Genomic DNA, 113,230 nt, shown 5'->3' on the forward strand with positions numbered 1-113,230 from the left:
CGCCACAAGAAAACCTATACCCCATTTCATCCATATTAGATTTCACTCAATCATTACAGGCTCTCTCTATGAAGCCATCTGCATAGGCCGAGATATTCTCGGTTTTATGGGGTTCTTCCCCGAATTGAATAAAGGAGGCTTTCACCATGATCCAACTTTCCGAACATGTTGAAAAACAACTGCAAGAAATTCTTGAAGATCAACAGGAAAAACCAAAGAGTACCGTTAGAAATCGAGGGTACTACCGGAAACAAGCCTTCCGCTTGAAACAAAAACGAACAAAAGAGGTCAAACAGATTTTAGGAAAACAGGAGTTTTTCCGACTAGTTGAAAACAATGCGTTAACTGGGATTGAAAATAGACATGTTCTTGGTTGTTCTTGTGATATGTGCAAGTTTGAAAAACACTATTCCATTGAAAGTGCAAAATACAAAAGAAAACGTCTTCGTTTGGAACAATCACTTCATGAATATGATTTGGATTCGGAAGAGGAGTAAGACTTCTCTTCTCATTATGGAGAAATTCTCTAAAAGAAAGGAGTTCATATAAGTGGAATTACACAAAGTAGAACGTCCCCTTTGGTCAGAAAAAATGTTAAGTCCTGTTTTAGAGACAACGTCTGTTTTGGAGGAAGCCGGCCAACGAAATTCTTCCCCTATCAAGGAGGGAAGAGATAAACCAGAAGAAACCCTCCCCTGCAATCGGGTACCAATATCTTCAAGCAAAAAAAACCGGCCGCCGCTTCCCCTTCATTCTACTATTCACCGCTTGGAAAGTGTTGTTGTCTACTTAAATCAGGCGGTCGAGCTTCTAAAAATTGGAGACTTTCCATCCCTGTTAACCTATTTTGACAAAAGCAACGGAACATTCGGAGACTTGATCTCTTATCTGTTAAACGGAGACCATTCAGCAGAAAAATTACTCATTCAGTACTTTAATGCATTTTTCAAAGAAACAGACTTCTTCGTGGAAAGAACGCCATCCCCCAATAAAGAATTTTCGCTTCTTTTTCAAGACCAGCCAATTGGCCTCATCCATATTGCCTCCAGAAACGTATACATCCATGTGGATATAAAAGACCGACTCAAAAGGCGCGATGACATCCTTCATGAAATAGAAGAAAGTGAAAAGGCGATGGATGAAAAAGAAAAAGAGCTGAAAGAACGCCTAGCCGAATATCAGGGGATGTCCCTGCAATTCCGCCATAAACAAATGATGAAACGAATCAAAGTGGAACTTAAGGATTTGCCGGCTCAACGTGAACTCCTTAAGAAAAAACAAGAGGAAATCATAAGAGGCTGTCTCCTCTATAAGGCGATGAGCGAACAACTAGGTAAATTCGCAAATTCCGTTTTCTCTTGTGGTTTTCAGCTTCAATGTTTTGTGGAAGGACAGGGGTTTGTTTGCTACCAAGTTCTCTAACTCTTTTCAAGAAAAAGTTTACAATTTGTTTGCAACTTTCTTTTTTCTCTCTCCATCTTCTTCTCTTTTCTTTTTTTGTCTCCTTTTTACATCATGATTAAAAAATAAGTCAGGGACTCTGACCCAGGGTCCCTGACCTATGGAAGCAGGTGAGAGGAGGACGTTTGCAAACAAAATGCAGACAAATAATCTACTCTGAAATGATGGATTCGAATGTCGTAATATTAGTATAATATAGTTATAAGATATATTTAAAAAAAATCTGTCTCTAAATTAAATAAACGGGATCAAAAGGAGGAATTTTAGTTGAAATACCAAGAAATAGAACGGGATTTGTTTACAGTTCCTAATTACTATGCTCTTGCTCACTGTATTTCAGCTGATTGCAAGCTAGGAGCGGGGATTGCCCTCCAATTCAACAAAAAATTCCCCGTCATGAAACAAGATTTGCTGTCAAGAAACCCTAAAGTGGGGGAAGCACAAGCCTTTCATGGACCATTTTTGATTTTCAACCTCATTACGAAAGAAAAATATTGGCAAAAACCTACTTACAAAAGTCTCACGCAGTCACTCTATTCAATGAAACATCAACTTACACAGCTTGGTTTCCATCACCTTGCCATGCCACGAATTGGATGCGGGCTGGACAAATTGGATTGGCCGATTGTTCGGTCCATTATTAAAGAAGTATTCCAGGATACATCAATCGAGATTCTAATTTGTGTCAAATAACCTCTGCTTATGCAGAGGTTTCCGTATTCATAGACAGAATAACGTAATAACGGTATAATGACGTTATAAAATAATCATTTTATTAAAAAGAGGTAAACGGACTGGATCTTACCGTTGTTTCAGGAAGAGGTCTTCCCCCAAATAGGTTAGTTAAAGAGATCAAGACCTATATCGAGACTCATTTCACGAGAAAGCCGGTTGAGGCAGCGCACAATGTCGCCAACCAGATATCCCGTTTCTCCGCGTAATGTTCCGCTCGGTTGGGGAGGATTTTGATTCTTTGGTTCAGCACCGCTACCTGGACACAATGAGTATCCTCTAGGGACTCTATGCAGCAAGAAAAGTGCCGAAAGAAGCCTGTTTCTCCCAAGGGGTGTTTGATTACTTTAGAATTGATGTGAAGGGAAGGCACACGGCATTAGCCGATGCTCTTGCTACCTTTCAACTACTTCACCATACTTCAAACAAACGGCTACAAAGGACCGATCTATCACTTTGATAAAGGAGGATTCTATGCATTCTTTTCATCTTCAAAACAGCCAGGGCCAAACCCTTCAACTGGAGGTTGACTTTTGTTCTCTCATGGAACAAATTCTTTCAACCTTTCTTAAGAATTTAGGCGAAGACCAGCTCATCCATATCAATAAGGACTATCAAAAAATGTTTCGAATCTTAAATGAGGAAGAAGCCTTTTGGGTTCAGTACATAAACGAATTTCCAAAAAAGAAAAACGGAACCTTCCGCCGAAATCGTAAAAAGACCATTTACCGCTGCCGAACCCTTGAATATGAGGATGAGGAATCTTACGGTTCCGTCGCTCCTGAACTTCGAATGGAAATCACAAATGACTTGTTAGCAAAAGTTACCTGGAAAGAACGGGTTATTGAAAGAATGTAAGAAAGGGGGGATTCATTGACCATTACAATTCGAGAAAAATTTCTGATTGAGAAGGCCATCGAAAGAATTGCTTTAACAGATCTATCCTATTTTACCGTAGACATCATTCAGCGCCAAGTAGAGATGCCAATGTATGTCATTTTTGGCGTTTTAACCGAGTTTGTGAAGGATGAACGGCTTTTTCTTCATGCCTATCTTATTTGTTGGCATTCTAATTTACAGTATTTAGAGATTTTAAAAACATTTGATTTTACTTGGAAGAATGAGATGCTCTTTTTAGATTTGGGGAATGAATGGGGAAAAGAATATAAGTGTTCAGTCTGCCACAAACAAAAGGCAGTCGATCCCCACCATTTGATTCCTGTGTTTACATTTGCTGAAGAATTGATTTCACAAAAAAAGATTCCTATTTTCCTAGAATCGAATAAATGAATTATGGTAGAATATAGTTATAAAATGCAAGGAGCGAATCGATGATTAAGGTGCAAATCAAAACAGACGAAGGAATTGAAAAATTAAAGGGACAGCTTGCTATTGCGGCCGTGTTTTCGGAAGATAAGGAAAACATCAATATTAAATACTCCTTAAAGGGGAATGTGGGTGTCGAAGACTGCATTCGTCTTGGCGCATACGTTTTCAACGCTATCATGGACTATTGCATGAATCAAATGAGACAAGCAACCTCTGACCAATCCGAAGAAATTATCCGCGACAAGGTACTTCTTCAAGCCAATTCTTTTCTGGATGAACTTCGAACACCTGAAGTTTCCATCAAACACAATACTCAAAAAACCCAAACAGGTTCCCGTGTTTTCCATCCAAGTAAAAAAAACAACATCTTGGTCTTGAATTAATTTTGTAACTATTTTACGATATCGGAATAATGATAGAATAAGAGAATAATAATACTTATTCTATCTTTATGCGAGATTTTTTCTCGTTCATCCTAAAAGAAAAAGGAGCGTTTTCATGTTAAAAGTAACAGTTGAAGAAGATAGCGAAAAAGTAGGGGAATTCGAAGGAGAGTTCATTTTGTTTGCCGGTGAAAATGGGAATCTAGGAATCTGTCATATTTCCGGTGCTGTCAGTATGGAGAGACTGGTCCGTGTGTCAACGAGCATCTTAAACGGAGCTGTTCATTCCTTAAAACAAAAAATCGTCCCTCACATTGCAAAAGAGCAGGGTGTGACAGATGCAGAAGGAATAAAGAAATTGGAAGAAAAAATTAAGGAGTATTTTTTTCAGCTAATTACGGAAGAAATCAAGAACTAATTTGAAGCTGTTTCTAAATCATAACCGCTGCTAGTTTTTAGCGGTTTTATGGGAAATTTCCCTTTATCAAAAATGAGGAGGATCCTTTCGTGTATACCATAACCATTGAAGAAAACGGAAGAACAGTTGAAAAGGTGGAGTGCAGCTCTTTACTTCTTGCTACCAATCAACAGCTTAAAGAAGATGTAAAAGCAGGCGGGGTATCGGTCCTTGGCGTAAAACAGTTAAAAGAACTTGCAGTTCTGTCGCTTCTTTGCCAAATGTCTGCTGACAATATCATGCAAAAGGAAATTCTAAAAGACTTTCGTGAGGACTCGAAAGGGTTTTCTCCAGAAGAAGTGAAACAACTACTTCCACTCATCATGCAATCCCTCTATAAGGATGCCTTTCAAAGTATTCAAGGATTGGTTGACCTGTCCAATCTAAACAAAAATCTTCTGACTTAATTCCATAAAAAGGGGCATGTCCCCGTTATCCAGACGGTACGGGAGAACGTCTTAAAAAACCGCCCCGCTTATAACGGGTGAAACTGGCCGTTAGAGGGTGGCGTTTTCTTCCCAGAGGGAGAGAGTTTCTCTCCCAATCCCGTCCGTGTGACTTCAAAAGTCAGGCAGACTACATCTCGGTATCTACCGGCTGGTAAAGCACGACCTGGGCAGTTTTGTGGAAAGCAAAGGATGTAGCTACAACCGAGCGACCGACCGACAGCGAGGAAAGGGGAAACCTTTTCTTGTTTTTTTGCTTGTTTTCTGTCTCATTTTACAGGGGTAGAACTGCCCTTCACTCCCTTCCTCTGCTCGGAAAGGGAGGTAAACAAAACCAAACAAAAAAGAGGGGGAAATCTTCGTCTTATGTCTGTCGCATTGGCTGATAGACGATATGTTTAACGAATTTAATGATGATGGAGGAGATTAATCATGAAAACGTTAGGTAGATTATTCAGACGACTTGGGTTGATTCTTGTTCTATTGGGAGCAGGAGGCAGTTGGATGGCACAACAAATGGATATGCAAAACATGCAAGACTTCATGGATCAAATGAACCAAAATCAAGAGTCACTTCTCAACCACGGGGCTGACGCTGATTCACAAGATGCGCTAAAAGAGGTGATGAACCAATCATCAATGGATTTCGCCAACACCCCATCGACCGAAACTCCACTTTTAGATGCTCTTGATTCCATGATGAATGAAACTAGCCCTGACTCCATGTTCCAAAATACCAGCTTTGACATGTCATCTTTTGGACAATAGGGGTTATTCTCGATGTTTGGTCGGAAGGATTTTTCCTTCCCCCTTATGAGACACTCCTTTTTTTAGGGATTGTTTCTTATTCCCTTTTATGAATAACGTTAAAATGGTATAATATAGTTATAATTTTAAAATATAAACGGAAAAGGAAGGTGCTTAAACATGGAGTTTACATTTCAACGAATCAATGAAGAAGAATTGCTAGTCACATTTGACAATGGTGAAGAGCAAGTCATGACCAATGACGAATTAACAGCTTTTCTGGAGGATGAGAAAGTTACTCTGCAAGGGATAAACTTTGATCATTCCAGAGGGTTTACCATCAGTCAAATGATGGACTTTCTTCTGAAAGGATTTTTAAACAGCATGGAGGAAAAGTCCTCTTTTGCTGGGGACCGTGTGCAGGTTCAAGTTGTAAAAGAAGAGATCACAGACGATGAAGAGGGGCGTAATATTGATGCGGTATATAAAATCGTAAAAGAGACAACCGGTGAATTCGTGGTGGATGTCGATTTCCATATTGAAGGCATTACAGGGGAAAAGGCAGCGGCATTTCCAGAAGCCTGCCGCTTGTTCCTGCAACTCTACTATTCCGGCATTCACGCTACCAACGAAGACAAAGTAAAAGCCTTTGAAGTATTTGGACTAAAAGCACCTGATGAATTTTTACAGTAAAAGAGGGGGTGTTTCCATGAATTTCATACAAATCGTGGATGGGATGGAAGTGTATGTCAAAAAAGAAGGCGATCTGGTTCAGTGCCGGCCCATATTTTTGATGAACTGGCTATCCTTTGAACTTCGGGCTTTCACTCAAAAAGAGGTAGAGCCTCATGTGGCTCGTTTGGTTCAAGGAAAATTTTCAAACAAATCAGCTTAAAGAAGGGGGCATTTCCGTGTATAAGTGGGAATGAATGAAAAAGATTTCGTATCATGAGGCACTTTAGTGCTTCCGTCAAGGAGAAGAAGTATTCGTTTTGTATGAGGACGACACAGAGGGTCTTGTCGAAGAAGAATTCCGCCTTCATGAACATGATAAAGCCGGCGGCAAATTCGGCATTCATAAAAAGGGGGAGTTTTAAGATGAACGAAATCGATCTATTTGATTTTCAGTTTCTTTTGTATTTGATTGTGACGATTGTCTGGATTTTAATGGAGGATTAAAGTATTCAGATGAATGTCTGAACACTCGTGAAATGCAAAATATTCGTCGGTTTGTTAAGCGTAAGCGATTAGCCAAGGACTATAAAGAATAACTGAAAAATGAAAAGTGATAATAGATAAATAACAAAAAATTTTAGCAAACGACCTTTTTTGAAGGAGTTTGCTTTATGGGCAACCGCCTTTTTCATTTTAATAAGGAGGATACGCTATGCCATTAGTGGAAGACATTTACTACCAACTCTCTCAAATCAGTGAAAATGCCGATGATTGGTGGCAGCAAAAACCCATCGAGTTTTCCGCCTTAAGCAATCTCTTGCAGGAAGGGGAGGCATTGTTTCAATGTATCCTGGCAAGTAATCCATCCACCCATCAAACCGGCATTTTAGTCGCCACCCCGTATCGTCTGTTGTTTGTCACTTCCTACATGGGCCAAAGTTACCATCAAGAATTTCCCTATCAATTTCTTCAGGATATAGAAAGAAAGCCGTACAGTGAAACGGTTCTCCTCTACACCCAACAAGGCATCTTCTCTTTTGCAACCTCACCATCTGAAAATTTTGTGCAGCTTGTTCGTTCCCTTCTGCACGGAACGACATTTTCGAACGCAAAACTAACGGCTGTTCCCGGTCTCACCTTCCGTCCTTTTGAAAAGACCCAGCATGCTTTCTATGAGGAAGATTCTTACGTCAATTCTGCTTTCCATGATTTTGATGTGATCAATCGAACCTTCCTTGAGAGAATCAAGGATTTTTTCTCCAAGGCATCCGACCTGACGATCAAAATAGGGATCACTTCGGTGATTCTTCTCGGGATTGGAGTCGCTCTTCTTTCGATGGAATGGAAAGACGAACCGGCAGAAATCACTTCTGAACCCCGAAATACCCCCATTGAAAAAGAAGCGTTCCAAGCCTATGTTTCCGATATGACCGGTCACTCCTATATCCAAAGCGCCAATTTAAAAAACGGAGTTGCTCATATCCAATATTACAAGGATTTTAACACCCTGCAAAAAGAGAGAAAAATCCAGCCCTCTTTCTACGACAATGCCGATTTGTTCCAGGATTACTTTTCAAATGATGTGAATGTGTACAAAATCTTGTCGCATGAACCTGTAACGCTTCTCACTCAAGTGAAAGGGGTAAAAGAGGTTAATCTCTTGCTTCCATACAAAGGAAAACAAGTTTCCCTTCATATGACAAAACAAAACCTTGACGACAAGTTTTCATTAAACGTGGATAAAATCCGCACAAAAGAAGCCTTTGAAACCCGATTTGAGAGGGTGTACCTCCCGATGAAAAAGCAAAAAGAACTGGCTCATGCCTTCTCAAATCTATAAGAAAAAATCAAAAAAGGAGTGAAGTACTTGAAACGATTCATTTCAGCTTGGTTGTTGCTGACCCTTTTAGTTGCATTGTTCCCGTTTCATCAAACTCAAAAAGCAGAGGCCAAGACCCTCCATGCAGGTCAAATAAAAGTAAAGCTCTTAAAGGTCATTGACGGGGATACGATTTCTGTTCTATATAAAGGAAAAAAAGAAACAGTACGACTTCTTTTGGTGGACACTCCTGAAACTCACCATCCCAAACTAGGAGAGCAACCATACGGAAAAAAAGCCTACGCCTACACCAAAAAACTTTTGAATAGCAAGTATGTATACCTGGAAAAGGATTATTCCAATCGGGATAAATACGGAAGACTTCTCATGTATGTTTACACAGAAAAAGGAGAAAGCGTTCAAGAGAAACTCGTAAAAAATGGGCTTGCTCGCGTTGCCTATGTCTATCCGCCCGACATAAAATATGCCGATTCCTACTATAAAGCACAAAGCATTGCCATTAAGAAACATTTGAATATTTGGAAAGTCCCCAATTACGTCCAAAAAGACGGGTTTCACCCAGAAGTACTAAAGGGAAAAGGACTTTTTTCATCCACAAATCCTGCCAAGATGACTCTTTACAAAAGCGAAAATCTCCCTCTCTCCATAAAACTCCTACAAAACTATAAAGCATTCTCTGGGGAACCTCATCAAGATATTGTGAAGTCCAAAACAGATTCAAAAAGGTGGATGAGATTGGAAATGTTCCCAAGTGATGATTCTTTTGCTGACATTGACACCGAAACCAAGAACACCCTCCAGAAGAAATATCGACTGTTTAAGCATGACACTATTACTAACAAGAAAAGAACATTCTTCCGAAACGCCCATATTTACCACGCAAATACGCAAGGTAATGGGGTAACAGCCATTGTGACTAAAATTCAGGGTAAACTGTTCCGGTTTGAAATTTTTTACCCGGCAGACAAACAAAAAGAAACCTTAAACGATTTCTACAAAATGATTGAAACTGTCCATACAATAGAACTCTTTGTGGAATGAAGAAGGTTTGTTCTTGATTCTTTTCCAGCCTTTTGTGGTTTAATGAAGTTAAAAGGAAACATTTTGTCAGGATAGTCCACCCCGGTTAGCTAAAACTCAAGGGTGGATTATTTTTTTGGTTAAATGATAGAATGGCTACAATCAACTTTCCAAATGTTAGATACTGTCATATCAAGTTTCTTTAGTCTTCCCTGTTCTGTATTCCCCTATCTTCGAATGGATAAAATACATAAAAATCTTCAATTTTCCACTTCGTTCCTCTTGATTGAATAACGGAATATTGTTATAATATAGGTACAATTATTAAACAATGTAATAATTAGTTACTAAAACAGCGAATAAAAAGGGAGCGATGTAAAATGGCAAATCAAACTCAAATCCAGAGAGAACAAATCTTTGTAGTGAAGACGAACAAGAACGTCTTTGAGGCATTGGATGCGTTAAATGCCGAAAATGAAAAATTCAACAAAATCCAACTTAATCTTGTTGATTACGCTAAAACGCCAAGCGTATTTGTCTCTCACTCGATTAACCCTGACGTGCTGAAGGTCTTGGCAACAGACATCCTGCAAGGAACATTCACCGACTATGCTGAATACAAGGGTTCTGCCCAATCGAAACGCCCAGACGGAAAACCGGAAGCCCGCGTGTTAAAAATTATGAAACGATCTGGCAAGCCGGGTGAAAAAATTAACTACCCGTTTGCGATTACGATTTCGGTCGGAGAAGGGCAAGTGATTAGACAAGGGGCAGTCAAAATGGTGAAACAAGAACAATCCGTCAACATGCTTTTATCTGAAATGGACATGAAACGATTTGCCATTACCGCATTGGATTACATTCGCAACTTTGAAGCCTATCACCAGTTCCAGAAAATCCGTGAAAAGGGCGCGAAAGCTGGACAAAAGGGTGCATAAGCCACTAACCCCCAAAGAAATTCTTTAGGGGGTATCCGATCAGAACAAGAAGTTTGGTTCAAATGATTAAAATTTTACGTAAATATAAAGAAAAAAATTGGCGGAGCAAGCGTAAGTAAATATCACTATGAAGTGAACTTCTTACCTAAAGCGATTGTACCTATCACATTTACAAACAAAGATTAATAAATAATCTAAACGATTAGCTAATAAGGAAAGGAGAAGAACAGTGAGAAAATGTGTTTTTCGAAAAGCTCCAAAAAATCAACACGTAAGACAAGCCCTAATGGAAAGTCGAATTTTCTCCTTTCCATCCTTACAAATGAAGTGCTTGAACAACTAAAGGGAGATTTTTTGTGTCTATCGTGATGAAACCCATAAAAGAAGAAGAATCAAACCCTTCTATCTTTGAATGCTTGAGCAAACGGAACTGAAAATCAAAACGATTCGAGGAAAATCAACCTTGACGGTTCGCTATAAAAGGGAGGAATAACAACATGTTCCCAAAAAACAAGTCTCGTAAGTGACACTTCTTTTCAAGGATCGCAAGAGGGGATGAGTTCTACGAATGTTGCAGCGCTAAAAAGTCCTCAAGCGTTGAGATCCTCAATCATATCCAATATCTTTTTGATCGTGATGGAAAGTAGTGATTGACTTCATGGACGATGAAGAAGTACACATAACCACCTTGCATACCCTCAAAGATGACATCCTAGAAGTAAATTGAATGAAGGCAAACAGTGCAATCGTCACTATCTCACATCTCCAACCACAAAAAAAGATGGGAATTGGAAATATAAGGTAAAAAGACTCAAGGTATGCCCGCCACGGCAAGATGATGTCTACAACCAATTGAGAGACTTGCTTGAAGTAGCGAAAATATTAGGCTTTTATGATGTCGCGGATATGGGGCGCATTTTTTCCTGAACAAATATGATGAAAAAAGGGGTTGAGACGATATGAAGTTCCTCCTGTTAGGTTATTTGCTGGATAGGAATGGTCAATACCTTAAGGAGGCGGAGCTGGGGGAGTATGCCACACAACAAGCAGCGAAAGACGCAATCCCCCATTTTCAGAAGGAATTTACTTACTTCCGGATTGTGTAAACCAGAAAATATCGAAACCATGCAAACAGCTGGACAAGGGAGAGTGTCGGATTGAACAGGAATGAATGAAAGTGACCTAGTGATTATGGGGAGTAAAAGGAATTGCCACCCAAAAAAAGGAGAGAGTGAATTGACACAAGTACAAGAAAAATATAGAACTCCTTTTGATTACATGGCCACCTTAAGCGGGAAGAACATTTATCCACTTAACCCAAGATCAGAAGAAGTGGATGTGCAGGATATGATTCACGCCTTAAGCCAGTTGTGCCGATACGGTGGACATGCTGCGTTCTTCTATTCTGTTCTGCACCATTCCCTTCTTGTGGAAAGATACTTAAAAGATAAGGGAGCAAGTCCTTTGGTTCGGTTTTACGGACTTTGGCATGATGGTACCGAAGCCTATCTGGTAGATCTGCCAAGACCGGTCAAACGAAACCTATCTGAATATGTGGCGATTGAAGACCGACTTCATCAAGTCATCTGGGAAGCACTTGGCGTAAGACCACCAACAGAAGAAGAATGGGAGCTGGTAAAAGAGGCCGATAACGCTATTTTGTACTATGAGGCTAAATTTGTGCAGCCAACAGGGGTTTGGTGGAGGGAACTTCATCAAGACTTGGGATATGAAATCAAGGAGGAATTGCCGAGTCTCCTTCGCAAAAAATTCCTGACGATGCACCTCCACTTGAAAAACCGAATGGGAAGACACTAGTTTTCTAGCGTTTTTTTGTTGTTTTTCCCTCTTTGTTTTCCAAGACTTTAGATGTGAATAATGTTATAATAATTATATATCGTAATAAAAATTGAAAGAGAGTGGGAAAGGGATGGCAGTACCCAAGGTGGTCCACTGTAAAGTCGAGCCGTTTGATGTGTACATTGGCAGAGGGAGAGGCTCCAAGTGGGGGAACCCGTTCTCCCATAAAGAAGGAACAACCGCAAAATACAAAACCAACACAAGAGAAGAAGCCGTCGAGAAATTCCGAGAATGGTTTTTAACGCAGCCGGATCTTGTTAAAGCCTTGCCAGAATTAAAAGGGAAAGTTCTTGCTTGCTGGTGCAAACCAAAAGCCTGCCACGGGGATGTCCTGTTGGATCTCGCCAATAACTATACCGTGGATGAATTACTAAAAATGGGAAAGAGGGAAGGGGTAAAAGACATGAATATAGACAAAAACAAAGCATGCGCATTTACAGGGCATAGACCAAAGGATTTAGTGGAAAACATCCAAAACCCATATGACGAAACAAATCCTGTCATCTTATATGTCAAAAAACAATTGCGGTTTGCGATAGAACATCTCATCAAGGAAAAGGGTGTGACCACCTTCATTTCAGGGATGGCGCTAGGAGTCGATACATGGGCAGCAGAAGCGGTGCTGGATGTAAAGAAACGCTATCCTCACATTCAACTGGTTGCTGCGATTCCCTTTGCAGGGCAGGATCGGAAATGGCCGGAATCTTCCCAATTTCGCTATCGGGACATCTTACGACAGGCAGACCATATTGAAATTGTATGTGACGGGGGCTACGAGCCGAAGAAGATGCAAATCCGAAATGAATGGATGGTAGACCATGCCGCTTTTTTAATAGCCTGCTGGAGAGGGAAATCAACCGGTGGAACAGCGAATTGTGTGAGGTATGCCAAAAAAGCAGACCACAAGCCTCATATCATTCATATCAACCCAACGCTCTTTCGAGTAGCCTAAATGGTCACATGAGAAAATTTATCGTTAAGAAATCCTTAACGAAATAAAAAAAGGAGAGTTGCTTTTGAATCAGAAAAATCCTGGACTTGCTGTTGTTTTGTCTTTTTTCTTTGTTGGTCTTGGGCAGATCTATAATGGGCAGATTGGAAAAGGAATTGGTTTCATCATTGCATACACCGTTTCCCTTTTGCTTTGCTTTGTCCTTGTAGGGTTCATTACCAGCCCGATTCTTTGGATTTGGGGAATGATTGATGCCTATAAGGTCGCTCAAAAAACACATGGAATGTAACCCTAAAGAATGATGCCTTCTCTATAGAAGAAGACGTTCGCTTTTGAGGTGCAAAAAGAAAAAAAACATCATAAATAACACATGAAAAGGTAGGGATATTCGCTTGGGAATTTGCCCTACTTTTTAGTATACTTTTTTAAAATTGTTCCGCTATATTTTTCAACTTTCATATTCATATGCCCTGTATCTCTTTTTCGAATGGCATAATAGGGTTCCCACATTTCACCAAATTCATTTTCTACATCTTCTGATGACCGATGATAGGTAACCCCTTCTATTTCAAAATGTTCACATTTATCAGCTTCATATTCAATGCAATGCGAATCGGGTTTGACTTTTGTTAAAGCATAGAATCCGACCATCCGACTTCTTCTTCCCGCATCTCCTTCCAATATAAATAGGTCTTTTTTCTTGCGGAAAATCTCACCTTGATTCAAGTCTTTAAACCGAACGTTTTCCCATGTCATATATATATAGCTCCTTTTTTGCTTTATCGTTACCAATGACCGTATTCATTCTAATCATTTCTATGTTTGCCCCAAATAGTAAACCCTAAACGTTCATACGATGATATTAAAGGTGTCTTTTTTTAAACGTAAAGAATCAAAAATAAATAATAAATTCTATAAGAGATCACAAAAAAATAAAACATCAAAAAAGATTAAGCCCATGCTGAAAAAAGCCTGTTCACGCATACAGCCCCAAGGGATAAAGGATACTTCTTAAGAATGGATTCATTCGAGAATTCACAATTCACAACACGTTATTTTCATTATTCACAATCCACAAGTTCATATTTCTAATCCACAAGCGGATATTTCAAGATTCACTTATTCACAAGAGGTCATTTGAAGGTAAAATTGGGTAAAAAAGAGGAATCTTCGTTCAAGCATTTCCTTTATATAACAAGTTTTCAACAAGAATGGAAATAAAAAAAGACAATGATCAGAAGAAAAACACAAAGAAAAAAGAGGGGAGAAAAAAGAAAACGACGAACAGCCCTGCTTTTTTCCAATTTTTGAAAAAGCAAGGCTTACAAGACCTATACGATAGAATAGAGTTCAGTGATTTTTGCGGGACGGCCTGTCTCCTTTTCTTCCAGCCAATACCCGTTAATCAAAAGGTCAGGGAACTTCTTGCGAATCCCTGGAAATAACCGGAAGAACTGCGTTCGGAAGGCGATGCGGAAATAGCCGCCGATACTTTTATGAAATGAAAACTTGCCAGTCGCTTTTTGAACCTTCTGGATTTGTTCGCTTACCTGATCAAGAGTGGTGAGGAAGAAATTCTTAAGCCACTGATCCCGCTGGTTATAGGTAGCCGACTCCAAATCCTGTATGTATTTTAAACGTTCCACAATTTCTTGCTGAAAAGAGAACATGGTTTGAGAAGCATCAACGGGACGGTATTTGATTCCCATTCCGTCCAGCACATAAGTAAGTTCTTGATTCAGTTTTTGCATAATCGGAGACAACTGAAAGGTGTCCGAGTTTTCTTTCACGCAGATCGGTTTTAGATAAAAGATAACTTTTTTCACCCATAATTGTTTCCCGCGCATAGAGACACCGTGGTATTTAACGTCAAAGAGAGATTCAAAGAGTGTGAGAGTTTCCCGAACCCCTTTGGCGTTTTTCCCCAGTTTGGTTTTTAAGGTTTTCATGTTAAATTCCAAGTGAAGTTTATTCAGGTCCAGATTCCCGCCTTTTTGAATGACATCCGCTATTTTCACACGGAATTGGTCAAACAATTGCAGCAACAACTCAATGCCTTCTGAATTGGAGGTGCGTACACATGACGCTAAAAAGTCCGTTTCAAACAAGGCAAACGGCACACGGAAATAGTTTAAGTCTTCTCCTGTTTTTTCTGGATTAGAAAACTGTTCCCAATCCGTAATAACTCTTGCAGGGGAGCCGTCTTTTAATATAATTTCTTTCAGAAAGTTCCGATCTTCCAGCCATTTGTATCCATGATAAAAGGAAGAATAGAGGACATTTGTGGTTTTTGCCCATTCAGGAAGATGGAAGTTTTTCAGTATGCCTCTTGGATTGTTGTCTTTATGCCGCTGGTATAGAGACGAGAGAAAAACGGCATAGGCGGAAGAAGGAATCCGTTTCCCTGATTCTTTTTTATACCACTTTAGGGCGTCGATCACTCCCTTATGGACAATAAAGCCGTTGATCTGCATTTCTTGTGTCATGTTTTGCACCTCCTTCCACCGTTTTAAAAAAGATTATAAGTATCGCTAATTTTTCCAAGATTTTTCCGTTGCGAATTGTGCGATTTTTGTTATAATGAGACTATATGACCAGAAAAATGGGTTGGTTAGATCCTCCCAAGACTCCTCATTTTTAAAAAATGGGTCGAGTCGGGCTTTTTATTAAGGAATATGAAGTTGTCGGATCAGAGTTGACCAAGATTCCTTTCTTTTCTGGTTTGCCAAGTCAATTGAGCGTCGCCAAACGCTCATACGCCAATTCTTCCGCTGCCAACGGAAGTTTTTCTTTTTTTCTGGACTTGTTATTTTATGTTTTAAAGCCATTCTCTCCTGTAAAAGAAAGAACGGTCTTTATAAAACAAAAAACACAGCCTTGTTGCATGATGCGAAAACATTCGCTAGAGTGTAACAACCCCACCTTTTTCTGATTTGAGTACGACAAAGAAGCGTCGAACAAGTAAAAAGGCAATAAGGGTACGTTAAATACACTCTTGGATCATCCAAGAAGGTTGTGTTCGATTTGAAACTATCAATTTGCATAAAAATCAACAAGAGAATAGTCAAACATGAACTTCGAGCTGATAACTCTATTACTTCTGGTGATCGCTGCATTTATAAGGACATAACAATTTCTAACAAATAAGGGCAACTTCATTGTAGAATAATTTTCGTATCATTTCAACATCTTTTTTTTAAGTTTAAGAGATAGAAAGAGGAGAGTCTAGGTGTATCTATTGAAATGAAAGACTTTTCACCGCTAAAACCATCTATCGAAAAATCGACAATCATCCGGTCGATAGTGATGAAAGAGGGGGATTGTACGCTTAAAAATGAAAGAAAGTGTCAAACTCCCGATTTCCGTCGTATGATGTCAAACAAAAAAGAGAAATTGGCCCTTGCTTTTTTTCTTTTTTTCTATTAAAATAAAATCAGAAAAACAATAGTAAGTAATAACTGAACTACACTTAAAGTGATCCTTCATTTTAGTGGGGCAACGTTATTTAACAAAAAAGGCGCAGAAAAGCCGCTTATCCGACGGGATAGGCGGTTTTTCATTTTCTTTCTTTTGTTTCTTGACTGAATAAATGAATATTGATAGAATAACGTTATAAAAATGTATCGGCGATAAAATAAAAGGAGGAAAATTCATGTTTGAGGCATTACCGTTTGAGATTGGAGGTTTTTCGAGAGCAGACTATAACACTGAAGTAAATTACGAGGATCCTGAAGTGCTTTTGGAATTCATCGAATATTCGGTTGTGCTGCCGGTCGTCGGATATCGCAAGGGAACTGTGGTGTTTGCGGTTGAATTCAACCAAACTCAATTTGTGCTAAAGAAGATTGAGAACAAGATAGAGGGTCTTGAAGAAATCATTTTAGCTACCTTTCCGGCAGCCAAGTTGAAGGACGCCCTTCATCACCTGGTTCATGTTGTAACAGATACAGAAATTTGTGCATAAAGCCCGATATTAAGCACTTTCGGAGAGTTTTCTCTCTGAAGGCGCTTTTTTTATGGAATTGGGCGGTGTGAAAGATTCTGATTATTTTTATATAATGGAATTATTAAGGAATAAAGGAATGAAATGGAGGAACACCCTATGAAAAACAAAGACCCATTAACCTTTCAGAAAGGGGAAATTCTCGTTCCAAACATATTGGTAAGGTCGAGTACAGATCTTGCCGCCATCCCAATTTTACGAGTTGAACGGGTAAAAGCCCGCACCTATGAACTGGTTTCTGCCCGAAAAGAGAACTTTGAATTAAAGAAAGCCTGCGCACACCGTATGTATATGCCCATAGATTTTCTTGTGGGACAATTGCTGGTGGAACTCCTGAAGGCAAAAGAGTCCGGTGACAGCACAAACGAAATCCTGTTTGAAACAGCGCTGAAAAAAATTGAGGTTGAAAAACAGCTTTGAACCTATAAAGAAATGGAGGTAGACCTATGACAAAAGAGGCAAAAACATGGCTTACATCCATGAGGGCGTTTCCTCTTTACCAGTTCTTTTTAGAAGGAATCGAAGCCCATTGGGAATATAAGAGGCCACTCACAATGGATGAGCTTCAATTAAGAAATAGCCGCCTGTACTATATTGTGAAAGAGTCCTGTTCCATTCTCTCTTTGTCTATCAACGAAAAAAAGAGAGCGGAAAACTATCAATCTCCCCCAAAAGAAATCAATACTTTACTGGAAGATCTTTTGGTTCTCCCTGATACCCTTGATTTTTCTCTTCCCCATCTTCCTTTTGAGAAAATCCAACAGTCTGAAACCTTTTTAGATACGCTTCATGCGATGGATTTGGATCTTTTTTGTCTCTTACGGGAGGTTCCGTTGGATTTGGCAGACCAATTAAATGCGAGAATGCAAAGGCGTCGTGCCTTTTTGCTGAACTATGAGGTACCTTCCGAATAGTAAGAAGTTCTCTTTTGAATCACAAAATGTTAAAAAGCATAGCAAATAACACAAGAAAAAGCATGATCATTCACCTATATTGAATAGTTCATGCTTTTTTCTTTTATATGAGACGTAATTCTATCCTTAACCAATTTTTCCGTTAATTCATCTTGATATGAAAAATAGACAATCCCAAGTTTATAGTAGTTACATAATTCCACTTTCTCCTGATCTTTTGTCTGCGTTTTTCGGAGACCTTCTTCTCCTCCCATATAAGCAAAGGGCTTAAAATGTTGTTCGCCTTGATACTCGATAACTAATTGTAATTCTTCAATATAAATATCAGCTCTCAAATGGTCAATTTCATATTGATGAATGACTGTATAGTTCGGGTAGACTCTTCTGACCAATTCAAGCAACCTGATTTCCGATGTCCACCTCTTACCAATAGGAAAATATCCCATTCGACTACGAATCACATTCTCACAATAACGTATAAAATCCTTCGTGGATTGTTCATCCAACCGTTTGTCATCATTTTCAGATGTAATCAACATAGGAACAATATCAGATGGAATTAGTTCAGGATTTAAGAGATGTCCAGTATAATCAATTCCATATTCATAAGCTAGTCCATTTATGTAATGCCCATAAATCGAATAGAATTTGGTTCCTCCGAAGGTTTTTCCATATCCATATTTGGGAGCCACCTTATTACAAATATGACAGAGTTTATCTTTAACGGGGAGAAACTCCAAAAATCGTTGAATCATCAAATCGTTGGATGCAACTGGAATACCAGATAACCCTCGCATCCCTAAAAGATAAACTTCTATACCTTTCTTTTGACAGGAGCAATGAAATAGTGGACTGTCTTCTGTTTGTTGAAAGGCGAAAAAAGCACCGCGTCCCCCATAATTAGATGGGTAATGTACATAAGGAAATGGTAATTCTTCTTCATATACGATGGTTTTCCCATTTTCTAAACTTGGAACTTCCTTTTCAGGAATAATGTTAGAACCCATGACTTCACCTCTCCCTTCTAAAAATTATTTGTTTTTATATTGAACATATTATCCTCTTATTAGTATAGTCTATTTAACGGTTGCAATCCTGTACCCTATTTATGTTGCTAATTAAATTTTTGTAATTCAAAAGAGAATGTCTTATCCGAATAGGAGGGCATTTTTCTTTTGTCTTTTCCTAGATTTATTAAGAATAATGATATAATATAAGTATAAAGGAATAAAGTAGAAAAGGAGGTATTTGTATGGGAGGAAAACCGATGAATCCGGATCGATGGAAAACGGAAAAATTTGACCCGATCGCAGGAGACTATGAACTTGTAACTCCTTACGTCAAATCCACATTTCCGATAGAAATACGTCATAAGCCATGCGGAACCATCTACCCGACACTTCCAAAGAACTTTTTGAAAGGCGCAGGAAGGTGTCCGGTTTGCTGTCTATGGGAAAAATATGATCTTCCAATTCCCGTTTTTCATCCATTATCCCTTCAAGCAGACAAGCCAACTCTTTCGCCACTAACCCCACCCGATAACCCCTACAAGCGCATGAGCATTCTCACAAAAACCAATGATCCGAATGATTCGAGAAGATTGCAAGATATTCATATTGAAAAAGAAATTCAAGATCTTCATTTGTTTGAGGGGGCTAAAAAAGAGTCAGTCTTCCGAAATGTTTTTTCACGACTAAAAGAAGCCGTGCGGAAGACATTCACGAAACACAACAAGGAGTGACCAGGACGCAAAGACCGATAAAAACAACCGAAACCTACCTAATTTCCTTCGAGGATCTCGCTGTCCTCGCTGTCGTGAATCTAAAGGCGAAAAAGCCATTGTCTCCTTGCTTCTTCACTCGGAGTAAATTTTTCTGTCCAAAGAACATTTGATGATCTTATAGACAAAGGAAAGCTCAAATTTCCGCTCTCTATGATTTTGATATTCCTCATTTTGCCCCCAATGATGTCGAACATCTAACACCAATTGCCCTCTTTGAATATGACGGGGAGTAGCACAGAATCCCGACAAGGTACACCAAAACTCAAGACCCACATAAAAACCTTGAAAACAACCAGCGAAGAGATAGGTTGAAGGATAAATATGTCATCCAAAACAACATCCCTCTCATTTGGATCTCCGATTTTGTGGAGCCGGAACAAGTACCCGAACGCCTCAAGCCTTACATCCTTCAGATTTTTGATCCTCACCAAGAAAACCCCCCACTCGTTACTCTGATTTAGACTATCCCCACAAACCCAGCACATCATCAACCACATTAACACTTTTTCCTAAAACGAAAAAACTATTTTGCTTCCTGACATATCCCGTGTAAGCGCTGCATATACTAGATTTTGCGGCAACAACCAGAGGGAACAACATGATTTTGGCATAGGCAGGGGAGAAATCCTCTGCTTTTTATTTTTTTGTAAATTTTTCTTTCAAAAACTAGATTCCTTTATTCTTAATATGTTACAATATTTATATAAGATAACATAGTTCTTCTGAATACCCGTCAGTCTTGGCATAACTGGCGGGGCTTATGCGAAGGAGAGAAAAGTTTTTAAACAGTTTTCTTTCCTTCGAAAAACTCTTTTCATTTTCACACATTGCTGTACACCCTAGAGATGTTCAACTATGGTTGCAATCGAACATCTCTTGAAATGCTTGTCATTTCATGTGCAACCAGCCTTGGTTCTTTTAAAGAACTCCGTTAAGACGGCTATCACACCCTCGGATGCTTCTCCAGTCCGTTGCTCTGTGGCGGGAACTAAACAGGTCGAAAGGGATAGACCAGTGAACTCGCATGACAAGCCGTTTTAACATTGGCGAAGAGAGACTGCCATTTGGCAGCGTTACGAGCCCCTAACGGGGAAACACCCCTATCTTTCGGATAGGGGATTATCATTTAAAAGAAGGTGATCTTTATTGGTATTTGTATTGGATAAACACAAAAAGCCACTCATGCCGTGTTCGGAAAAACGAGCACGGAAACTTCTTAAGCAAAGAAAAGCCGTCATATATCAACTTTTCCCGTTTACCATTCGTCTAAAAAACAACCCAACAGAGAAAACACCTTTACCAACATTACGACTAAAAATAGATCCTGGTGCAAAAATCACGGGACTTGCTGTTTTAGTTGAAGAAAGCAATATAGCCAGAGTCATTTGGCTAGGGGAATTAGTTCATAAAATAGGAATAACAGAAAAGTTAGAAGATAGAAGGAATAGACGGAGAAACAGGCGTAATCGTAAAACCCGTTACCGCGAAAAGCGATTTAACAACCGCAAACGAGAGAAAGGATGGCTTCCTCCTTCACTGGTTGCCCGCGTCAATCAAACAATAAATACCATTGAAAAACTATGCAATCTCTTGCCTATTTCATCCATTAGCGTTGAGCATGTAAAATTCGATACACAATTGATGGAAAACCCTTATATTAAAGGAATTGAATATCAGCAAGGTACTCTTTTCGGATATGAGATCAAAGAATACTTGCTTGAAGTTTGGAACAGAACATGCGCCTATTGCGAAGGCAAATCCAAAGATCCGATTTTAAATGTGGAACACGTTATCCCTAAAAATCCAAAACAGGGCCCCTGTGGCACAAACCGCCTTCAAAATTTGGTTCTTTCTTGCCGAACCTGTAATGAATTGAAATCCAATAAACACCCTGAAGACTGGCTTGAGGAATTAAAAAAATCCAAAAAAGAAATTGATCAAACAAGAGCTAAAAACTTGGCCGAAATCACAAAAAGAAACAACAAATCTCTTAAAGAAGCCACCTTCATGAATGCAACTCGCTGGCATCTTCTTGAAAAATTGAAACAAACCGAACTCCCAGTGGAATGTGGAACCGGCGCTAGAACGAAAATGCAACGGATTCAACACCATCTCCCAAAAACCCACTACTATGATGCTTCGTGTGTAGGCGCAAGTACCCCACAATCCCTCATTTTTAATACCGATTACGTAGAACAATGGATAGCCATTGGAAGAGGGAGCCGTCAAATCATGCAGCCGGACGCATATGGTTTCCCAAGACAATACCGCAGCAGAAACAAACAGCACTTTGGCTTTCAAACAGGTGACATTGTGGAAGTGATCCTTCCAGAGAAAAGCAAAAATGCCGGTCGCTATGTTGGTCGTGTAACCACCAGAAAAAATGGTAAATTCTATATCAATAAAGAAGACGGGAAACGATTGGATTTTTCGTACAAATATGCAAGAGTCCTTCAACGGGGTAATGGTTGGAACTATGATAAGAAAAAGCGTGAATCCATACATGCGTGAGCAGGGGAGATTTCCTCTGCTTATTATTTGTTGTTGAGTTTGTTGAGCTTTTTGATTTTTGGTGATACTATTAAGGAAAAGGAGGGATAAACAATGGTACGCTTGGCAGATCAAGAGCAAGAACAACTTTGGGAAAGTGTAGAAATCCTTACAAAGATTGATAAAGAAAAAGCGAAAACCGTCTTTAAGGCAGCCGTTGAAAAAACGTTTTGGCAATTACAGTTTGCCCCAACCTTCCTGTCTTCTATTCGTTTCACTGCTCCCACAACCGATCAGCTCGTCAAACTTCGGGAAACAGAAAAACGAGTGAGAGAAGCATACAATCATGAACAGAAGATAGAAGCCTATGAGTATTTACTGGAATACATCGAGCAATTCAGCGAACTTTCAGAAGAAAATACCGCCCTTACCAGAAGAAAATTGTTAGCCTCTCTGCTTGCCCAACAAAACAGAAGCAGAAAACCGGCTCGCATTAAACGTCCAGTCTATAAGGGTAAGATCGTTACCAGTGAGGAAGGGAAATCCTTTTATACAACCAGTGAGGCGGCTGAAAAATTAGGCTTAAGTGATCAGACAATTCGAAGAATGTGCGAGAGAGGGAGTATCCCCAAAGCCTACAAAACAGACGGGGGGCATTGGAGAATTCCGCAAGAGGCATTTATCACCACTCCAAAACATGATAAAAAGGCGCAAGAATTCTTAAGACGAATGGACATGAAAAATAAGGAAGCGGGGGACGTAGATGAATTTGATCTATGATGCTCCGCGTCCTCCTAAAGTTTTGATTGATACCACGGTCTTGTGCGGAGCCATCCGAATGAGCGGGGTAAATCGAACCATTTTGCAATCCGCCCAATTAAAGGGGTTATTTCAACCCGTCTTTTCCAAAGTAGGGCTATTTGAGTTTCTTTATAAAACTACCGTCGATGGGCTTGGAAGAGGAAATAAGAAAGTGATTTATGAATGGGGGGAAGCGGAGGAGTTCCTGGACTTATTCGTGTACCCCCTTTTAAAACAATATTCCACTATTCCTGTTAACAGTATAGTTGGAAGATATACCGTCGAAGCATATATCAAAGGACACCGGCCGATTGGAGAGGTTTTGGTGGAGTTAAGCGGCTGCGACGAAGAAACAGCCAGAAAAATCGTTGCAAACCAAGAAATGAAAGAACCTCTCCAACACTTTGACCCCAAAGATTTTTACGTGTGGGTGACAGCTATTCAAGAAGAATGTGATTACATACTTACGAGCAACCATCGTCGTTTTCCATCTGAAATTGGCCCGATTAAGCGGATTCATCCAAGCGATTTCTATGAGCATTTATCCAATCCGTTCATGTCTTGACCCTTATCTCTCGATAGGGGTTTTTGTATTTTCCTAGATTTTCTTCTGTTTTTTATGATACACTGTTCATATATTATTCATGTATTCCAAAAAGGAAGTGTTTTTGTGAACGCACTCTCTTTAGAAAGCTCCGTTTGTCTTTCTCCTGAAACCAAAATCCAGATTGACCGCGCTTTATCCCATCTCGTATTCCATCATCCTGAATCCCAATATATCTGCCTGTTTAAAAAACATCCCGGCGAATACGAAATCGACCGGTTTGGTCGTAAAAAGCAAAAAGTCACCCAAACCCACTTCCTACTGCAAGATCTGCTTCATCAACCTTCCCTTTTAGCCCCGTTTGTCGGGGAAGACGCCTACTTTTCGATGAACGATTATTTTAAAATTCGGTACAAAAATGGAATAGAGAGGATTGACCGAACCCAGAACCATATTCACCGTGCAAGGGCTCTCTATGTCGATATTGATTTTCATTCCCTTACGCAATACCATCTTGCACCGGAACTGTTCCTTGAGTATCTGAAAGAAGAAATTGAGCGCCTGACAGATGGAGATGTACTTCCAGAACCAAACTATATGATTTGGTCAGGGAGAGGGGTGAATCTTGTTTGGCTCCTCCAGCCCGTATCAGAGTCGGGATTTCCCTATTGGAGAGCATTGGAAGAATACTTCATTACTCAATTTGACTATTTGGGAGCAGATGCCAAAGTCAAGGATTTACCCAGAGTGATGCGACTTGACGGGGGGATCAATTCCAAAAACGGAGTCGAAGTCCGCACCGATTATCGCCATGAAAAACGGTATGACATGGATAACCTCTTGAAAAAATGTTTGCCTGATCTGTATGAAAAGCGGCAGCATTTGCGGGAAGTGGCTCACATCATAGTTGGCCGAGCTGAAAAAAAGAAAAAGAGAAAGCCGAAGAAACGGAAACCGGAACCTTTAAGACATGGCAAAAAGGGGACGGTTACCCGCTTCCGCGGCAGCACGAACCAACTGAACCTCTTCCGTGCAAAAGATTTGGAAAAACTGTCCGAAATGAGGAAGGGAAAGGTGACAGGAAACAGGGATTTGATTTTGTTTTTGTATTGCCTGCATTTGACCCGCTACTATACAGGACGAATGAAAGCAGAGAAGAAAATCCTCAATCCAGAAGACAAAGAAACGGCTTTTCAAAGAGCCTTTCAAAAGACCCTTTTACTTAATCAAACCTTCACTTTTCCCATGTCCGAAAAAGAAATTACCACCAACATGCAATCGGTTCTCACCACATCTCTAAACGAAGATTCCCCGCTCTACCAAAAACAGGCAAAAGAAAAAGGATACCGACTTGCTGGCTACTACTATTCAAACGAACGGATCATCAAAGAACTGAACATTACCCCAGAAGAACAACAGACCCTTTACACCATCATTTCCAAAAGCGAAAAAGAAAGACGCAACCCACCAGAAGTCATTCGAAAAAAAGACAAAGACCGAAAGAAAACAGCCCGTCAGAAGGCAAAAATCGTCTCTAGAGAAGAGAAAAGGCAAAGGGATATAGAACTGCTTCGGGAGACGCTGAAGGCTTATCCTGGAGCCTCACAGAGAGCCCTGCAAAAGCTGACCCATCTTTCTGCAAGCAGAGTCAATTCTCTTTTAAAAGAATTGAAAACTGGAAAATATTAGTGTTCTAGTTTTGTCCGTCTTAAATAGAAGGGGGTAGGACAAAGTTTTTTCTCCCCACTCCTTTATCCAGCTGCGCCGCCTAAAAAAACATACCGTAAAACATAGAAAGAGATAACCTAATATGTTAAGATATAATTGAATTATTCAGTTATTCAAAGAAAGGAAGAATCAAATATGAAAGCGGAAGAAATCCATATTGCTGTCAGTCCAATGACCAATACTATCTATGCAGGAAAAGTTACCCGTAACCGAGTGGAGTGGATAGATAAAAAGGAAGTCACGGAACAAGCCCTTGCTACTGTGGCAGAGTACATGGACGGTGTTTACAAGGAAATTGAATTCCCTTCTGGAACACTGTTTTGGCACCCGAAGCCCCATCAATAACGACACACTTCTCTTCTCACTTCGCCTTCCCTGTACGATTTCGATGTAGTGGGATACAATGTTGACTTGACCGAGGAGGAAGGGCAGTTGGTCATGAAAGCCTTCAGGAAAGAAGAAGTCAACACAGAAGAGTTGCAGGAGTATCTATACGAGAAAATGGATGCTCCTTTGTTTTAGTTAAACCAGAAATTATTTAAGAATTTCATCCTCCTTTTACCTCCTTTGTCAATTCAATCTAAATTACCTCATAACAGAGTAGGGCGAAAATCTACTCTGATTCCTGCACTTTAAGATTTTCTCTTAATGATACCGACTCCATAGGGGCTGTATCCGCCATCCAAGTAAGTGCTAGTCATCGGAGAACGAGTACATCGTGACACGCTTTGAACGTACTTCGGTTGCTTGTACGAACGAACGACCGTGTACTCTTTTTGAAGTCCTGTAAAGTCTGCTAGAAGAGACAATGCTTCTCCTCTTCTGATCGTTGGCCGGGGATTTTTAAAGTCTTGGTCACGGCTTCCCAGATGCGGCAGGGTTTTGTAATCTTCTGGTTTTGCAGGAATATGAAAAAAATAGTCCCCAATTTGAACGAGGACATCGGAGCGGCTGACACTCCTCCCAGGATTAGGGGAATAGTGCAGACCGATTTTTTGAGCCAGTCCTTTCTCCAACAATTTCTCAATCGCTTTTTGTTTTAATTGATACAGATAGCGGTTATCGGTAGCAGTTTTTGCATGGCGATTCGCGATGAAAATGGCTTCCGATAGATTGCGTAAAGTTGGCTCGATTGTGACGGTCATAGAGATCAACTCCTTTTCTCCTACATTGTCGTGTTTCAGAATGAACGAATACCTAATTATAGTATAGCGTAAAATCACTAAAAATTAAATGAATAACTTCATAAAGATAATACTATATGATTAATAAAAGAATATAGGAATAATTTAACCTAAATGTAGTTTAAAACTATCATTCAAAAAAAGGAGTGTTTGTATGGGACAATTACTCATTTTGTGTGGTCCATCTACAAGCGGAAAAACCACGATTTCAAATCTTTTCCCCTTAAAGCCGTTGGTCAGCATAACAACAAGACCGAAAAGGGAGGGGGAGATTGACGGGGTCCACTACCATTTTCTCTCCCCAGAAGAATTTGACCGCTTGGATAAGGCGGGTGAAATCCCAGAAAAAACTGTCTATGCCGGAGTGAAGTACGGTATCTTTAAAAGGGATATTGAAGAAATTCTTACAGGTGTAAGTAGGATCGCTGTGCTAGATGCAGTTGGTATTCGCTTCATGCAGGACTATATAGGGCGAGAAAATGTAAAAGCGGTCTATATCGGTGTGACGCTGGAAACCATGAAAAAACGCCTCCTAGAGCGTGGCTCAAAGGAAGAAGAAATCAATAGGAGAATCTCTCAAGCGTTGGAGAAAGAATTGACACCAGAATACCGGGCGGTTTGTGATGCGGAGATCTGGAATGAAGGTTCGATTGATGAATCGATCACGCAACTGACAGCTTTGTTGAATGAATGGAATCTTTTCTAAATCAATCTGCAATAAGAATGAGGACACCCTCATTTCTTTATAGGAGTTCTTTTCTTTATTTTAACATAGGAGTGAAAAGAATGAGTACTTTTCGCATGATCAAACGAAGTGTTCGAAAGAAAATAGAGAAAGACCACAAACATACGCCGCAAGTCATCCTCGTTGTTTACTACGCTAAACCCTGCCACCCGACATCCACCAAGCGATGACCGATAAAAATCAGGATACCACCCCTAATAGTGTTTTAGTCGTTCCAAGAGAAATAAAAGAAGAACTGGAAGGATTTGTGGCTGTCTTAAAAAGCCTTCACATGAAGTTTGATGTATTCTGTCATGGTAAGTGGAAGAACTAAAAAAGATAGAGGATTCTGATAATATGGTTTACTGCTACGGAAATTTCTTCTTCGTATGATAGGAAGCCGACAGAGAAATTGCTTGGGAAGGGTTAGGTTATGGGGTTAATCCCTATTTCAAACTAGAAAACAAGAAAGGAAGCAATTTACATGTACTTAACCAAAGAAGAACTCAAGCAAGAACTATTAAAAAGAGAGGTAATACAGGAATTTGCTTTACGGGAATCAACGCTCTGGCCTATTGTGGTTTGCTATGAACCCGAGCATCTCCCCACATCCATTCTATTTAGCGACTACAATACAAGTGTGATCATGGGAGAAGATGGACTTGTTGTCGCCCGCATGTTTGAATTTGAAACGGTAGAAACCGCCAAAGAATTCCTTTCCCAAGTTCCTCAAGATACCTCCCATGCAGAACTTTGGCACCAAGGTGAACTCATTGCCCATAACAACGAAATTGAAATCCCACATTAACCAGGTTGAACCTGGTAAAAAATGATCCAAAATAGGAGAAAAGGTGTTGGCTGCAGCTGGCACTTTTTTGCTTTATTATTCTCATCCTAAAAGGGTGTGTTTCCTGTCAAAAGACATGAGGATACGATTTTTGATTCGCTCCTTCCTCTATGAGATATCTTTCACTTTCCAAAAAGAATCCAAGAAAAATCGAGAAAAAATAGGATAAAAGCGGGAAAATCACCAATATAGACGATTTGGTGCGAATTCTACGGATTTTCCAGCTTACACTGCGAAATTCTGATAAAGTTTAGAAGATTCAAGAAGAGGAAGGCGGGAACTAGAAATCATAAGTTTGCATCTTCCGTGCCTTCCGATGGGCAGACATCATTGTTACGAGGAAGATTTAAGGATACCTTGCGAGATTTTATATTTTATTGTAAACGATACGTTTACATTATACTCACTTTTGGCTATACTTTTGATAGAAGTTGTAAACATTGTAAACGTTGTGTACACATTGAAATGATCATTATAAAGTGTAGACATAGAAAAGGAGATAGGAATATCATGGCGCAAGATCAAACGTTCTCTGTTCGGGTTTCTCCTGATTTAAAGGAAAAAGTACAAGAAATGATTGAAGCATCCGGACTTGCAAGCACCAAAGAGTGGTTTGAAAAACTCCTGCTGGTATATGAAATGGAGACACTGAAACAAGGAGCGCCAGGGTACGAACGGGAACTCAACGAATTATCTATTCACACCAATCGAATTGAGGAAATGGTGGCCAACATCATCCGCCGTTCCATTTTTGAACAAGGAAAGCTAAAAGAAGATCAAGAAAAGGTGCTTCTTGAAAAAGAAGAGGAAATTCAAGCGGCCAAGAGTGGGTTGTCAGAGTGTAAGGCTCAACTAGAAGGATTACAGGAACTTCTTCAAAACGCGGTCAACGAAAAAACGGCAGCCGAAAAGTTGGTCAAGCAGTACGAAGAAACCAATGAGCGGAACAAAGAATTGATCGGGGAATACAAAGAGAAAATTAATGATTTGAATGCCCGCCTGGTTGATTCGGAAGCCGTGATGAAGGAATATCTGGAGTTGAAGGAGGAAATCCACACCCAAAAAGACTTACTAAAAGACAGGGGACTTCAAGTAAAGGATCTTACCCAGACAATCGACCGCTTGAAGGAATCGCATGAGAAAGATATAGAAATGTTAAAAAACCAGCACAAAATCGAGCTGGAACGGACCATCGAGAAAAAAGACCGTGAGCGGGAAAAAGACATTTTTGAGCTTCAAACCAAATGGCAAGCAAAAGTTGAAGAGTTGACGGTTGCAGGATCTGAAAAAATTCAAGCCCTCTATGAAGAGTTGAACGGTCTTCGCAAACAAATGGATGATATGCGTACCCGTTATGAACGACAAATCGAAAAACTAAAAGGTCAACAATAAAGACCCTCTCGTTCGAGGGTCTTTTTCTAGGTTAATCATCCAACACGGTAAGAATGAATCAGCTTCCATCTTTTAAAACAAACTCCCAATCTGCTTTACGCCAATGAATTTCATCCGTTGTGAGTGGGACTCTTGTGACCTTCTCAATATGGGTTTTATGAAACTCAAACGACACTTTTCCTTCCCCGATAATGGAGATAAGGTCTTTCAAATTTTCTATTTGCGGCATATACTGAACACGCATATCCTTTATATTGAGAAACGAACAAACGATACGGTCTTTGGTATGAAATTCAAATTGCAACTCTTCCCCTTCAAAAGGATCGAAGAGTTTCTACCCAATCTTCTTGGGTGGATTCTACTAACAAAGAAATTACTCCTTTAGTTTATTTTATAAACATTTCCAAATGGTCCGCTTAATACTTTCACTACATGATAATTAGTGTTAAATGCTTCGTTCCATTCTTTTAAAACCGTATCAACAAATCTGGCTTCGCCTTCTTCTTCATCGTCAATTTCGTTATTAGCGATAAAGTAATTCATCCAATCATTTAGCTCGTCAGTAGTAAGTGTTTTGTTTTTTCTCTTATCAATTCGGGCTAAAATCCATCTTGAAACATCTTGGTCAAAATTTACTCTGGCACTCATTGAGGATTCTAAATGATACGTTTTCACAAATGGTTCCTCCTATCTTAATTCAACAAGATTTTAATGATTTTTGATTGCATGTTCCATGGTCTTTAGGTCTTCTTTTATTTCAATATAGTAAGTAAAATCGCCTTGATCAATAGTGTAAAATCCAACTTCAAGATTGTAAATAGACTCAATTTCCTTCTCATGCTGCTCATATACTTCACTATCAAGATTTTCAATCTCTTTGCCAAGCATTATTTCAATATCTTTCTCTGTTCTTACACTATAAGCATCTTTAAATTCTTCCCCTATAATGTGCTGATGGTTTTTTCTTTTTTCGATTGTTAATAGCATATACTTTTCTCCCTCCGGTTCTCCAAATAGATTTATCATGGCTTTTTTGGCAACCAGCCATCCACCACCTAATGTTTTTCTTGCTAACCCTTTTTGAATTAATTCATTAAAATCCCCGTTACGAAATTTATTTCGCAAATTAGCTTCACTGGTTCCTCTGACACCCTTCCAGATTTTTTCCACTTCTTTTAATGTAAGTACATCATTTAGATTCACTTTGATTCACTCTTTTCTTTCTTTTTAGAATATCTTTGATGATAATAGTCCTGACATTTTGAGCAATACGAAGGGCTGACTTTATTTTTATGAGGAGAAATTGCAACATCTAGTTCGCCGCCGCATTGCGGACAGAGACCTTTTTTGGCACGAGATTTATATTTTATTCTTTTATATTCTCGCCACTTGCACTGATAAGAACAATATTTTTGTTTGTACATTTTAGGTTCAAATTTTTTGTTGCAATCAGAAGCAGCGCAAACTTTCTTTTCCATTTTCTTTTCACCTTTTTATTGTATTTATTTGATGGTATTGTTTATAATATATTTAGAATACCCTTCCGAGCATTTTTAAAAGTTCGTAAGCTGTATCATATGACATTGCTTCTACCAACCAAACTGTTTTAGTTTTTGTCAACATTTTATTTTTCCTCCCAACCAATTTGTTTTTTAGCATCTGCTAGTGATACTCTTTTGTGATTAGGATCAATTAAATACCAATCATCAGGTATATCTATTTCAGGCCAACCAGCAAAACCGTCCATTTCTTCTTCGCTAGATTTCACCCATTTGTATCCGTGTTGATATAATTTTTCGTTTAATTTTCTGCGTCTCATACGATGTTCTTTATACGCTTGTTCGCGGCTTTTCCTTTCTAAAAATTCACGTTGCGTTTTTTCTTTTGTCGTTACAACTTCTGCTTCCATGTTGACGCCTGCTAAATCAAACTTTGCTAGATATTCCTCATCGTTCAATCTCTTTACATCCCGCCAAGTCATTCCCTTTGGGCATGCATTACCTGGTAATCCCATTGCCTCTAAAAGACGGGCAGCGTGGCTATAAGTACCGTCACAATCTTTTTTTAATAAATCCAGTAATCTTTTTTGTGTTGTGCTTACTGGTGTATCTGCCACTTTTCATTTCCTCCTTTAAACGGTTTCGTTTAATATTATACTTTTATTATAAACGATTTCGTTTAAAAGTAAACCTTTATTTATAAATTTCTTTTCGACAAATTTAGATAAAAACAGATGTCTACTTACATGGTGTAAATAAGGATTGAATATAGGCAGAAAAATAGTCAGGGGATATAGGGTGATGGTGGTCAAGGCACCAGTCAGCAAACTGAACAAAGAGTTTGGGGTCATCGAGTCCTGTTTGCCTGGCAAAGTGAGATAATACCCGGTCTACCTTCCTCATATGATTCTTTTCGTATTGCCAAAGAGCTAGAGAAGATGTAAGCCCGCGACAGTTGTCTTGCTTGATTTGTTCATTTGAGCGGGGATGGCCAAAGCACCAAAAGACGTATTCTCGGAATTCATCGGGGGTGAGAGAAAGTTGTTCAGCTAGATAGGAGACAATTTCATCAAATCGGGACTGATTCGCTTTAGATAGGGTTTCGCGCCAGAGAAAGGGGTTGGCGTTGCTTTTGGAAGCATTTAAGGAAGGGGTTATTGGGTAGACATTTCCGATTGTGGTTCCGCCATGACCAAGACTTTCTGGAATGAAGTGCTCCATCGAAATCTCGTAAGAGCCGGTAAACGGGCAGCGGTAGGAAAAATCGTGCAATATTTGTTCCCATTGATCAACATGGAGGTCTCCTTGCAATCCTTTTTCTTGGGATCGCTTATTATGTTCGACGACCCGAGATTTTTCAACATAGGGAAGAGTGAAAAGGGGACGTTTCATGGGGGCACTCCTTTTTGAATAGTTATGATATTTGTTTGAAAAATGAGGAAATCATGGGATATGCTAAAGAAAAATGAATGGAAAGGGGTTTTGGTATGAAAACCTTAAAAGGCTTAAGGGTATCCCGTGTAGATTATCATGAAACATCAAGAGGGATCGCTTACACGGCGCCCATATATATCAATAATACGAAGGTCGGATTAGTGGAAAACAGAGGAGATGGCGGCATGACCCGTCTTTTGGTTGAACCAGAATACCGAAAAGAGGTAGCGTCACGAATCAAAGCCTACTTTGAGGATGAAACCAAGATCCATGAACAAACTCACGAAGACGTGCGGGAAGAGGTATTTGCTGGCTATTTGATTGATTTGTTTGAATTCGGTAAAGTTTTTACCAGTGAGGAAAAAGAGCAATTGTTGAAAGAGGGAACACTTTAAGGAGAGAAGATTCCCTCCAATCCTATTGTTCTTTCCACACGGAGTGTCGTCATGTATCTGACGGCACTTCTGTTATTTTAGGAAGGGAGACTAACGGATCCTCCACCATTCCTCTTCCTTTGCGTCATTGCTGTGATTGCTTGACAGGCGGTTCCCTTGATTTGATTCAAAATGCAAATCAGGATATTTCTCAAGCAGCGAGACTGCCTCTTGGGTGGTGTAAGGGAATTGATGCTTGGATTCAGCTTTCTCGATAAATACGGTGGCAGCATTCACCAAAAAGTCGCTCTCGGTTAAACCTTCCTGTTGCAAGGCTTTAGTTAAACGCTCCTTTAGTGTTTGAGTGACTCTTGCTTGAATCGTTGCTTCTTTTACCATGTTTTCAGTCCTTTCTCGTGGTCTATGATTTATAGTAGCACAATAAGACTATCTCTTAAAAGAAGCAAGAGCTGGTTGAAAGCGAATTGGGATGTCCACATCGACTGTGTTCATTTCAACAGGCACGCTCCATGCTCGTCACACCCACTTTCTTTCTTCCAACTCCTGCACTCGTTCGTCGGCTTTTGAGGCTTGTCCGATGACAGAATCAACGAACACACTTCCTTCATATTCCCGGTAAAACACAATATGTACTTTTGTTTCGCCATGTTATCTCTCAACTCCTTTGTGACGTAATTGGTGGGATGGAAATGAGATGAAGGTGCTTTCGAATGTCATGGATGATACCACTTCAATCGTTGGTGTACTAACCTAATTTGTGTATTTCCTTTTCAAGAAGTCTATTAACTTCCTCATCAGATGCTTTAATCCATTTACCATATGTCATTTTTAAGGTGTTTCTTAAGTTTCATTTTTCGGTGTTTCCGCATAGAGAAACATTTTACTCTTACGGTGAGTATGAGTCATCCTCCTTACCTAATATATTGTAACACAGTAGTAACACGATATCAATGAATAACGGAATAATAATGATATTACGGAATATTTTATTGAAATATGGGAGAAGGAATCTTTACATTTAAGATAGATCATTCATTTTTGCGTATAATAAGGAGGCACTTTTCATGATTGTAAGGAATATTCAAGGTATTCAGGAGAAGTATGAGGAGCAAAAAACACATTCCCTCAAAGAGGTTATGCAAGATATTGTTCATGCTTGTAATGATGGCCGCTTTGAAACATTTGCAGGACGATTCACCACCGGACTGTTTGTAATAGGGCTTGTGTTTGCGATTCCTGTTTTTGTCATCATCCTCAAGTTTTTGTTTTAAGGGAAGCGCCTGGCTTCTCTTGTTATGGTTCTTCCCCATGTAACGTAAAATGAGTTGAACTTTCATACGGAAGGTGTTTATTCAAAAAAATAGAACACCCACATACAATTGGGCGTTCTAACTATCATTTTTTTATCATTTGGCCAGCGAGTCTGACTTTGGTATGATCCTTGGAACTCCAGGGAAATGGGGGCGAGGATCTGGTTTTATGATGTATGGTGGAGTTTTGATTGGTTTGTTTGGAATGGGTTTTAGAATTGGTTGTGGTTTTGGAAATGGTTTAGGCATTGGGATTTTAATGGCAGCATTCTTTTCCGCTTTCACTTGAGCGGGGGCAGTATTCGTGGCAGCAGAGGCAAAACTTGAAGCGACAAGTGTCATTCCAAGAGCAAGAGGCAAGGATTTCTTAAGTAGTTTCATTCAATTTCACTCCTTTTATTTAAGGTGATTTGGAAAAAAGGTTTTCCATAAGGAAGCAAGATGGCTTTTTTATCCTCTATCTATTGTTAGTGTTATAGGGAATGTTTTCTTTACATAGCAGCGTTTAATTCACTTCCAAGGGGAAGTAAACGTCACACACTGAAAAATAAATAGAGGGGAAGTGGCAACAAACAGCAAATCCCGATATTTAATCGAAACAAGTGGTGTTTATTAAAAAGAACCGGTGATGGGGCAAAAATAAATTCAAAGTATTTTACATCACGAAGGTTGAACTCCCATCCCTGCGCTTCTTTTTCGTTTAAAAATTCTTTCCCGTCCTCTGTTATATAGATCTTTTTCGTTTCAGCTATCATGACTTTTCTCCGTTTGTGTGATTTTCCTCTTTTTCCAGCAGGGCTTTGACCCGTTCGATTTCCTCTTCGGTGTGAGGAACACTTCCTTCATTTAACTCCAAGTACCATTTCAAAACCTCTTTTCTTGTGGGAAGGGTGTTGACACACCAAAGGATGTCTACATCTATAGGAATCTTGTCCTCAAACTCGTGAAGATAATGACCAAAAATCGGGATTTCATTTCGAAGAAAGCGGAGGCAGGCAGTGAGCCGTTGCAAGCCGGTCTCCTTTTAAATTCGAGTTCCATCCTGGATGATTAAAATACAGAGTACGGTTGGATTTTCCTCCCCGGAACAAATACTCTACAAATTTGATTTGTTGATATTCAGTCCACACATGGCCGCGCTGAAAATCAGATTCCAGTTGCAGGCCTAATTCCTCCATGTCTTCTTTCACTCTTTTTTCCAAATAGCGAAGGGGGATATTGACCTGATAACCAGAAAAAACGGTCATTTGCGGAATATCTTGAAATGTTGGCATGATGGCTCACTCCTTGTTTAAGGACTTTGAAGTTTCGATGGATATTTGTTTGTCTAAAAAAGATATTTGCAATTGCATGTACCCATTAGGATACCTCTTGATACCTGAAATTCCTTTCATTTCGCACCTTTTATTTTTAACATTTTATCCCTCTCTTCAAAAAATTGAAGTTTCATTCTATTCTAGTATTCATCTTCTAATCGTTCTATTTTTTCCATAGTTTGCAAACTTATTAGATTTCTTATTTTTAAAGATATTTCGCTCATGAGTTTATGGGATCGGCTATAATAAAACCACCATGTATCTTGATCGAATTTATGCGAATAGATGTTGGGCGTTTTTGGAAAATGATTAGAAATCAATTCTTTCAAATACTCCAATTCTTCCATTGGTTGAAGCAATACTTTCCAGATATGCTCCAGAAAAAGTTCATTCGCATTCTCATCAACGCTCAACAACATTGTCTTTATCTCATTAATGACATAGAAAATATCATATCCCTTAAAAGCCTTTAAACTTCTGAACTCTAAATAAAAGTGAAAGGAAGGGAATTTTTTTACAACTTCTTTGTCTGTTTGTAGTTGACGTATTTTCTTAATAATGGTTTTCATCAGACTCCCACCTTTTTTCATTAATATTTATGCAATAGGTTCCAACTCAAAACGGTTCAAAATAGGGGCGATTTCGTTGAATGACTTGTAGACATATTCTCCTGTTCGTGTGTGTTGAATCTGAATGTGACTCGCGTAAGTTCCTCTGTTGCTTCCAGCCGCTTCAACCGGAATGGACATTTTGATGACATCGCCAACTTTTAGGTCTTTGAACATTTTGGCTTGAGTTTTTTTCTTGATTTTAACCACTTTTAATGGGTCGCTTTTTAGAAGGATCTTCATGTTCTCATTCTCCTTTTTTGTGAAATACCTTGATTGACACGCTCTAGGCAAGGCAGCTTCCCACGACCGCCTAACCCTGTTTCCCTAGAGCCTTTCAATAGATTAGGATAGTTATATTTTACCATAATTATCGCTCATTTTCAACGAATACAGTGATTTTTATTGAATAAATGAATAATTTTATGAATACGAAAATCCAACATCTTTAAGCAGCCGGGGAAGAGGGCTCTAAAAAGGTAAGAAGGATTGAAAGAAGTTCGTTAGGGTTTTTGCTGTCATATCTAGCTTAATTTTGCTTTTGTAAAAGAGAGAAAAACAAGAGAGGAGGGGAGTGAAGGAATGTCGTCATTGTTCTTCATTATGTCACGCATGAAAGTAAAGTGCTGCAAAGCGGAAGTTTTCCGTTAAAGGGGAGAACACCACATGAAGTGGCTTTCCTCTTTTGGGAACAGATTAAAAGACAAATGTTTGCGAGTCATCTGGAGAAGGTATTGATTAACGGAGAAGACCAAACCGAAATCATTTTAGAAATGGAAAGAAAAAAGAGAGAGAGGATTCTTCCTTTTTAAGAAAAAATCCTTCCCCAAAAAGAGGGGAAGGTGGGTAGGGGCTTAACTGCTCCCAATGGTGATTAACTTTTCTTCTTTTAGGCGGGTGACTTCCGATTGGATTTGTTCAAATATTCTCCGCAAAATGAATCCATCCAGGAGGCCGTTTGCCTGTCCTGTGAACTCAAATTTTCGAAACCGCTTATCATAGAAGAGCGGGGCAACTTTTCCTCTTGTGCCCGGTTTTCTGAAATAGAGGCGGTTTTTTGTTTCCTTGGTGATGACAAATCCAAGGTTTCGAATGGCGGTCTTTACCACTTCGACATCTGCCGCGTTAGGTTTGTCCTGGTTGGAGGCAGCAGGCTGCCGTTTTTCTGCAATCTTATAGAGCACTTCTTCAAAAGTGGTGCAGCCTTGAATGAGTTGATTCCAGCAAGATTCATGGATGCAAAAGTTCCCAATGATTTTATAGAGTGTCGCACCGGCAGGCTCTTGTCTTCCCCAGACGTTTCCAGTGGTAAGGATTTTCAACGGTAAAGAATCTTGGTTTTTGAATGTTCATGAGCTTTTCCCCCTTATTTTTGAACTTGCAGCCGGATGTTCCGGCGGATATAGGTATTGGCTGAAATAGAAATCTGGTCCACATCTGTCTTGTCAAAGGATTGATAGAGTGATTGAAGGAGTGTGGCAAACTCTCTCATTTCATAGTTGAAAAAGTGGGCAACGAGCTGACTGATATGGTTTTTTATCTTCTGTTCTGTTAGTGGTTTCACTCGAATAGCTCCTTTTTCTTATTCCATTGGCATGGTGAAAGGGTAGATCATCCACTCCACCACTTTGTGAATTTGTTTGGTGGAAAGCAGTTTCATCTCATCCAGCCATTCCGGAAAGTGCAAACGGAGAGTGGTTGTGATCATGCTAGAGAAGTCTATCGCCGGAAACCCAAACTTCACATCAAACGGGGTATCCTCTTTGACATGAGGAAGAATGATATGCCGCCAGTTATGCATCTTGTTAGCGCAAATGGCCACATGAAGAGAGCATATATCCCCGGGACGTTTTCCTGAATTACTTCCTTTTTTGTTTGAAGTGTCAGGACTAATTCCCGCAGCTCAAATTGCTTTTTCAGTTCTTCTATCCAAGAGGTGCAAGCCTCATTTCCCGGCTCGACCAAAAGAGAGTAGGTGACTAGACCCGGTGAAATTTCTCCCACTCGATGAAGCGCTAATTTCCGCTCAACCGCTTCGTTAAAATAGATCCATTCCTTCCCAACTGCTACATCAAAACGTACAAACATCAATTCCATTTTGTTTCCCCCTTTAAAAGTTCCTTTTTCTTCGTGAGCAAATGAATTTGCATATCTTATTATAACATGAATATCGGAATAATTATTACATAATATATATTATTAGAGCAAAAAAAGGGAAGGCTTCCTTTTAGAAACCTTCCTGTTTAGAAAAAGTAAAAATCTATAGAGTAGGCGATTGAACCAAGAAGTAGTATCAGATACAACCAAAGAGGTATTGTGATTGTTTGCTGAAAGAACCTTTTTATTTGTATTCCCGCCCCCTTTTTTATCAAATCTCTATTTTTTGATTGCACAATATGAGTCTTATGTGACACTAACTTACTTCACGTACCCATAGATATTTTGTGCCTGTAGGATGTTTGTCTTTTCGAACTCTGCTTCTACTGTTCCAAGAACCACCCTTATTAATTCGTTCTAATTTGAAGTTAGAAGCTCGCATTGATGAACCATTTTCGATTGTTAAAGTGTAAGTAATTACTCGTTTATATCCCATTGCTTGAGCGACACGACATGCAGCTGCATAAAGTTTACTAACTCCATTTTTATAAACTTCTTTTACACAACAACGAGTGACTTCTAATGTAAGTCCATCATCTTGATAGCGTGATACTGGTCTGCCAGCAATAATTACTCCAACAACTAATTCACCATCAAATAATGCAATTGAAAATTTATGTCCTTGCGGGGAAATATGATGTCTATGATGTTTATTTACAAAGGAACAAGCTTCTTTTAATGTGATTGGTCTTGTCTCTAATTTTAATTTTGTTGCACCGTATCTTTCTTTTGCATATTGTTCAGCTTCGTTAATTGAACGTGCTGAATCCCAAACAAGTTCGTAACGATCATCTCCTAAAATCCATCGACCTTCATCATGTAATTGGTTGTCTGATAGAATTATAAATTGATTGGTTTTTTCTTTAATGAAAAGCCAATACCACATTCATTTCACGCTCCTTTATTCTATGTCACATCATGTGTCTACTATAATCCAAATCTTTTATATGCTGTTCTTCGCCTAATGATATTTCTAGATTTCGATTGATACCCATTAAACGGTTTTATTCTTTTTGTATATCAGGATAACAATGATCACAACACCTTTTACCTCTGCCCTCAAAATAACCGCCATGAATGGTAGGATTAGTCATTTGTTTTTTTTGAAGAAGTATCATCGTTTTTCATCCTCTTTGCGTTTTCTGTGCAAGGCCATTTTAATTTCCCTTTTACTTCGAATGGGTGTTATTTTCTCTGACTATCCTACCTCTTTTTTGTATCACATATGTAATACAAAATCAATGAATAAGGGAATAAAATAAAAAGAGAGAAAAAACCTCTCTTTAAGAAGGGGTTAAAAGGCTGTTTTCGCAAAGGGTTGGAAGGCTTTTAAGATGGTTTCTTCTTTCGCTGCTATCAAGTAAGCGGGAATCAAAAGGGGAGTGCCATGTTTTCTCCAAACCAAATGCAAGACTTTTCGCTTAAGTGGCGGGTGTTGCTGGATGAACGATTCGGGGTCTTTGAGGGTGATCCAGAGAAAATCTTGACCGCGGAGTTTGGTGGGAAATACAAACGAAATGTCTTCCCATGGAATGAATCCACCGCTGATGAGAGAGGATCGGTCGATGAAGCCGTCTGTATTTAGAATGAGTATGGGGGCGGGCTTGATGAAACGAGAAAGAAAATAGAAGAAGGTGATACCAAAAAAGATTATCCAAGGGATACCCAAGAAAAACAACGAGGGATCGAGAAGTGAGACAAAAAAGCCAAATGCTACAAAGAACAGGGAATCAAGGGCTAATAGAAATGCTTTTCCCCGCTTTCGATGAAAAGCAACTTCGTTCTGCAAGGCTTCCAACTCCTTTTAATTATTATTCAGTATTTCGTATTATATTACGTCATTCATATTATAACAGATAAGAAAACAGAAAACCAGAAAACAAGAAAAAGACTCGGGCATTTCCGAGTCCTCTTTTTAGGCTGCAACATTCAATTGCCAAACGCCGCGGGAAACGGGTTCGAAATTTCGGTTCAGTTGCAGTGTTTGGCGCACTTTTTCACGCCAATATTGATTTTTGACAGCCTTTTTTGTGTTCTCCAGAAGCGAATAGATATCAGCAAGAGTACCTTTCCCTCCTAACTGCTGAAGAGCGGCTTGAACTAGATCACGCCAGGTAGCAAAATCTCTCGAACGAATGTCAGATTCGACTCTTTTGGTCACTTGAACAGGAAACATCCAGATTTCTTTTTTCTTAAACACAAGCAAATGCTCATGAGTGGTTGGAATGAATTTTCCGCCGTATGTTCTGCGACTAGAAACCATGTTATGTTGTGTCTTGATGATGTGATACTCTAAATCCCCAAACCACGTCATGTCCTTTTGAATGGAAATCATTTTTCCTTTTTGTTTGTAATCGCCAATTAATATGGCATGACGGCCGCCTTTGACAAGCGAGTGGTAGATTTTCTCATTCACCTTATTGAGTTTTGTGATGAATTCATCGTAACTCGCGCAGCGAGAGAGGTCATCTGGGTGTGCCGTTCCCCATTGGGAGCCGGAATAGACGACCATATTGTGATACGCAGGGTGTGAGAAGACAAAATCAGAGCCAGAGGGTATTTCACTCACAAGGGCGTTCCAAGCGCCGAATTCAGGGCGAAGGTCTAGGTGAATACTGTTGGTCATGCCGAGTTCTTTGGCAACATCTCGACCTGTTCCGCTTCCAGCAAATACTTCAACAAACTTTGTCGGTTTAAAGAATGATAGAAGTTCTTTTATGATGTGTCCAGAGCAATTTCCGCGATAATTCGATTTTCCCCAAGGTCCTCGATCCGGAAAACTCCATACACTTCCTTGGTGAGATTGTGGTACAGTAACATTTGCCTTCATATGAACTCCTCCTAATCATCGTATAAATATAGTTGAACTATAATTAGTATGGGCCACATTTTTGGGTGGATTCAAGATTGGGTGGATTCAAGAATAATAAAAGAATACTGGAATAATATTGTATATCCTTTCTTCCGTAAACAATTGAAGAGCAGGGTTCAAGAAGTGGGGAAGCTGAAAAGAAAAAAAGCCTTGCAAAAAACAAGACTTACTCGTAACGCTATTCTAAATAACGATCGGTGTTTTTCCTGTTTAAAGTCCCGGTTCTGATAAACCGTATGATTTGAATTGCCAGGTTCATTTCCTCCTCGGTTACAGGTATTCCGTCTATTACAAAAGGTGCTTTTTCTTCTGTTAAAGTATATTCATTTTGCTCTAATTCTTCTTCTTCTTCCATTTCCTCAAAGAAGTAGAGAGGTGATACTTGATAAACTTGAGTGATTTTTTTCAGAAGATCTAAAGAGGGTTCATATTTTCCATTCTCCACTTTGGATAAGTTGCTATAATCGTAGCTGATCTTTCTTGCCAGTTCCTTCAAGGTGTCTTGATGGCTTTTACGAAGTTTTCTGATTTTTCTTCCTACATTTTGCATGGTCCGCACCTCCATTTTCTAATGGTATCTTACTTGGAAACAAGAGAAAAGGGGATTAAGAGAACTTTTGAATTCGTTACTTCTCGCAGAGACGAACCATACAGTCCATATACCGTTTGAACTCGTGTTCATCGAGTTGCTGGCGGAGAGAAAAGAGCAGCAGTGCCTCCTATGGTTCATATAGTTTTTTTAGGAACCGGTATTCTTCAATTCCATAGAGATATACGGCATGAGAAAACCCAAGAAGAGAAGTGGTGAGAAAAAAAGCAGTCAGAGTGGTTGAGAGGGAGAATTCCAGAAAAAGAGAAAGGGGGATCGAAAACCAGATCCATGCAGCAAATACGAGGGTCAAAAGAAAAGGGGAGAATAGGAAAAAGAGAAGATTTTTCCGGATATAAGCTGTCCAATCCTCCTTAAATCCTTTTCCCGTATAGAACGGGTAAATGAGCAAGGTCACACCTCCAATCAAGAGATTTTCCAGCTATAGGATTTTCTTTTTTCAAGACGACCACGATTGGTATAACTATCAATAAAATATCTCTGGTTTACTAGATATTGTTAATGCAATAAATCCTGCTATTACCAGTGAAATTAACACTACTGGTGATACAACCCAACCAAGTAACCAACCAAAAAAATAACTAATAAGACAACAAATACTCATACGTTTTTACTCCTTTAATTTATTTTTATATAAAAAATGAGTCAACTATCATTATGGTCGTAATTCCTTTGACAGGAAGGACACCGATATACGATAGTTGCCATGTTCTCGCTCCTTCACAATTTGACTTCTTAAATGTATTTAAAATTAGTTAGACGCAACAAGATTATTTATGTCCGCACCATTGGCAAACCCATTTACCATCAATCTTTTTATGCTTTTCAAATCCTTCACAATTTGGGCAACCCATTGATACAATTGCTCCTTCAGGTTGTTTTTGCAAATCTTCATAAGTTAATTCTTTCTCCATTTTTAATTCCTCCATAAAATTATTTGTGTCGCATTTTATTTTCATATCCCTAACGGATTGTGTCATAGCTAAAGTTCATTTTTCCTTATGTGGTCTGCTACGATTTTAGGAAATTTGTTTATGTCCTTAACCCAGTAAGTACAATTAATTCCTGTCTGCCAAAGTCCGTATTTACCGCAACATCCACATTTCATTAGCACTTGTTGATAATAAGGCAACTCCATATCTAACCATATTTCTTGATGGCTTCCCATTAAACATTTTAATTTTTGTAGCACTATTTCACCTTCTTTTTAATGCACAATTAATGTATAAAGTTAATCAACAAATTTTTTCGAAAAGTACATTAATTGATAAATACTCTTTCTCCAAACATATTTTTACTGCTAGTTAGTTTAGGATTGTCAGTATAGTTCCACTCGTTACGATTACCAACACTTATAGTTACTACTTGTGCATTCGGATTATATTTTTGAAGTTCCTCAATTAAGTCTTTAACAGTCATTTTTCATTCCTCCTTGTTACACTTTTTCTGTCGTATTGTGCATTAGTCTTTAACGATTTTAAAGTCACATTCTTTTTTACCGTACATCTTACAAGTGACTACATAATCCTTAAACAATTCGAGTATATAATTTAAGTTACCACCACCATAAAACTTCCCGTTAAGGTAGCATTTGTAAAGGTCTTTTGGGATAGGCTTGATTGAATTTTCTGACCCACATTTCATACATTTTTCTCTATCTCCGTAGGTTTCATTACCACAATTCTCACACCTGAAACCATTTGGCTTTGCTTCCATTAGTCAAACCTCCTTACTTCGTAAAATGTGTCGTAGTGCGACATTAGATTACTCGAACGAAACCCACTCGAAGTTTTCATCATCGTAATTTAAATAGACTTGTTTTTCATTCCAATCAACGTGCATAATAAGTGCTTCTTTACCGTTGTATTCAACCTTCTGCACCTTCTAATCCATGTTGTAATTCAAACAAATCCTCCGTCATTTGCTCAATCTTTTTATCCCTCTTTTTCATAAACTCAACTAAATTCATATCATTTCCTCCTTCACTTTTTGTGTCTTTACTAACATTAAGAATCAAAATGCTAACTAATCAATTAACGCTTTTCTAATTTTCCTCTACCTCAAACTAGCGTACCCTCCAATCTGCCGGATGACACCTTCGTAGGCAATCCCATGTCTTGAAAACAGGATGGCTCTTTCTCCCACTTTGATGAGATTCCCTAATATATCCCGCTTGGGGATACGAAAATAGGCGGCATTCATATTCCATCACCGTCACTTATACCTTGTTCAACCGTTCTATCCACCACAACAATTCGTTCCGACTGTTGATCAAACACTTCCATCCAGTTATTTTCCTGTAATTCTTCATCAGACGTATAAGAGTACACTTCTACACCTTTATCATTGAAAATGCGGAAATCGTCTTCAGCAGGATCAAGCCCTAACTCGTTTGCAGTCCTCTTCATGGAAGAAACAACCTCCGACAAGTCGTTCTTGATGTCAATATGGTTTGTGATACCGCCATATACATACACACCAATAAACATGAATATCTGTTCCCCTTATGAATAACGTTATATTATAATCTTATTGTATCTCAATTGTGTCGCATAGTCAAATTAATAACGGAATAAAATTGAAAAAATGCAAAAAAAATAAGCCCTAAACAGGACTATTTCACAACATATAGTTTTGGTTTTATTGAAATGGAGATGGGATACGATTCATTTTGCAAGGACTGAAGGCTTTCCTTTAAAGAACGGAGAACATCTTGAAAGCCATCCAGTTGACCCTTCAGCAAGTCTTTATCTAGTTTTGAGTTTTCTGTATCCAGTAAGAGACGGCGGATTTCTTCCATGAAATGTTTGCATTTATCAGCAAAAGAATGAAAGAGCGTCTCTATTGTAAAAATAGGAATGACAGTAAGCGAATATCCAATGGATACGGCTTCTTTTTCAAGAGAGAAGAAGAACTCCTCCAGACGATTTAAAAAGTCCCCATAGGTCATGGCTTTCCCCTGATTGAAAGGAGTAGGGGGCATACGTTCCTGAAAGAATGTTTGGGCATGTGAAAATGATTCTTTTAAGGCAGTCATGTGCTGCTGACAGTTTTTTTGATTGATGACATACTCGATTTTAATTCACGCTCCTTTACCTTCCTTATATCTTTCTATTTTAGAATAAAAGTGAAGAGGAAGAAATCTCTTATTCTATTTCTATCAAAAGTTTACAGCCAGCCCAATGTTTTTAAAATAAAAAACTTGAGACAATGCCCAAGTTTCATTAACATGCACTTCTTTATGGGATATTTGGATTTTCACTTTTATCCTGATTTACTCCGAATACGGTTGATCGTGTCCTTGAATAGCTTTAAATTGTACTTGTTTTCTGTATAGTGCTTTTCTAGAAAGTCTACCGCATTTTCCACAGCTTTTACTTCAAAGTCATGCGGAAAATCTTCATCTTTGTTGATGTAAGCGAACAGCAAGTCTGCAAGTAAAATAGCTGCCTTATGGTTCTCCATCCAAGCCTCTCCCATCTATTATTGTTAGGTTTATTGTATCGCAATAGTGTTACAATATCAATGAATAACGGAATAAAAAGTTAGAAATGTACAAAAATAATAATTAATTTACAAAATGGTGAGACTCCATATAAAAACTACCAGCTCCTTTACCATTATTTTATCGAACATAAGTTTGTTTTTGAGTTGTTTTCGAACATTCGTTTGCATATAATATTGGCAGGGAGGTAATCTTATGTTAAAAGATCGAGGAACAAAAAAATGGACCGCAATGATGCTGCCGGAACATGTGAGAGAGTTAAAAAAATGCTTAAATGATGAAATAAAAATTAAACGGCCTATTTTGGATGAGCAGAAAATTGAGCGGATGGAGGAAACAATTATCGAAGCGTTAGATGCAAATCAGACACTTGAATTTTCGATTTATGAAGATGGATTTATTGAGGTTTACACCGGTAAAATTACATTTATCGATCATATTCAGAAGCAGTTTAAAATAATGGATGGTTCAGGACATAAGCATTTATTATCATTTAGAGACGTAATAAATATCGAAAAGAGTGAGGGTAATGATTGATTACAGTCAATTTCCGGAGAGAAAAATACTCTGTATCGACATGAAAAGTTTTTATGCAAGCGTGGCAGCTGTGGACCGTGGACTAGATCCACTCACATGCTACCTGGCTGTTGTGGGCAATACAGAAAGACAAGGCAGTGTTGTATTGGCGGCAACCCCTGCATTAAAAAGAGATTTTGGGATAAAAACTGGATCACGTTTGTTTGAAATACCAGAGGATCCACGGATTCAAGTTGTGGATCCTCAAATGGGGCTATTTATTCGCGTATCGACAGAGATAACAAAGTTGTTTTATCGGTATGTTCCGCCCTGCTCCGTCCACACATATAGCGTGGATGAAAGCTTTTTGGATGTGAAAGGATTAGAAAAGATATGGGGTGGCCCGCGCGATATTGCATCCATTATCCAGGCTGACATCAAGGGTACTTTTGGTCTTACCTGTACTGTTGGAATCGGTCCTAATATGTTAATGGCAAAACTGGCACTCGACTTGGAATCAAAAAAGATTCCTAGTGGAATTGCTGAATGGACATATGAGGATATCCCTAAAAAATTGTGGCCAATTCATCCTTTGTCAGAAATGTGGGGAATAGGAAGCCGTACTCAAAAAACTTTGAATAGCATGGGCATTTTTACTGTGGGACAGCTGGCCAAATATCCCCTGGAACTGTTAGAAAAGAAATTTGGCATTATGGGAAACCAATTGTATCATCATGCCTGGGGAGTCGATCTATCCGAGATAGGCGCTCCAATCCTACAGAAACAGGTCAGTTACGGAAAAAGCCAAATTCTTTTACGCGATTATAAAAAGTTGGATGAGATCAAAGTCGTCGTATTAGAAATGTGTGAAGAAGTAGCTAGAAGGGCCCGAAATGCTCGTAAGGCAGGCAAAACTATTAGTTTCGGTCTTGGATATAGTAGGGATGAGTTTGGAGGGGGATTTTATCGATCTAGGACGATCGAAGTCCCAACGAATGTGACGATGGACATCTATAAAGTTTGCCTTGAATTAATGAAAGAAAATTATAGAGGGCAAACGGTAAGGCAGATTTCTTTGTCGATCGGTAAATTATATGATGATAACCAAGTCCAACTTGATTTATTTAACCAGGATGGTTGGAAAAAACGCCAACTCGGGTATACAGTAGATGCAATTCGGAATAAATTTGGTCCGTCTGCTCTTTTACGTGCTGTCTCATACACACCAGCTGGCACTGCTTTACAAAGAAGCAAGTTAGTTGGTGGCCACAAAGCTTAACAAAATCTCCTCTATTATGAGGAGTTTTTTGTCAATAATTTGTTAAATGTCAATACAGGAAACCTGCACAAATTATGGAAATCAATTAGGTGAGGAGGAGATTAAAATCATTACCAGCAAATTGTATCATTTTTTGTATTATCGTCGAGGGAAAATACAGTATAACGTCTTTTATGACGGCGACGCCACCTGAAGCTGCTAAACAGTGGGGCCTAAAAAAAGATACAGTAAGAGCTGCACTTACAAGAGGATTATTTGATAAACAGATTGAAAAAGGGTTAGTAAGAAAATCAGAAGGTACATGGCTTGTGCATAAACAAGCAATGGTTGAAGTATATGGCGAGCCAATAAGGACTAAAGAAGTTGAATAATTTACTCTATCTACCAGACTTTAACGTAACAGAACTACTACAAGTAAACCTCTCAAACCGAGAGGTTATTTTTTGTCTAAATTTGTCGAGCGAAACTTTCATCATGAATTAAGGAAATTCAGAGGATAAATTCGAGGGAGAAATGGAAAGTGAAGTATAACTTACCCCAAACCAAACAAAGGTGTCCAGAGCTGGATATCTTCAGTTTAGGATTTCTTTGGGGAAACGGCCGGTATAGCGGCGATAAATTCATCGTGCAATATATCGACAAGAATGTTTTGTCGCAGATTCGCGATCAAGTTTCCCCTTCACAAAAAGTATTTCCGCTCAAAGAACCCGGGAAAAAGTTAGCATATCGCTTGCAGCTCCATTTTTACAATCCATACGTCTTTTGGCTGCGAGAACACGGATATGAAGGCAAAAAAGGGAACGAGCAGCGCACCATTCCAGTATTTGCATCATCTGAAGAAGAAGCTGAATTTTTGCGCGGTTTCTTTCTTCCACACCATACAATTGACCAGCAATTTCGAAAGTGGGGAACAGTATTTCGTATTCGCTTTTACACCGCCGCGCCAATACTGGAAAGATTGAACCAACATTTACACCGGGTATTGGATACAGGATTGAAAAAAATTCAACCGCACGGACAAAATAAAGTTTGTCATATTTTATATTACCAATCCAAAGAAGAAGTGCAGAAAATCATAGAATATTTAAGATTAACAAATAAATAGCTAATGATTTAATCGCTTTCTTAAATACTAGCACTTTATAGTGAAGGATGGTATAATTAATGAATAACGTAATAAGGAGGGGTTTTATTGCAGATTGAAGGAGTCATTGATTACATCGCCTATCCCAAAGCATTCAAAAGGGCAATGGAATGGGCGGTGTTACAAATCAAAACCAATCAGGGAAGAGTCAAAGCGGTCGGAGAAATCATGCCTTGCAAGCGTGGAGAAGTGTTTGTTTTTGACGGAGATTTTCAGACTACTTCCTACGGAAAAGAATTCAAGTTTGAAAAAGCAATACGAAGCGAACAGGGGGAAAAGGGGGCAGAAAGTTATCTTGCCCATCTGTTCGGGTCTAAAACCTCTCAAAAAATCATCAAACATTTTAAAAGTGCGGAAGAAAGCCTGAAGATATTTAAAGAAGATTCGAATCTTCTGCTGGATGTAAAGGGCATCTCGGTGAAAACCATTAAGAAAGCCAAACAAAAACACCAGCATCATCAAGTGGCGGAAGTATTGTTTACGGAATTAAAGCCTTACGGAATGACCCTTCATAATGCCCTAAAGATCTATAAAAAGTACGGAAATGAAGCCATTGACAAAATAAAGAAAAACCCTTACCGGTTGATGTTTGATCTGGAGGGGTTTGGATTTGATGCCTGTGATTTGCTGGCGGCTCACTTCAATATATCACCTAACCATCCAAACAGAGTGGATGCAGGGATTTTTCATACTATGAAAAGAGCTTTGATGAGTGGCCACACCTTTTTACCAGTCAAAGAATTGTTGTATCAAAGCGAAAAACTGCTTTCCAAAAAAGAGAAGATTGCTCCTGTTGTTTTAAGAGAAAGACTCATGGATTTGCAGATGAATAAACGCTTGGTGGGAGATGTAGGAGGCCGAATCTATCTTCCTCATTACCACCAGTACGAAATAGAAACCGCCAAACATTTCTTGCGAATTCTAGGGAAAAACAGGCTGTGGTTGGAAGATGATGAGATATGTGACAAAATCGAGGAATATGAACAACTGAACAAGCTGTCGCTCGCCAAAAAACAAACAGAAGCCATCATTCGCTCCTGCCAGAATCAGTTCTCCATCATTACAGGACCTCCTGGAAGCGGGAAAACAACTATCATCAATGCCATTTTGTACTGTTTGGAAAAACTTTCGTCAAAACCTCTAAAAATTGGACTTGCTGCCCCAACAGGGAAAGCTGCCAAACGCATGAGTGAAACTACAAGGCGAAAAGCCTTCACAATGCATAAACTCTTACAAGTTAAACCACAGGAAAAGGGGTTGGAATTTGAATACAACAAATACAATCCAGTTCCCTATGATGTAGTCATTGTCGATGAGGTATCTATGATGGATCTGCCGTTAACCTGTCACTTTTTAGAAGCCATACCAAAAGGGTGTCAGGTCATTTGGGTAGGCGATAAGGACCAGTTACCATCCGTCGGGGCAGGACAAGTTCTAGCGGACTTGCTTGAAAGCAAGGTTTTCCCTGTTACGGTACTTGATGAAATCTACCGTCAAAAGCAGGGCAGCACCATCTTGGAAAGAGCGTTGGATGTATCAAAAGGGAACATGCCGTCTATAAAGGAAGCCAACGATTTCACCTTCTTTGAACATGATGACATCCTGACACTTCAGGAGGAAATGATCCATAAATTTTACCAAGCTGTCCAAACTTACGGAATGGATGAAGTGGTCATTTTAACGCCCATGAGAAAAACACCGCTTGGAGTGGAAGAATTAAACCGCATCATCCAAATGGACTTGAATCCTGCATCCAAATACAAGAGAGAAGTGAAGTTTGGAAGAATCATTTTCCGTGAAGGAGATAAGGTCATTCAGGTGAGGCCGAATGAGGACTATGGTCTTGTCAACGGGCAGATTGGCTATATTGAAACCTATGTGCCGGAAGATCCTCAAAACGGGGAAGAAGAAATGCTCATTGTGGACTATGACGGGGAAAAGGTGTCTTACACCAGAGACCGTTTCGATGAACTGGCTCATGCTTGGTGCTTAACCATCCACAAAAGCCAAGGAAGCGAATGGAAATCGGTGTTCATTCCGGTTTGTGCGGAACATTCTTTCATGCTTCGAAAAAGACTGATTTACACCGCCATGACCAGAGCCAAAGAGAATCTTGGATTTTACGGAATGGTCAGCGAGTTGAGGAAAGGGGTGGTCAATCATACAGAACCACCAAGAAATTCTCTGTTAAAAGACCGAATCCGAGGGATTGTTTAACCTCGGATTTTTTGGTCTAAATTATTGGACATTTATGAATAACTTCATTATAATTGAATAAGAGAATAATTCTGTAATTATGAGTCGTTTGACTCCATTCATATTTTCATAAGGAGGTATTTTTCATTTGAAAGCCAAAAAACTCATCGGTGGATTTTTAGCTATTTCTCTTTTAGCAGCAGGGCTTGCAGGTTGCAGTGAGGACAAAGAGAAGCCAGCTAAACCCGCCAAAACCACTCAAGAAGCCCCGAAAGAAAAAGACAAAAAATACATTACCGTTACAGAGCAAAACAAGGACTTGCTGGACTATCTTGCAGCAGCCAATGATGAAGTTGTCTACCTCAATCAAAATTTCTACAAATCCAATGAATATCTCGCCCAATTTTTAGACAAAAAACTCTCCTATAAGAAGTATCAGGCAAAAGGTGCTGAAGCCAATAAAGACTTGAGGGTTCACCTTGACAAGGTAAAAGCGATCCCTACAAAGGGAAGCGCTGTGGAAATCCAAAAGGAATTTGTCACTTTAACCGAGTCCGGTATTGACGCCCTTGACGGGATTTTAGAGTCTGTTAAATCAGACGGAACAGTGGACAACAAAAAATACCAACCAGCAGAAAAAGCTGCCCAAAAATACTTTAAAGAGCTAGAAGCATTCAATAACAAAATTGAAAAACTCGTGGAAGGCAAGTAAGAGGGGGGGATTCCCCCTTTTTTCATAAAAAACGGAGGGAACATAAAAATGAAAACCGTTCATATTCAAGTCCATGATCCCGATTTTGAAATAACTGTTCCGTTTGCCAATTCCTTTTTCTCCCGCTTTTTTGGCTTAATGGGGAAAAAGAAAGAGACCGTTCAGGGGATGCTGTTTTCTCGCACCAATCAAATTCATTTGTTTTTCATGAAATTTCCTCTTGATGTCTATTATTTGGATAAAGAGGGCGTGGTCATAGACCGGGATTTAGCCTTTCCTCCTTGGAGGGTGGGAAAGATGCGGAAAAAGGCAAAATACACCCTTGAGATTCCAGCAGGGACCAAGCCCGCGATTCCTATTGGAAGCAAATTACTTTGGAATTCAAGAAACGTATAAGCAAAAAAAGAAGGGTGAGAAAATGGGGAACTGCATTACGTAAGATTTGTCCTTGAGAGTACCTGTAAAGTTGAAATCCAAAACACGGAAAAAGGAGAAGAGAAAAAATGGCAAAAAGACAAGAATTAGAGCCAAGTTGTTGTGCAATTGGTTCGGATGGAACAGAGGAAGTTCATGTTTTAGAAAGTGATTGCCCTATTAATCGTGAAGAAGGGAAAAGAAAAGTTAAACCTATTAGAGAAGGAGAACCAGAGAGAACAGAATGTACATGCATCTACATGAGTTCCTTTGGTGGTAGAGTGAAACCTTGTGAACATTACAGAGGTTGCAAACAAGTTCAAAGAAACAAGCGTAAAGTTTGGAGAGTTTTTTGTGATGCAGTCAAAAACGATACACCCGCCCTTTCAAAATAAAGAGGGATGATTTGCAAGAGAAAATCAGTGAGGTTAAACAATTTTGGAACATATGGCATTTGATTATGTTTCGGATACCAAAATGTGGGCAGAACAGGTGCTAAAGACTTTCGATGAGCTGGCTGCCGGCATGTTGAATCGTTAAAAATCAAAGAGTACCAACCAAAACAAGGGCTTTTACCCCTTGTTTTTTTATGCTCCCAAAAAAGAAAACCTCTAGACAAGAGGCTTATGGTTGTATACATAATCACAGGTAAATTGTGCGCGAGTACAGGCTTCTTCAAGAGCAGAAAGGAATTTTCTCCCGTAAGTTTTTTGATACAAAGCCCCTTTTGGTGTTGCTTCATAAAAACGGACCAAACGGGTCTGGGGCTCGTCCGGGGGAGAGTTTTTATCTTTTCTCATTAACACGGGTTTTCCGTCTACCACATGCCCCCAATAAGACCGGATCAACCCTTTCATCTCCAGTTCCGATAACAAAGGATAAAGCGTTCCCTCGCTAACCTCCCAAAATCCAAATGTTTGTTCTAACTGTTTTTTTAGCGAAAACGCATAATTCGGTTCATGCAAAAAGGCAAGGGTCAAATAACTTAATAAAGACTGAAGGTTTAACTTGTACTCTTCCCCATCTTCTTTAGATAGGTGTTGACTGGCATAGGTAAGAACGTGTTTCATAAAACCAAGATAAGATTCAAGAACATCTTGCAATTCTTTTTTTAAGGATCTATACCTTCTTTCTCCGTCAAGGGTCATGGCATAAAAACGGCGATGCCTTTTTTTGGGGTCATCACGCTTTTCCCACTCTCCTACAATGAACCCTTCCTTTTCAAGTCCCGCTAAAACAGGGTACAAGGCGGAGGAGGGGATGTCTGCTAGATTGCCGGACTTGGCCTTAATGATTGTCTGGATATTCCTTCCGTGTAAAGGGGTTCTGCTCTCATATAAGGCGGTCATCACCAAAAGAATCGTCCAGGCTTTTGTGGTGACAAATAAATTTAATAGGGTTCTTTCTCTTTTTGGGGTGATGGCTTCTGTCAACAGGCATTCGTCCTTTCCTTTATTTTCAGAATCCTTTCTTCCTTACTAAAATCAATTGGCAAGTATCAAGAAAATCGTCCAGATTACATGAGAAATCGTGAGGAAGAGGGAAATTTTCTTATTTTTATGTTTTCCTTGTTTTTTTTTTTTTGGATTTTCTTATCTGGTTGATAGATTCATGGTAAAGGAATGTGGGATTTGGTTATCGTACAATTGTTCTATATATTTATTATAACAAAAATAGGGTTTGGCGTCAGAAAAATGCAACAAGCATCACAAGGGAAGCTAAAAGGCCAAGAAGAGAGCCGAGCAGTCCCCGTAAAAGGGAAGTGTCTGTTTTTAACGTTTCCCGTCGGAAGCGGTTGTTGGTTTGCTTTAGAAAGAAAGCGGAAATAGAGACAACCCGAAAAAGAGAAAAGACAACACCGAAAAGAAGGAGAATTTTTTTGATAAGAGTTAGATCATCAGGAGAAAACCAGATCACGCCTAACACTCCTTTGCTTTGAGTTGTGTAAAATGAAAAGAAAACATTCGCCATGTTTTCAAACGGGGTAGGGGAGCAGGATGTTGGAGAACCTCCATAACAAGAGGTTCTTTTTTTATGGTTAAAGGGAATTATGGATGAATTATACAAACAATCGTTCTCTTGCTATAATAGGACTATATATAGGAATTGGAGGGCATTTATAGGAATGACTATTGGGTATGTATTGGATGAAAATCGTCTCTTATCTATTCGTTATCTTCCTTTAGATTCTGCTAAAGGGCGGGAGATGAGTGAGAAAGGCAATCTATTGGAGCATGTAATAGATTTGTCTGGGAACCTGCTCGATCTCGCTAATGAATACGATGTTATTTGTGATACATTCAAGGATTGTGAAGCTGTTCGTGATGGAAAAGAAGAAGTATGGTATCTTTTTAAAAAATGTATTTAAGAAATCGGGAGACTATTCCGCATCCATAAAACCTGAAGCCGGTTCCTTCAGGTTTTTTGTGCTGATTTTTCTACAAAAGCAGATCTTCGATTTTCTTATCCAGCAGCTATGAATCTCGATCAATTTTTCGTGTGTTCGTTATCATTATATCACAAAGTATGGAATAATATATGAATATCGGTATAATATATGGAGAATAAAGCAATGATTCTGTAAAATAGAGAAAGAAATGAAAAGGAGGTACAGGTATTGAAAAAATACAATGAAACTGATATTCAAGTCCTAGAGGGGCTGGAAGCTATTCGGCTCATGCCGGGGATGTATGTAGGCGGAACAGACAAGCAAGCACTTCATCATCTCATTTGGGAAATCGTCGCCAACTCGCTGGATGAACATTTGGCAGGCTACGGATGCCAAATTCAAGTCACCCTTGATAGAAAAGGAGGAATTACGGTAAAAGATGAAGGGCGTGGCATCCCACTTGGCCTACATCCGAAGACAGGTCTTTCCACATTGGAGACTATTCTTACCATCCCTCATGCTGGGGGTAAATTCGGAAGTGGAGGCTATTCCATATCAGGAGGTCTTCATGGAGTAGGTTCCACTTGTGTGAATGCTCTTTCTGCCAAGTTCATTGCAACGGTTTACCGGGACGGGAAGAAAGTGACCCATGTATACGAGAGAGGTAAAAAAATACAAGAAAAAGAGATTTCTTACGACGGAAAAAGCGGCACGACCATTACGTTTTACCCCGACCCTATGATTTTTGAAACAACCGAGTTTTCCCCTGAATTGATTCGTACCCGTCTTCGGCAGTTTGCCTTCTTAAACCCCGCTCTGACTATTACTTTTACTCATGAGGAAGATACAAAAGAGACAGATACAAAAAAAGAAGTCTTCCATTTTCCAAATGGCCTTAAAGATTACATCGCCTATCTGCATAAAGGAAAAGAGAAGCTGCATAATGCGTGGTTCATTCAAGCCCAAAAAGACGGAGTGGAATTGGAGGCGGTTCTTCAGTATGCAGATCATTACGCCACAAACTTCTTAAGTTTCGCAAACCTTATTCCGACCAAAGAAGGCGGGACCCATGAGACAGGGGTAAAAGCGGGACTAACGAAAACGATGAATGAATTCGCCAAGGAAAAAGGGTGGTTGAAAGAAAGTTTGACCGGTGATGAATGGATGGAAGGATTAACGTGCATCATGAGCGTGAAACTTGCAAAGCCCAAATTTGAAGGACAGACCAAAAACAAACTATCCAATACCGAAGTGAGGGCAATCGTTCAAGCAATAGTGTCGGATCATCTTCTTTCCTATCTTCAAAAAGACCAAGCCCAGGTCAAAAAGATTGCTGAAAAAGCGATTCTTGCCAGGAGAGCGAAAGAAGCCGCCAAAAAAGCGCGAGAACTGACCCGCAACGGCGGGAAGAAACAGAACTATGCCCACCTTGTTTCCGGAAAGTTTGCTGCTTGTTCTGGTCGGGATGCAAAGAAAAATGAGCTGTTCATCGTTGAAGGGGATAGTGCGGGAGGAAGCGCCAAACAGGGGCGTGATCGAATCTTTCAAAGCATTCTTTCCCTAAAAGGAAAGCCGTTAAATGTAGAGAAGTCAAGAATAGATAAGATCTTGGCCAATGAAGAAATCCGTTCCATCATTACCGCTGTGGGAGGGGGGATCGGTCAAGATTTCGACGTAAAAAAAGTTAAACACCAAAAGGTCATCATCATGACTGATGCCGATGTGGATGGCGCTCATATCCGCACCATTCTTCTCACCTTCTTTTTCCGCTACATGAAACCCCTCATAGAAGCTGGATACCTCTATATCGCGCAACCCCCGCTCTATAAAATCGAATCATCAAGAAAAGTGCAGTATGCCTACTCGGAGCGAGAAAAGAACCAACTCGTAAAGGGACTGAAAAATGTTACAATTCAGCGCTACAAAGGGCTTGGTGAAATGAACCCGACTCAATTGTGGGAAACAACAATGAATCCAGATAACCGTTTGCTGTATCAAGTCACGATGGAAGATGTTTTGACTTGTGATGAATGGCTCTCTCTCTTAATGGGGGATAAAATTGAACCTAGAAAAGAGTTCATCACGAAGGGTCTTTAAACCAGAGGGATTGCTTTGCTTCCCTTTGGTTTTGCATTTTTATAATTGAAATAAGTTAGTGTTCTAGTTTTATCCGTCTTAAATAGAAGGGGGGTATTTTGCTTGTCCTAGCACGAATAAAGAGATTATATAAGAAAGACGTTATAAAATGTGGAAAATCCTTTTTCTTTTCGGTACAATAAAAGAGAAATAAGGAGGGATGCTTTTGGAAATAAAAGAACGTTCATTCGAACAGGAAATGAAAGAATCCTTTTTGGAATATGCCAAATACGTCATCCAAGACCGGGCTTTACCAGATGCCAGAGACGGATTAAAACCCGTTCAGCGGCGGATCCTTTTTGCTATGCATGAACTTGGGATAGACCACACCAAGCCGTATAAGAAAAGTGCTAGAATTGTAGGGGATACGATCGGAAAATATCATCCGCACGGAGATTCCAGTGTGTATCAAGCCCTTGTTAAAATGGCACAGGATTTCTCGTACCGTTATCCGCTAGTTGATGGACATGGAAATTTCGGCTCTATTGACGGAGATGCGGCGGCTGCCATGCGGTATACAGAGGCCAGAATGAGTCCAATTACATCACTTCTCCTGGAAAATCTTCAGATTGTCTCCGAATTTGTTCCTAATTTTGATGAATCCTTAAAAGAACCCGCTTTTTTACCTTCCAAACTTCCTAATCTACTTCTAAATGGAAGCACGGGGATTGCTGTTGGTATGAGTACGACCATGATTCCCCATAATGCGAAGGAAGTACTCGAAGCCCTCATAAAACGACTGCAAAATCCTACTGCCCCGATTGAGTCCATCATCAAGGGCCCAGATTTCCCGACTGGCGGTGTCTATGTTAATCCTGAAGAATGGCCTGAAATCGTCAAAACCGGAAAAGGGTCGATAACCGTTTGCGGGGCGTACCATCTGGAAGAGGAAAAAGACAGCACCTATATTGTGTTTACTGAACTACCCTATATGGTGACAAAACCGAAAATCTTGGAAAAATTAGTGGCATTGGCAGAAAAAACTCAAGAAATCACCGATATTCGGGATGAATCAGGAAGAGATGGCATCCGCATTGTGGTGGAAACAAAAGAGGCAAATCCTCAATCTATTCTTCACGAAATCCTTCAAAAAACTCCGCTTCAAACGAATATTTCCGTTCAAAACCAAGTCCTCGTTAACAATCATCCGCAAATTGTGGGGCTTGGAAAACTTCTCGATATCTTTACCGAACACCGGTTGAAATGTTTGGAGAAAACCTTCCAGCATGATCTAAAAAAGGAAGAAAAAAAGTTTCACCTCTTGGAGGGCCAGGTAAAGGCCTTGGAGAAAATGGATGAAGTCCTTTCCATTATCAAAAAGAGTCAAACGAAACATCTGGCAGTTTCATCCCTTGTCAAAAACATTGGCTTAAGCGAATTGCAAAGTGAAGCCATCCTTCAAATGAAGCTGGAACGGCTCACATCAACTGAAAAGAAGGATCTTGTGGCTCAATGTAAAGAAAGTAAAAAGAAAATGGAGCTTTTAACTTGCAAACTCTCCCATTTGAAAGAAAGTCTTTTGGAAGAATGGAAAACACTTCTGAAAGAGTTTGGGGATCCGCGGCGAACGAAAATTGAACAACAAAAAACACCCTCCGCTTCTGCAAATGCGAACAGTCACGAAAACATATTTGTTGTGCTGGATCAAAACGGAATGTATCGAAGCAGTTCCCCTCAAACGTCAGGTACATGGGTCAAAACCACGCTTGGGGCAACACTTGCCGCAGTGGATGTATTAGGAACGGTGTATCCGGTAAAAGTGAAGAACCTTCCGAAATTCAGCAGCCACAAACCAAAAGGACTCGTGTTTTCAGAGAAGATTCTATGGATGGGAGAGTCAGAAGGTAAAACGTTGATTGCTGTCACAAAAGACGGCAAAACCAAACAAGTTCCGGTCAAACCTGGAAGAAGCCCTCTTCCGTTTAGTAAAAATGCTGATTTTGTTGTCGACGGGGAAGAAGAACTCTTGATCTTAACTAAACAAAACAAAGCAATCCGATTTAAGGTGAGTGAACTGCCAGTTCAAGGAAAAGAGGCGGGGGGTGTTCGGGCAATAATGCTTGAAAATGGGGATGAAGTCGCCTACGTCTTTTCTGTTAGAGAAAAAGATGTACTTGAAATGACCACTACTAAAGGAACAACGAAAAAAAAGGTGGCAGATTGTCCTCTTACTAAACGGGGAGGGAAAGGGGTTAAATCCTTCATCCCTTGTCAAAAAGAGAGAAGCACCCTTGTATCTGCCAAGCTCATTCCATCTTAAAAAAAAGAAAGGTTGTGAACATGTGAAAGAACTTGTTCTAAATCCCGGTACTCTATCTATCATGGCAAAAATATTTCAGGAAATGACAGGCCTTGAAGTAAAACGCATCCAAGTGACAAAGAGTGTTCAATGGATTAGTGATGAACCTATTTTTCTTCAGTCCTGCGTTTTTTTTGCAAATGATCCTATTCAGGCTACCATCGGTCTCATCTTTTCCCACGAATTTAAGGACTATTTAGAAGAACAAACCGCTTTCACCTATTCCCCTACATCTATTTTTCAGGATTTCCACCATGCTCTCTTTCTTCTTTTTCAAGACTTACTTCAGCTAAAAGTCCATCCGTATCCACTTGCCATAGTCAAAGGAAAACTCATACAACAAGGAACAGCGATAAGTTTTCATTTGGAAGAAGGGACCATTGATGTGTTGCTTTTGGGCGGTTTTCACTTCATTTCCGGGAATCCACTGATAGATTCAATTTAACAAGGAGTGATGATATGACAAAATCTTGGAATTACTTACATCTTCAATGTGGCAATTGCGGTTCATCGTTTACCATTGAAAATGGGCCGTGGGGCCCCTATTACGCTTGTGAGAACCCAGTCTGTTTTAACCGTTTCACGGCTGCCCTTTACGAGACGCTTCTTGACAAAGTGTACGATTACGTTTTAATCCATAAGTCTGCCAAGGGATTTTCCGCCCGAATCTCCAGAAGCCGGTTGAAGGTTGTGGCGAAATTGGAAAAAGAAACCCCAGAGCAAGTCACGCTTTCCGTCGTAAACCTTGCCCAAAAAGCGCATCATAACTCAATACTTGGTCGTATGTAAGGGTATCCTTATCAGGATGCTCTTTTATTTTATATTTGATTTTTTCGATGTTAGACACAAGTTTTGTGTAAGCAGAAATTTCCTCTTCATACATGCGGGAACATTGCTTAAAATAACTCATAGCATTGGAAAAATCACCTAAACTTGCCGTAAGGACTCCAAGCGCATACAGAATTTCCTTATATAGACGACCATGCTGGTAAATCCCTTTTAAATAATTTTTAGCCTTGATCAAACACTCTTTGGATTTAAGAAAAATAGACTGATCTGTACGGCTGTTGTCAAAGAACCGAAACTCTTTTGGTTCCAGCAGATAAATGGGCAAAGAACACACCCCCATATGATAATATAGCTGTGCAAGACTGACCCGCGAATAATAAGGGGTATAGTCTTCAAGCAAATACTGGCACAACTTAACAGCCTCTTCAAATTTTCTTTGTTCTTTTAGAATCATCACTTTCCAGAGCATAATGAGAGCATAGTAGGTTTCATGCTGAAAGAGAGGGGTACCAAGACTCTGCTCAATCGTTTTCATTGCATCCTCATACTGTTCTTGATAAAATAGCAGGCGAATATAATCCAGCGTGTCCTCGGCATAATACTGATTTGTTTCAATCTCTTTTCCTTCCTCCCATTCTTTTTCTGCCATAAAGTGTGAAACTGGCAAATTAAAAAAGTGGGCAAGTTTTTGTACAACGTCAAGAGAAGGAGTGATTTTACCTTTTTCCAATTGACTGATTAAAGATTGCGAGAGATGTATTTTTTCAGCTAATTCCTTCTGGGAGAGATTTGCTTCTTTACGCTTGGTTTTTAATATTTTCCCAATATGAATCATCCATCTAACCTCTTTTTTTACGTTTCCCTAATTTTCAAAAATATTAGTATAACTTATATTTTTTCAAAAACAGTAGAAAATGCAAGAAATTTGGCATGTTTTCAACAAAAATTCACAATTTTGAGTATATATGAAACATATACCAGTTTTTTATATATATTGAAAAAATGGTATAAAGATACCATGAGGGCGCTGGTTGTCATTGTAAATTAATCATTCATGCTTAAATGGTTGGAAGAAAAAAGGAGGGAAGAGGGATATTTTTTGGGGGATTGGGAATTTCCAACAGATATAGCAGTTAATAATAAAAGGACGATTAAACGATTAGAGAAAGGGGTAAGACCATCCGTGAACCAAGCATTATTGAAGCAAAGAAGAAGATATGGCGAGTTTGAGCTTCACCAATTGTACCGGCAAGGGGAGCTTGAAAAAGATCGTAAGGGGTATTACAGCTATGAAAAACAGCTAGATATGCTTGGAGAAGAAGTCCGAGGGGAAAAGTTTTATATCGAAGAAACTTATCGGTTCATAGAAGACAAAATTCTACTATTATATAACGAAGGGGAAAAGTTGAAAAGACAATTGGAATATATCCACCCAGCAAGGGATTTCTGGCATATTCAAAGCATCATGCATCAATTGTTAATGACCGACATTAAGTTATTGCTCTTACATTCCCTTCATGAAGGATATGAAATGGATGGATTTTTCTCAACTAAACAGGTAAACGAATGGTTTGAGGATAAAATTCAAGGTGGAACCTTTACAGAGTTGTTTGATGAAGTGATGACTTCTTTCAGTGAAAGCCCTCTTGGAATTTTAGAGCATTTTTGCCGTGTCATCGTTGATTGTATGGAAGATTCAGTATTTCCAACAGAGTCTTGTAATTTTATAGATATGACGTCAACCAGTGCTGTTATCAAATTGTAATGTTTTGTAAACAAACTGTAAAAATGAATATCGTAATAATAATGTGATATTTTAATAGTTATGTGATATAATAATAAAAAGTAAAACAAGCCCGGTCAAAGGGCTTGTTTGCTTTCCCTTTTCATCGAGTTACTCCCCAGAACAATCCATGATTGAATAAATCAAAATAGTCCTATCCAAGAACAGCCCCACTTTAAATGCCCGCATTTAAGGGATAACTAAACAGGAGGTAAAAGATGCTCAAAGAATTTTTAACTACTTTTCTTCTCTTTACTTCACAACCCTCTGTCCCCACAACAGGCCCCGTCGAGATCACCATTCCAGACCAAGACTTCTCTAATGCTGTAGAATATTTCATTGATCAGCGTGAGCAAGAGACCATCAAGAAAAAGATGGAAAGCGAAACCGGCAGGAACCTTATTTCTGACAACATGAACAAACAACCTTCCGTTTTTGCGCAAGTAAAGGTATCCTTTGAAAAAGACCAGCCTGCCATTAATGCCCCCATTGAACCAAAACCCAAGCCTAAACAAAAACCCATTCAAAAAGACCAATCCAAAACAAAGACTGTGAAAAAGACAAAAACTAATAAGCCGGTCCCCAAACCAAAAGGTGATAGAACCAAGCGCGTTCACAAGCAATACAATGTGAAAAGGATTTCGGCTGTTACCGCCAGTGAATTAAACAAAGTGTTGGGAGGAAAACTGAAAGGCCATGGAGCCGATTTTGTAAGAACCGGAAAAAAATACGGTATTGATCCAGCTTTTTTAGCGGCCATTTCCATGCATGAAACAGGAAATGGGACAAGTTCTGCGATTCGACGGCTGAATAATGTGGGAGGAATCATGACTGCGGATGGAAGAAAGATTCGTCACTTTAAAAGTGTGGCTGCCAGTATTGATAGTTTAGGATCCTTACTTAAACGGAGATATCTGCCAATCGGGAAAGACACCCCTGCGAAGATCCAACCGATGTATTGTCCAGTAGGGGCGAAAAACGACCCAGGAGGGCTCAATAAATACTGGCTAAATGGTGTGGTCCATTACTGGCAAAAAGCACGGAGCCAAATGTAACAAAAAGGTGGGAAGATTCCCACCTTTTTAATGCATTCAATTAAATTGATTACAGCTTTTACTCATAATCCTTTAGGAAGCGTTGATAGACTTGTAAAAATTCAGAAAAAAGTTCCTTTTTCTTTTTATCGGGTAAATTCTTATTCTGATTAATATCACTCAACAGATCTTGCAAGAATGTATTGGCTTCTAATTCTTCCTTTGCTGACAGGGGAATCTTTCCGTACATCCGAAACAAATCATTTTCATTTATATGATAAAAATAGGCAAGTTCTCGAATCAAAAGTGGAGAAGGCAACTTAACTCCCCGTTCGATTTCAGATACGTAATTCGTAGAAATGTGTAATATATCTCCAACTTGCTGCATGGACAATCCAAGCTGATTTCGCTTTTTTCTTAAGAATTCACCAGTCTCTACCAAACGAAAGGTTTCCTGTGCTCTTTCGGTGGGTGTTTTGGTAGGTTTTTTTGGGACCATCGTTTTTCCTCTCTTACTTAAACTTTTTTGACGGAACCTCTTAAACTATAATTAAGTCTATTTTATTATCATACTGTTTAAATTGCAATATATTGAATATTCAGATATAGTATGCATTACAAATGAGTTTCACAAAATTGTTATTTTGTGAAATTCAAATGAAAAAAATCGAGGAATTCTATAAATATTAATTTTGAATAAAGGAATATTTATGTAATATTGTTATATAATAAAGGAGTAAAAGGTATCTAGCTATCTTTTAACATTTAGAAAAAGGAGATAGAATGATGAAAACTAAATTTGGTCTCATCTTACTTACTCTCACACTTGGCTTAATGGGTCTTTCAGGGTGTTCCTCTGAAGAAAAGAAAAATCCTGAACCTAAAAAGGCAACGGTTCAGCAACACGAATCAAAAGCAATCAAGCAAGAAGACACCCAAAAAGAAAAATCCCCAACCAGTCAAGAGAAGTCCTCCCAAATAAAAGGGAAGAGGGAGAAGTCTGTTAAAACCCCGTCCAAGTCCAGCGTTTCCGCTACCCCATCCACTCCGCAAGAATTCATTGTTGCCATCCAATCACCACTCTCTGAATTCTTCCAAGCCATTCAGTCTGATGAAAAAGACTTTAATCAAGTAGTGAAGGGAACCATGAAAAAAGAAGACTTCTTGAAACACAAGTCTGAAAATCTTCAGAATATCAAACAAAAATTAGACCGGGTAAAAGAAGTGCCGGCCAAAGGGGAAGCATCCGCCTTTAAGGAGAAATTTGTCAATATTCTTCAAAGAATCTATGGTGTATCCGATACCCGCTACAATGAGGCCGAAAAAACGGACGATCTGAAAACGCTGGCCAAAAATATGGTGTCCGTGGAAAAACAGATTGTAGACGATTTCTCTGCTTTACTTGCTCCGTACAACACTCATAAATAATAAAGGAAGGCCATAGCAAACATTCCCTCACGCGCGGGGCTGTGACATTCATCTATCAATTTAAAAAATAGCCAAAAACAAAACCCTTGGAATTCAAGGGTTTTTTTGGTTTGGGAAGAGAAAGGATGAATAGTATAATAGAAGGTAGTAACATAACCAACGAGCAAATGCCCGTCGGAACAAGTGAAAGTTTAGAAGTAGCCTTTTTGTTTTAAACTGACAAACTTCCCGTCACCAATGATAATGTGATCGAGAACTTGGATTCCGAGAATTTGTCCAGCTTCCGCAAGACGCTTGGTTACGTCAATGTCTTCCTTGCTTGGTTCGGGATTTCCGGAAGGATGGTTGTGGAAGCAAATGATGGAGGCGGCGTTATTCAAAAGAGCAGCCTGAAACACCTCGCGCGGGTGAACAATCGCAGCGTTTAAACTTCCTTTGAACAGAGGGTGTACGCCAGCAACTTCATTTTGGGCATTTAATGTAATCACGGCAAAATGCTCGGAAGAACGTTGGTTGAGTCCTAAAACAGTATTGACAATCTTAACAGCCGATTCCGGTGAAATCACTTTTTTTGATTCCAAATTGTAAAGACTGCCTTTTTCTTTCACCTGTTGAATGGTAAAAATATTAATACGTTTCATCCTAATCTCTCCTTCTTAATCGTATAATAGTATATGTTTGTACATATATTCTATATTTATTACGTTATTCAAATCAAGTATTTAAAAAAATAAATGGGGGGATGAACAAAGTGGAAGAATGGTTGGAGAATTTCTCCATATGGCTAAAAGACAAGGAGAGAGCCGTCTCTACACAGCAAGAATATTTATACAATATACGGTCTTATTTACAGTTCCTCGGAGATAAACCGCTTCCTGAAACCAAAAAAACTGACATCTTGCGCTTTTTAACGAGGGAGAGAGAAAAAGGAAATTCGGCTGCAACAAGAAATCGGAAATTGATGGCCATTCGTTCGTTTTACAAAGCCTTAACCGATATGGAGCTGCTTGACACCAATCCTGCTCAATACATTGATGTAGCAAAAGAGAAAAAGGAGAGAATCCCTACATACCTGGATGTTTCGAGCTGGCAGTTCTTCCTCACCCATCTGAAAGAAAAATCGTATCCGGTGAGGAATCAGGCCATGTTTATGCTGATGACGTTAGCAGGGCTTCGGGTAGTGGAAGTTCATAATATGAACATTGATGACATTCATGAAGATGCTGGCGGCATTCGGGTGTTCGGAAAAGGAGGAAAATCCCGTTTTATTCCCGTGGATCATGAACTGATGCAAATTCTTCTATCCGTTAAAGACAAAAGACCCACACCCAAACCGGAACACAAAAGAGCTTTATTTTTGTCCAGGCATGGAACAAGAATCACTAGAAGACGGATTCAGCAGATTGCAGAAAGCATTTTTCATGAGTTAAAGCAAAGCAAGGGAAAGGAATACCTGGAAGATGTGCCGTTATCTTGCCATAAATTGCGACATACCTTCGGCACGTCCCTTGTAAGGGTAGGGGTAGATATTCGAACCATTCAGGAATTAATGGGGCATGAGAACCTTTCAACCACGCAAATTTATACGCATGTTCATAATGAGCAGAAGATGGCAGCGATTGATAAGCTGCAGGCATGGTACAACCAGCCAAAATAGACTTCTTGTAAAAAACAGAAGACGAGCCAAACAAAAGACTCCTGCATTTTGTTTCAGGAGTCTTTTGTTTAAATGTCAATAATCTCTAGCTCTTCTGGATAGGGGACATTTAGGGTTTTGGCAAATTCCCGCAAGAAGTCTTCCCGGTCTATTTGACGCTTCAGTTCTTTTAGATCTGATCCCGTGTACAGAAAGCCCTCTTTGAAATACTGCAGCCCATAGACAAGGAAATTCACCACATACGTTCCTTTTTCCGTAACAAAGAACTTATAGACATACTCTTTGGCGTGTTTGTAGTAGGATTTCTCCAGGATAAAGTCTCCTTTGATCAGTTTTCTTTCCTTTCCAATCACGACTACATGGGTATTTTCTTTCTTTTTTGTCTCTCCTTGGTTAGGTCTTTCCATTCTACTTTGCACCTCACTTTTCGGTTCTCTCTAAAATTAGTATGAACCAAGATTTTTAGATTTAAACATCAATAAAAAAGAGGCTAGTCGGAAGGAGGTTCGTCATCGTTTTTATCCATCTTATCAATCATTTCACGAAGCGTATCGTTAAAAATAAGGGCGTAGCGTTGCGTCGTTTGCGGGTTTGAATGGCCCAGTTGCGACTGCAGGCCGAACACATCTTGATTTTCCGCCCAATGAACGGTCGCAAAAGAGTGGCGGAGATTATGGGCAGAAAGAGAACGGCCATACCATTTGGTGTACTTTCCAATCATTTCTTGGGCAGCTCGTTTCGTCAGCCTTCCGACCTGTTTGTTTGGTCCTGTTGGGAGTGATACAAAAAGAGCAGGTTCCTGTTTTCTGGTGATATGGTATCGGTCATCCCGAATGGCCAGATAACTTTCCAGTTGCGCCAAAGCACTTTCAGAGAAATGAACCAATGTTTTATCTTCTTTTCCTTTCCGCACCACACGCACTGCCCGTTCTTTCCAGTCAATATCCGAAACATCAAGCGACACCGTTTCATAAATACGGAGTCCAGACCCTAAAATAAGGGATAAAATAGCCAAATCTCGCTCCATATTTAAGGAATAATAGTGGAGGAGACGCTTTTTCACAGGTTCTCGTTCATGGGAGTCTTTTATGGTCTTGGCATATCCGAGAGCAACAAAGTCTAAAAAGTCTTGGATTTCCTGCCTGCTGGTAAAAACCCTCCCCTTTAATGCATCAGCCTGGGCCTGCGGAGAGGGCTTTGTTCCCTTGATTTCAATTTTGGCCATGATATTCCGCTTTAGTAATGGAAAGCCATCATCATCTTCCTCAATCTGGGAGAGATAATGAAAGAGGGACTTCAAGGAAGAGAGCATCCGGTTCCGGCTAGTTCGTTTTTTGATGTTCGAGTATTTTTTCAAGAATAACAGGTACTTGTCAATATCTTCCCGTTTGAGTGTCTCTAAAACGGTCAAAGGAACATCCCGCAGCTCTCCCTGATAGTAGCCTTCTTCCGTTAAAAAAGAAAAGAATCGCTCGTAATCATACAAGTAAGATAAAAGAGTATTGGGTTTCGCCCGGTCACCCGCTTCTTTATATTCCACATACTGTCCGACATAATAGGGAAGACGGTGAACTTTTTCCTCGATGAGAGCAAAGAGTTGCTGCTGCTCGTTTTTCATGATGATGACCCCTTTTTCAACAAAATTCGACAAGATTACACATAATTTATTCTTAACGTAATCTAGTTAACATAATAATTATTATGTTAAATAAAAAAATGATGTATACAAAAACTTCACAATCATATCATAAGAATAGCCCGTTTGATGCTTTCGAAAATCCGGACTTTTAAGATACATAAAAATGTTCGGCCAGTAGAAGAACAGCAAACGGGTGTTTCAAGATTGGTCAAAAGGCATAATTATTTGCTGCCTCCACAAATGGCTTATATAGCAGAGAGTCGGGCGCCATCTGAAAGGATCCATTTTCAAACAAGGTGGCGATCCCGTCTGTTCCATACAACACCCAGATCCAGTCTCCAATCGCACCTGAAACAAGGTGTTTGTCTAAAATAAGGGCTTGAATTTCGTCAATTCCGTTAGTGACACTCGTTGTCTCTTCCTGATTGGAATCCAGAACGTGAATAGTCCCGTCCGTCTGATTCACAAAAACTTCGCAAATCACGTTTGCTCCTTGTTTCGTTTGATACACTTCCTGCATGCCGATTTCTCCCTTCGAATAAATGATCTACTATCAGTATAACGGATCATTCGGTTGGTTACAAATGATTTCATTTAAGAAGTATTATGTGCAATCTAATAAACAGAGACACTCTCTATAAAATAAATAAAACAGAATGGGAAACCCCCTCCCTTTTTAGTTTCAGAAAGAGGTATCCACTCTGTTCTTCTTATCCGGTTTGCTTTTCCAAAATATCAAACGTGTTCTTGATCTCTTCAAAAAACCGTCTGCCCAGCTCTGTATCGTATGTAATGCCTAGCTCTCTATCGTACGTGATTGAACTATGATGTAGATAACTCATATTTTTAATAATCTGGATAAAATCAGGAAGAGAATGTTCTTGATACAAGTCTACAATATCACGGATGATTCGGTAGACCTGGATAGCATCCAACATGGGTCCCCAATACATAATAGCCTCCCCCGCTTCCTCTGCATTGATATGCTTTACGGTGATGATAGTCTTTTTATCTCCTTCGTCATCCACATCCCAAACAATGAGGACTCTGTTTTCCTTCATGGATATGCTCCAATAACCGATTCCGAGTTCTTCATACTCTCCTAAACTTACTTTCTCAAGTCCTTGAATATTCAATTTCTTTTCCTCCTTTTCCTATTTTTAATAGTATGGACACGAAAAAGACGTTTTAAACGGAATAAAAAAATCCCGTTTATACGGGATTTGTAGTTTCACACACAGTCTTGACGGTTGGTAAACTTCCCTCTAATGACTGTTTCGCCTTTTATCTATTATTGGATAGTATCATTTTGATTTAAACTAAATCAGCAGACGGTCATCTCCTTTAGACGCTCTTCTACAATTTCAAAAATCTCTTTCCGTTTATGATCTGGATGGTTGGCCATTTTTTGCTTAATCTCAAGATACATGTTTTTTGCCTTTTCCTTCTCCCCCATGATGTCATATGTGTCTGCGATCTCAAGGAGTGAAGAAAACACATTTTTGATTTCTTCATTTTCTTGATACCGTTGAAGAGACTTTTGGAATAAATCAAGAGCCTCATTCAGCCGTCCTTCTTCTTTGGCTATTTTTCCATTCATTTCAAGGACATAGCCGAAGTAACTATTCGCAAGGGTAATGTCCTTTTGACAGTTTTCAAGACAAAGTTGGAAATAGGTGTCAGACTCTTGTTTTTTTCCAAGTCTTAAGTAAATGTACCCCATCCCATAGAGAATTTTCTTGTAGGTTTCGGACGAGTTGGGTTGAAATTTAGTACAAGAAAGAGCTTCGCTGTAATGATACAATGCTTCTTTCAACAGAAATTTAATCTCATTTCTTCCCTTTGTGGACAAATTCACAGGATCCAGCAATATTGCCTTTCCACAATAGAGGTCGCCAATCAGACGGTGAATTTCACCGATCTGGAATCTGGACAAATGATCTTCATAGGTATCGAGACAATGAAAACAGGTTTCTAGTCCTTTTTCCATGTCTTGATTTTGATAGTACCATTTCGCTTCCCAAATCATCAACCACAACTGATTATGCGGATTATCAAAAGCGGGATGGTTCTTTGCTGTGTCAATGAGAGATTTCATGTAATCATATTGATAGTGTAGATAGGCTTTTTCAATCGCTAGAAATGTATCATCCACATATAAAGCGGACTCGTTTTTTTCTTGATGCGTGAAAAAGTAAGAAGGTGTGGTGGACAAACTATCAGCCAGCTTGTACAAAAAGGTCATCGTTGGTTTTACAAGTCCTTTTTCTGTTTGGCTGATGAGTGATTGTGTGACATTCATCTTTCTTGCTAACATTGCTTGTGTTAATCCAATTTCTTTTCGCCTTTTTTTAATGATTTCTCCAATATTCTTCATAGAACTCTCCTTCCTCTTCTTAAAAAAATGAAAAACATAAAGAGGAAAACAACTTTTTTAACTGACTTCCCCATCAACAGGGGAATATCCCCTATTGATGGATATTTTGCCATATCAGCCGGTTGGCCATGGAGTTTTTGGACTCGATTGAGTGGAAATGGAGTTTACTTGCGTGGTGTCTACAGCAACTTGGCTTACCTTTTCTTGCTGTGTATGCATATCATTATGGCCTGTAAATCCAAATCCAAACAGGAATGCTCCAGAAAGCAAAAGCGAAGCAACAATCTTCTTCATGTTATTCACTCCTTTTACTAATATTTTTATCTTTTACTATTATATCACTCATAATTGTATTATTCAATGATTATGATGTTATTCAAGCGTTCCGTTCCGAATTCCAGGTTTTGTGTCCTGGATATTATAACTTTTCTTTGTACAATTATTAGAAGTAGTGGAAAGTGAAAAAAAGAAAGTGATCTTGTCCCTTATTTTTAAGACGCATCTCCTTGATTGTATTAGATGGAATCGAAAATTTATGTTCCTTTTCCAGGTCTTTGCTTTCAACTATTTTAGCTAATGAATGGATGTACTTTTTGAGCCAACTTTATAATGTATGTCATGTTTTTTTAAATATTGATCCAGTAGTAGTTTTCCTTGACAAATAGTTAAAGTGTTAACCTCTTTTTCCCCATTAGACCTCACCTTGTTCGGCTAAAAACTGCATGCTTACCTATCGTTCTTTTAATCGAATATTCCTAATTATTTTTGCGAAAATTGTCAATTATTTTTTCCCAAAACCGTACCAAAACCTATTGCATATTAGAAAAATGCTTGTTATTATTAATTTATGAAATTTAATTCCAATATTCGTATAAAGTTCATGTGTTCATAGCAAAAACATCCTAGCCGGGGGATGACAAGGATGTTTTCATCACAGAGCGGCAGATGGGGGAAATCTGCGCGAGCTCTTGATGGAGATGGAGAATCTCCAATATTCAGAAGGAGAGTCGAGAAGTCAGGGGGTGACTTCTCTTGACAGAGTGAAAGAGGGGTAATCTTTCACTCTATCAAATATGTTCATCAAGGGAAGGGATGAACAATTAGGAAGGATCTGTTTCTTCTGTATGGGGGATATACAAAAGAAACACTAACGGGTTTTTACCCGAAAATGGATTTAGGAACATGTAGCGAGGGGGATTCGCTGTTATTAAGTTCCTTTAGTTATATATTATTACGTTATTCAGACAAAATCAAGAAAATTAGAATACTTTTTTGATTGTCTAAAAATTAATATAGGAAATCATGGCTGACAAATTATCGTACCCGCCCCGTTCGTTTGCACCTTTAATGAGATAGTCGCAAGCCGTTTCGTTATTTCCTGCTTTTAGAACTAATTCCGCTATTTCATGACCTGCGAGATGTTCTGTGATGCCGTCGCTTACCAAGATCAAAATATCTTCTTTTGCCACGGCTCCTGATACAATATCAGGCTCCGCTTTTGGAAAAATACCGATACCCTTTGTCAAATATGCCCGTTCAGGATGAATAAGGGCTTCTTCTTTTGTAATTTTTTTGACTTTTAACAACTGTTCCGTCACGGTATGGTCGGTGGTCATTTGAATGAGGTTTCCTTCACGGAGAAGGAAAAACTTGGTGTTACCAATATGAACAAAGGTAATTTTTTTACTTTGCTGAAGCGCCACAAGCGTCAGTGAGGTGCATAGTCCGTGATAGCTTCCCATATCCCCTTTTCTTACGCCTTCTACCACACGATGCGCCACATAGACAGCCCGTTTTAAGACCGTCTCCAGATCTTTTTCCATTCCTCTTTTGTATACTTCTTCGATGTATTTTCGAATTTCAACGCCTGCGACCGCACTTGCCGTTTGACCGCCTTTATGTGCCCCTTGTCCATCTGCAACGAGTAAAAACAGGACTCCCTCATGTTCAAATCCATCAATGAAATCTTCGTTGTATTCTCTTTTGTCTCCCTTATCTGTCATACCATGAAAATTCACTTTTATGACCTCCCTTTTCTATTGCTTGATAACAAGAGAAAACTCTCTTGTGCTGTTAGAATCTTTGAATGGCTGTAATGAAAAAACCGGCATAGAACGCGAGCCTGACAGCTATTGCAATGATTAGGCTGATGAAGATCAATCGAAGTGTTTTTTTAGATGTATTGATTCCTGCCTCGTTCCTCCTCTCACTTTCCATGTGATACAGGAAAAATGTTGGGAAGAATGTGAAGGGGACAAACAAATACGGATAGATGATGATCATCATCATGATGAGATACGGAAAGATTCCTTCTTGCATGCGTGACATGAACGAAGAAAATGATTCATAGAATGAAAGAGTTTTTTCTTCATCCTCCAAGACTTTTTTCTTCTTTGTTTCAGATTCGACTTCACTCAAAAACACACACCTCCTCTCTAAAAAAACGTACATAGAAATCTACATACGTTTTTTTACTTCTTCTATCAATTCTTGAAAAATGGCTTCTTCGGTTCGGTTCGTCACATCTAGTAAAATATGAGGAGAATCCTCGGAATCAAATAGATTGGCAAATTGAAGAACCCGTTCTTTTAAGGCAGGACGGTTACTTCGGCAAAACGCATCCAGTACATTTTGTTCCTTGCGATCTCCTACTTTTCCGGTGAATAGAAACGTGAGACTGGGTGTAGGGGTATCTTGTTTAAACAACAAATGACTCTCCAAAATGATACGGTCTTTCAGCCCCATCCCCCCTTGATAGATGTAACTGGATTCAAAGAAACGGTCACTTACGACCCAAACCCCTTTTTCAAGAGCAGGACGAATGACAATTTCCAAATGCTCCTCTCTTGCAGCCTGAAACAGTAAGAGCTGTGTTTTGGCTGACACCTTATTTTCAACCAGGATTTCTTTTAATTTTTCGCCAAGTGGAGTGCCTCCTGGTTCCTTTGTCCAAATCACGGGAATCTCTTGTTCCATTAGCCATTCAGCTAACCGCTTGGATTGAGTGGTTTTTCCTGTTTCATCCAACCCTCCAAACACGATGAATTTCCCTTTTTTAGTCTTCATCTACATCCTCCTCAATACAGGCATTGATTTCATCCATGTAATCCTCTATGAGATTTCTCCTTGATTGCCAGGTTTTTACGATATTTCGAACGTTTTCATTCTCGAACTTTTCCAAAATCAAATGAAGGATTTCATCAAAGGCTTGGTTTTGGAGAAAGATGAGCTGCAAAATCCCAAATGAGACAGCATCTTGTTTGTCGTAAAAGACCTTAATGTCGGCATCAAGTCCATCTTTTTTCAAATCATTTTGAAGTTGAATGATGTTATTTTTGGGAAATGGAATGATTTTTTTATTCATGGCAGCCCTCTATTCAAAGTTTTTAGTCGTCAAATGGGGATAGGCTGTGGTGATGACATCAAACGGTGAATTATAGAAAAGATTTAAGAGGATTTTTAACTTGTATTTGGTAAGCAATTCGCGGGTAATGATCCGGGGGATTTCTTCTTCCTGAAGATGGAGAATTTCTTCACAAAGGTATCGAATGCAAACGATCACCCTTTTTTCTCCTTGTACTCCGTAAAAATAGTTTGACGGGAAACTTTTTCGTTTCCCTTCCAAAACCTCCTTATAGACAGAAAGCACCATTTCTTCAAATGATTCTTCCGGCAAATGCGGGTAAGCTATCCGAAGCAGATAGCGGATACTTCGCTTTTCATTTTTTTCTGGGAAATCTTCTACATACCGCATGAGGGCTTCAAGATGGTTTTCTTTTAACGTGGGAAAATCAAGGGTTTCATACGCTTCTTCTGGAGTAATACAAAGAATATACTCGATGAGATAGGTTAAGAGCTGCTGGATTCTCTTTTTTCTGACGTGAGGCGAAAAAAAGACTGGCGGAAAAGATTTAATGTCTCCAGCTAAAAGACGCCGGTACGTTTTAACGCTTTCAGAAGACAGCAAGGATTGGTTGTCTTTTGAAAGTGAGGAATAGGTCATTTAAAAACCTCCTTATATTTTATTCCTTTATTCATATATTATTCCTATGTTATATTATACACTCTTTTGTCAAGAATTTCTTCTTTTTCCGCCAAACAAAAAAAATATTATGGAACAGGCAAAAAATTAGCAAAGATGGAAAGAAGGTAATCCCAATTTAGCCAAATCATAGATAGTCCGATCAGGAGAAAAATGATATAGAGAAGGGGGTACTCATTGGAAAGTTTAGGTGAAATCACGAAACCTGAAGTTATACAGATGACCATCATCGCTATTTCAAGAGATGGGGTCAGGGTAAAAATAGGGCCGATGATACTCGCCAACCCTAATCCGACTAACACATGACCGACAGGTAGAAATTTAATGAATAGGGAAAACAAAAGGCCAATCAATACGAATTCTTTCGGAAAAAATGACCCGACATAGACCAACATTCGCCCCTCCTTTTTTCTTATATGAACAGCATAAGACAAAAAGGGAAAATCCCCTTTTGCATTAGTCGAATTGGAATTGAATCTTGTAGTTTTCATCCAATACTAGATAGGTTTCAAACTCCTTGCCTGTTTTAGGTGATACGAGTTTGACCTTTTTGGAGGTTTTGCCTGTACCTCCAAGAAGTTGTTTCGCTTCCTGTTTGGTAATGGATTTCTTTCCTAATTTTTCGAGTTGGTTTTTCCAGATGGTCACTTTACAGCCTCCATCTTCCTCTTTCCAATTGCGGCAACCATAGGCCTTTGCGTTTTCTACGATGTCGCCCCCGCAGGCTGGACATTTGGCAATGATTTCTGCCATTCAAATCACTCCTAAAAATAGTATGTAGCCAAAAATGGCCATAACAAGAGAGTGTTTGCACACTCTCCTACTCTCTAAAACTCAAGTTCAATTTTGCTATTTTTATAGACAAGATATGCCTCAAAGGTTTTTCCTTTGGTGCTTTTGAGTTTTACTTTTCGTGTAGTTTTTTTCTTTTCAAATAGTTGTTTTGCTTGTAACGCTGAAATCGACTTTTTGCCTAACTTCTCCAAACTGTTTTTCCAGATAGTTTCCTTGCATCCTTGTTTCCAGTTTGCACAAGAGTAGGCTTTTGTGTTTTCTACAATATTCCCTCCGCAGGATGGACATTTGCAAATGACCGTCTGTTCTTTTTTAGCGGTTCCTAACTTTTGGGCGGCAGAGCCCAAGACTTCTGCTACCATTTGGGCAAGTTCGTTCTTCAATTCTGTCATGAAGGCTTTTCTTGTGAGTTTCCCTTCTTCAATAAGAGAAAGTTTCTGTTCCCAAACAGCCGTCATTTCAGGGGATTTTAGGGTTTCAACTGGCAACACATTAAAGAGCGCCATGCCTTTTTCATCAGTCGGAACGAGCATTTTCTTCTCCCGCTTTACATAGCCGCGCTTGATCAATTCTTCAATGATGCTGGCTCTTGTCGCCTCGGTTCCGATGCCCTCACTTTCTTTCAAGGTGGCTTTTAACGCATCATCCTCCACCAGGTTACCAACATTTTTCATGGCAGCAATCAGTTCTCCGTCGGTAAAACGGCTTGGTGGCGTTGTTTTCTTCTTTTCTACATCCATCTTTTTCTGTGAGACCGAATCATGTTGCGAAAGAGCCGGCAGCATTTGGGCATTCGGAATTCCTTCCACTTCTCTCCATCCAGCTTGCTTCAAGACTTTTCCGCTAGATTTGAAGGTTTCACCCTCCACGGTGGTCACTGCTTTGGTTTCCTCCCAGATACAAACCGGATAGAATGCTGCTACAAACCGTTTGACGATCGTTTCGTAGACAGCGAGCTCCTCTTTCGAGAGTGTCGACAAGTCCGGAGCCTTATTGGTTGGAATGAGTGCTTCGTGGTCAGTGGTTTTGGCGTCATTGACCATGTAGGAGGCAATCGACCAACCTTCTTTCAAGGCTTTTCCGGCAAATGGGAAACTTCCCGTAAGATTTTGAAGCCTTACTTTTGTTGTTTTGCCTGTTCCGGTTGCGATGTACCTGGAACTCGTTCTTGGATAGGTAATGAGTTTGTGCTTATCATAGAGATTTTGTGCGAGTTCAAGTGTTTTACTGACAGAAAATCCATGCGTTTTGCTCATGATCCGTTGCAGTTCACTCAAATTAAACAGAAGGGGTTGTACTTCCCTTTTCTCGGATACGTCAACCTCGGTTAAGATACCGTTTTTATCTTTTACCTTCTGAAGTACTGCTCTTGCATCCATTTCATTTGAAAACTTTGTTTCTTTACCCTTGAACCACGTTCCCTCAAATTCACCATTTGGATGTTTGAAAATAGTCTTTAATACAAAGTAGTCTTCCGGTTTAAAATTTCTAATTTCCTGTTCTCTTTTCACCAAGATAGCAAGGGTCGGGGTTTGCACTCGGCCAATCGAAAGAACATTTTTAAAGCCGCCAAATTTAATGGTCATCGCACGGGTCATATTCAAACCAACCAGATAGTCGCTTTCTGCCCGGCACTTGGCAGCATCCGCCAGTCCATCATAGGCATGCCCATCTTTACGGGTATTGTAGGCTTTTAAGATTCCTTCTTCCGTAAAATCTCGAATCCACATCCTCTCAAAAGGCTTCTTACAGCCAGAGAGCTGGTAGATGGTACGGAAGATATGCTCCCCTTCTCTTTCAGAGTCGGTTGACACAATGATTTTTTCCGTGTTTATATCATTGAACAGCGATTTTACTGTCTGGAATTGTTTTTTCGTTAAGCCTTTCATACCGTATATGACTTTTAACGGAATATAGTCGAAGAAAAAAGGAAGCGTGTCCATCTTCCAAGATTTCAATTCTGGTTCGATTTCATGCGGTTCTTTCAATGCGGTTAGATGGCCATAGGCGTAGGTATAGAGATGCATATTCCCTTTTAGGAATCCTTCTTTTCTTGCCTCTCTAATGAGCCTTTCATATTTGGGGTTCGATAGGTGTTTTGTTTTTAAGAATTCCCCGTTAGATAGTTGAACATCCCCAAATGCCGCGGCCACAGTGATAGCCTGATCTGGTTTTTCGCATAGAACAACAATTTGACTCATGAACGAGTACCTCCTTATGATTACAGTTTTATTATAACACATATTTATGAATATCGGAATATTTTAAGAATGAGGTTATTATTAGAAGTAAAAAAGAACCGCCATGAATGGCGGTGTCAAAACGAAAAAACATTTGAGAAATCGGGTAACGGCGGCAATTCTACTCCAAAAAACGAAACGCCGTCTGGTGTAGACGAAATGAAGTTGGGCGGAGTTTGTGGGTTTGCCGGATCTTCTTTCCCATCCTTTCTATTTTTCATTTCCTCTAATTTCGAGTTAATGAATTGTTCCATTTGGTCAACCAATGCCCCTTCTCCAAATATAGATGTGGATGGTTGTCCAATCTCATCTTTTATGGGAATCTGCCCCTTTTCCATCCAACTGGGAAAATCGAAGGATTCCCTTACGGTTGAAACCATTTCCCTTATTTTATTTATGAAGGGAGAGGCAGGCATATTGTCTTTCATTCCAGGGGCAAGTGGAATGGTGGTATCCACGGAATCAGGTGTTCCTGCTTCGGGAAAATCGTGCTGATGCATTTGATGAACTGGTTTCTTCATCCATTCATGGTTGTGATCAAATTCATCCGCAAAAACGTTCATTGGCACAAAACAAAAGACAATCACAAGCAACAAAACAACCTTCTTCAAGAAAAACTCTCCTTTTCCGTCGTATTTTTTGTTTCAAGAGAAAACATAACCGTTTTCTCTTAAACTGCTATATGAGGTTCCGCCTTTTGCAACAATAATGTGGTCCAAAAACATATATCTCGTAGATTGAAAAAAACGAGATAGCTGGAGAGTTACGTCAATATCCTCGTTGGAAATACGAGCGTCTCCGGATGGATGGTTATGCATGAGAACAAAAGCGGTTCCTTTCATTTGTTCCAACAAAGATTTCATTTGTTCAAATGGTGGAAAGGACACTTCTTCTTCCGAGCCAACACTTAAGAGGTGGTGGGTGTAATTCCCTTTTTCATTCACAATGAACATGAGAAGGTATTCGTGGTCTTTGTTACGAATTTCCTCTGCTTCTTTCAAACTCGCCCATTCTTTGGCGTTTTTAGGACTACTAGAAGATTTCCACTTCCATTCATCCAAAAGAAACAGGACTTGTTGAAGGCGCATGGCTTGATCTGTAGTAAGACCGTATTCCTTCATGAAATCTTCAATGGATTTTTCCTTTTCTTTTGACCATTTTGAGATATCCTTCGGGAATCCGACAAGCGGATTTCCAACGATAAGCTGCAAGCGCTGTACATAGGAAATGGCCATAGGAATAGGACTTGAATTCTCCTTCTTAAATAATCCAAACATATGATTCACCTACTTTATCGAAAATAAGAGCTAATTGTTACCTTTATTATTCCATATCATATAGGAATATTACAAGAATATCGGAATAAAATAAAAAGAATAAAAAAAGACTAGAGAGAGGACTCTCTAGTCTTTAAAAATTTTCTTTTGTAATAGTTTAACCAGTTTAGTTGGAAGCTGTTCTATCCTTGGAATACTGATGTAATTCTTATAGATGCTTGCGATTTTGTCTTGCCCATTCCCAATGGCACAACCAATCGTAGTAATCCCTTTTTTCTGGTATTCCTCTACTACAAGGGCAGCATCTACTTGAGCAGCTTTCCCCGAAAAGATGCTTCCGTTTATAGAGTGGAATGGTTCTCCATCTGAAATGACGATCAAGAGTCTATCTTTTTGAGGTTGTTTCATCAAGTATTCACATGCGTACTTTAATGAAACCCCCTCCCTTGTATTTTGCTTATAGTTGATGCGAGCAAGATTTGCTTTTTGATCTTTGATCGGCTTTTCAAACACGATGTAGTGTTGGTGTTCTACGATCGGCTGTTGGTAAACGGCATTATGACCAATGACCGCAAAAGGAATCTTTAGTGACTCACACACTTCAGCAAGAAGAACACACGCTTTTTGGGCATGTTCATAGCGACTATGTTCCTGCATAGACCCCGATTCATCTACCAAGACCAACACAGCCAAATCTGCTTCGTCTGACTTTTCCTTCTTTTGGTAAAAAATGTTTCCATCTTTTCTCCAAAGTCCCGTTTGATTCAGATGGCCATTGGCAAGACCTGTATACTTCTCCTCCTGATTGTAGCGAATGAGATATTGCAGCTTCTTGGTTAAATTTCTCGATAGTACCCGAACAGATGCCTGGATTCGCTCGAAACGATTTTTCAAGGTGTCGGATGGAGAGAAGTCGTATTTTGTGATCACTTGTATGCCTTTGTGTCGATCGGAATACTTAATCCCGTTTCGAAGGTGATGTTTTACCTCCTCTTCACGGCTTTGGTTTTGTTTTTGGGCCGCTTCTTCCTTCTCCATTTCAGACATCGTTTCTTCCAGTTCCTTTTGCATTTCCTTAAGAAGTCCTTCTAGTTCTTCATCCGTTTCCTCTGCATCGGTTTCTTTAGAAGTAGCGTTCTCCTCATCCTGTTCAGAGTTCGAATGAGCTCCGTTTTCTAATTCAGAGCTGCCCGAATTTTGATTGGATTTGCTTAAAGGACTGTCGGATTGAGAATCTCCTTCAAGGGAATCACCATTTTGATCAGCGTCAGAGCCACTTTCTTCAGAAGTGTCATCATCACCCGAATGATTCTCATTCGATTCCTCATCTTCTTCTTTTTCTTCATCGTCTGAAGAGCCGTTTCCTCCTTTGGCATCATCTTCGTCCGCTTCCTCTTCTTTTTCATGTTCGGAAGAGCCGTTGCCGGAAGGAGAAGATTGTTCACACTTTTCTTTTTGTTCATCCGACTGCTTTTCGTTTTGCCCTTTTGAAGAAGACTCTTCTCCTTTTTCTTTGGACTCTTCATTTTCATCGGATTGTTCGTTATTAGAAGTAGAAGGTTGAGGTTTAGATTTACGGAATTCTGTCGGATCATTTGGCATTGGGAGACCTTGCCCGTTACCTGACTCGTTCACATCATCCCCTTTTGGGTTTTCGAACAAATCAGCCAAATTTCCTTTTAGGATTTGTTCCTCGATGAACGGTTCAGCAATGACCAGAAGGGCATCAGACTCCACTTGACGGTCAGCCGATGTTTTAGCAATACGCCCTTTATCCAAATGAGGTTTAGATTTTTCAAACGCCTCTATTAGGGCGGGATCAGAAAATTTCCCCTTCACACGACCAATGATGCCGTACTGTGCACAAGCAATTTGGTGTGCTTTTAAACGGTTTCCCTTTTTCTCCACTTCTTCTAAAGAAGGAAGTTTTTCAAAGGCTGTGTCATTCAAAAGGCGAATGTAAGGTGCAAGACCAGGGAACATGGTGCAGCCCGCCATTTCAATTGCTTCGTCTTCCACGATGTTAAAATAGGATTTCCTCTGTATGATACGGAAGCGAGTCTCATCATCAGCACGTTTTGCTTCTTCTGCCATTTTCTTCACTGGCGAAAAATCAGTAAAGAGAATGTGGAACGCTTCATGTGCGATTTGACCGCGGACAGCGATGATTTTTTTAACAAGTGGCAAATGCTGTATCATGCTGCTAGTAGGGTCTGCCCAAACCTTTTCGCCATCCGTGCAAACTTGGCCAGGCTGGAAAATGAGTTTATTTTTATAGTTACCGGTCACAGCACGCAGATAGCGTTCACTTCTGGAACGAAAAGCCCCACTCATTAAAATCTTTAGATCATCCATCATGTTTTGGATACTCATATTGATCTCTCCTTCATCGTCGATAATAGGTGTAAAAAAAGGGGGAGGCACTCTAGCCATCCCCATCGAGTGCATCTTAAGCACGAACTCCTTGGAAGCGTGGATTAATGATGTCTTCAAAAATCTCTTTTTGAACATCTTCATCTTCATAGCAAACAGCCCAAACCATCGTTGACCAACTGGACTCCAAGATGTTACCGGTTGCTTTTACATCAGTTGCCCAATTGACGAGGTTACGGATTGAGATGGATGCCCCATCAATTTGCTCTTCCTTGATTTTGTCTTTAATGGTCTTTGCCACATCGACCATTTTTTCGACGACTGCCCGATTTTTGTAGCCAGACTCACTCATCACAATTTGGATTTGTTTGTCACGGGACATATCTGTAAACTTCACCACACGGTTAAACCGGTTGATGAATGCTTGGTTCATTCGTTGTGTCCCGACGTAAGCTACATTCATACAGCCAAAGAATCGGAAATTGGGGTGACGATCCACGACTTCCCCACTCCGAAGGACAATTTGCCCCACTCCATCCAACATGTTGTTGAGAACACCCAAAACAGCTGGTTTTGCAAAGTTGATCTCATCGGCCACAAAGAAACCGCCATTTCGGAATGCTTGGACTAAAACTCCATCCTTCCATTCAAATCCGCCACCGGGAACAGGAACAAATCCTCCAATGAGGTCTAATTCTTCACTGTTCAGGCTTAAGTTTTGAACGTAAACGGGAGCATTTAATTCACGGCCTAAAATTCGGCAAGAAGTGGTTTTACTTGTCCCAGCATCCCCTATGAAGAGAGCAGTCAGCACATCTCCAGTAGGCAATTGCTTTAATAGTGGCTTCAAATGATCCGGCAAGTCCTTTCCGATGAGTTCTTGTTCACTTTTCTCCATCATGGCTTTTTCCTCATCTGTAAACTCACGGTTCCATTCCATTTGTAGTGGGATAGCCGTGTTCTGAACAGGTTGAGCACCAGTAGGAGTGGTAATCGAGGTCGGAGTAGAGAAAACGCCATCTTTTTTCAGTAATTGTGGAGTTAAATCCATGGTAACAGTCCTTGGTTCATTCCCATCAAACTCTTCAATAGTGGCGCCATCAAAATATTCTTTGGCGTCAAAATAGAGAGCGTCACATGCAATGAAGAAGTTTTTCTCATCCGTAATAATGGATGAAAAGTCCAATTCATTGTAGTGATTAGCGAGTTCTCCGCTCGGATTTTCTGCCATCTGAATAGCGGCAATCATCTCAAAGAGGTGATAGCAAAAACCGTTGGTAGCAGAACAAGTATGGTAGAAGGTTCTCGTAGATGGTTCATATTCCATGACCATACTGCCGACAGGTCGTTCAAATTCCATGATGTAACGTTCATTGCCGCTGGTTTCGGTTTTCCCAAATGCTAGTACGTTTTTTTGCAATGAGGCTAGACCTTTACCCATGGAAAAGCTAATAATCGCCATTGGTTTTGAAAGCCCTCTTTGAGGACGGGTGTTACGATTGGAACAGTGAATAGAGCGGTCATTCCCTTTAAAAACCGTTCCTGGGATTTCACTTCTTCCTCGTGTAAAAGCCGCACTCACATTAAAAGTTACTGACATAGCAATCTCCTCCTAAATTATCGAATAAATTTTCCCCAATGCGTCGAAACGTCCCCATTCGTCATGATTTATCAAAAGTGCGAAGGAAAACTTCAACACTATTGAGGACAAATTGAAAAAAAGAAGTTAAAAAATAGAATTTGAGAAAAATAGAGATTTAAAAAGGGAGTCTTCTCCCATAAAAAGAGGTTAAGTGAATTTTCTTTGAGGAAGAATCATAGGAGGAAGAGGCGAACGATTCGCCCCATTTAAAGAAAAAAGTAATAGTCTAGGCGCTTAATACGGCTTTAGCAGACTCGATGAGCTGTGCATCTCTTGGATTTTTAGCTTTGTATTTCGCTACAAACCATTCGAGATACCCACGGTCTTGGTCTTTAATCTCTTCCAATGTTTTCCCTTTGTGCTTGCCAAATGGGAATACATTGCTTGAAGTCGTGACATTTTCAGCTATCTCTACTTCGGAGTAGACTTGTCCTTCAAGTCCTAAAAGAGCAATTAATAGCCGGTCTTCAGCCCGCTTGTTGCTCATGATGATCGGAAATTGTGCTGCAATTCCTTCCACGTTGAATGGTCCCGCTTCCCCTAAAGCCGAAATCTCCACTCCGTTTTCATCAAAACCAAACGCGCGGTGAGCCACATAGGGAATCCCCTCCTGTGTTGGAATTGGCTGGAACTCTGGCACCACTCGGCTTACATACACACCAAACTCTTTTGCAATTCGCTTTAAGGGGGCATGTTTAATGACAGGGGTGTTCCCATCGTCCGTGTAGTAGTGGTCATCTTTCGCTACTTTTACTTCTTTCCCTTTGATTTTTAGCACCAAATCATTTTTCGCCTCTAACATCTAGCAACACCTTCTCCTTCGTTTTGATATTTTTAGCCAATAGGCTGTAAAACCAAATAGACACTTAAAAAGGAACGGTTTCTCCGTTCATAAAGGGGAGAGGTATCCAGAGTAAAAGAACCTCAACTACCAAATGTCGTGGAATGTTTCAAATTAAAAAATGATTGCAAAGATGAGGCCGACAAAAAGAAGTGCATTTACGCCTAGCAAAGTCGTAATGAGGTTGAAGGATTTTTTCTTGTAGTCGCTACTCGCAGGCATAGCTTGGAACATTGCAAGATTCGGATCAACTCCGGCATTTTTCATACTCTGCGTCATGTTCGCCATGTTCTGCGTGTGCATCCATAGTTCCATCATTTCTCGTTTTGACTGTGCCTCTTTATGCTTTTGCATGAGTGTTCCGACAACAGAGAGCGGAACAGCCACAAACAAAAGAGCAGCACCTCCCATGACTATGTATTGCATCATATCAATAAAATTTATCATTCTAATTCCCCTTTTCCTTTTTAAATTATTTTTTTGAACTCTCCCCATAAGAAAACAAAATGGTTGGCGGTGAAAAAGGGAGAATTCCAACGGTTTCGGTTTATGATGCACATTCCCGCATGGAGGAAAAGAATGACCCTTGAAAAGCGGTTTTTTTCAAGAAGATTTTGATGTATGCAATACAAATATCATCATTGCGTTCATATATACCTATTATATTACGATATTCGTATTTAATCAAGATATTCAGTTTACTGTAAAAAAATCCCCTCTTGTTTTAATCAAGAAGGGAATTTCCTTAAAAAAGCAATGGGATGGATTCTGTCAGTAAAAATCCGTACGTATTCTTCTTTGGAGACACTGCCGGGGTCTTTTCCTTCTGGGAATACCATGATTCCATCAATCGGCATGTGTTTATCCATCAAGGACTGAATTGCTCTCTTTGCGGCGTTCCTTCCTGCATCGTCCCCATCAAAACCAATGATAACAGGTTTGGGTTTTTTTCTGATGAGTTCAATCTGTTCTTCGCTTAAAGAAGATCCTAAAACCGAAACCGTCCCAAACCCATACTCAAAGGCTTGAATGGTGTCTGTCACCCCTTCATGGAGAATCCAAAACGGACTGTTTAAGACCAAATGATACCCATAGAGAACGTGTGATTTTTCAAATGGAAAAGCAGTATACAAATATTTTGGTACGCCCTTTTTATCAAAGTTTTCTCCTTCCCATCTCCCGCTGTTTCCAACCCATCTGCCTTCCTGGTCCCAAATGGGAAATACAATCCGATGATGGTACCGTCCTCTTTCACAACGTTTGATTTGAAACCGTTCAATAGATGCTTGTGAGAACCGCGGATGCTTCAAAAGAGGAATGAGGCTTTTGGCTTCATGAGCTGAAACCAGCGGCAATTCCTTGACACTAGCTGGAAGATCTTCTTTCACCTTTTTATCTTCCAATGTAAAGGCAAATGGCCGTCGGAGCCTTCTTCCAGAAAGAGAAATTCCTTGCCAATGGGCTAAATCTTGGAGTGCTTTCTCATAGGAAACCTGATGAGCCATCTGATAGGCTTTGACGAAATTACCGATATGACCGCAACGGGAATAACAATGAAAGTTTCGGGTCTTGGGATCATAAGCATAGTTATACTCACCGTCCCCTCCGTGAATCGGACATCTCCAGCGGTAATCCTTTCCTTTTCTTTTCAACTTCCATCCCATGAATTCAAAAAAATCTTCTGGTACAATTTGCTCAAGCAGCAGTTCTTCAACTGACGGTTTTCTCACATTTTTCACCACCATAAATGAATAATTTTTGAATATAGGAATATTTTATCATAATCGTAAATCGCTTTTCTATTAAATTAGACATCAAGGGCTATCCGAAAAGTGGTTTTCAGCCCGAAAATTAAAAATAGAAAAACCCGCGAATGTTGATTTTATAGGCATTCTTGGGCTTTTATTTTCGGTGTTATTTACTCAAAAATAGACTTTCTGGACAGTCCCATTATGAATGTTCATCGTAATCTCCGTTTAGCCGGTTGGCTACGGTCTCGGGTTGGAGAGAGGTTAAAATGACATGATCGCTGTCGGTTATGATAACCGAGCGGGTTCTCCTTCCACATGTGGCATCCAAACAAATGCCGTCTTCTTTTGCTTGGGAAATGATTCGTTTAATGGGGGCAGAATCGGGGCTGACTACACACACCACTTTATCGGTGGACACACAATTCCCAAATCCAACATTAATCATTCTCATGAAAAAAATACCTCCTTAAAGGGGAAATATAAAGCCCGAAAGGACAGGAACATTCCTTTAACGGGCGTCGATTTGGAATGTCCATGTGCCATTTTTCATATTGGTGACGTTCTCTAAAAGAAAATAGTCAGGTTGAAAGGAATGAGGGAGAGTAAAAACCAGAACAGCTTGATCACTTGTTCCAGGGGCAATGCCGTTTCCTGCAAATGTTGGTGGAATATTTCCCTTATCAAGTTCAGGGACAATGATCGTGCCGTCTTCTCCCACCAGTTTCAGCGTGTTAGCCATGAAGTAAACGGTTTCTTTTCCTTGGTTTTGCACTTCAAACGCCACCATCCACTTGTTTTCTCGTTTTTTCTCTTTCACTATTTTCAGGGAAACCCCGTACATACTAGCTTCTTTTTTCACGTTATGAAGGGAAAGATCTTGTTTGACGATGTTTTCTAGAGGGGAAATGCGGTGTGTTTCGGCAGATTGTTGATGGGTTATGGAAACCAATATACCGAACACAAATCCAATGAGGGTTAGCACTATACCAATCATCGCAAAATAGAAGGATTGGTTCTGCTTTGTTTGGGGAATGATTCTTTTCGGTTCTTCCTTTAATAGTTCAGACTCTTGTTTAACTTCTGTTGCCTCTTCTTTTTCTTTTCCCTCATCTAAAGAAAGTTTCACCTGATTTTTTTGCAAGAAGGCTTCCGCTTTTTTAAGTAACTTTCTTTCTTCTTCTAGCGGATTAGGATAGGTTTCCTTTTCTATTTTTGAGGTTTCATTCAGGGGCTGGTTCGAGATTTCATTTGGAGTATCTTCCTTTTCCATCTCATTCTTTAAATTCTCTGCTATGGATTCGAGAGAGATGTCTGTTTCTTTTTGATTCAAAACACCTCTTTTTCTTCTTCTCGCCATGTATGTTTGCTCCTCCTGTCTGGTTGTTTTTTTAGAAAAAATAAGAAAGAAGGAAGAAAAAGTCTTCCTTACTTCGGTTGGGCCGTAGCCCATGATTCGCGGGAAGTTTCCCAATAGTCAATCCCAACTAGCCTTGCTACCGTCAACTTGATACGGACTTTTGCTCGAATATTGATTTTTCCATCTGAATAGTTTGCGTCCCCTTCATTTGGGTTCTTGATGTATTCGACTAATTCTGCTTTATCCTTCAAGTATTTATTAAAATTTTCGTTGAAATATCGGTCGGCAGCATTAGGACCGTCTGGGGTTGGAATGACGGCATATGGGGGATTGAGTCCATCGTCGATGGTAACAGCGGTATTGGCGGCAGCGAGGGTAGCAGCATCAATCGTACTTTGAAGTTGTTGTTGGATGACGTAGGTTCTTCCCATATCTAGTATCAACCCCGTTAAAATACACAAAGCGGGAAGCAAAAAAGCGTAAAGAGCAAGAGCGCCGCCTTTTTGATTTTTAGAAAAATCCTTTGCTTTTTCTTTCACCAATGCCAAAAAGAGCATCGTATTTAACATCTTTTTGACCCCCTTTTCTTAAGGCGCGTTTTCAATGGAAAGTTGAATATTTCCCAGTACGGTTGCACTTGATCCCGACCTATCCCAATTTGTACCGGGGACTGGAAACAGGGTCTTCATGTTGTAAGTGATATTCACATCAAGGGGCTCCCCTTTTACCCATCCATTTGGGGCAGATATATCGGCCTTAACCTCTGATTCTTCGATGAACGGTAGCTTTTTAACAAAATTTTTGATCGTCGTTTTTCCTTGTGTTTGGGCTGTCGCTAAATCTGGCTGTGTAACTCCCACGCGGGCTCCCTCATATGCCGCCATTTGCATGGTGAGTTTGGAAAACATGAGCTGACCACCTGAAATAATCATCCCAATAAGCATCACCATGACGGGCAAAATAAGTGCAAATTCTGCTAAACTTTGAGCCTTTTTACTTTTTTGAAAATGTCGTGCGCGTTTCAGCATAGAATGAATACCTCCTATTTGGTTCTACCAGAAAACTGGCAGACTAAACTCTAAATTTCCGATTATTACAACGATGAGAACACCTAAAAATATGGGAATGGCGTAAGGAAGGGTAACAGATTTGGTTTCATCAAAACGAGGAACTTGTTTGAGATAGAGAAGAGAAAGGAAAAAATGCTTAAAGTTTTTCCACGATTGAAATCCTTTTTTAGAGAGTAGCATCATTGCAATAGACAACACACCACCTGTCATCGCCACCCAGAAGAAAACGGAGAATACGGTAAGAGGGTCACTCAAAAGACCAATGACCATGAGAAGTTTCACATCTCCTGCCCCTAGCCCTCCGAGTATATAAAACAAAATGGTAAGGAAAAAAGCAGTTAAAAGACCAAGCACGCCTTCCCATAATCCAGAGGGGCCGTAAAGCGAAAGCTGGGTGATACATCCAACTAAAAGTCCGATTCCAATTAGGACATTGGGTATTTTTCGTTCTTTTATATCCGTATATACCGATATACCTGAAATCCCTAATGAAAGGAGCAGTCCCAAAGGAACGGCATAGCCAAAAATAAACGTCATCGTTATCTCCCCTTTTTAATTAAAATGAAGGCTATAAAAAGACCCCCTAACAAGAGGGGAATTGCAAGGTTAGTTGGTATTAGCAGAGAATTTGCTAGTGATATTGGTGAAGGTAGTTTTCAACTGATCTCGGAAGGCAGCGACCGTAACGAATACGCCGATGGCAATTAACACAACAATTAATCCGTATTCTGCCATTCCTTGTGCTTTTTCTTCTTTTACGAAGGCTTTCATTTGTCTCATGTGCTTAACTCCTTTTTTTGGGATTTTGTTGTTTACTAGAATTCTCCCTGCTTTGAATACAAGGAGAACAATGGAAACGCTCAAAATGAGGGGGATTAGGTGGTATGGGTGGAGAATTTGTTAGTAATGTTTTCAAAAGTGGTCTTTAGCTGATCTCGGAAGGCAGCGACCGTAACGAATACGCCGATGGCAATTAACACAACAATTAGTCCATACTCTGCCATTCCTTGAGCTTTCTCTTCTTTTAAGAAGGCTCTTATCTGTTTCATGAGAAAAATCTCCTTTCTTTGAATGTTTTATACATTTTTACTATTCTTCATCACTATTATATTATGAATATCGGAATATATCAAATATATTGGAACAAAAATTAAATGATTTAACTCTAAATATTACCATTTTGGGGGATTCCCCCCAAAAAAGGAGGGAAAGCTCCTATTTTACATGCCGAGAAACGCAGGGCCTAACAGCAGCACTAGCATTGGCACGAAAATGAAGAATCCCATGATCGGAAGCATTTTAGTTCCCATTTTTGCTGCTTTTTCTTCATAGTCTTGCTGGTGACGAAACCGAATACGGGCGACTTGTTCACGCAAAACCGGTGCAAGCGGAGTACCTTTCTCGCTGACAAGAGCCATAGCAGAAACAAGGTCGGATACCTCTGAAATCCCCACCCTCTCTGACATTTCTTGTAAAGAAAGTATCCACTGCCCGCCATTGTATTTGGATTCAATGGCGGCTCGTCTGAATTCTTCGCCTGTGGCATCGTTAAAAGATTCCGATACTTGGAGAATGGCATCTTGTATCGGGGTTCCTACTTCAAGGAGGGCAACCATTAACTCCAGAAAGTCTGGGAGGTTATGTTTTATTTCGTTCCTCCGTTTATTGCGCATCTCCTTCATTTTTAGTTCTGGGTAAATGTAGGCTAAAGCTGTGGCAGAAAGACCCAGCAAGATGGCTGTGAATCCTTCGAACATGAAAGGCGTCAAAAGGGTAAAGAGAATCCCTGCTGCTATTAATCCAAGGCGAATGGCAATCAGTTCATCCGCTTTTATGTTTTTCCATCCTGCCTGTTCAATCTTTTTTGAAACTAGTTCTTCGTTGATATTAAAAAAGGCGAGAATGTGATCATACAAATCCTGATGTTCTTGAATATGATGCTTGATATTTCTTTCGTAGAAGGAAATCCCTTCTTGTGAGGAAGTTTCATAGAGTTCGGGTTTAACCACCACTTCCCAATCTTTTCTTTTTAGCCTTGGGGTTATGAATTGCATCCCAATTAAAAAGACAAACATTCCAGCTAAAACACTTACAGTTATTGGACTCATAGTGAAATAGAGAAAATTTCTCTATTCTTGCACCTCCTTTTATCGGTATCGGCCAATGAAGAAAGATGATGCCCGACGCTCCTTACTTTGGACTTGCCATCTTTCTCATGATGAAGTTCCCAATGAAAATTAGGATGACACACACGATGGTCATGAAAACTCCAATGATATTTTCGAAAAACTCTTTATAGTAAGATGGATTGTAGATCCAGAAAAATCCAAACACTAAAAAAGGAATGGCAGTCAGGAGATTGGCTTGGGAGGTTTGGGCGGCTGTAAGAGTTTTGATTCTTCGTTTTTGGTTTTGCCGTTCGGTGATGGTTTGTTGGAGAGAATCCAAGAGTTCTGCCAAGTTACCGCCCTTTTGACGCTGGATTTCCATGACAATGGACACAATCCTGACATCTTCCGAACCGGTGCGGTGATACATTCTCATGAAGGCTTCTTCTACTGTGTAGCCAAATTCAAGATCAGTATAGGCTCTTTTGAATTCATTTCGAACAATTTCATTTGTATCATTATTTTGAGCAATACCAAGAATCGCTTGTTTGGTTGACCCTCCCGCGCGCAGCATACTGGCCATACGAATGAGAGTGTTTCGGAAAAACAAATTAAACTTTTCCAGGTTTTTTCTCCGATTCCGCTTTAATTGAAAGTTAGGGACGTAAAAAGCTACTGCTCCCACAAGAACACTCATGAGAACATTGCCGGAGAATGTCATGGAAAGTGCAAATCCACCTGTTGCAAACGCAAACGAAATGACCAAGAATCGTTGCAAGGAGTGTGTTGACCCCGCCTGTTCGAGTTGGTACTGTTTCTTTTCGAGCCATGTGCTTGGCTGAACGTCTTTGGTCCGTTTTAAGAGTTCCTGAATGCCATCATAGTCTGGCGCTTCAAGCCCCTCTAAAAGATAGCTTCGCTTTTTGCTAATGTTCAGTTGGACTTGCCAAGCAATCGCAAAGCTTAACAACACAATGAGAAAGGACACAAATATGACATTCACGGCTTATACCTCCTTGCTTGCTTTTGGAAACGGATTTTGATTTCCTGATTCTACAAGCGTGCGTTCAAACATGGATTCATCAAGCGTAATGCCGTATGATTCAAATTTCTCTAGGCACATTGGTTTGTACCCCGTTGCCGCAAACACGCCTTCCACTTTTCCATTTTCCCCGGTTCCGGTTTGAATGAACTTGAAAATATCCTGCAAGTAAACCGCTTCTTTGTCGTACTTTTGGATACCTAATTTTTCAGCTCCATCTCGCCCAATCCCCACTACTTCTGTGATGGCTACAATTTTTCGAGAACCGTCCTTTAATCGCCCAATCTGAATGATGAGATGAACGGCTCCTGCAATCGTTTCCCTGATCGCCTTCACCGGAATTTCCATTCCGCTCATGAGGGCCATCGTTTCAAGACGGTTAATCATTTGTTTGGGAGAGTTGGCGTGACCGGTGGTAAGTGAACCATCGTGACCCGTGTTCATCGCTTGAAGCATATCCATTGCTTCCCCTCCGCGAATCTCCCCAACGACAATTCGGTCGGGACGTTTTCGGAGTGCGTATATGACTAAATCCCGAATCGTAATGGCTCCTTTTCCTTCCACGTTGGCGGGTCTTGCTTCGTAACGTTCCACATGAGGCTGCGTTAATTGAAGCTCGGCAGAGTCCTCAATCGTGAGAATTCGTTCAGAGGGATCAATATAGGAAGAAACACAGTTTAAGAGAGTGGTCTTCCCTGAACCCGTACCGCCTGATACGACAATATTGAGTTTTCCTTTTACTGCGGATTCAATGAAATGAGCCATTTCAGGGCTGCATGAACCAAGCCTTACATAGTCATCCAGTGTGAAGGTTTTCTTGGCAAATTTACGGATGGTAATATAGGGACCATCAAGAGCAATGGGGTGAATGGATGCTGATACACGGGATCCATCTGGAAGCCTGGCGTCTACGTTTGGGGTGGATTCATCACAACGCCGGCCTAACGGACCGATGATCTTATCAATCAAAAGCTGGACTTGCCGCTTGCTTGCGAATTTGATGTCTGTCGGAATCAAAACGCCATTTTGTTCGATGTACACACGGTTTGGGCCCACAACCATGATCTCGGTGATCGACTCATCATCCACGAGCGGTTGAATCGGCCCAAAACCCAAGATGTCATTTAGAAGATCTGTGACAAATTTGCTTTTTTCAAGACTACCAATCTGAAAATCTTCCTCTTTTAAAATAGCCTCAATTGTTTTGTACATGAGTAAGCGGAAGTCTTCTTCATTCCTTCGCTTGTGAATCTCTTCTCCAAACGCCTTATTTAACTTTTCCCGCACTCTTTTGTTTAGATTTTCAATTTCTTCGCTTGAGAGTCCCCTGCCATCATCCTGGATAGTCTCAAAGCGAGGATGGTCATCGTTTAAAGTGGCCAATCTTTTCCCTAGTAAATTCGATCTGTTCATCTTTTGCCTCCAATCAATCATTGAAATGGCAAGTCCCTCCAATCGAGGGAGAGTCTTGCATAAATCCCCCTAAAAATGGGGGATGCATTTATTTCTTCATCAAAAATCCGAAAAGATTCGCTTTTTTCTTTGTCTGCATTTTTCGTTTTGTGGCGAAAACAGGAACAAGCTGATGTCCAATTTTCCGAATAGCGTTGGTGTATTCCGTGTCTTTTCCCATGACCAATGCTTCCCCGTTGTTGTTAGCTTGCCTTACCCGTGGATCTTCCGGAATGACTCCAAGCAAGGTCATATCAAGAGTTCTTACGATGTCATTGACACTTAAATCGTTGCGCTTTGACACATCATTTAACGCCAAATACAGCTTGTCCATCGGGAAATGAATGGCTTCAAGCGTTTCAAGGAGGGCTTGGACGTTTCTCACTGTTGGGACTTCGGCTGTAGAGACAACAATCGTTTTTTGGGATTTTTCAATCGCGACCAGTGTGTAGTCGCGCGTATTATTTCCAGTGTCCAGAATCACGATGTCAAAGTAGTTTTTGAGGGAATCAATGATGATTTCTACCACACGCTCCGTAATGTCAAGAGCTTGTGTCGGCAGAACCGGGGCGGCTAACACCTTTAACCCTGTTTCGGCATGTGTGAGGAGATATGGCATGAATTGGTCTGGAGCATAGAGTAATTTTTGCTTTTCTCCCCCTTTACGGAGTTTGTCGTTGATGTCATCCGCCCAACTGGAAATATTGGGAATTGGGTTCAACCGAAGCATGCTCGCAATATTCCCGTAATCTAAATCCATATCTACCAAACACACCTTGAGCCGTTCTGGAGGAAGTCCTGGGGCAGTTGGAATTTTAGCTAATGCAAAAGCACAGGCAAGCTCTTTTGAAAAGGAACTCTTCCCGACTCCTCCCTTTGGTGAATTAATCGCAATGACAGATGTGCGGATACGGGCAGCGGATGTGGTAACTTGAGGTTGTTTTTGATTAGCAGGAGAAAATGGTGCCATTCCTTGATGTTGCGGGAATGATTGAGTTGGATAGGGTGGCTCTCCAGAAGTGGATGCTCCTTGCGGGAATCCTTGATACGGATTTTGCCCAAGCCCTTGTGAGGCTTGACCATACCCTTGTTGCGGTGGGAATGGAGATGGCTGGTACGGATAGCCATTTGGCTGACCTCCTTGATAGCCTTGTTGGAACCCTCCTCCTTGAGGAGTAAAGAAGGGCTGTTGAGGAAAGCCTTGTGGTCGTTCTTGATTCATTGGCATTCCTCCCAGCATATTTCCTTGTTGGTAAGGTTGCGGAATCGGTTGTGGTTGATCCGGATTGATTTGCGGAGTTTGTACTTTAGAGGTTTGTTGGGAAATCCGCTGTCCCCTTGCTTCTTCAAACACTTTACGAACAATTTGAATGATCTCTCCTGTTGTGACCGAACTCTTTGACAAGACTGAATGCGCTCCCGCACGTTGGGCTTGTTGATACAACACTGGGTCGTTGTTATTGATTTCAGCCACAAAAATCAGGTTTGGATTCGTTTTTTTGGCTTGCTGGATGAATGAAGCGCCATCCCCATCCGGCAATTCCATGTTTACAATGATTAAATCAGGTTTCATCATTTCCATTTTTTGGAGACCGTCACTCATTGTGTCGGAGGTTCCAATTAGTTTTAATGATGGTTCAAGTGCAAACACTCGATGTAAGTCTTCTGTCCAATGAAAATCTTCGTCAACCAATAGAATGTGGATTTTTGAGTTCATGTTTTTCCTCCTTCTTTATGAATGTTCTTTATCGTTGATGATTCTTTTTACTTCTTTTCATTTTTATCATTGTTATCGCTAGGACTTACAATTTTAATACCGCTTAATGCCCCTCCGTTGTTAACATTCTTTTTGATGAATTGATTGTCATTCATTCCATCTGTGGTCACTTCCTTGTAGTTATATGGGACAACTGCAAAATGAATATCTCCCGCTGTTTGGGCATAGAGAAGTTCCTCTGCTTCCTTTGGCGTAACGGCGATCGTGATGGCTGTTAAAGCCTTATTGTTCTTTTGCAAATCCACAATTTGGACGTTTTGGAAAATGAGTTTGGTTTCAGTTCCGAGGGCATCATTTGAAATGGTGGAGTAAATGTTGACTTTATCGTTGGTGGTGATAGTGGATGAAACCCCTTTGACAGGATCGGTCGGAAGGCTTACAATGACCTTTCCATCTGGCACTCTGGCCGTTAAGGACGTTTTGGAGTCTTCACCAAGAAATTGGGAGGCAACGACCGGCACATCTGGTACTAAAAGACCGGCAGACAAGCGGTTTTCCAGTTGATTTTCTTGTCCTCTTACAATCGCTCCTCTTGGTGCAGATGCTTTATCAATAGTTTTGTAAGTAAACATGCTTGCTGTGACCTTGGTTCTGGCTTCAATTGGTGATTTGGGAACCAATACATCCACTTTAGCTTTCGAGACTAAACTGAATACCCCAATAGCGGTGAGAACCCCAAGAACCACAATCGCTAAAACAGGCATTGACAACTTGAATCCCTTACTATTTGTCTTGTTTTTAACTGCCATGCAAAAAATCTCTCCTTTTAATTTATGAATATCGTTATATTTTTAACATACATGAATACATTATAGCACTATCCTTTTCTTTTTTTCTACTAAAATAGAGAAAAACTTTTAAAGTATGAATCCATGAATTATTTTCTGGTTTCTTTGTTTCTTATACTTTTAAGCAACGGAAAGCTTTGCTCCTATACTGCAATTCTCATCCTTTGCGATGATCCGGACTCCGTTTGGGATAATTGAAATGTGAGAGTGTTTGATGAAAATAGACAGGCTTTCATTCGTTGGGTCTTTCAACCAGAAGGATTGAGGGGGATTTTCTGATGTTAAAGGGGCGAGTGTACGGGAACTCCCTTTTAGAAAGAAAAAGATTTCTTTTGAAAAAAAGATTTGTTCGTGAATGATGCGCCTTCCTGAAGAGACTGTTACCATATCCTTTGCATGCTTTATGGTGGCATTGACAAGCCCATATGACTGATTTTCCACCACAAGTTCCATTTTTTCAAAGGTAACATCAATAGGCTGCTCTGTCGTGTTAACAGTTAAAGACATGATTGACCTCCTTTATTATTCATTTATTCCATTTTAACACGTATATTCATAATAAAAAAGGAATTTACCTCATAAAATTTACATAATAAACGAAATCCTCCGAAAAAGAGGATTTACAGATAGCTAGTGCTTCCTTTTGCATGTGTTCGGGCAATTAAAAAAGAAGTTGATCTCTATTTTTCGGCTCACCCTTTAGTGTAGATGCCGTCTTTAGCCTTGCCATGTTTTTCATCACATGGATCAACCCTGCTTTTTGTTTATCTTTAAAAGATAAGAATGTTTTCCGCTGGTTATAAAGGCCTACTGAAATTCAGCCTGCGGCTGTGTTTGTGAATTGAAAATGACGTAGGGGAATTGATGTCCATGTTGGCAATCTTGAATTAGGGGGTGATTGTAAAAAGAAAAAAGCCACCAGCAAAGACTGATGGCGATGATCAAGAGAGAAGGGTTTCCGCACCTTCACTCCCAAAAGATAGAATTTTTCACGATATAGGAAAGGAGAACAATCAAATGATACTTTAAGTATATCTTATTTTATTACGTTATTCAAGTATTTATACAGATAAATAGAAATTTTTCAACGAGTTTACGGAATTTACCCATAAAAAAGCCCCCTTCAAAGAGGGGGTTAGTGATTTAGCATTTTTTTCTTTGCTCGTTCGAGTTCACCCAACTCAACCAACAATTGCAATTGGTCATCTTCAGGTGGATCTATGGCGAGACGTTCTACTTTTACCCAGGCAGGCTCGGCATCTTTGAAGTCGAATGTACGTGACGTTTGAATGGCAAACCAGCCAGTTGGGCACCTTGGGAAAAACTTAACCAATGGCCGGTCATCGTATCTTTCTTCACGGCCAATCTGTCTGACGACAACATTTATGTCGTCTGGAATCTTTGTGCGTCCACCAAACACCAGACCGCAGTTGGCGATGATGGAGGTTGGAAGCATAGAGATTTTTTGCGTAATCGCCCAAATGAACAATCCATTTCCTGCTGCCTGATCGAGAATCCGCTCAAATTCAGATGGTCCCGACAAACCGCCGCCATTTCCATCCCCGCTGGAGGAATCCTGACCAATTAAGACTTCGTTTGCTTCTTCAATGACCAAAATGGTTTCGTACTGTTCACGAGGTTTCACAAAGCCCCCGTTGTGGACACAGTATTGATAGATCGCACTTGTCACAAGTCCAAATACAAACGAGCGGGTGGTGGACTCAAGCCCGTAAGACTCCAAAACCACAACATCATCGGCGCCTAAAAGTTCATCAATACTCATACCGCCTTCATTACAGAACATCTGATAGTTAATCGCTCCTACCCGGCCAAAGGATTCCATACGGTCCATGACACGTGTAAAAGCATCACGTGCATCATTTCCGTACTTCACTTTCGCTTTCGGGTCGTCCATTTCTTGTCGTTTAGCTTCTAAATTCCTGTAAATCGTGGCAAGCGTGACATTCGCGCTTCTTTCGTTGGCAAACTTTTTTCCGTCACCCTGGAAACATCCCGCTTTTGTGTATTCTTCGTAGAAGGCACGGGTCAGGATTTGCTTACCGCGTTCCCCGAGCCCATACGACCGGCAGAACACTTCCACAATCGAGTTCATGTACCGCTCCGTATAAACTCCTTTTGGAATGCGGGCGAGGTTCAGTTTAATCGGACAGAAACTTGGATCCGCAAGCGAGTAGAAACGGAACCGCTCCGGCTCAACAAACCTGGATAGAATCCGCCAGTCCTTTTTCGGATCCATGGCAATGATTCGCATTCGTTTTTTGTACGGACCTCGTCTTACATTGTTAGCAAGTTCCGCTATGACACGAGTGGCTGCTACGGTCTTCCCTGAACGAGAACCGCCTTGGAAGAAGGCATGCATGATTTCATCACTTCGGATCCTAAATTGGAACTCGGTTTCATACCCTCTTTCAGGAGAATACCGCTCACCAGAGAGAATGTTCCCGACATAGATCTCACCGTCTTGACGGTTGGATGGAACAGCAAGCACTGGCATGTCGTCCACCTCTGCATACAAACCACCTTCAGAAATTCTTGGTGGATGTGAGAATGCTGCCAGCTCATCCGCTAGAAGAACCGTGGAGAATTTGTAAGATTCTAGTTGACCGGGAATTCCTTCTTTGGTCAGGCATGGAGAGAAGGCATTCATGTGATAGAGAAGATGTTTTTCTTCATGAGGGTCAAGTGATAGGACTTGAAGTGGAGACACAAGAGCGGCGTCATTCATCCAAGCGCTTGTTGCAAGGGCGGTTGCTGCGGATTTCGCCTTTTCATTTTCCGTTGCGATGAAGAAATCTACATAGAAAGCACCTTGACCGTTAGTAGCAGTAAACAGGCGGTTTCGTTGAAAATCAAGGAGCTGGATGATATTTTGCACTTCGATGTCTTTCCATTGATACGTCTTTGACCAAGAAACACTAGGACCAATCCCCATTGTACCCGCGGCACCGGAATTAACAGCTCCGGAGAATCCTTGGGATTGTCCTTTGCTAGTACCCCATCCATCGCTATGCGATTTTCCTTTGGAGACTGAATCGCTCTCGGAAAGGGATTTAGAAACAGATTGACTGCCGGATACAGAGTGGGAATTGCTTATGGAGTGGTTTGCCCCTTCAGAGAAGGAATCTCCTAAAGAAGATCCTTGGGTTCTACCAAAAGATTGACTGGTGCCAGTCCCCCAATTTTCGCTAGTCCCTTTAGATTGGCCGAACGATTTAGACTGACTTGCCCCAATAGAAGTAGACTCGCTTCCGCCTCTTGTAGAAGTGTGAGAGGTTCCTTCTGAAACAGAGTGGGAAGCACCTTGAGAAACAGAGTGAGAAGTACCATGAGAGACACTGCTGCTGGTTCCATTTGTAACAGTATGACTGGTACCCGACGTTACGCTATTACTTACTCCTTTAGAAACGCTATGGCTTTTACTTGTCGATTCACTTCCTCCATGACTGGTTGTATGTCCTGTTGTGGTAGAATGACTTGTAGTATCCGTGGTGCCGTAACTTCCGCCTCTTGAGGAAGAACTGGAGTGGCTGGTGGAACTGCTTGCATTTGTGGAGTGGCCAGAACCTGTGGAGGTGCTTTCGCTCACCCCATGTGAATCTGACGTTCCCCTGCTAGTGGAAGTCCCGGAATTCTCGGAGTAACTTCCTCCACCGCTCGCAACACCAGGAATCCCTACGTTTACACTCACGGATCCTCCTCGGCTATGAGATGTGCCAGAACCTCTACTATCAGAGTGAGTATCGTTGGTTCCTGTAGAATGGGATGTATTGGTACTGTCACTTGTTCCAGTAGAAACTGTTGAAGAAGAACTGCTTGAGTTTGACCAGGAAGTTCCTCTTGAAGTCGAGTGGCTGGTGCCTGTTGTTTGGCTTCTGCTGTCGGATTCTGACCAATTGGTTCCTGTTGTTTTGGTCGTCCCGTCTGTGGTGGTTGTGCTTGTACCTTTTGTGGTCGAGTGAGACGTACCATCTGAAACAGAGTGGCTTTTGCCGGTTGTCGTTGTCGTACTGGTTCCGTCGGTTACAGTATGACTAGTGCCGTCTGTTACCGTGCGGCTCGTCCCGTCACTTTCACTCCAACTTGTTCCGTGAGTTTGTGTTTGGCTTGTGCCTTGTGTATCAGTTTCAGAGGTTGACATGTTGGTACCCGTTCCATGGGATGTACTCGTTCCATCCGATTCACTTACCCCTTCAGACGTTCCAATGGATTGTCCCATATTGGAGGAAATCCCGTCGCTTACCGTCACCCCATCACTTACCGTAGTCCCCGCAGAATGAGTAATTCCGCTTGTAACCCCATGTGAGGTAGTTAGGGATGTAGAATCGCTGTGGGAGTCGGAAATTCCTTGGTTAAAACCTGAATTCCAACCTTCCGATGCTCCAATATTAGCCATATACATCATTGGCAGGGAAAGCCCGAAGTTAAGCCCCTTTGAACCAGTAGCAAGTCCTTCCCAACGGGTTTGGTCTTTACTGGTTGCGGTCAACCATTTTTCCAAGACCTCTTCCTCGATTGGGGTGGCCATTAACAGCGCTACATATTCAAAGTCGGTCATGCCAGCTATGAATTCCTCCGTCTGTTCCTCTGAATCCGCATTTCCTGTTGACCCCATACCCGATGAGTTATTCATATCCCCGGCTGACTTTCTGGGCTTGGGAAGACCGCGAACAGCCTGAATATGTTTCATCGAATGCATTTTTTGACGCAGCCATTCCATCTCTTCATAGGTAGGAACCCGCATTTCCATCGTCCTGAACGTACCGCCAAAAACACGAGTTAAAGCAGAGAAGTCAATGTCTGCTTTTCTTTTGGCATCTTCCATAGATTCCGTTGATACTGACTGGATTCCGTAAACAAACAAAAGACCGATAGGTTTTGGGCGTAAAATGTTCGCTATGATTTGCACAAAATTGACATCTGACCGGTATAGCCCGGTTATGACATCACCTTGCATATCCATGAGTGACTTTAACTGCTTGGCATTTTTGGGGACACGAATCAAACGGTGGAGTTTGATCGCTTTGTACAATGTGACAAAATCTCCGTTCCCATCTTTTGTCTTCATTTCAAACAAAAGATAGTTTAGACTTCCAGAAGAGGAATATTCTACATTGGAGTGAACAACTTCCATGTCGTGAAAGTCCTGTTTGTTCCCTTGTTGTTGCAACAATTCCAGTACGGACATGAATTTTTTCTTCCTCCTTTATCATTGTCAAAATAGGCTCATTTTAAACATTTATTTTATATCGTGAATGTTTGAAGAGATAAACTCTTCATGGCAAACCATTCTCAAATCTTAATGATTTCTTAAGGATTCCTTCTTATTCCCTTGTACTTTGAGAATGCTTCGTCTTTCTTCTTCCGTCCTTGGTTGACCTTAAACTTCTGGCCTACCCATAGACAAAAACCGACGGGAGTGAGAATCGAAACAATCATGAGAATGTTTTGCGCAAACCCGAGAGCGCTTGTTGCGCTTGCTACCGGAACATTTACCCCAAGAGACACTCCTACCTGATCAGGGGAAAATTGGCTAAACTTCACAATGACCAGCCGGTAAAGAACAAGGAAAAGAACGTATCCAAATACCGCCCATTTGGTTTCTTTAATCGTCTGCTCCCGTTCTTCTGGAATCCCCCAAACAGCAATCGCTCCAGCAACCCACATGAGTGCTACCGCAAACTTAATCCATCCTGTTCCAAATACTGCATACATATTGACTGTCCATACCCATAGACCGATGAGGGCAATATAGATGAACAAGTTTTTTAGCGCCAGATACAGTTTAGGCGTAAAATGCTTATGGATCAAAAGTCCCTTTTCATTCATTCGTCTTCCTCCTTTCTTACATTAAGCGGCGTTTATCCTGAACAAATTCATGTTCATGCTGTTTGATTTCTTCACTAAAAAGGTATGTCACCACACCAATGACCAAAAGCATGGTCAAATTGTTAACGAGAAATGTCCAAATCGTAATGGCAGCATTGACATGAATGGCTCCTATCGAAGAAAACAAATTCCCTAAAAACTCCATGACACTCCCTCCTTTTTAAAAAAGTACCCCTTCCCCATTAGGAAGGGTAATGATTGCCCCAATCTTTATCTGATAGTTTTTTCGTAGTTGTGATATAGACATCAAAGTTCTTAACGGGGTTCCCTTGTTTGGATTTTTCCAACTTCCATCGAGAAAATTGTTGAACGATTGTTTCCATGGATTGTTTGGCATTCGTGACAAACCGAAGTTCATGCGCTACTTGTCTTGCCTTATCCATTTTTTCGTTAAACTCTTTTTGAGTGTGGTGGCCAAGTTCTACTTCCACATAGACCTTCTTATTGGAAAGGGTATCGTAAGCCGTGATATCTGGAATCCACGTTTTTCCATTCGACAATTTGATTTCGTTGTCACTTCTTGAATAGGTAATGTCTTTATATCCCATCATTTCCATGAGAGTGGCTGTATCTTTGATCGTGTAACCATGATCCCATGTGGCATTTTCCTTGCGGAGCACGTGTTTTTCACACAAAACTGCGGGCTTTTTAAAGCGTTTTTGGAAGAGTTGAAGGCCGAGGTCCGTCAAATGAAAAGCAAAAAACCAGCGCCAACCAGTGTTGACTTTATCCTCTGCAACAATCAGATTGGTCTTTAATCCATTGAGAGCAGTCGTAAATTGGGATTGGCTGAAATCTCCAAATCGGTCTTTCACAAAATTGGCGATCTCTTTAGATTCACTTAATCCCTCTTTTCCAATTCCCTCAAGAATGCTCCATGAGAGGTCATTCATTTGTTTTTCAATATCATCCATTAATACAAGATGGGTCTTTGGTGTGCGGTAAGTGTGGTCTTCATGAGTGGAAGCAACAGGAGCAGGGCTAGGTGGGGCAAGGGTTGTGGACTGTTTTACTACCTTGACAATATCATCTGCTACAGGCAATTTCAAATCTTTTTCAGGAGCAGGCGATAGAATTTCACTTGGTTCCATATTCTTGATTTCTTCGTGCAAAGGAGAGTCAAAAGAAGGATATTCCTGATTTTCTCTTGCGGCATCCCGTTGTTCGGTTAACACTCTCTCAAGCTGCGCTTCCAGGTCACGGTATTCGCCTTCTTTCCGTTTTAACGATTTTTGCAGTTCAATGATGAGGTTGATGGCTTCCTGCCTTTGTTTTTTCCAGTTGTCGATGATGAAATTGGCCAGTTCAAAACTGGAGAGGGAAAGGATTCGGTTTTTACCTCCTAACTGTTCCTTTGCAAAGTCATTATCACAAATGGTTTGCGCAACTCGTTGCAGCTCACTCATATGTTTTCTCGCATCCGCCCTGTACCCTTCCGCAAGTTGTCTTGTTTGATTCATTTGCTCTTCCAATTTCATGATGTTCAATTCAAGTGTTTTGGCGTGATTCTCCAAAAAAATGGTTTCGCTTTTTGCTGGGGTAAGGTCTTCTTTTCTTCCAAAAAAGGCCATGAATGTCCTCCTTTCTATTGTTGGTTACGAATTAAACGCTTTTGAATATCGTTCATTTGATTTTTGACATTTTGAATCCCGTCATGAACGTTGTCCAGTTGTTCTTGTATTTCCGGCATTCGGTCTTGGTTTGGGTCTTGGTGATAGGCAATGACAGATTGAAGCAGCGCGGTTTCTTCATCAGACAATTCAATGAGATACTGCTGGTAGGCAGTGTAAACTTCAGGGGCTTTTGTTGTTTTTATTTCTTTTTGCATGGAAGAAATTGCATCTTTCAATTTGGTCAATTTGTAAATGAGGTCGATGGAGTTGGAGGTATTATTCTCTAATGATTCAACGGCGTCGGGCGTGTTAATGACAACATTGTAAAAAGGAGTCAAACGGTCGATATAGGCACGTTCCTGCCTTACATCTGCATTGACTACATAGGCTTTTCCATCTTTGTAATCGGTTGTAAAAATACCAAGTACGAGAAATCCCGCATACAAAATAAGCCCTATGAGGAAAAAGAGGGTGGGATATGAGATTCCTCCTTCTTTCGCTTCCCCGTTGAAGACTCCTTCTTCATAGCCTTCTTTTTGGCTGGGACTGTGTTCGTACTCATCCCAATTTTCGTAGTTTTCGGTATCGACTTCCCAATCCCATTCCTCTTTTTTTCTAAACAAGGACATAGTTTCTCTCCTTTCTCACTGTAAATGGTGACAGTCGCTTTTTCTTTAAAACAATAGGCAATAACCATGCCAATTGCATCCGTTAAATGGTCCTTCTTCTTTTGAATGAGCACTTCAGCGGGGCTCGGAAGCGGGATTCCTGCCTCTTCAATAGCTTTTGCGAGTTCCAATTTGCTTGCTGTCCTCTTCCCCACCATAGCCAGTTTCGAATCTTCAGGCCGGAGCAAGTGAATCGGAACATGCTTTTCGACAGCCGCAACTTTAATGACCCCCAAACCTTCCCTTACAGTTATACCTGATGGGTATTTTGGATTTGAAAAACTATTTTCGGTGACAAGTACTTCCATATCCGTTACCAATTCTTGAATGCGGTAAAAAAGAATATGGAGCCGAAACTCAAGATCAAGTGAATGCTTGATTCGGATGATGCCAGACTCCCCTAAAACAAGCAGGCTATCTTCTTTCATCCAATTAAAATAGCAATACCCAATATCCCGAGTACCGGGGTCTATCGCAATTCCTTTGACCATGATGATATCCCCTTTTATTTTATCATGATATTCTATCGAAATTCCATTATTCAAAAATATAAAATAAAAGGAACCCCCCGAAAATAGGAGGGGAATTCCTTAATTGACCTCTTTTTCTTCCTGTTCAGGAAAGTAACAATTGTTTAGATATTCGACATTATCCGCCACGACTTCCGTCGCTACTGATTCTTTTTCCCATTCATGTTGACAGTTGGGGCAATGGAGGGGTTGCTTGAACTCTCTTGTCTGAATTCTGCCGCGTACAAGGCATTGGCTCGATTTTCTTAAATGAACGGCATCCGACTCGGCTTGCTTTCCAAAACTGCATACCCACGGGTAATCGGTGCCTTTTCCTTTATCCCGGTTGATGGCCAATTGATATTTGGCATAGCTGACCCCGCTTTTAGGCAGAATCCGAAAATCTACATCACTACATAGGGAACCTAACAAGAATACTGAATTACATTTTGCCATTTTTTACCTCTCCTTTTTTTCGTATGTTTTTGTGGTTCATTTTACTTCTCAAACACAACATCCGTTCTGTACACTTTCCAGTCTTTATCCACCTTTTGCAGCGACAACAGGATTTGCCTGTCATCAGTGATACGTCCGTATTTCTCAACTTCCATATCCCGTACTACATGCACAAGGGCGGTGGCAGTCGTGTCATCGATCATAGTCGTTTTCAAAACTTTGACCAATCGCACGTCAGAGGTAAACTCCGTTTGAGATAACTGATCACTTAACAGAAGAAATACACTCAACTGTTCTCCTGTAGAGTCTTTTGCAACCCTGGACCAGTTTCCTTTCATGAGATTTTCTGTGTACTCTTTAGCAAATGGTTTTAAATTGGGGTCTTCTTTAGTGTCGCAGGCTGAAAGCACGAGGGAAATAGCTAGGGTGAAAACGACGATGACGCTTAATTTCGTACGATGGCGAAAAAATGCTTTTTGCATGGAATCTCTCCTTTGTAGAGGAATGAAAAGACGGGGGCATGCCCCATAAAAAGAGAAAAGAGGGAATGGTGAATAAAATTTAGAAAAGTTTAAGAAACAATGAAAAGAAAAAAAGATAGGAAATACAAGAAAAGAAAGAAGGATTAAAAAAGGTGGGATACAAAGAAAAAGAAAACGGGCGGAACAGGGAAATCCGCCCCATAATACATTACTCTCCGTTTGAAACCAATTTTTCCACTCTTGGTTTTCTGCCTTTGGATTCGGACGCCTTGATTGCCACTTCTGTCCGGCGCTTAATGGAGCGTTCAAAGTCTTCTTCACTCATTTTTAGGACACTTCCAATGCGGAAATGATCATATTGTCCTAGATTGCAGTTGCGGATAAAACTTCTGGCATTCATCTCCAATCTTTCGGCGAAATGTTCAACCGAATATAATATAGGAATGTCTGTCAACGGCTTTAAGTCGACAGGCACATAATTTTTTAAATTTGGTTTTGCCTTATCAAGTTCCTTTGGTTGCAAAATAGGATTCCCATATTCATCTAATTTTGCTCCAGGGACTCTTTGGCGGTTTAAATAATCAATCACCGACTGTTTTAAGCAGACTAACTTATTCGATTCCTTTTGAATGATGATTTCTGCGGGAATGGTTTCCCCTGTTTCATTATCTACTCTTGGTTCTGACAACATATATAGAAAACGAACGGAAATGTCTAGTTTCGCTGCTACCACATCGGCGAGTATGTGATCTCTTGTGATCAGGCCGTCTTGCTGGCGGAGTTTTTCCCATTTTCTTTTCTCTTCCTGCATTTTTTTTGCTTTTGGAATAGCAAGACGAATGGTTTCTTTTGCCCCATAAAACGCACGTTCTACTTCTTTTCCTTGGGGATTGATTACTTTTTTAACCACTCTATCATAAGGTTCGTTCGGAATGGTTTGTTCTAAATGATTCAATAATTTCTCTAATACTTTGATATCCACTTCACTAAACGAAATAGGTCTTAATGTTTTAATTTGTTCAGGTGTAAAGGCTAAAATTTGTTCTTCTGTAAAATGTGCTATGTCCTTCGCTCGTATGGGTACAAAATTGTCTGGATGCACCTTTGAAATCTCTTTAGGGGATAATTTTAATATTTTTTTTACTGAAATGGTTGGGGTATTCCGTTTAATAGCTGGCATAACTTCTCCCTTCCTTTTTCGTTTATTTTAACCAAGCGCAATATGTTCATTTTTTTCTGGTTTTTATATTTTTATTCATATATTCATATTATAGATGGTTATACAAAAAAATTCAATGATTTAGGATAAAAATTCCCGTTTTCAATAAAGAATATATGTAACCCTTCAAAAAACACAGAAAAAACCCCAATCAATTGGGGTTTTTCGTGCTATATGAGTCCTTCAAACTGTCCAGGCATGTTATCCCCTGACAACTCTTCAAGAATGATATGAGGGAGTGATGAGGCGAGTTTTTTTCGTTTGTTTTTATCTGTTTCAAAAAACGTCAGTTCTTCCTGTGTGAGAAACCCACGATCCAAAAGAAACTCGAAAAACGATTCTTTCCCCATTTCCTCAACTGTGGCAAAAACAGCGTTACTTTCAACAGGAAATGCATCCAGTTCGTAGCAAAGTAGTTTTATTTGTTTTTCCTTTGCTTTTGCATTATAGACTTCCCGAATGCAAAACTTATTCCTGCTTGTTTTAATTAGGTAAAGCCCTGTGCCGATATGAGGCGAACTCACGATTTGCAAGATTGTGTTTCGTTTTTGAGTTAGTGGATTCAGCAAATGTTTAGCGAAGAAAATATCCCCGTCGTCTTCCCACGTGCTCCATCCAAGTTGAATCAGTTTGTTAATCAGGCGATCCCGTTGTCTTGGTATTCGTGCATTTTGAAACGAGACAAGATTGTTTGTAGTTTTTCGTCTTCCCTCATTCAATTGAATAGAATGTGCCAATATTATTGTTTCTCCCATGTAAAAACACTCCTACATTGTCGAATTTTTGATAACTATCACTATATTCTTATAATATAACGTTATTCAAAATTAATCAAGAAAAATATTAGTAACACTTATATTTTTAAATAATAACAAAAGAAGAGAGACGCTCTCTCTTCTTTTACGGCTTAACAAAATGAGAGGATTGCAAAATATTGATCGCTTCTACCAGTTGTTTCACTTCTGCATCCGCAGGTTCTCCTTTTTTTACTCTTTCTCGCAAAAACAATAGGGCGGATTTGTAATTTACAAGCGCCTGGAAGGTTTGCTTGGTCTCTCTATTCAAACTGTCCGGTTGGCGGTACTGTTCCAGTTTATTGATTGCTTTTTGTGTTCGTTCCATTTCTGTTGTTAGCATTGATTCAAGTTGGGCCTCGCTGAAGGTGTTCGTTTCTCCGTTCATGAGAATGCTCATGATGGGGTTAGCATTTCGCAAAATATCTGCCACTACTTCATCTTGTGTACGGCTGGTATCAATGACGTTTTGGCTGTTGATCTGCTCTCCGTACCGGAGCTGTTCTGAACAACCGCCTAGCAAGGAAATCGACATGGCTAAAAGAACGCCGCCAGCTATCCATTTTTTCATTCAATCCCTCCTTTCTTTCCTGCGATAGATGTGATGGTCATAGCGAATTTTCATGACCGTATGGATGGAACAATGGAATTCATCCGCAATTTCTTGGTCTGATTTCGTTTTAACCAATTCCTGAACCACTTCCGGGGTGAGAATGTTTTTAATAGTTCTTTTTTTTAGACCAAACTGCTTCATACGAGATTTCAGTGTATTGACTGAAACAGAAAAAAATTGGGCGGTCTCTTGAAGGGTTGATCGTTCCAACTGGCGGGACAGTTCTTCTTTTGTGATAGTTTTCTTTTTCGGAAATAATTCCGGATGGTCCCGCTCATATTCCTTCAATAGCTGATACCCTCTCGATCGGGAGCAGATTCCTTTGACAACGGCTTCAACGGATAAGCCATTTTTTAATGATTGACTAAATATTTCAGGTGTTAGGATGGTTTTTACAGACATGTTGTTCTTTCCTTTCTGTGTTCTTTCATTACAATCTTTGAACGATTTCTTCTACCAAAGACGAACGTTCTGTTTTTTCAAACTGCAAGTGTGCAGAAAGCGTGCTGTGTTTCATGCGTTCAGCTGTGTATACTAGACCGTTGGAATAGGGAGTAAGGAAGGGATTGTCGATCTGATTATCGGTGGGGTCTCCAGCCAAGATGATTTTGGAGCCTTCCCCAACGCGGGTTAAGATGGCTTTTGCTTCATGGGGGGTTAAGTTTTGCGCTTCATCCACGATGATGAATTGTTCATAGAGAGTACGTCCTCTAATATAGGTAATCGCTTCGATTTCAATGTACCCGTCTTCCGTCATCCTTTCATACAATTGAGCGGGGGTCTGGTATTCCCCTTTTTTTTGCTCAATTTTCCGGTAATTGTCAATGAAAGGCCCCATCCATGGCAGCAGCTTTTCTTTCTTCTCCCCCGGCAGGTACCCTACGTCTTTTCCAAGAGGGGAAAGGGGGCGGGTCAGAAGCATAGAGCGAAAGTCTCCGTTTTTCGTCTGCTTGCGTCCAGCAAGAAGGGAAAGCAGTGTTTTTCCAGAACCCGCACCGCCAATGAGGGTAACAAGTTTAATGTCAGGATCAAAAAGTAGAGATAGAGCCATTTGTTGTGCGCGATTTCTCGGTTTGATTGGCATTTCCGGACAAGGATGAAGAGGGAGTAGTTTTCCGCGTTTATAGATGGATAGGGCGGTCTGCTTGAAATTTGTATCATTCACGAGCTGAAACAACTGATGAGGGAAAGCATCTTCCGGGGCTTCAAGGAATCCTTTTTGGTAAAATCGACAGATGTCCTTATCACTCACCAGCAACTCTCGAAAGCCTGAATAGATCTTTGTCACACGGTCATTTAAGTAGTCAGCTTTTGGAATGTTGTTCATTTTTGCTCTGATGCGAAGCGGCCGGTCTCTTGTCACCAGAATCGAGCCTTCATGTTCTTTTACCCATTTTAATAGATAGTCATCACAATACATCTTGCGGATCTTCGGATGGTCATATACCAAGACTCTTCCTCCTGACGGAAGTGTAATGGTCATACAGCTAGTCCCGTCCGAATGAATTTCGGGTTCAATTGGTTCCATGAGATCTTCAAGGGATTTCCAAAACTCCTGTGCAGAATAGCCGGCGCTTCCTCCCCTCCCTTTCATGCGATCCATTTCATCCAGGACCGGCGGCAGAATTACGCAATCGTTATCTTCAAAGGAGAACAGGCTTTTAGGATCATGAACTAATACATTTGTATCTGGTACAAAAATCTTTTTCACCACTCTCTTCCTTCCTGCTAGATAGTGTTTTGAATAGAAATGCTTACCTTTAAAGGATTACTATACAGCAATTATATTACGTAATTCATTATAAATTCAATTATTTTTAAAGTCTTCTCTTCTTGCTCTGTTCCCCCTCTGGAGATAATAAAACGCCCTACCCTTCTATTTAAGACGGACAAAACTAGAACACTAATATTTTCCAGTTTACAAAGAAGGCTGGGTACAGGCCTCCCTGTTTTAATGTTTTAAACAAAGAGAATGGAAGCCCTTTCTTTTCTGGATTCCACTATTCCTTCTTATAGAATAATCTATCATCCTCAAAACTTCGGAGCGTTCACAGGCAAACTCCCGACTATTTCCCTATAATCCTTTTTTTTTGCGATTTTTGAAGGTTTTTGAGCCTTTTTTCTTTCTCTTTTCTGTTTTTTCTTACGCATTCTTACCCTTTCTACTTCTTCCCCAATTCATTTTAACCAGCCGCTGCCCGCCCCAAGGAAGATAGGGAAATTCCTATAAAATCTTATTAAAATCGTGATAATTCAGGATTACAAGAGATTTCCCCTCCATTTATCCAGCTAAAGCCCTGATTTTTAAATGAACATAGAAGAATCCACTGAAAGGAAGGCGGGATTTAAAAAACAATTAATTTATTTATTCTTAATAAACATCTTATTTTCTTGTATTATAACGTTATTCATGATAAACTTATATTAGTTTAAAGATTTCATTATTCGAAGGAAGAAGGGGGAATAAGACATGTCTAAAACCTTTAAGGTTTATCGGCTCAATAATGAAGATCGAATATACGAAGTCATAGAAATGGACACGTTGACTGTATTTTCCATTTCAAATATTCATAAATTCAGATCGCTACAACCAGGCGATGTAGTAACAGGAAGAATTCTTCAAGTAAATGAAAACGAATGGGAAATCGAAATAGAAGCGATCATTTCTGAAGGAGAACCCGTTGACGAATCCATATTTGAATAAGACGTACAACGATTTTTAGCAAACAAAACGTCTTATGGAGCTGAAAAGACCAGCTCTTTCTTTTGCAGCTAACGTAGACACAACGTATACTTTTTTTCTTTGTTACCCCAAAAAATGTATACCTTTTGTGTACCATTTAAAAGGAGGAATTGTTTTGCAAAAAGTAAGACTTGCTGCTGTGGATATTGGAAATGATGCCGTCAAAGCCTTTAATGGAACCAACTTGATTTACATTCCAAACGTCATCGCTGAAATAGGTGCATCCCGTGACTATGTAGAGCTGGAGAAAAACATGTTAGACGGCCTGCATGTAGAAATCACTTCTTCTGCTTTAAAGAAAGAAAAAGGATGCTATGCCGTCGGGAATCTTGCTACTGGATACCCGAACAATGATGAACTTACCTCTGACAGCGAAAAATCCAACAACGATCAATCCCTCATTCTCCTCTTGACGACCCTTGCCTATGATGCTGTGTTAAACTTTCCAGAGAAAAACGGCCTCATTGAAGCCCATTACCATCTTTCCACCGGTCTTCCACTTGATGAAGCGAAACAAAAAGGAAAAAGGAAGGAATTCAAAGAAAAACTAAAGAGCGCCACTCATATCGTCCGGTTTTTGGATGTACCGGAAGTAGCAGGGAAAGAAGTTCAGATTACCTTGGAAGAAGTCTTGGTCAATACAGAAGGCCATGCGGCCATGATTGACTTAACCACCAATGATAACGGCTCCATCAAAAATGAGGATCTGATCAAAATTACGTCTCTCATTCACGATATTGGCGGACTTTCAACGGATTCTGCCATCATTAACCCTGACGGTTCCGTAGATAACCTTCATTCAGAAGGAATCAATGAAGGAGTCTCCCCTTACCTCGATGACATCATCAAACGGGTAGAAAGAAAGTTTGGCTACCGCTTCAGAAGCCGTCGACAATTGGTGGAGACCATCATCCATCCCGATGCAGAAGAGCGTGGGGTCATTTGGGTCAAAGGGAGACGAGAATCTATTCAATTCATTGTAGATGAGGTTCTCATGACACTAGCCAAAGAAGAATACAAGTTAATCCGCAAAATGTGGAATCAAGTGCCTCATATCCGTGTCGCCTATTTGATTGGCGGAGGTAGCGTCATTTTAAAACCTTACATTGAAAAACTAAACGGGCAGGAGGAAAAGTTTCCGCTTCGATTTGTTAAACCGGAAGAAAGTGTATGGATGATTTGCAAGGCTTACTTCAAACTTCTCCGCATGTATTTAAACAGAAAGCGTTCAGCCTAATGACTAAACCAATTGCAAAAGGACAAGTTCTTTCGTTTCGTCTGCCGATAGATACCCCAAATGAGGTCATCCAATGGCTGAATGAATGCAAGGAAAAAGGAGTGTTAGGTAAAACCATCGCTCAACTTGTCATTCATTCTTTTCGGACGAAACAGGAAAATATTGAGCCTGTCACCATCCATCTACCCTCTTCCTTAACTGACAACGAGAAATCCTGGCTCGCTTTGCCTGAAACAAAAGAAGTGTTGGGGGCGCTGCTGTTTCGTTTGATACAATCCCCTCACGAATACCTTTCCTTTTCCGCTCACTCTTTACCCTCGGTGAAACAAAAGCAAGAAACAGAGGAAGAGTTCTACGTGGATCATGAGTTTCACAATCGGCTCGCTGCCAGTTTCTTTGACGACGAGGACGAATAAGAGAGGGTTTCCCTCTCTTTGTTTTACTTGTTTTATTCGATGCCTTGGAATTGATTGGTGAGAAGGAGTCTCTCATTATTACTCTTAAAAGGAGGATTTCAACATGTTGTTTGATTTTTTACCCGAAGATCAACAGATTCAAATGAGAACTCACTTGTCCAGCTACTTAAAATGGGTTCACACCCATAACCCCGAATTTCAGAACAATCTTACAACGGAAGAATTAACAACCTGTTGGCTTGAAGACTGCAAACATCCCAAATGGATGATGGAGAAAATTCATGACATGAATCTTCTCTTTATTGTCCATGTCAACGAGTATCTGGAGCGATACAAAGATCAAGCCTATCTGTTTGAAGAAGAAGTGACCCCTGAATTTCTTCCACCCAAAAATCAAGCTGCCGCATCCAACCAAAAAACGAACTACGATGCAGCGACACCTAAACAGATAAAATTCCTTTTGTATCTAACAAAAAAACATAACCGGACGAACATCAATCTCCAGCATATCACCAAAAAGGAAGCATCCAAACTCATTTCCGAATTGCTGGCTCTTCAATAAAAAGGAGGTTTAAGACGATGAAGGTGCAAAAAAGGGAATTATCCGACCTTTTGGATGCCATTCCTTCTATGAAGGATGGAAAAGATGCTATTGTGACGTTTCTTCCACATACTGCGGAAACGGTCATGGTTGAAATATCCCACCCTCTTTTTGAAGTCAAATGGGAAGTACACGCGACAGAACTAGAAAAAAGGAATTCTTACACGTTTTCTTCTTTAAAGAAGGCGCTAAAACAAACAAAGGCAAAGTGGGACATCGTTTTAACAAAAGATAGCCTCTCGCAGGAAAATGGGCTTACCGTTCCGCTTGAGAGTGGAGTCCCCTTCCCTCATTCAAAAGCCACTATCACCCCGATTGAGGTAAACGGGAAAACTTTTGCGGAAGGCCTCAAACCTTTAACCGTCTTCCCTGAAATACGTGCGCTCCAGTCTTGGCGGAATGAAGTGTTCCTCCAGGGAACAGAAGAAGGCTTTCGCTTCTCGCAGACAAATGGTGTGTATTTTTCGAGTTTTGAATGGTTTGGGGACAAGTTTGGTACTTTGTTGTCTCCCATGGTGTTTCCATCCTCCGTCTTTAATCTGCTGGTGAAGATGGCTTCTGCATTTAAAAAAGCACTCCTGCTGTTAGAGGATAACGGATTAGGTCTGTACGAACACGAACATCATCAAGTATTCATCAAAGGAAAAACAGGATTCTATCCTCCAGTTCGTCTGCCTGATAAAACAAGAGAAACGCGATTCCATTTGAACCCTGTGAAGAAAAAGCCGTTTGAGAAGGTGCTGCTTGAAAATTTGAAGAAATATCGGGATTTGCACCATTTGGAGTACCCTGACATCCGACTAAACTTTAAAGCGGAACAAGATGAAGATGTGTTTCGGATTACCGCACTTGCCACATACAAGCAAGAAGAATATACAGAACTTTGTTCGACGACTTCCCCTTTTTTCATGGGGGACTCGGATATTCTGGATATTCCTGCTTACGATTTTGTGAAAGCGCTCAATTCGTTTCAAACAATTACCTCTCTCATCTTTACAGACCGTGGAGTACAAATCGAACAATTCTCTATGGAAGAAAATGTTGCGCAAACCATTGTTTTTCTGCATGGATTCAAAACACAAAAAAAGATTCCCGCTTAAAGGGGATCTTTTTTATGGTCTTGTTTGGCTGAAGAATAGAGTGGAAAACTCTTTTACTGAAGCCGGTTTTCCAACGTAATATCCTTGAATTTCATCGCAATGGATGCTTTGCAAGAAATCATACTGTTCCTTTGTTTCGACTCCCTCCGCTACAACTGATAGATTCAAAGAGTGAGCCATCTGGGTGATGATTTCAGCTAATCGTTGATTAATGGGGCTTGTTTCAATATTTTGGATGAAAGATCGGTCAATTTTTAAGCTGTCTACATGGAAGGATTGCAAGTATTGAATATTGGAATACCCCGTTCCAAAGTCATCCAGGGATACAGTCACCCCCAATTTTCGTATTTCTTCAATGATCGTTTTGGTGGAGTCTTTTAACTCGATCAACATCCCTTCTGTTACCTCTATTTCCAAGCATTCAGAGGAAAGGCCTGTTTCTTCTAAAATATCTTTAATGGTTTGGACAAGATCTGGGGCTAATTGTTTCGGCGAGATATTGACTGCAACCCTCAAGGGGGGATGGCCTTCCTGTTGCCATTTGATGTTCTGCCAGCAGGCTTCTTTCAGCGCCCAATTTCCAATCGGGACAATGAGGCCGGTTTTTTCTGCAAGCGGAATGAATTCAATCGGGGAAAGTAACCCTTTTTTCGGGTGATGCCAGCGGATGAGGGCTTCCATACCAACGATTTGTTTGGTTTTCACATCAATCTTCGGTTGATAAAAGAGGACAAATTCTTTCTTCTTTAGGGCTTGCTTCAATTCTTGTTGAGAGTCTTCTGGATTCTCCCAAAAAAGAATTCCCCACATCAGAATCATGATTTCAATGGATTCCCATATGTAGTTAACTTGGGATCCTCGGAAAAGCTTGATCCCAATGAAGGTCATTTCCAATAGTAAAATAAAGGAAAGCCCCCAACGAACAGGATATTTTATGCGGATTTGATGAAACAAGGTACTTGTTTTCACGGCTTCACCCTTTCTTTTAAAAAATGAGGAGAACAAAAAAGAAGAAAGACGATTCTTTCTTCCCCATAAAAAGAAATCGCTAAAAAGCGACTTCTCACTCGAACTAATTTTGCTCTTTCGGTTTGTCAAGGTATGTGACTTCGTCAGCAACCAAGTCGATGACGCGAACTGTTCTTCCCTCCGAATTTTCATAGGAACTTTGTTGAAGTCTTGCTTCTACACTGACAAGACGACCTTTTTTTAAATGATTTCCGAGAGATTCACCTAATCCACGGAACGCTGTAATATCAAAAAAGTCGGTGTCATATTCGCCTTGTTGATTTTTGTAGTTTCTCCTAACAGCAATTGAGAAATTCGCAACGGCGGTTCCATTCGAGGTAAATTTAAGATCCGCATCCTTTGTCGCTCTTCCGATTAAAATGACTTTGTTTAACATACCAACATCTCTCCTTCTTATTCGCTTTAGTATATTAAAATAGGGGACATTCAAATTATATAACGTTATTCATATAATATCAATATATTCTATAAAATGCATAAAGAAGGAAGAGAGCTACGAAACGAACTCTCTTTTCTCCAATTCATCGCGAAGGTTCCAAT

General features: G+C 40.1%; 138 protein-coding genes (1 of these 138 cut by a window edge). 55 read left to right on the plus strand and 83 right to left on the minus strand.

Annotated elements, in window-relative coordinates; translation table 11 throughout:
- The first annotated feature begins 146 nt into the window (after positions 1 to 146).
- The 18 genes from JK635_RS07295 to JK635_RS07380 all read left to right on the plus strand — a co-directional run bounded on the left by JK635_RS07295 (position 147) and on the right by JK635_RS07380 (position 13,129).
- The gene (locus JK635_RS07295; protein ID WP_202653298.1) at positions 147 to 497 is read left to right on the plus strand and encodes a hypothetical protein; all 351 of its coding nucleotides are present in this window, start codon (positions 147 to 149) and stop codon (positions 495 to 497) included.
- A gap of 52 nt (positions 498 to 549) precedes the next feature.
- Positions 550 to 1,422, plus strand: coding sequence for a hypothetical protein (locus JK635_RS07300; RefSeq protein WP_202653299.1), 873 nt, complete (start codon positions 550 to 552; stop codon positions 1,420 to 1,422).
- Between the two features lie 306 nt (positions 1,423 to 1,728).
- On the plus strand, positions 1,729 to 2,154 hold the full coding sequence (locus JK635_RS07305) for a macro domain-containing protein (RefSeq protein ID WP_202653300.1): 426 nt from the start codon (positions 1,729 to 1,731) through the stop codon (positions 2,152 to 2,154).
- A gap of 513 nt (positions 2,155 to 2,667) precedes the next feature.
- Entirely contained in the window at positions 2,668 to 3,051 is a 384-nt protein-coding gene (locus tag JK635_RS07310; protein WP_202653301.1) for a hypothetical protein, read from the plus strand.
- Positions 3,052 to 3,066: 15 nt separating this feature from the next.
- Positions 3,067 to 3,483 carry a hypothetical protein gene (locus JK635_RS07315; RefSeq protein WP_202653302.1) on the plus strand — a complete coding sequence of 139 codons (417 nt, stop codon included), beginning with the start codon at positions 3,067 to 3,069 and terminating at the stop codon, positions 3,481 to 3,483.
- A gap of 41 nt (positions 3,484 to 3,524) precedes the next feature.
- Positions 3,525 to 3,905 carry a hypothetical protein gene (locus tag JK635_RS07320; protein ID WP_202653303.1) on the plus strand — a complete coding sequence of 127 codons (381 nt, stop codon included), beginning with the start codon at positions 3,525 to 3,527 and terminating at the stop codon, positions 3,903 to 3,905.
- Positions 3,906 to 4,020: 115 nt separating this feature from the next.
- Complete coding sequence (locus JK635_RS07325; RefSeq protein ID WP_202653304.1) at positions 4,021 to 4,323, plus strand: hypothetical protein; 303 nt, start codon at positions 4,021 to 4,023, stop codon at positions 4,321 to 4,323.
- 89 nt (positions 4,324 to 4,412) lie between these two features.
- Complete coding sequence (locus tag JK635_RS07330) at positions 4,413 to 4,769, plus strand: hypothetical protein (protein ID WP_202653305.1); 357 nt, start codon at positions 4,413 to 4,415, stop codon at positions 4,767 to 4,769.
- 543 nt (positions 4,770 to 5,312) lie between these two features.
- Complete coding sequence (locus JK635_RS07335) at positions 5,313 to 5,576, plus strand: hypothetical protein (RefSeq protein ID WP_202653306.1); 264 nt, start codon at positions 5,313 to 5,315, stop codon at positions 5,574 to 5,576.
- A 159-nt stretch (positions 5,577 to 5,735) separates the two neighbouring features.
- Complete coding sequence (locus JK635_RS07340) at positions 5,736 to 6,248, plus strand: hypothetical protein (RefSeq protein ID WP_202653307.1); 513 nt, start codon at positions 5,736 to 5,738, stop codon at positions 6,246 to 6,248.
- 16 nt (positions 6,249 to 6,264) lie between these two features.
- The gene (locus JK635_RS07345; RefSeq protein WP_202653308.1) at positions 6,265 to 6,450 is read left to right on the plus strand and encodes a hypothetical protein; all 186 of its coding nucleotides are present in this window, start codon (positions 6,265 to 6,267) and stop codon (positions 6,448 to 6,450) included.
- A gap of 492 nt (positions 6,451 to 6,942) precedes the next feature.
- Positions 6,943 to 8,070, plus strand: coding sequence for a hypothetical protein (locus JK635_RS07350; RefSeq protein WP_202653309.1), 1,128 nt, complete (start codon positions 6,943 to 6,945; stop codon positions 8,068 to 8,070).
- Between the two features lie 27 nt (positions 8,071 to 8,097).
- Entirely contained in the window at positions 8,098 to 9,111 is a 1,014-nt protein-coding gene (locus JK635_RS07355) for a thermonuclease family protein (RefSeq protein ID WP_235887962.1), read from the plus strand.
- Between the two features lie 359 nt (positions 9,112 to 9,470).
- Positions 9,471 to 10,028 (plus strand): hypothetical protein, encoded by a 558-nt coding sequence (locus tag JK635_RS07360; protein ID WP_202653310.1) that lies wholly within the window; start codon positions 9,471 to 9,473, stop codon positions 10,026 to 10,028.
- A 959-nt stretch (positions 10,029 to 10,987) separates the two neighbouring features.
- Positions 10,988 to 11,134 carry a hypothetical protein gene (locus JK635_RS07365; protein WP_202653311.1) on the plus strand — a complete coding sequence of 49 codons (147 nt, stop codon included), beginning with the start codon at positions 10,988 to 10,990 and terminating at the stop codon, positions 11,132 to 11,134.
- 130 nt (positions 11,135 to 11,264) lie between these two features.
- On the plus strand, positions 11,265 to 11,846 hold the full coding sequence (locus tag JK635_RS07370) for an HD domain-containing protein (RefSeq protein WP_202653312.1): 582 nt from the start codon (positions 11,265 to 11,267) through the stop codon (positions 11,844 to 11,846).
- Between the two features lie 112 nt (positions 11,847 to 11,958).
- Positions 11,959 to 12,840, plus strand: coding sequence for an SLOG family protein (locus JK635_RS07375; protein ID WP_202653313.1), 882 nt, complete (start codon positions 11,959 to 11,961; stop codon positions 12,838 to 12,840).
- Positions 12,841 to 12,904: 64 nt separating this feature from the next.
- Positions 12,905 to 13,129: a hypothetical protein gene (locus JK635_RS07380; protein WP_438803824.1), complete on the plus strand. Its 225-nt coding sequence runs from the start codon at positions 12,905 to 12,907 to the stop codon at positions 13,127 to 13,129.
- Positions 13,130 to 13,245: 116 nt separating this feature from the next.
- Here the strand turns inward: JK635_RS07380 and JK635_RS07385 are convergent, their stop codons facing one another.
- Together JK635_RS07385 and JK635_RS07390 are read right to left on the minus strand one after the other, a co-directional pair.
- Entirely contained in the window at positions 13,246 to 13,596 is a 351-nt protein-coding gene (locus JK635_RS07385; protein ID WP_202653315.1) for a hypothetical protein, read from the minus strand.
- Between the two features lie 575 nt (positions 13,597 to 14,171).
- Positions 14,172 to 15,326: a hypothetical protein gene (locus JK635_RS07390; RefSeq protein ID WP_202653316.1), complete on the minus strand. Its 1,155-nt coding sequence runs from the start codon at positions 15,324 to 15,326 to the stop codon at positions 14,172 to 14,174.
- 1,166 nt (positions 15,327 to 16,492) lie between these two features.
- On the opposite strand from JK635_RS07390, the gene JK635_RS07395 reads away from it, so the two are divergent.
- The 3 genes from JK635_RS07395 (at position 16,493) to JK635_RS07405 (ending at position 17,757) form a co-directional block, all read left to right on the plus strand.
- Positions 16,493 to 16,804, plus strand: a complete 312-nt coding sequence (locus tag JK635_RS07395) for a hypothetical protein (protein WP_202653317.1) — start codon at positions 16,493 to 16,495, stop codon at positions 16,802 to 16,804.
- 138 nt (positions 16,805 to 16,942) lie between these two features.
- Positions 16,943 to 17,263: a hypothetical protein gene (locus tag JK635_RS07400; RefSeq protein WP_202653318.1), complete on the plus strand. Its 321-nt coding sequence runs from the start codon at positions 16,943 to 16,945 to the stop codon at positions 17,261 to 17,263.
- A gap of 26 nt (positions 17,264 to 17,289) precedes the next feature.
- A complete protein-coding gene (locus tag JK635_RS07405) occupies positions 17,290 to 17,757 on the plus strand; it encodes a hypothetical protein (RefSeq protein WP_202653319.1) in 468 nt (155 codons plus the stop codon).
- Positions 17,758 to 17,831: 74 nt separating this feature from the next.
- On the opposite strand, the gene JK635_RS07410 is transcribed toward JK635_RS07405, so the two are convergent.
- Entirely contained in the window at positions 17,832 to 18,764 is a 933-nt protein-coding gene (locus JK635_RS07410; RefSeq protein ID WP_202653320.1) for a putative endonuclease domain-containing protein, read from the minus strand.
- A gap of 260 nt (positions 18,765 to 19,024) precedes the next feature.
- Between JK635_RS07410 and JK635_RS07415 the strand changes: the two genes are divergently transcribed.
- The 6 genes from JK635_RS07415 (at position 19,025) to JK635_RS07440 (ending at position 25,448) form a co-directional block, all read left to right on the plus strand.
- On the plus strand, positions 19,025 to 19,498 hold the full coding sequence (locus JK635_RS07415) for a hypothetical protein (protein ID WP_202653321.1): 474 nt from the start codon (positions 19,025 to 19,027) through the stop codon (positions 19,496 to 19,498).
- A gap of 1,188 nt (positions 19,499 to 20,686) precedes the next feature.
- Positions 20,687 to 22,051 (plus strand): RNA-guided endonuclease IscB, encoded by a 1,365-nt coding sequence (gene iscB / locus JK635_RS07420; RefSeq protein ID WP_202653322.1) that lies wholly within the window; start codon positions 20,687 to 20,689, stop codon positions 22,049 to 22,051.
- A gap of 93 nt (positions 22,052 to 22,144) precedes the next feature.
- Positions 22,145 to 22,810, plus strand: a complete 666-nt coding sequence (locus JK635_RS07425; protein WP_202653323.1) for a helix-turn-helix domain-containing protein — start codon at positions 22,145 to 22,147, stop codon at positions 22,808 to 22,810.
- Positions 22,794 to 23,396, plus strand: coding sequence for a PIN domain-containing protein (locus tag JK635_RS07430; protein WP_202653324.1), 603 nt, complete (start codon positions 22,794 to 22,796; stop codon positions 23,394 to 23,396). The genes JK635_RS07425 and JK635_RS07430 overlap by 17 nt, the downstream gene beginning before the upstream one ends.
- 105 nt (positions 23,397 to 23,501) lie before the next feature.
- Complete coding sequence (locus JK635_RS07435; protein ID WP_202653325.1) at positions 23,502 to 25,064, plus strand: hypothetical protein; 1,563 nt, start codon at positions 23,502 to 23,504, stop codon at positions 25,062 to 25,064.
- A 174-nt stretch (positions 25,065 to 25,238) separates the two neighbouring features.
- A complete protein-coding gene (locus tag JK635_RS07440) occupies positions 25,239 to 25,448 on the plus strand; it encodes a DUF7446 family protein (RefSeq protein WP_202653326.1) in 210 nt (69 codons plus the stop codon).
- Positions 25,449 to 25,735: 287 nt separating this feature from the next.
- Here JK635_RS07440 and JK635_RS07445 read toward each other — a convergent pair whose 3' ends face one another.
- The gene (locus JK635_RS07445; RefSeq protein ID WP_202653327.1) at positions 25,736 to 26,248 is read right to left on the minus strand and encodes a YkyB family protein; all 513 of its coding nucleotides are present in this window, start codon (positions 26,246 to 26,248) and stop codon (positions 25,736 to 25,738) included.
- A 193-nt stretch (positions 26,249 to 26,441) separates the two neighbouring features.
- Between JK635_RS07445 and JK635_RS07450 the strand changes: the two genes are divergently transcribed.
- The 4 genes from JK635_RS07450 to JK635_RS07460 all read left to right on the plus strand — a co-directional run bounded on the left by JK635_RS07450 (position 26,442) and on the right by JK635_RS07460 (position 29,250).
- The gene (locus JK635_RS07450) at positions 26,442 to 26,993 is read left to right on the plus strand and encodes a guanylate kinase (RefSeq protein WP_202653328.1); all 552 of its coding nucleotides are present in this window, start codon (positions 26,442 to 26,444) and stop codon (positions 26,991 to 26,993) included.
- Between the two features lie 80 nt (positions 26,994 to 27,073).
- Positions 27,074 to 27,202 carry a hypothetical protein gene (locus tag JK635_RS24685; RefSeq protein ID WP_306792919.1) on the plus strand — a complete coding sequence of 43 codons (129 nt, stop codon included), beginning with the start codon at positions 27,074 to 27,076 and terminating at the stop codon, positions 27,200 to 27,202.
- Positions 27,203 to 27,495: 293 nt separating this feature from the next.
- Positions 27,496 to 27,819 (plus strand): hypothetical protein, encoded by a 324-nt coding sequence (locus JK635_RS07455; RefSeq protein WP_202653329.1) that lies wholly within the window; start codon positions 27,496 to 27,498, stop codon positions 27,817 to 27,819.
- A gap of 549 nt (positions 27,820 to 28,368) precedes the next feature.
- A complete protein-coding gene (locus JK635_RS07460; RefSeq protein WP_202653330.1) occupies positions 28,369 to 29,250 on the plus strand; it encodes a hypothetical protein in 882 nt (293 codons plus the stop codon).
- A 58-nt stretch (positions 29,251 to 29,308) separates the two neighbouring features.
- Here the strand turns inward: JK635_RS07460 and JK635_RS07465 are convergent, their stop codons facing one another.
- The 6 genes from JK635_RS07465 to JK635_RS07490 form a co-directional block, all read right to left on the minus strand.
- Positions 29,309 to 29,554 carry a hypothetical protein gene (locus tag JK635_RS07465; protein ID WP_202653331.1) on the minus strand — a complete coding sequence of 82 codons (246 nt, stop codon included), beginning with the start codon at positions 29,552 to 29,554 and terminating at the stop codon, positions 29,309 to 29,311.
- Between the two features lie 77 nt (positions 29,555 to 29,631).
- A complete protein-coding gene (locus JK635_RS07470; RefSeq protein ID WP_202653332.1) occupies positions 29,632 to 29,925 on the minus strand; it encodes a hypothetical protein in 294 nt (97 codons plus the stop codon).
- Between the two features lie 33 nt (positions 29,926 to 29,958).
- Entirely contained in the window at positions 29,959 to 30,453 is a 495-nt protein-coding gene (locus tag JK635_RS07475; protein WP_202653333.1) for a hypothetical protein, read from the minus strand.
- On the minus strand, positions 30,450 to 30,728 hold the full coding sequence (locus JK635_RS07480) for a hypothetical protein (protein ID WP_202653334.1): 279 nt from the start codon (positions 30,726 to 30,728) through the stop codon (positions 30,450 to 30,452). The genes JK635_RS07475 and JK635_RS07480 overlap by 4 nt, the downstream gene beginning before the upstream one ends.
- A gap of 146 nt (positions 30,729 to 30,874) precedes the next feature.
- On the minus strand, positions 30,875 to 31,366 hold the full coding sequence (locus JK635_RS07485; RefSeq protein ID WP_202653335.1) for a hypothetical protein: 492 nt from the start codon (positions 31,364 to 31,366) through the stop codon (positions 30,875 to 30,877).
- 121 nt (positions 31,367 to 31,487) lie between these two features.
- Entirely contained in the window at positions 31,488 to 32,141 is a 654-nt protein-coding gene (locus JK635_RS07490) for a hypothetical protein (RefSeq protein WP_202653336.1), read from the minus strand.
- A gap of 95 nt (positions 32,142 to 32,236) precedes the next feature.
- On the opposite strand from JK635_RS07490, the gene JK635_RS07495 reads away from it, so the two are divergent.
- A complete protein-coding gene (locus JK635_RS07495) occupies positions 32,237 to 32,578 on the plus strand; it encodes a hypothetical protein (protein ID WP_202653337.1) in 342 nt (113 codons plus the stop codon).
- Positions 32,579 to 32,668: 90 nt separating this feature from the next.
- On the opposite strand, the gene JK635_RS07500 is transcribed toward JK635_RS07495, so the two are convergent.
- Positions 32,669 to 32,956 carry a hypothetical protein gene (locus JK635_RS07500; protein WP_202653338.1) on the minus strand — a complete coding sequence of 96 codons (288 nt, stop codon included), beginning with the start codon at positions 32,954 to 32,956 and terminating at the stop codon, positions 32,669 to 32,671.
- A gap of 686 nt (positions 32,957 to 33,642) precedes the next feature.
- Between JK635_RS07500 and JK635_RS07505 the strand changes: the two genes are divergently transcribed.
- Complete coding sequence (locus JK635_RS07505; protein WP_202653339.1) at positions 33,643 to 33,849, plus strand: hypothetical protein; 207 nt, start codon at positions 33,643 to 33,645, stop codon at positions 33,847 to 33,849.
- A 135-nt stretch (positions 33,850 to 33,984) separates the two neighbouring features.
- Here the strand turns inward: JK635_RS07505 and JK635_RS07510 are convergent, their stop codons facing one another.
- The 18 genes from JK635_RS07510 to JK635_RS07590 form a co-directional block, all read right to left on the minus strand.
- Positions 33,985 to 34,269 carry a hypothetical protein gene (locus JK635_RS07510; RefSeq protein WP_202653340.1) on the minus strand — a complete coding sequence of 95 codons (285 nt, stop codon included), beginning with the start codon at positions 34,267 to 34,269 and terminating at the stop codon, positions 33,985 to 33,987.
- Between the two features lie 370 nt (positions 34,270 to 34,639).
- Positions 34,640 to 34,900, minus strand: coding sequence for a hypothetical protein (locus JK635_RS24180; protein WP_235887963.1), 261 nt, complete (start codon positions 34,898 to 34,900; stop codon positions 34,640 to 34,642).
- A complete protein-coding gene (locus tag JK635_RS24185) occupies positions 34,860 to 35,162 on the minus strand; it encodes a hypothetical protein (protein WP_235887964.1) in 303 nt (100 codons plus the stop codon). Before JK635_RS24185 ends, JK635_RS24180 begins: the two co-directional genes overlap by 41 nt.
- Positions 35,163 to 35,344: 182 nt before the next feature.
- Complete coding sequence (locus JK635_RS07520) at positions 35,345 to 35,773, minus strand: hypothetical protein (protein ID WP_202653341.1); 429 nt, start codon at positions 35,771 to 35,773, stop codon at positions 35,345 to 35,347.
- A 27-nt stretch (positions 35,774 to 35,800) separates the two neighbouring features.
- Complete coding sequence (locus JK635_RS07525; RefSeq protein WP_202653342.1) at positions 35,801 to 36,055, minus strand: hypothetical protein; 255 nt, start codon at positions 36,053 to 36,055, stop codon at positions 35,801 to 35,803.
- 611 nt (positions 36,056 to 36,666) lie between these two features.
- Complete coding sequence (locus JK635_RS07530; RefSeq protein ID WP_202653343.1) at positions 36,667 to 37,134, minus strand: hypothetical protein; 468 nt, start codon at positions 37,132 to 37,134, stop codon at positions 36,667 to 36,669.
- A 44-nt stretch (positions 37,135 to 37,178) separates the two neighbouring features.
- Positions 37,179 to 37,376, minus strand: a complete 198-nt coding sequence (locus tag JK635_RS07535; RefSeq protein WP_202653344.1) for a hypothetical protein — start codon at positions 37,374 to 37,376, stop codon at positions 37,179 to 37,181.
- A gap of 176 nt (positions 37,377 to 37,552) precedes the next feature.
- On the minus strand, positions 37,553 to 37,909 hold the full coding sequence (locus JK635_RS07540) for a hypothetical protein (RefSeq protein WP_202653345.1): 357 nt from the start codon (positions 37,907 to 37,909) through the stop codon (positions 37,553 to 37,555).
- Between the two features lie 316 nt (positions 37,910 to 38,225).
- A complete protein-coding gene (locus tag JK635_RS07545; RefSeq protein ID WP_202653346.1) occupies positions 38,226 to 38,855 on the minus strand; it encodes an XF1762 family protein in 630 nt (209 codons plus the stop codon).
- Positions 38,856 to 39,263: 408 nt separating this feature from the next.
- Positions 39,264 to 39,758 (minus strand): STM3941 family protein, encoded by a 495-nt coding sequence (locus tag JK635_RS07550; protein ID WP_202653347.1) that lies wholly within the window; start codon positions 39,756 to 39,758, stop codon positions 39,264 to 39,266.
- Between the two features lie 126 nt (positions 39,759 to 39,884).
- Positions 39,885 to 40,799 carry a hypothetical protein gene (locus tag JK635_RS07555; RefSeq protein WP_202653348.1) on the minus strand — a complete coding sequence of 305 codons (915 nt, stop codon included), beginning with the start codon at positions 40,797 to 40,799 and terminating at the stop codon, positions 39,885 to 39,887.
- Between the two features lie 220 nt (positions 40,800 to 41,019).
- Complete coding sequence (locus JK635_RS07560) at positions 41,020 to 41,391, minus strand: helix-turn-helix domain-containing protein (protein WP_202653349.1); 372 nt, start codon at positions 41,389 to 41,391, stop codon at positions 41,020 to 41,022.
- Between the two features lie 830 nt (positions 41,392 to 42,221).
- Complete coding sequence (locus tag JK635_RS07565) at positions 42,222 to 42,365, minus strand: hypothetical protein (protein WP_202653350.1); 144 nt, start codon at positions 42,363 to 42,365, stop codon at positions 42,222 to 42,224.
- A gap of 346 nt (positions 42,366 to 42,711) precedes the next feature.
- Positions 42,712 to 42,870: a hypothetical protein gene (locus JK635_RS07570; protein WP_202653351.1), complete on the minus strand. Its 159-nt coding sequence runs from the start codon at positions 42,868 to 42,870 to the stop codon at positions 42,712 to 42,714.
- 42 nt (positions 42,871 to 42,912) lie between these two features.
- Entirely contained in the window at positions 42,913 to 43,167 is a 255-nt protein-coding gene (locus JK635_RS07575) for a hypothetical protein (RefSeq protein WP_202653352.1), read from the minus strand.
- 482 nt (positions 43,168 to 43,649) lie between these two features.
- Positions 43,650 to 43,859, minus strand: a complete 210-nt coding sequence (locus tag JK635_RS07580; protein WP_202653353.1) for a hypothetical protein — start codon at positions 43,857 to 43,859, stop codon at positions 43,650 to 43,652.
- A 206-nt stretch (positions 43,860 to 44,065) separates the two neighbouring features.
- Positions 44,066 to 44,401, minus strand: coding sequence for a hypothetical protein (locus tag JK635_RS07585; RefSeq protein WP_202653354.1), 336 nt, complete (start codon positions 44,399 to 44,401; stop codon positions 44,066 to 44,068).
- A 314-nt stretch (positions 44,402 to 44,715) separates the two neighbouring features.
- Positions 44,716 to 44,916 carry a hypothetical protein gene (locus tag JK635_RS07590; RefSeq protein WP_202653355.1) on the minus strand — a complete coding sequence of 67 codons (201 nt, stop codon included), beginning with the start codon at positions 44,914 to 44,916 and terminating at the stop codon, positions 44,716 to 44,718.
- A 235-nt stretch (positions 44,917 to 45,151) separates the two neighbouring features.
- On the opposite strand from JK635_RS07590, the gene JK635_RS07595 reads away from it, so the two are divergent.
- The 8 genes from JK635_RS07595 (at position 45,152) to JK635_RS07630 (ending at position 51,612) form a co-directional block, all read left to right on the plus strand.
- On the plus strand, positions 45,152 to 45,493 hold the full coding sequence (locus JK635_RS07595) for a YolD-like family protein (protein ID WP_202653356.1): 342 nt from the start codon (positions 45,152 to 45,154) through the stop codon (positions 45,491 to 45,493).
- Positions 45,486 to 46,751 (plus strand): Y-family DNA polymerase, encoded by a 1,266-nt coding sequence (locus JK635_RS07600; RefSeq protein ID WP_202653357.1) that lies wholly within the window; start codon positions 45,486 to 45,488, stop codon positions 46,749 to 46,751. Before JK635_RS07595 ends, JK635_RS07600 begins: the two co-directional genes overlap by 8 nt.
- An 89-nt stretch (positions 46,752 to 46,840) precedes the next feature.
- The gene (locus JK635_RS07605; protein WP_202653358.1) at positions 46,841 to 47,122 is read left to right on the plus strand and encodes a helix-turn-helix domain-containing protein; all 282 of its coding nucleotides are present in this window, start codon (positions 46,841 to 46,843) and stop codon (positions 47,120 to 47,122) included.
- Positions 47,123 to 47,271: 149 nt separating this feature from the next.
- The gene (locus tag JK635_RS07610; RefSeq protein WP_202653359.1) at positions 47,272 to 47,856 is read left to right on the plus strand and encodes a hypothetical protein; all 585 of its coding nucleotides are present in this window, start codon (positions 47,272 to 47,274) and stop codon (positions 47,854 to 47,856) included.
- A gap of 87 nt (positions 47,857 to 47,943) precedes the next feature.
- The gene (gene recD2, locus JK635_RS07615) at positions 47,944 to 50,112 is read left to right on the plus strand and encodes an SF1B family DNA helicase RecD2 (protein WP_202653360.1); all 2,169 of its coding nucleotides are present in this window, start codon (positions 47,944 to 47,946) and stop codon (positions 50,110 to 50,112) included.
- Positions 50,113 to 50,239: 127 nt separating this feature from the next.
- On the plus strand, positions 50,240 to 50,803 hold the full coding sequence (locus JK635_RS07620) for a hypothetical protein (protein WP_202653361.1): 564 nt from the start codon (positions 50,240 to 50,242) through the stop codon (positions 50,801 to 50,803).
- Between the two features lie 48 nt (positions 50,804 to 50,851).
- Positions 50,852 to 51,199, plus strand: coding sequence for a DUF192 domain-containing protein (locus tag JK635_RS07625; protein WP_202653362.1), 348 nt, complete (start codon positions 50,852 to 50,854; stop codon positions 51,197 to 51,199).
- 107 nt (positions 51,200 to 51,306) lie between these two features.
- Positions 51,307 to 51,612, plus strand: a complete 306-nt coding sequence (locus tag JK635_RS07630) for a hypothetical protein (protein WP_202653363.1) — start codon at positions 51,307 to 51,309, stop codon at positions 51,610 to 51,612.
- 216 nt (positions 51,613 to 51,828) lie between these two features.
- Here the strand turns inward: JK635_RS07630 and JK635_RS07635 are convergent, their stop codons facing one another.
- Positions 51,829 to 52,566, minus strand: a complete 738-nt coding sequence (locus JK635_RS07635) for a PadR family transcriptional regulator (protein ID WP_235887973.1) — start codon at positions 52,564 to 52,566, stop codon at positions 51,829 to 51,831.
- Positions 52,567 to 53,342: 776 nt separating this feature from the next.
- Here JK635_RS07635 and JK635_RS07640 point away from each other — a divergent pair.
- From JK635_RS07640 to JK635_RS07655, 4 genes are all read left to right on the plus strand, one after another.
- Positions 53,343 to 53,585 (plus strand): hypothetical protein, encoded by a 243-nt coding sequence (locus JK635_RS07640; protein WP_202653365.1) that lies wholly within the window; start codon positions 53,343 to 53,345, stop codon positions 53,583 to 53,585.
- Between the two features lie 249 nt (positions 53,586 to 53,834).
- Positions 53,835 to 55,703, plus strand: coding sequence for a DNA gyrase/topoisomerase IV subunit B (locus tag JK635_RS07645; protein WP_202653366.1), 1,869 nt, complete (start codon positions 53,835 to 53,837; stop codon positions 55,701 to 55,703).
- Between the two features lie 205 nt (positions 55,704 to 55,908).
- A complete protein-coding gene (locus tag JK635_RS07650) occupies positions 55,909 to 58,002 on the plus strand; it encodes a DNA gyrase subunit A (protein ID WP_202653367.1) in 2,094 nt (697 codons plus the stop codon).
- A 22-nt stretch (positions 58,003 to 58,024) separates the two neighbouring features.
- Positions 58,025 to 58,486: a hypothetical protein gene (locus JK635_RS07655; protein ID WP_202653368.1), complete on the plus strand. Its 462-nt coding sequence runs from the start codon at positions 58,025 to 58,027 to the stop codon at positions 58,484 to 58,486.
- 279 nt (positions 58,487 to 58,765) lie between these two features.
- Here JK635_RS07655 and JK635_RS07660 read toward each other — a convergent pair whose 3' ends face one another.
- Positions 58,766 to 59,665, minus strand: a complete 900-nt coding sequence (locus JK635_RS07660) for a helix-turn-helix domain-containing protein (protein WP_202653369.1) — start codon at positions 59,663 to 59,665, stop codon at positions 58,766 to 58,768.
- A gap of 348 nt (positions 59,666 to 60,013) precedes the next feature.
- Here JK635_RS07660 and JK635_RS07665 point away from each other — a divergent pair, with 348 nt between their 5' ends.
- Together JK635_RS07665 and JK635_RS07670 are read left to right on the plus strand one after the other, a co-directional pair.
- Positions 60,014 to 60,595 carry a hypothetical protein gene (locus tag JK635_RS07665; RefSeq protein ID WP_202653370.1) on the plus strand — a complete coding sequence of 194 codons (582 nt, stop codon included), beginning with the start codon at positions 60,014 to 60,016 and terminating at the stop codon, positions 60,593 to 60,595.
- A 236-nt stretch (positions 60,596 to 60,831) separates the two neighbouring features.
- Positions 60,832 to 61,668 (plus strand): glucosaminidase domain-containing protein, encoded by an 837-nt coding sequence (locus JK635_RS07670; RefSeq protein ID WP_202653371.1) that lies wholly within the window; start codon positions 60,832 to 60,834, stop codon positions 61,666 to 61,668.
- Between the two features lie 58 nt (positions 61,669 to 61,726).
- Here the strand turns inward: JK635_RS07670 and JK635_RS07675 are convergent, their stop codons facing one another.
- Complete coding sequence (locus tag JK635_RS07675) at positions 61,727 to 62,146, minus strand: helix-turn-helix domain-containing protein (protein ID WP_202653372.1); 420 nt, start codon at positions 62,144 to 62,146, stop codon at positions 61,727 to 61,729.
- 284 nt (positions 62,147 to 62,430) lie between these two features.
- Between JK635_RS07675 and JK635_RS07680 the strand changes: the two genes are divergently transcribed.
- Entirely contained in the window at positions 62,431 to 63,075 is a 645-nt protein-coding gene (locus JK635_RS07680) for a hypothetical protein (protein WP_202653373.1), read from the plus strand.
- Positions 63,076 to 63,266: 191 nt separating this feature from the next.
- On the opposite strand, the gene JK635_RS07685 is transcribed toward JK635_RS07680, so the two are convergent.
- Positions 63,267 to 63,716, minus strand: a complete 450-nt coding sequence (locus tag JK635_RS07685; RefSeq protein ID WP_202653374.1) for a JAB domain-containing protein — start codon at positions 63,714 to 63,716, stop codon at positions 63,267 to 63,269.
- 110 nt (positions 63,717 to 63,826) lie between these two features.
- Here JK635_RS07685 and JK635_RS07690 point away from each other — a divergent pair, with 110 nt between their 5' ends.
- A complete protein-coding gene (locus JK635_RS07690) occupies positions 63,827 to 64,732 on the plus strand; it encodes a tyrosine-type recombinase/integrase (protein WP_202653375.1) in 906 nt (301 codons plus the stop codon).
- A 68-nt stretch (positions 64,733 to 64,800) separates the two neighbouring features.
- Here the strand turns inward: JK635_RS07690 and JK635_RS07695 are convergent, their stop codons facing one another.
- From JK635_RS07695 to JK635_RS07890, 40 genes are all read right to left on the minus strand, one after another.
- Positions 64,801 to 65,139 (minus strand): hypothetical protein, encoded by a 339-nt coding sequence (locus JK635_RS07695; protein WP_202653376.1) that lies wholly within the window; start codon positions 65,137 to 65,139, stop codon positions 64,801 to 64,803.
- Positions 65,140 to 65,222: 83 nt separating this feature from the next.
- Positions 65,223 to 66,350: a tyrosine recombinase XerS gene (gene xerS, locus JK635_RS07700; protein ID WP_202653377.1), complete on the minus strand. Its 1,128-nt coding sequence runs from the start codon at positions 66,348 to 66,350 to the stop codon at positions 65,223 to 65,225.
- 229 nt (positions 66,351 to 66,579) lie between these two features.
- Entirely contained in the window at positions 66,580 to 66,891 is a 312-nt protein-coding gene (locus tag JK635_RS07705; protein ID WP_202653378.1) for a hypothetical protein, read from the minus strand.
- 190 nt (positions 66,892 to 67,081) lie between these two features.
- Positions 67,082 to 67,507, minus strand: a complete 426-nt coding sequence (locus JK635_RS07710; RefSeq protein ID WP_202653379.1) for a hypothetical protein — start codon at positions 67,505 to 67,507, stop codon at positions 67,082 to 67,084.
- Positions 67,508 to 67,695: 188 nt separating this feature from the next.
- Positions 67,696 to 68,748 carry a helix-turn-helix domain-containing protein gene (locus JK635_RS07715; protein WP_202653380.1) on the minus strand — a complete coding sequence of 351 codons (1,053 nt, stop codon included), beginning with the start codon at positions 68,746 to 68,748 and terminating at the stop codon, positions 67,696 to 67,698.
- Positions 68,749 to 68,862: 114 nt separating this feature from the next.
- Complete coding sequence (locus JK635_RS07720; protein WP_202653381.1) at positions 68,863 to 69,042, minus strand: hypothetical protein; 180 nt, start codon at positions 69,040 to 69,042, stop codon at positions 68,863 to 68,865.
- Between the two features lie 986 nt (positions 69,043 to 70,028).
- Positions 70,029 to 70,766: a PP2C family protein-serine/threonine phosphatase gene (locus JK635_RS07725; RefSeq protein WP_202653382.1), complete on the minus strand. Its 738-nt coding sequence runs from the start codon at positions 70,764 to 70,766 to the stop codon at positions 70,029 to 70,031.
- A gap of 55 nt (positions 70,767 to 70,821) precedes the next feature.
- The gene (locus JK635_RS07730; RefSeq protein ID WP_202653383.1) at positions 70,822 to 71,166 is read right to left on the minus strand and encodes a hypothetical protein; all 345 of its coding nucleotides are present in this window, start codon (positions 71,164 to 71,166) and stop codon (positions 70,822 to 70,824) included.
- Between the two features lie 39 nt (positions 71,167 to 71,205).
- A complete protein-coding gene (tmk, locus tag JK635_RS07735) occupies positions 71,206 to 71,814 on the minus strand; it encodes a dTMP kinase (RefSeq protein WP_202653384.1) in 609 nt (202 codons plus the stop codon).
- A complete protein-coding gene (locus JK635_RS07740) occupies positions 71,804 to 72,112 on the minus strand; it encodes a hypothetical protein (RefSeq protein WP_202653385.1) in 309 nt (102 codons plus the stop codon). The genes tmk and JK635_RS07740 overlap by 11 nt, the downstream gene beginning before the upstream one ends.
- 9 nt (positions 72,113 to 72,121) lie before the next feature.
- Positions 72,122 to 72,751, minus strand: a complete 630-nt coding sequence (locus JK635_RS07745; protein ID WP_202653386.1) for a DUF4046 domain-containing protein — start codon at positions 72,749 to 72,751, stop codon at positions 72,122 to 72,124.
- A gap of 107 nt (positions 72,752 to 72,858) precedes the next feature.
- Entirely contained in the window at positions 72,859 to 73,185 is a 327-nt protein-coding gene (locus JK635_RS07750; protein ID WP_202653387.1) for a hypothetical protein, read from the minus strand.
- Between the two features lie 61 nt (positions 73,186 to 73,246).
- Positions 73,247 to 73,543, minus strand: coding sequence for a topoisomerase C-terminal repeat-containing protein (locus tag JK635_RS07755; protein WP_202653388.1), 297 nt, complete (start codon positions 73,541 to 73,543; stop codon positions 73,247 to 73,249).
- 74 nt (positions 73,544 to 73,617) lie between these two features.
- Positions 73,618 to 75,786 (minus strand): type IA DNA topoisomerase, encoded by a 2,169-nt coding sequence (locus JK635_RS07760; protein WP_202653389.1) that lies wholly within the window; start codon positions 75,784 to 75,786, stop codon positions 73,618 to 73,620.
- A gap of 116 nt (positions 75,787 to 75,902) precedes the next feature.
- Entirely contained in the window at positions 75,903 to 76,436 is a 534-nt protein-coding gene (locus JK635_RS07765) for a hypothetical protein (RefSeq protein ID WP_202653390.1), read from the minus strand.
- Between the two features lie 33 nt (positions 76,437 to 76,469).
- On the minus strand, positions 76,470 to 77,102 hold the full coding sequence (locus JK635_RS07770) for a JAB domain-containing protein (RefSeq protein WP_202653391.1): 633 nt from the start codon (positions 77,100 to 77,102) through the stop codon (positions 76,470 to 76,472).
- A 126-nt stretch (positions 77,103 to 77,228) separates the two neighbouring features.
- Complete coding sequence (locus JK635_RS07775) at positions 77,229 to 79,475, minus strand: cobaltochelatase CobT-related protein (RefSeq protein ID WP_202653392.1); 2,247 nt, start codon at positions 79,473 to 79,475, stop codon at positions 77,229 to 77,231.
- A 76-nt stretch (positions 79,476 to 79,551) separates the two neighbouring features.
- Positions 79,552 to 81,075: an AAA family ATPase gene (locus tag JK635_RS07780; protein WP_202653393.1), complete on the minus strand. Its 1,524-nt coding sequence runs from the start codon at positions 81,073 to 81,075 to the stop codon at positions 79,552 to 79,554.
- A 268-nt stretch (positions 81,076 to 81,343) separates the two neighbouring features.
- Positions 81,344 to 81,919 (minus strand): exodeoxyribonuclease X C-terminal domain-containing protein, encoded by a 576-nt coding sequence (locus JK635_RS07785; protein ID WP_202653394.1) that lies wholly within the window; start codon positions 81,917 to 81,919, stop codon positions 81,344 to 81,346.
- 153 nt (positions 81,920 to 82,072) lie between these two features.
- On the minus strand, positions 82,073 to 82,405 hold the full coding sequence (locus JK635_RS07790; protein ID WP_202653395.1) for a hypothetical protein: 333 nt from the start codon (positions 82,403 to 82,405) through the stop codon (positions 82,073 to 82,075).
- A 281-nt stretch (positions 82,406 to 82,686) separates the two neighbouring features.
- On the minus strand, positions 82,687 to 83,688 hold the full coding sequence (locus JK635_RS07795) for a toprim domain-containing protein (protein ID WP_202653396.1): 1,002 nt from the start codon (positions 83,686 to 83,688) through the stop codon (positions 82,687 to 82,689).
- Between the two features lie 220 nt (positions 83,689 to 83,908).
- Positions 83,909 to 84,160, minus strand: coding sequence for a DUF370 domain-containing protein (locus JK635_RS07800; RefSeq protein ID WP_202653397.1), 252 nt, complete (start codon positions 84,158 to 84,160; stop codon positions 83,909 to 83,911).
- A 57-nt stretch (positions 84,161 to 84,217) separates the two neighbouring features.
- A complete protein-coding gene (locus JK635_RS07805) occupies positions 84,218 to 85,066 on the minus strand; it encodes a hypothetical protein (RefSeq protein WP_202653398.1) in 849 nt (282 codons plus the stop codon).
- A 68-nt stretch (positions 85,067 to 85,134) separates the two neighbouring features.
- Positions 85,135 to 85,635: a TadE/TadG family type IV pilus assembly protein gene (locus JK635_RS07810; RefSeq protein ID WP_202653399.1), complete on the minus strand. Its 501-nt coding sequence runs from the start codon at positions 85,633 to 85,635 to the stop codon at positions 85,135 to 85,137.
- 18 nt (positions 85,636 to 85,653) lie between these two features.
- Positions 85,654 to 86,094 (minus strand): TadE/TadG family type IV pilus assembly protein, encoded by a 441-nt coding sequence (locus JK635_RS07815; RefSeq protein ID WP_202653400.1) that lies wholly within the window; start codon positions 86,092 to 86,094, stop codon positions 85,654 to 85,656.
- Between the two features lie 24 nt (positions 86,095 to 86,118).
- A complete protein-coding gene (locus JK635_RS07820; protein ID WP_202653401.1) occupies positions 86,119 to 86,673 on the minus strand; it encodes an A24 family peptidase in 555 nt (184 codons plus the stop codon).
- 69 nt (positions 86,674 to 86,742) lie between these two features.
- Positions 86,743 to 86,916 (minus strand): Flp family type IVb pilin, encoded by a 174-nt coding sequence (locus JK635_RS07825; protein ID WP_202653402.1) that lies wholly within the window; start codon positions 86,914 to 86,916, stop codon positions 86,743 to 86,745.
- A 95-nt stretch (positions 86,917 to 87,011) separates the two neighbouring features.
- Positions 87,012 to 87,185, minus strand: a complete 174-nt coding sequence (locus JK635_RS07830; protein ID WP_202653403.1) for a Flp family type IVb pilin — start codon at positions 87,183 to 87,185, stop codon at positions 87,012 to 87,014.
- A 171-nt stretch (positions 87,186 to 87,356) separates the two neighbouring features.
- Entirely contained in the window at positions 87,357 to 88,211 is an 855-nt protein-coding gene (locus tag JK635_RS07835) for a type II secretion system F family protein (protein ID WP_202653404.1), read from the minus strand.
- A gap of 115 nt (positions 88,212 to 88,326) precedes the next feature.
- The gene (locus JK635_RS24190; RefSeq protein WP_202653405.1) at positions 88,327 to 89,247 is read right to left on the minus strand and encodes a type II secretion system F family protein; all 921 of its coding nucleotides are present in this window, start codon (positions 89,245 to 89,247) and stop codon (positions 88,327 to 88,329) included.
- Positions 89,248 to 89,250: 3 nt separating this feature from the next.
- Positions 89,251 to 90,699, minus strand: a complete 1,449-nt coding sequence (locus JK635_RS07845) for a TadA family conjugal transfer-associated ATPase (RefSeq protein ID WP_235887966.1) — start codon at positions 90,697 to 90,699, stop codon at positions 89,251 to 89,253.
- Positions 90,700 to 90,787: 88 nt separating this feature from the next.
- Complete coding sequence (locus tag JK635_RS07850; RefSeq protein ID WP_202653407.1) at positions 90,788 to 92,455, minus strand: CpaE/TadZ family protein; 1,668 nt, start codon at positions 92,453 to 92,455, stop codon at positions 90,788 to 90,790.
- A 47-nt stretch (positions 92,456 to 92,502) separates the two neighbouring features.
- Entirely contained in the window at positions 92,503 to 93,264 is a 762-nt protein-coding gene (gene cpaB, locus JK635_RS07855; RefSeq protein ID WP_202653408.1) for a Flp pilus assembly protein CpaB, read from the minus strand.
- A 159-nt stretch (positions 93,265 to 93,423) separates the two neighbouring features.
- A complete protein-coding gene (locus tag JK635_RS07860; protein WP_202653409.1) occupies positions 93,424 to 93,810 on the minus strand; it encodes a hypothetical protein in 387 nt (128 codons plus the stop codon).
- 628 nt (positions 93,811 to 94,438) lie between these two features.
- Positions 94,439 to 98,509: a serine-rich protein gene (locus JK635_RS07865; RefSeq protein ID WP_202653410.1), complete on the minus strand. Its 4,071-nt coding sequence runs from the start codon at positions 98,507 to 98,509 to the stop codon at positions 94,439 to 94,441.
- Between the two features lie 122 nt (positions 98,510 to 98,631).
- Positions 98,632 to 99,150 carry a hypothetical protein gene (locus JK635_RS07870; RefSeq protein ID WP_202653411.1) on the minus strand — a complete coding sequence of 173 codons (519 nt, stop codon included), beginning with the start codon at positions 99,148 to 99,150 and terminating at the stop codon, positions 98,632 to 98,634.
- Between the two features lie 16 nt (positions 99,151 to 99,166).
- Positions 99,167 to 99,355, minus strand: a complete 189-nt coding sequence (locus JK635_RS07875; protein ID WP_202653412.1) for a hypothetical protein — start codon at positions 99,353 to 99,355, stop codon at positions 99,167 to 99,169.
- Positions 99,356 to 99,392: 37 nt separating this feature from the next.
- Positions 99,393 to 100,781 (minus strand): hypothetical protein, encoded by a 1,389-nt coding sequence (locus JK635_RS07880; RefSeq protein ID WP_202653413.1) that lies wholly within the window; start codon positions 100,779 to 100,781, stop codon positions 99,393 to 99,395.
- Positions 100,782 to 100,795: 14 nt separating this feature from the next.
- The gene (locus JK635_RS07885) at positions 100,796 to 101,269 is read right to left on the minus strand and encodes a hypothetical protein (protein ID WP_202653414.1); all 474 of its coding nucleotides are present in this window, start codon (positions 101,267 to 101,269) and stop codon (positions 100,796 to 100,798) included.
- Between the two features lie 8 nt (positions 101,270 to 101,277).
- On the minus strand, positions 101,278 to 101,982 hold the full coding sequence (locus tag JK635_RS07890; protein ID WP_202653415.1) for a crossover junction endodeoxyribonuclease RuvC: 705 nt from the start codon (positions 101,980 to 101,982) through the stop codon (positions 101,278 to 101,280).
- On the opposite strand from JK635_RS07890, the gene JK635_RS25325 reads away from it, so the two are divergent.
- Entirely contained in the window at positions 101,944 to 102,069 is a 126-nt protein-coding gene (locus tag JK635_RS25325) for an LCI fold-containing protein (RefSeq protein ID WP_368857079.1), read from the plus strand. The genes JK635_RS07890 and JK635_RS25325 overlap by 39 nt on opposite strands.
- A 12-nt stretch (positions 102,070 to 102,081) precedes the next feature.
- On the opposite strand, the gene JK635_RS07900 is transcribed toward JK635_RS25325, so the two are convergent.
- From JK635_RS07900 to JK635_RS07930, 7 genes are all read right to left on the minus strand, one after another.
- Positions 102,082 to 102,456 (minus strand): single-stranded DNA-binding protein, encoded by a 375-nt coding sequence (locus tag JK635_RS07900; RefSeq protein ID WP_202653416.1) that lies wholly within the window; start codon positions 102,454 to 102,456, stop codon positions 102,082 to 102,084.
- A gap of 41 nt (positions 102,457 to 102,497) precedes the next feature.
- Entirely contained in the window at positions 102,498 to 102,938 is a 441-nt protein-coding gene (locus JK635_RS07905) for a hypothetical protein (protein WP_202653417.1), read from the minus strand.
- Between the two features lie 208 nt (positions 102,939 to 103,146).
- Positions 103,147 to 104,118 (minus strand): hypothetical protein, encoded by a 972-nt coding sequence (locus tag JK635_RS07910; protein ID WP_202653418.1) that lies wholly within the window; start codon positions 104,116 to 104,118, stop codon positions 103,147 to 103,149.
- Between the two features lie 209 nt (positions 104,119 to 104,327).
- On the minus strand, positions 104,328 to 104,912 hold the full coding sequence (locus tag JK635_RS07915) for a hypothetical protein (protein WP_202653419.1): 585 nt from the start codon (positions 104,910 to 104,912) through the stop codon (positions 104,328 to 104,330).
- Between the two features lie 145 nt (positions 104,913 to 105,057).
- Positions 105,058 to 105,522, minus strand: coding sequence for a hypothetical protein (locus JK635_RS07920; protein ID WP_202653420.1), 465 nt, complete (start codon positions 105,520 to 105,522; stop codon positions 105,058 to 105,060).
- The gene (locus tag JK635_RS07925) at positions 105,523 to 105,966 is read right to left on the minus strand and encodes a helix-turn-helix domain-containing protein (protein ID WP_202653421.1); all 444 of its coding nucleotides are present in this window, start codon (positions 105,964 to 105,966) and stop codon (positions 105,523 to 105,525) included.
- Between the two features lie 28 nt (positions 105,967 to 105,994).
- Positions 105,995 to 107,275 carry a PhoH family protein gene (locus JK635_RS07930; RefSeq protein ID WP_368857078.1) on the minus strand — a complete coding sequence of 427 codons (1,281 nt, stop codon included), beginning with the start codon at positions 107,273 to 107,275 and terminating at the stop codon, positions 105,995 to 105,997.
- A 759-nt stretch (positions 107,276 to 108,034) separates the two neighbouring features.
- On the opposite strand from JK635_RS07930, the gene JK635_RS07935 reads away from it, so the two are divergent.
- From JK635_RS07935 to JK635_RS07955, 5 genes are all read left to right on the plus strand, one after another.
- Positions 108,035 to 108,268: a hypothetical protein gene (locus tag JK635_RS07935; RefSeq protein WP_202653423.1), complete on the plus strand. Its 234-nt coding sequence runs from the start codon at positions 108,035 to 108,037 to the stop codon at positions 108,266 to 108,268.
- A gap of 154 nt (positions 108,269 to 108,422) precedes the next feature.
- A complete protein-coding gene (locus JK635_RS07940) occupies positions 108,423 to 109,544 on the plus strand; it encodes a ParM/StbA family protein (RefSeq protein ID WP_235887967.1) in 1,122 nt (373 codons plus the stop codon).
- Positions 109,544 to 109,960 (plus strand): hypothetical protein, encoded by a 417-nt coding sequence (locus JK635_RS07945; RefSeq protein WP_202653425.1) that lies wholly within the window; start codon positions 109,544 to 109,546, stop codon positions 109,958 to 109,960. The genes JK635_RS07940 and JK635_RS07945 overlap by 1 nt, the downstream gene beginning before the upstream one ends.
- A gap of 103 nt (positions 109,961 to 110,063) precedes the next feature.
- Positions 110,064 to 110,522: a hypothetical protein gene (locus JK635_RS07950; RefSeq protein ID WP_202653426.1), complete on the plus strand. Its 459-nt coding sequence runs from the start codon at positions 110,064 to 110,066 to the stop codon at positions 110,520 to 110,522.
- A gap of 17 nt (positions 110,523 to 110,539) precedes the next feature.
- Entirely contained in the window at positions 110,540 to 111,661 is a 1,122-nt protein-coding gene (locus JK635_RS07955; protein ID WP_202653427.1) for a hypothetical protein, read from the plus strand.
- A 12-nt stretch (positions 111,662 to 111,673) separates the two neighbouring features.
- On the opposite strand, the gene JK635_RS07960 is transcribed toward JK635_RS07955, so the two are convergent.
- The 3 genes from JK635_RS07960 to JK635_RS07970 all read right to left on the minus strand — a co-directional run.
- Entirely contained in the window at positions 111,674 to 112,630 is a 957-nt protein-coding gene (locus tag JK635_RS07960) for a putative bifunctional diguanylate cyclase/phosphodiesterase (protein ID WP_202653428.1), read from the minus strand.
- A 103-nt stretch (positions 112,631 to 112,733) separates the two neighbouring features.
- Positions 112,734 to 113,066 carry a single-stranded DNA-binding protein gene (locus JK635_RS07965; RefSeq protein ID WP_202653429.1) on the minus strand — a complete coding sequence of 111 codons (333 nt, stop codon included), beginning with the start codon at positions 113,064 to 113,066 and terminating at the stop codon, positions 112,734 to 112,736.
- Between the two features lie 117 nt (positions 113,067 to 113,183).
- Positions 113,184 to 113,230, minus strand: partial view of a hypothetical protein gene (locus JK635_RS07970; protein ID WP_202653430.1) — the 3' end only. It continues 121 nt past the right edge of the window; 47 of the gene's 168 nt are visible here — the last part of the coding sequence; the start codon falls outside the window, past its right edge; its stop codon occupies positions 113,184 to 113,186.

Source organism: Neobacillus paridis (assembly GCF_016765675.1).
Lineage (GTDB): Bacteria > Bacillota > Bacilli > Bacillales > Cytobacillaceae > Neobacillus > Neobacillus paridis.

What these genes read in the sequence shown, in the direction of transcription:
- JK635_RS07525 (WP_202653342.1), bottom strand. Translation starts at nt 36,055, where the DNA reads ATGAAGATCCTTCTAAAAAGCGACCCATTAAAAGTGGTTAAAATCAAG.
- JK635_RS07390 (WP_202653316.1), bottom strand. Translation starts at nt 15,326, where the DNA reads ATGACACAAGAAATGCAGATCAACGGCTTTATTGTCCATAAGGGAGTG.
- JK635_RS07750 (WP_202653387.1), bottom strand. Translation starts at nt 73,185, where the DNA reads ATGTTGGTCTATGTCGGGTCATTTTTTCCGAAAGAATTCGTATTGATT.
- JK635_RS07385 (WP_202653315.1), bottom strand. Translation starts at nt 13,596, where the DNA reads ATGACATGGGAAAACGTTCGGTTTAAAGACTTGAATCAAGGTGAGATT.
- JK635_RS07625 (WP_202653362.1), top strand. Translation starts at nt 50,852, where the DNA reads ATGAAAACCGTTCATATTCAAGTCCATGATCCCGATTTTGAAATAACT.
- JK635_RS07790 (WP_202653395.1), bottom strand. Translation starts at nt 82,405, where the DNA reads ATGATAAATTTTATTGATATGATGCAATACATAGTCATGGGAGGTGCT.
- JK635_RS07585 (WP_202653354.1), bottom strand. Translation starts at nt 44,401, where the DNA reads ATGACCTATGGGGACTTTTTAAATCGTCTGGAGGAGTTCTTCTTCTCT.
- JK635_RS07460 (WP_202653330.1), top strand. Translation starts at nt 28,369, where the DNA reads ATGGCGCAAGATCAAACGTTCTCTGTTCGGGTTTCTCCTGATTTAAAG.
- JK635_RS07935 (WP_202653423.1), top strand. Translation starts at nt 108,035, where the DNA reads ATGTCTAAAACCTTTAAGGTTTATCGGCTCAATAATGAAGATCGAATA.
- JK635_RS07545 (WP_202653346.1), bottom strand. Translation starts at nt 38,855, where the DNA reads ATGTGGTATTGGCTTTTCATTAAAGAAAAAACCAATCAATTTATAATT.
- xerS (WP_202653377.1), bottom strand. Translation starts at nt 66,350, where the DNA reads ATGAAAAACGAGCAGCAGCAACTCTTTGCTCTCATCGAGGAAAAAGTT.
- JK635_RS07425 (WP_202653323.1), top strand. Translation starts at nt 22,145, where the DNA reads ATGGTACGCTTGGCAGATCAAGAGCAAGAACAACTTTGGGAAAGTGTA.
- JK635_RS07670 (WP_202653371.1), top strand. Translation starts at nt 60,832, where the DNA reads ATGCTCAAAGAATTTTTAACTACTTTTCTTCTCTTTACTTCACAACCC.
- JK635_RS07415 (WP_202653321.1), top strand. Translation starts at nt 19,025, where the DNA reads ATGAATCCGGATCGATGGAAAACGGAAAAATTTGACCCGATCGCAGGA.
- JK635_RS07450 (WP_202653328.1), top strand. Translation starts at nt 26,442, where the DNA reads ATGGGACAATTACTCATTTTGTGTGGTCCATCTACAAGCGGAAAAACC.
- JK635_RS07950 (WP_202653426.1), top strand. Translation starts at nt 110,064, where the DNA reads ATGTTGTTTGATTTTTTACCCGAAGATCAACAGATTCAAATGAGAACT.
- JK635_RS07825 (WP_202653402.1), bottom strand. Translation starts at nt 86,916, where the DNA reads ATGAGACAAATGAAAGCCTTCGTAAAAGAAGAAAAAGCACAAGGAATG.
- JK635_RS07595 (WP_202653356.1), top strand. Translation starts at nt 45,152, where the DNA reads ATGTTAAAAGATCGAGGAACAAAAAAATGGACCGCAATGATGCTGCCG.
- JK635_RS07770 (WP_202653391.1), bottom strand. Translation starts at nt 77,102, where the DNA reads ATGTTTGGATTATTTAAGAAGGAGAATTCAAGTCCTATTCCTATGGCC.
- JK635_RS07945 (WP_202653425.1), top strand. Translation starts at nt 109,544, where the DNA reads ATGACTAAACCAATTGCAAAAGGACAAGTTCTTTCGTTTCGTCTGCCG.
- JK635_RS07720 (WP_202653381.1), bottom strand. Translation starts at nt 69,042, where the DNA reads ATGAAGAAGATTGTTGCTTCGCTTTTGCTTTCTGGAGCATTCCTGTTT.
- JK635_RS07410 (WP_202653320.1), bottom strand. Translation starts at nt 18,764, where the DNA reads ATGGGTTCTAACATTATTCCTGAAAAGGAAGTTCCAAGTTTAGAAAAT.
- JK635_RS07860 (WP_202653409.1), bottom strand. Translation starts at nt 93,810, where the DNA reads ATGTCTTTAACTGTTAACACGACAGAGCAGCCTATTGATGTTACCTTT.
- JK635_RS07685 (WP_202653374.1), bottom strand. Translation starts at nt 63,716, where the DNA reads ATGAAACGTATTAATATTTTTACCATTCAACAGGTGAAAGAAAAAGGC.
- JK635_RS07560 (WP_202653349.1), bottom strand. Translation starts at nt 41,391, where the DNA reads ATGCAAAATGTAGGAAGAAAAATCAGAAAACTTCGTAAAAGCCATCAA.
- JK635_RS07395 (WP_202653317.1), top strand. Translation starts at nt 16,493, where the DNA reads ATGTTTGAGGCATTACCGTTTGAGATTGGAGGTTTTTCGAGAGCAGAC.
- JK635_RS07375 (WP_202653313.1), top strand. Translation starts at nt 11,959, where the DNA reads ATGGCAGTACCCAAGGTGGTCCACTGTAAAGTCGAGCCGTTTGATGTG.
- JK635_RS07880 (WP_202653413.1), bottom strand. Translation starts at nt 100,781, where the DNA reads ATGGCCTTTTTTGGAAGAAAAGAAGACCTTACCCCAGCAAAAAGCGAA.
- tmk (WP_202653384.1), bottom strand. Translation starts at nt 71,814, where the DNA reads ATGAAGACTAAAAAAGGGAAATTCATCGTGTTTGGAGGGTTGGATGAA.
- JK635_RS07600 (WP_202653357.1), top strand. Translation starts at nt 45,486, where the DNA reads ATGATTGATTACAGTCAATTTCCGGAGAGAAAAATACTCTGTATCGAC.
- JK635_RS07295 (WP_202653298.1), top strand. Translation starts at nt 147, where the DNA reads ATGATCCAACTTTCCGAACATGTTGAAAAACAACTGCAAGAAATTCTT.
- JK635_RS24185 (WP_235887964.1), bottom strand. Translation starts at nt 35,162, where the DNA reads ATGCCAACATTTCAAGATATTCCGCAAATGACCGTTTTTTCTGGTTAT.
- JK635_RS07805 (WP_202653398.1), bottom strand. Translation starts at nt 85,066, where the DNA reads ATGGCGAGAAGAAGAAAAAGAGGTGTTTTGAATCAAAAAGAAACAGAC.
- JK635_RS07715 (WP_202653380.1), bottom strand. Translation starts at nt 68,748, where the DNA reads ATGAAGAATATTGGAGAAATCATTAAAAAAAGGCGAAAAGAAATTGGA.
- JK635_RS07320 (WP_202653303.1), top strand. Translation starts at nt 3,525, where the DNA reads ATGATTAAGGTGCAAATCAAAACAGACGAAGGAATTGAAAAATTAAAG.
- JK635_RS07920 (WP_202653420.1), bottom strand. Translation starts at nt 105,522, where the DNA reads ATGAAAAAATGGATAGCTGGCGGCGTTCTTTTAGCCATGTCGATTTCC.
- JK635_RS07905 (WP_202653417.1), bottom strand. Translation starts at nt 102,938, where the DNA reads ATGCAAAAAGCATTTTTTCGCCATCGTACGAAATTAAGCGTCATCGTC.
- cpaB (WP_202653408.1), bottom strand. Translation starts at nt 93,264, where the DNA reads ATGGCAGTTAAAAACAAGACAAATAGTAAGGGATTCAAGTTGTCAATG.
- JK635_RS07815 (WP_202653400.1), bottom strand. Translation starts at nt 86,094, where the DNA reads ATGCTGAAACGCGCACGACATTTTCAAAAAAGTAAAAAGGCTCAAAGT.
- JK635_RS07875 (WP_202653412.1), bottom strand. Translation starts at nt 99,355, where the DNA reads ATGGAGTTTTTAGGGAATTTGTTTTCTTCGATAGGAGCCATTCATGTC.
- JK635_RS07680 (WP_202653373.1), top strand. Translation starts at nt 62,431, where the DNA reads ATGATGAAAACTAAATTTGGTCTCATCTTACTTACTCTCACACTTGGC.
- JK635_RS07630 (WP_202653363.1), top strand. Translation starts at nt 51,307, where the DNA reads ATGGCAAAAAGACAAGAATTAGAGCCAAGTTGTTGTGCAATTGGTTCG.
- JK635_RS07325 (WP_202653304.1), top strand. Translation starts at nt 4,021, where the DNA reads ATGTTAAAAGTAACAGTTGAAGAAGATAGCGAAAAAGTAGGGGAATTC.
- JK635_RS07800 (WP_202653397.1), bottom strand. Translation starts at nt 84,160, where the DNA reads ATGAGAATGATTAATGTTGGATTTGGGAATTGTGTGTCCACCGATAAA.
- JK635_RS07400 (WP_202653318.1), top strand. Translation starts at nt 16,943, where the DNA reads ATGAAAAACAAAGACCCATTAACCTTTCAGAAAGGGGAAATTCTCGTT.
- JK635_RS07360 (WP_202653310.1), top strand. Translation starts at nt 9,471, where the DNA reads ATGGCAAATCAAACTCAAATCCAGAGAGAACAAATCTTTGTAGTGAAG.
- JK635_RS07890 (WP_202653415.1), bottom strand. Translation starts at nt 101,982, where the DNA reads ATGGTCAAAGGAATTGCGATAGACCCCGGTACTCGGGATATTGGGTAT.
- JK635_RS07365 (WP_202653311.1), top strand. Translation starts at nt 10,988, where the DNA reads ATGAAGTTCCTCCTGTTAGGTTATTTGCTGGATAGGAATGGTCAATAC.
- JK635_RS07740 (WP_202653385.1), bottom strand. Translation starts at nt 72,112, where the DNA reads ATGAATAAAAAAATCATTCCATTTCCCAAAAATAACATCATTCAACTT.
- JK635_RS07635 (WP_235887973.1), bottom strand. Translation starts at nt 52,566, where the DNA reads ATGACCGCCTTATATGAGAGCAGAACCCCTTTACACGGAAGGAATATC.
- JK635_RS07335 (WP_202653306.1), top strand. Translation starts at nt 5,313, where the DNA reads ATGGCACAACAAATGGATATGCAAAACATGCAAGACTTCATGGATCAA.
- JK635_RS07310 (WP_202653301.1), top strand. Translation starts at nt 2,668, where the DNA reads ATGCATTCTTTTCATCTTCAAAACAGCCAGGGCCAAACCCTTCAACTG.
- JK635_RS07675 (WP_202653372.1), bottom strand. Translation starts at nt 62,146, where the DNA reads ATGGTCCCAAAAAAACCTACCAAAACACCCACCGAAAGAGCACAGGAA.
- JK635_RS07910 (WP_202653418.1), bottom strand. Translation starts at nt 104,118, where the DNA reads ATGCCAGCTATTAAACGGAATACCCCAACCATTTCAGTAAAAAAAATA.
- JK635_RS07495 (WP_202653337.1), top strand. Translation starts at nt 32,237, where the DNA reads ATGAAAACCTTAAAAGGCTTAAGGGTATCCCGTGTAGATTATCATGAA.
- JK635_RS07640 (WP_202653365.1), top strand. Translation starts at nt 53,343, where the DNA reads ATGACTATTGGGTATGTATTGGATGAAAATCGTCTCTTATCTATTCGT.
- JK635_RS07540 (WP_202653345.1), bottom strand. Translation starts at nt 37,909, where the DNA reads ATGGAATTGATGTTTGTACGTTTTGATGTAGCAGTTGGGAAGGAATGG.
- JK635_RS07350 (WP_202653309.1), top strand. Translation starts at nt 6,943, where the DNA reads ATGCCATTAGTGGAAGACATTTACTACCAACTCTCTCAAATCAGTGAA.
- JK635_RS07835 (WP_202653404.1), bottom strand. Translation starts at nt 88,211, where the DNA reads ATGTTTGTCTTTTTAATTGGGATGCAATTCATAACCCCAAGGCTAAAA.
- JK635_RS24685 (WP_306792919.1), top strand. Translation starts at nt 27,074, where the DNA reads ATGAGTACTTTTCGCATGATCAAACGAAGTGTTCGAAAGAAAATAGAG.
- JK635_RS07660 (WP_202653369.1), bottom strand. Translation starts at nt 59,665, where the DNA reads ATGATTCATATTGGGAAAATATTAAAAACCAAGCGTAAAGAAGCAAAT.
- JK635_RS07520 (WP_202653341.1), bottom strand. Translation starts at nt 35,773, where the DNA reads ATGAAAACCATTATTAAGAAAATACGTCAACTACAAACAGACAAAGAA.
- JK635_RS07820 (WP_202653401.1), bottom strand. Translation starts at nt 86,673, where the DNA reads ATGACGTTTATTTTTGGCTATGCCGTTCCTTTGGGACTGCTCCTTTCA.
- JK635_RS07775 (WP_202653392.1), bottom strand. Translation starts at nt 79,475, where the DNA reads ATGAGTATCCAAAACATGATGGATGATCTAAAGATTTTAATGAGTGGG.
- JK635_RS07445 (WP_202653327.1), bottom strand. Translation starts at nt 26,248, where the DNA reads ATGACCGTCACAATCGAGCCAACTTTACGCAATCTATCGGAAGCCATT.
- JK635_RS07705 (WP_202653378.1), bottom strand. Translation starts at nt 66,891, where the DNA reads ATGCAGGAAGTGTATCAAACGAAACAAGGAGCAAACGTGATTTGCGAA.
- JK635_RS07695 (WP_202653376.1), bottom strand. Translation starts at nt 65,139, where the DNA reads ATGGAAAGACCTAACCAAGGAGAGACAAAAAAGAAAGAAAATACCCAT.
- JK635_RS07785 (WP_202653394.1), bottom strand. Translation starts at nt 81,919, where the DNA reads ATGTTAGAGGCGAAAAATGATTTGGTGCTAAAAATCAAAGGGAAAGAA.
- JK635_RS07440 (WP_202653326.1), top strand. Translation starts at nt 25,239, where the DNA reads ATGAAAGCGGAAGAAATCCATATTGCTGTCAGTCCAATGACCAATACT.
- JK635_RS07455 (WP_202653329.1), top strand. Translation starts at nt 27,496, where the DNA reads ATGTACTTAACCAAAGAAGAACTCAAGCAAGAACTATTAAAAAGAGAG.
- JK635_RS07955 (WP_202653427.1), top strand. Translation starts at nt 110,540, where the DNA reads ATGAAGGTGCAAAAAAGGGAATTATCCGACCTTTTGGATGCCATTCCT.
- JK635_RS07965 (WP_202653429.1), bottom strand. Translation starts at nt 113,066, where the DNA reads ATGTTAAACAAAGTCATTTTAATCGGAAGAGCGACAAAGGATGCGGAT.
- JK635_RS07745 (WP_202653386.1), bottom strand. Translation starts at nt 72,751, where the DNA reads ATGACCTATTCCTCACTTTCAAAAGACAACCAATCCTTGCTGTCTTCT.
- JK635_RS07845 (WP_235887966.1), bottom strand. Translation starts at nt 90,699, where the DNA reads ATGAACAGATCGAATTTACTAGGGAAAAGATTGGCCACTTTAAACGAT.
- JK635_RS07405 (WP_202653319.1), top strand. Translation starts at nt 17,290, where the DNA reads ATGACAAAAGAGGCAAAAACATGGCTTACATCCATGAGGGCGTTTCCT.
- JK635_RS07810 (WP_202653399.1), bottom strand. Translation starts at nt 85,635, where the DNA reads ATGTTAAATACGATGCTCTTTTTGGCATTGGTGAAAGAAAAAGCAAAG.
- JK635_RS07590 (WP_202653355.1), bottom strand. Translation starts at nt 44,916, where the DNA reads ATGGAGAACCATAAGGCAGCTATTTTACTTGCAGACTTGCTGTTCGCT.
- JK635_RS07925 (WP_202653421.1), bottom strand. Translation starts at nt 105,966, where the DNA reads ATGTCTGTAAAAACCATCCTAACACCTGAAATATTTAGTCAATCATTA.
- JK635_RS07900 (WP_202653416.1), bottom strand. Translation starts at nt 102,456, where the DNA reads ATGGCAAAATGTAATTCAGTATTCTTGTTAGGTTCCCTATGTAGTGAT.
- JK635_RS07565 (WP_202653350.1), bottom strand. Translation starts at nt 42,365, where the DNA reads ATGGAGAAAGAATTAACTTATGAAGATTTGCAAAAACAACCTGAAGGA.
- JK635_RS07340 (WP_202653307.1), top strand. Translation starts at nt 5,736, where the DNA reads ATGGAGTTTACATTTCAACGAATCAATGAAGAAGAATTGCTAGTCACA.
- JK635_RS07865 (WP_202653410.1), bottom strand. Translation starts at nt 98,509, where the DNA reads ATGTCCGTACTGGAATTGTTGCAACAACAAGGGAACAAACAGGACTTT.
- JK635_RS07580 (WP_202653353.1), bottom strand. Translation starts at nt 43,859, where the DNA reads ATGAAGAGGACTGCAAACGAGTTAGGGCTTGATCCTGCTGAAGACGAT.
- JK635_RS07575 (WP_202653352.1), bottom strand. Translation starts at nt 43,167, where the DNA reads ATGGAAGCAAAGCCAAATGGTTTCAGGTGTGAGAATTGTGGTAATGAA.
- JK635_RS07570 (WP_202653351.1), bottom strand. Translation starts at nt 42,870, where the DNA reads ATGACTGTTAAAGACTTAATTGAGGAACTTCAAAAATATAATCCGAAT.
- JK635_RS07755 (WP_202653388.1), bottom strand. Translation starts at nt 73,543, where the DNA reads ATGGCAGAAATCATTGCCAAATGTCCAGCCTGCGGGGGCGACATCGTA.
- JK635_RS07555 (WP_202653348.1), bottom strand. Translation starts at nt 40,799, where the DNA reads ATGAAGGCAAATGTTACTGTACCACAATCTCACCAAGGAAGTGTATGG.
- JK635_RS07830 (WP_202653403.1), bottom strand. Translation starts at nt 87,185, where the DNA reads ATGAAACAGATAAGAGCCTTCTTAAAAGAAGAGAAAGCTCAAGGAATG.
- JK635_RS07510 (WP_202653340.1), bottom strand. Translation starts at nt 34,269, where the DNA reads ATGAAACTACTTAAGAAATCCTTGCCTCTTGCTCTTGGAATGACACTT.
- JK635_RS07430 (WP_202653324.1), top strand. Translation starts at nt 22,794, where the DNA reads ATGAATTTGATCTATGATGCTCCGCGTCCTCCTAAAGTTTTGATTGAT.
- JK635_RS07480 (WP_202653334.1), bottom strand. Translation starts at nt 30,728, where the DNA reads ATGGAAAAGAAAGTTTGCGCTGCTTCTGATTGCAACAAAAAATTTGAA.
- JK635_RS07500 (WP_202653338.1), bottom strand. Translation starts at nt 32,956, where the DNA reads ATGGTAAAAGAAGCAACGATTCAAGCAAGAGTCACTCAAACACTAAAG.
- JK635_RS07760 (WP_202653389.1), bottom strand. Translation starts at nt 75,786, where the DNA reads ATGAGTCAAATTGTTGTTCTATGCGAAAAACCAGATCAGGCTATCACT.
- JK635_RS07780 (WP_202653393.1), bottom strand. Translation starts at nt 81,075, where the DNA reads ATGTCAGTAACTTTTAATGTGAGTGCGGCTTTTACACGAGGAAGAAGT.
- JK635_RS07915 (WP_202653419.1), bottom strand. Translation starts at nt 104,912, where the DNA reads ATGGGAGAAACAATAATATTGGCACATTCTATTCAATTGAATGAGGGA.
- JK635_RS07870 (WP_202653411.1), bottom strand. Translation starts at nt 99,150, where the DNA reads ATGAATGAAAAGGGACTTTTGATCCATAAGCATTTTACGCCTAAACTG.
- JK635_RS07850 (WP_202653407.1), bottom strand. Translation starts at nt 92,455, where the DNA reads ATGAACTCAAAAATCCACATTCTATTGGTTGACGAAGATTTTCATTGG.
- JK635_RS07505 (WP_202653339.1), top strand. Translation starts at nt 33,643, where the DNA reads ATGATTGTAAGGAATATTCAAGGTATTCAGGAGAAGTATGAGGAGCAA.
- JK635_RS07345 (WP_202653308.1), top strand. Translation starts at nt 6,265, where the DNA reads ATGAATTTCATACAAATCGTGGATGGGATGGAAGTGTATGTCAAAAAA.
- JK635_RS07490 (WP_202653336.1), bottom strand. Translation starts at nt 32,141, where the DNA reads ATGAAACGTCCCCTTTTCACTCTTCCCTATGTTGAAAAATCTCGGGTC.